The organism is Lonepinella sp. BR2474 (assembly GCF_051851555.1).
In the GTDB taxonomy this organism is placed as follows: domain Bacteria; phylum Pseudomonadota; class Gammaproteobacteria; order Enterobacterales; family Pasteurellaceae; genus Lonepinella.
The window spans coordinates 288,089-403,431 of the sequence record NZ_JBPDVH010000001.1 but is presented as its reverse complement, the minus strand read 5'-3'; the positions used below and the strand labels follow the sequence as shown (position 1 = coordinate 403,431).

Annotated in this window: 108 protein-coding genes, 4 tRNA genes, 3 pseudogenes and 1 riboswitch (2 of these 116 running past the window's edge); of the genes and pseudogenes, 54 read left to right on the top strand and 61 right to left on the bottom strand. The window is 41.1% G+C overall.

Annotation, left to right across the window (positions count from 1 at the left end; all coding sequences use genetic code 11):
- Window positions 1-856 carry the 3' portion of a Gfo/Idh/MocA family protein gene (locus ACTG7Q_RS02015; protein WP_439240306.1) on the top strand. The gene continues 185 nt to the left of window position 1, outside the view, so the window shows 856 of its 1,041 coding nt (coding positions 186-1,041); the start codon falls outside the window, past its left edge; the stop codon is at window positions 854-856.
- 284 nt (window positions 857-1,140) lie between these two features.
- Here the strand turns inward: ACTG7Q_RS02015 and trmL are convergent, their stop codons facing one another.
- On the bottom strand, window positions 1,141-1,617 hold the full coding sequence (trmL, locus tag ACTG7Q_RS02010; protein WP_439240304.1) for a tRNA (uridine(34)/cytosine(34)/5-carboxymethylaminomethyluridine(34)-2'-O)-methyltransferase TrmL: 477 nt from the start codon (window positions 1,615-1,617) through the stop codon (window positions 1,141-1,143).
- 64 nt (window positions 1,618-1,681) lie between these two features.
- On the opposite strand from trmL, the gene ACTG7Q_RS02005 reads away from it, so the two are divergent.
- The 4 genes from ACTG7Q_RS02005 to glpK all read left to right on the top strand — a co-directional run bounded on the left by ACTG7Q_RS02005 (window position 1,682) and on the right by glpK (window position 6,701).
- On the top strand, window positions 1,682-2,542 hold the full coding sequence (locus tag ACTG7Q_RS02005; RefSeq protein WP_439240302.1) for a virulence factor BrkB family protein: 861 nt from the start codon (window positions 1,682-1,684) through the stop codon (window positions 2,540-2,542).
- 167 nt (window positions 2,543-2,709) lie between these two features.
- Window positions 2,710-4,266, top strand: a complete 1,557-nt coding sequence (locus tag ACTG7Q_RS02000) for an FAD-dependent oxidoreductase (RefSeq protein ID WP_439240300.1) — start codon at window positions 2,710-2,712, stop codon at window positions 4,264-4,266.
- Window positions 4,267-4,342: 76 nt separating this feature from the next.
- Entirely contained in the window at window positions 4,343-5,140 is a 798-nt protein-coding gene (locus ACTG7Q_RS01995) for an MIP/aquaporin family protein (protein ID WP_439240298.1), read from the top strand.
- A gap of 46 nt (window positions 5,141-5,186) precedes the next feature.
- Window positions 5,187-6,701, top strand: a complete 1,515-nt coding sequence (gene glpK, locus ACTG7Q_RS01990; RefSeq protein ID WP_439240296.1) for a glycerol kinase GlpK — start codon at window positions 5,187-5,189, stop codon at window positions 6,699-6,701.
- Between the two features lie 106 nt (window positions 6,702-6,807).
- Here glpK and ACTG7Q_RS01985 read toward each other — a convergent pair whose 3' ends face one another.
- Window positions 6,808-7,098, bottom strand: a complete 291-nt coding sequence (locus ACTG7Q_RS01985; RefSeq protein WP_439240294.1) for a type II toxin-antitoxin system YafQ family toxin — start codon at window positions 7,096-7,098, stop codon at window positions 6,808-6,810.
- Window positions 7,083-7,367, bottom strand: a complete 285-nt coding sequence (locus ACTG7Q_RS01980; protein WP_439240292.1) for a type II toxin-antitoxin system RelB/DinJ family antitoxin — start codon at window positions 7,365-7,367, stop codon at window positions 7,083-7,085. Before ACTG7Q_RS01980 ends, ACTG7Q_RS01985 begins: the two co-directional genes overlap by 16 nt.
- Window positions 7,368-7,514: 147 nt before the next feature.
- Between ACTG7Q_RS01980 and dtd the strand changes: the two genes are divergently transcribed.
- From dtd to mutS, 6 genes are all read left to right on the top strand, one after another.
- Entirely contained in the window at window positions 7,515-7,949 is a 435-nt protein-coding gene (gene dtd / locus ACTG7Q_RS01975; protein ID WP_439240290.1) for a D-aminoacyl-tRNA deacylase, read from the top strand.
- Between the two features lie 78 nt (window positions 7,950-8,027).
- Window positions 8,028-8,465, top strand: coding sequence for a rhodanese-like domain-containing protein (locus tag ACTG7Q_RS01970; protein WP_439240288.1), 438 nt, complete (start codon window positions 8,028-8,030; stop codon window positions 8,463-8,465).
- A gap of 9 nt (window positions 8,466-8,474) precedes the next feature.
- Window positions 8,475-8,975 carry a protein-export chaperone SecB gene (gene secB / locus ACTG7Q_RS01965; protein WP_439240286.1) on the top strand — a complete coding sequence of 167 codons (501 nt, stop codon included), beginning with the start codon at window positions 8,475-8,477 and terminating at the stop codon, window positions 8,973-8,975.
- 60 nt (window positions 8,976-9,035) lie between these two features.
- Window positions 9,036-10,040 (top strand): NAD(P)H-dependent glycerol-3-phosphate dehydrogenase, encoded by a 1,005-nt coding sequence (gene gpsA / locus ACTG7Q_RS01960; protein WP_439240284.1) that lies wholly within the window; start codon window positions 9,036-9,038, stop codon window positions 10,038-10,040.
- Window positions 10,041-10,051: 11 nt separating this feature from the next.
- Window positions 10,052-10,849 (top strand): serine O-acetyltransferase, encoded by a 798-nt coding sequence (cysE, locus tag ACTG7Q_RS01955; RefSeq protein WP_439240282.1) that lies wholly within the window; start codon window positions 10,052-10,054, stop codon window positions 10,847-10,849.
- A gap of 159 nt (window positions 10,850-11,008) precedes the next feature.
- On the top strand, window positions 11,009-13,576 hold the full coding sequence (gene mutS / locus ACTG7Q_RS01950; protein WP_439240280.1) for a DNA mismatch repair protein MutS: 2,568 nt from the start codon (window positions 11,009-11,011) through the stop codon (window positions 13,574-13,576).
- 19 nt (window positions 13,577-13,595) lie between these two features.
- Here mutS and ACTG7Q_RS01945 read toward each other — a convergent pair whose 3' ends face one another.
- Genes ACTG7Q_RS01945 through mak form a run of 4 tightly spaced genes read right to left on the bottom strand, consistent with a single transcriptional unit; the run spans window position 13,596 to window position 17,081 of the window.
- Window positions 13,596-14,579 (bottom strand): carbohydrate kinase family protein, encoded by a 984-nt coding sequence (locus ACTG7Q_RS01945; protein WP_439240278.1) that lies wholly within the window; start codon window positions 14,577-14,579, stop codon window positions 13,596-13,598.
- Window positions 14,572-15,450, bottom strand: a complete 879-nt coding sequence (locus ACTG7Q_RS01940) for a ketose 1,6-bisphosphate aldolase (RefSeq protein ID WP_439240275.1) — start codon at window positions 15,448-15,450, stop codon at window positions 14,572-14,574. Before ACTG7Q_RS01940 ends, ACTG7Q_RS01945 begins: the two co-directional genes overlap by 8 nt.
- A gap of 3 nt (window positions 15,451-15,453) precedes the next feature.
- Entirely contained in the window at window positions 15,454-16,140 is a 687-nt protein-coding gene (locus ACTG7Q_RS01935) for a D-lyxose/D-mannose family sugar isomerase (protein WP_439240273.1), read from the bottom strand.
- Between the two features lie 35 nt (window positions 16,141-16,175).
- A complete protein-coding gene (gene mak / locus ACTG7Q_RS01930; RefSeq protein WP_439240271.1) occupies window positions 16,176-17,081 on the bottom strand; it encodes a fructokinase in 906 nt (301 codons plus the stop codon).
- Window positions 17,082-17,140: 59 nt separating this feature from the next.
- Between mak and ACTG7Q_RS01925 the strand changes: the two genes are divergently transcribed.
- Window positions 17,141-17,857 carry a response regulator transcription factor gene (locus ACTG7Q_RS01925; RefSeq protein WP_439240269.1) on the top strand — a complete coding sequence of 239 codons (717 nt, stop codon included), beginning with the start codon at window positions 17,141-17,143 and terminating at the stop codon, window positions 17,855-17,857.
- Between the two features lie 36 nt (window positions 17,858-17,893).
- Here ACTG7Q_RS01925 and ACTG7Q_RS01920 read toward each other — a convergent pair whose 3' ends face one another.
- The 3 genes from ACTG7Q_RS01920 to ACTG7Q_RS01910 are packed head-to-tail and all read right to left on the bottom strand — an operon-like array spanning window position 17,894 to window position 21,353.
- Window positions 17,894-18,823 (bottom strand): ABC transporter substrate-binding protein, encoded by a 930-nt coding sequence (locus ACTG7Q_RS01920; protein ID WP_439240266.1) that lies wholly within the window; start codon window positions 18,821-18,823, stop codon window positions 17,894-17,896.
- A gap of 38 nt (window positions 18,824-18,861) precedes the next feature.
- A complete protein-coding gene (locus ACTG7Q_RS01915; protein ID WP_439240264.1) occupies window positions 18,862-19,830 on the bottom strand; it encodes an ABC transporter permease subunit in 969 nt (322 codons plus the stop codon).
- Window positions 19,831-19,841: 11 nt separating this feature from the next.
- Window positions 19,842-21,353 (bottom strand): sugar ABC transporter ATP-binding protein, encoded by a 1,512-nt coding sequence (locus tag ACTG7Q_RS01910; protein WP_439240261.1) that lies wholly within the window; start codon window positions 21,351-21,353, stop codon window positions 19,842-19,844.
- 137 nt (window positions 21,354-21,490) lie between these two features.
- Between ACTG7Q_RS01910 and ACTG7Q_RS01905 the strand changes: the two genes are divergently transcribed.
- The 3 genes from ACTG7Q_RS01905 to ACTG7Q_RS01895 all read left to right on the top strand — a co-directional run bounded on the left by ACTG7Q_RS01905 (window position 21,491) and on the right by ACTG7Q_RS01895 (window position 26,131).
- Window positions 21,491-24,043, top strand: a complete 2,553-nt coding sequence (locus ACTG7Q_RS01905; RefSeq protein ID WP_439240259.1) for an ATP-binding protein — start codon at window positions 21,491-21,493, stop codon at window positions 24,041-24,043.
- A 16-nt stretch (window positions 24,044-24,059) separates the two neighbouring features.
- Window positions 24,060-25,505 (top strand): xylulokinase, encoded by a 1,446-nt coding sequence (gene xylB, locus ACTG7Q_RS01900; RefSeq protein ID WP_439240257.1) that lies wholly within the window; start codon window positions 24,060-24,062, stop codon window positions 25,503-25,505.
- A gap of 128 nt (window positions 25,506-25,633) precedes the next feature.
- A complete protein-coding gene (locus ACTG7Q_RS01895; protein WP_439240256.1) occupies window positions 25,634-26,131 on the top strand; it encodes a hypothetical protein in 498 nt (165 codons plus the stop codon).
- Here the strand turns inward: ACTG7Q_RS01895 and ACTG7Q_RS01890 are convergent.
- The 3 genes from ACTG7Q_RS01890 to trmA are packed head-to-tail and all read right to left on the bottom strand — an operon-like array spanning window position 26,114 to window position 28,870.
- Window positions 26,114-26,881, bottom strand: coding sequence for a class I SAM-dependent methyltransferase (locus ACTG7Q_RS01890; RefSeq protein ID WP_439240254.1), 768 nt, complete (start codon window positions 26,879-26,881; stop codon window positions 26,114-26,116). The two genes, ACTG7Q_RS01895 and ACTG7Q_RS01890, sit on opposite strands and share 18 nt — an antisense overlap.
- Window positions 26,878-27,777 (bottom strand): cation diffusion facilitator family transporter, encoded by a 900-nt coding sequence (locus tag ACTG7Q_RS01885; protein ID WP_439240252.1) that lies wholly within the window; start codon window positions 27,775-27,777, stop codon window positions 26,878-26,880. The genes ACTG7Q_RS01890 and ACTG7Q_RS01885 overlap by 4 nt, the downstream gene beginning before the upstream one ends.
- Window position 27,778: 1 nt before the next feature.
- Window positions 27,779-28,870, bottom strand: coding sequence for a tRNA (uridine(54)-C5)-methyltransferase TrmA (gene trmA, locus ACTG7Q_RS01880; protein WP_439240250.1), 1,092 nt, complete (start codon window positions 28,868-28,870; stop codon window positions 27,779-27,781).
- 220 nt (window positions 28,871-29,090) lie between these two features.
- Between trmA and ACTG7Q_RS01875 the strand changes: the two genes are divergently transcribed.
- The gene (locus ACTG7Q_RS01875; RefSeq protein ID WP_439240248.1) at window positions 29,091-29,909 is read left to right on the top strand and encodes a BRO family protein; all 819 of its coding nucleotides are present in this window, start codon (window positions 29,091-29,093) and stop codon (window positions 29,907-29,909) included.
- 268 nt (window positions 29,910-30,177) lie between these two features.
- Here ACTG7Q_RS01875 and ACTG7Q_RS01870 read toward each other — a convergent pair whose 3' ends face one another.
- The 10 genes from ACTG7Q_RS01870 to ltnD form a co-directional block, all read right to left on the bottom strand.
- A complete protein-coding gene (locus tag ACTG7Q_RS01870) occupies window positions 30,178-31,980 on the bottom strand; it encodes an alpha/beta hydrolase (RefSeq protein WP_439240246.1) in 1,803 nt (600 codons plus the stop codon).
- 58 nt (window positions 31,981-32,038) lie between these two features.
- The gene (locus ACTG7Q_RS01865; protein ID WP_439240642.1) at window positions 32,039-32,725 is read right to left on the bottom strand and encodes a cyclase family protein; all 687 of its coding nucleotides are present in this window, start codon (window positions 32,723-32,725) and stop codon (window positions 32,039-32,041) included.
- A gap of 17 nt (window positions 32,726-32,742) precedes the next feature.
- A complete protein-coding gene (locus ACTG7Q_RS01860) occupies window positions 32,743-34,209 on the bottom strand; it encodes a GntT/GntP/DsdX family permease (protein WP_386691736.1) in 1,467 nt (488 codons plus the stop codon).
- Between the two features lie 9 nt (window positions 34,210-34,218).
- The gene (gene denD, locus ACTG7Q_RS01855) at window positions 34,219-35,166 is read right to left on the bottom strand and encodes a D-erythronate dehydrogenase (protein ID WP_439240244.1); all 948 of its coding nucleotides are present in this window, start codon (window positions 35,164-35,166) and stop codon (window positions 34,219-34,221) included.
- Between the two features lie 14 nt (window positions 35,167-35,180).
- Complete coding sequence (locus ACTG7Q_RS01850) at window positions 35,181-36,533, bottom strand: alpha/beta hydrolase-fold protein (RefSeq protein ID WP_439240242.1); 1,353 nt, start codon at window positions 36,531-36,533, stop codon at window positions 35,181-35,183.
- Window positions 36,534-36,600: 67 nt separating this feature from the next.
- On the bottom strand, window positions 36,601-37,953 hold the full coding sequence (locus ACTG7Q_RS01845; RefSeq protein WP_439240240.1) for a GntT/GntP/DsdX family permease: 1,353 nt from the start codon (window positions 37,951-37,953) through the stop codon (window positions 36,601-36,603).
- A 116-nt stretch (window positions 37,954-38,069) separates the two neighbouring features.
- Window positions 38,070-38,849 (bottom strand): 2-oxo-tetronate isomerase, encoded by a 780-nt coding sequence (gene otnI / locus ACTG7Q_RS01840; RefSeq protein WP_439240238.1) that lies wholly within the window; start codon window positions 38,847-38,849, stop codon window positions 38,070-38,072.
- 2 nt (window positions 38,850-38,851) lie between these two features.
- A complete protein-coding gene (gene otnC, locus ACTG7Q_RS01835) occupies window positions 38,852-39,484 on the bottom strand; it encodes a 3-oxo-tetronate 4-phosphate decarboxylase (RefSeq protein WP_439240236.1) in 633 nt (210 codons plus the stop codon).
- Window positions 39,481-40,722, bottom strand: coding sequence for a 3-oxo-tetronate kinase (gene otnK, locus ACTG7Q_RS01830; protein WP_439240640.1), 1,242 nt, complete (start codon window positions 40,720-40,722; stop codon window positions 39,481-39,483). Before otnK ends, otnC begins: the two co-directional genes overlap by 4 nt.
- 2 nt (window positions 40,723-40,724) lie before the next feature.
- Window positions 40,725-41,630, bottom strand: coding sequence for an L-threonate dehydrogenase (gene ltnD / locus ACTG7Q_RS01825; RefSeq protein WP_439240234.1), 906 nt, complete (start codon window positions 41,628-41,630; stop codon window positions 40,725-40,727).
- Between the two features lie 206 nt (window positions 41,631-41,836).
- On the opposite strand from ltnD, the gene ACTG7Q_RS01820 reads away from it, so the two are divergent.
- Entirely contained in the window at window positions 41,837-42,595 is a 759-nt protein-coding gene (locus tag ACTG7Q_RS01820; RefSeq protein ID WP_439240232.1) for a DeoR family transcriptional regulator, read from the top strand.
- Here the strand turns inward: ACTG7Q_RS01820 and ACTG7Q_RS01815 are convergent.
- The 3 genes from ACTG7Q_RS01815 to ACTG7Q_RS01805 all read right to left on the bottom strand — a co-directional run bounded on the left by ACTG7Q_RS01815 (window position 42,581) and on the right by ACTG7Q_RS01805 (window position 45,568).
- A complete protein-coding gene (locus tag ACTG7Q_RS01815; protein WP_439240230.1) occupies window positions 42,581-43,108 on the bottom strand; it encodes a GNAT family N-acetyltransferase in 528 nt (175 codons plus the stop codon). The genes ACTG7Q_RS01820 and ACTG7Q_RS01815 overlap by 15 nt on opposite strands.
- A gap of 1 nt (window position 43,109) precedes the next feature.
- Complete coding sequence (narQ, locus tag ACTG7Q_RS01810) at window positions 43,110-44,822, bottom strand: nitrate/nitrite two-component system sensor histidine kinase NarQ (protein WP_439240228.1); 1,713 nt, start codon at window positions 44,820-44,822, stop codon at window positions 43,110-43,112.
- A gap of 62 nt (window positions 44,823-44,884) precedes the next feature.
- The gene (locus ACTG7Q_RS01805) at window positions 44,885-45,568 is read right to left on the bottom strand and encodes a 2,3-diphosphoglycerate-dependent phosphoglycerate mutase (protein WP_439240226.1); all 684 of its coding nucleotides are present in this window, start codon (window positions 45,566-45,568) and stop codon (window positions 44,885-44,887) included.
- Between the two features lie 162 nt (window positions 45,569-45,730).
- Here ACTG7Q_RS01805 and envC point away from each other — a divergent pair, with 162 nt between their 5' ends.
- Together envC and ACTG7Q_RS01795 are read left to right on the top strand one after the other, a co-directional pair.
- Entirely contained in the window at window positions 45,731-46,948 is a 1,218-nt protein-coding gene (gene envC / locus ACTG7Q_RS01800) for a murein hydrolase activator EnvC (RefSeq protein WP_439240224.1), read from the top strand.
- 22 nt (window positions 46,949-46,970) lie between these two features.
- A complete protein-coding gene (locus ACTG7Q_RS01795; protein WP_439240222.1) occupies window positions 46,971-47,798 on the top strand; it encodes a divergent polysaccharide deacetylase family protein in 828 nt (275 codons plus the stop codon).
- 58 nt (window positions 47,799-47,856) lie between these two features.
- Here ACTG7Q_RS01795 and ribB read toward each other — a convergent pair whose 3' ends face one another.
- Complete coding sequence (ribB, locus tag ACTG7Q_RS01790; RefSeq protein ID WP_439240220.1) at window positions 47,857-48,501, bottom strand: 3,4-dihydroxy-2-butanone-4-phosphate synthase; 645 nt, start codon at window positions 48,499-48,501, stop codon at window positions 47,857-47,859.
- 90 nt (window positions 48,502-48,591) lie between these two features.
- A riboswitch (FMN riboswitch) is annotated at window positions 48,592-48,721 on the bottom strand.
- 154 nt (window positions 48,722-48,875) lie between these two features.
- Here ribB and nadR point away from each other — a divergent pair.
- The 7 genes from nadR to oppF all read left to right on the top strand — a co-directional run bounded on the left by nadR (window position 48,876) and on the right by oppF (window position 56,641).
- Complete coding sequence (nadR, locus tag ACTG7Q_RS01785) at window positions 48,876-50,165, top strand: multifunctional transcriptional regulator/nicotinamide-nucleotide adenylyltransferase/ribosylnicotinamide kinase NadR (protein WP_439240218.1); 1,290 nt, start codon at window positions 48,876-48,878, stop codon at window positions 50,163-50,165.
- Entirely contained in the window at window positions 50,162-50,845 is a 684-nt protein-coding gene (locus ACTG7Q_RS01780) for a metallophosphoesterase family protein (RefSeq protein WP_439240216.1), read from the top strand. Before nadR ends, ACTG7Q_RS01780 begins: the two co-directional genes overlap by 4 nt.
- 209 nt (window positions 50,846-51,054) lie before the next feature.
- Window positions 51,055-52,692 (top strand): ABC transporter substrate-binding protein, encoded by a 1,638-nt coding sequence (locus tag ACTG7Q_RS01775; RefSeq protein WP_439240214.1) that lies wholly within the window; start codon window positions 51,055-51,057, stop codon window positions 52,690-52,692.
- 145 nt (window positions 52,693-52,837) lie between these two features.
- Window positions 52,838-53,758 (top strand): oligopeptide ABC transporter permease OppB, encoded by a 921-nt coding sequence (oppB, locus tag ACTG7Q_RS01770; RefSeq protein WP_439240212.1) that lies wholly within the window; start codon window positions 52,838-52,840, stop codon window positions 53,756-53,758.
- A 19-nt stretch (window positions 53,759-53,777) separates the two neighbouring features.
- The gene (gene oppC, locus ACTG7Q_RS01765; RefSeq protein WP_439240638.1) at window positions 53,778-54,686 is read left to right on the top strand and encodes an oligopeptide ABC transporter permease OppC; all 909 of its coding nucleotides are present in this window, start codon (window positions 53,778-53,780) and stop codon (window positions 54,684-54,686) included.
- Window positions 54,687-54,689: 3 nt separating this feature from the next.
- Entirely contained in the window at window positions 54,690-55,661 is a 972-nt protein-coding gene (locus tag ACTG7Q_RS01760; protein WP_439240210.1) for an ABC transporter ATP-binding protein, read from the top strand.
- On the top strand, window positions 55,658-56,641 hold the full coding sequence (gene oppF, locus ACTG7Q_RS01755) for a murein tripeptide/oligopeptide ABC transporter ATP binding protein OppF (protein WP_439240208.1): 984 nt from the start codon (window positions 55,658-55,660) through the stop codon (window positions 56,639-56,641). Before ACTG7Q_RS01760 ends, oppF begins: the two co-directional genes overlap by 4 nt.
- 66 nt (window positions 56,642-56,707) lie before the next feature.
- Here the strand turns inward: oppF and coaA are convergent, their stop codons facing one another.
- Entirely contained in the window at window positions 56,708-57,652 is a 945-nt protein-coding gene (coaA, locus tag ACTG7Q_RS01750; RefSeq protein WP_439240206.1) for a type I pantothenate kinase, read from the bottom strand.
- A gap of 217 nt (window positions 57,653-57,869) precedes the next feature.
- Here coaA and ACTG7Q_RS01745 point away from each other — a divergent pair.
- From ACTG7Q_RS01745 to tuf, 5 genes are all read left to right on the top strand, one after another.
- Window positions 57,870-57,945: transfer RNA gene (locus ACTG7Q_RS01745), tRNA-Thr, on the top strand.
- 28 nt (window positions 57,946-57,973) lie between these two features.
- Window positions 57,974-58,058 (top strand) — tRNA-Tyr (locus ACTG7Q_RS01740).
- Between the two features lie 41 nt (window positions 58,059-58,099).
- Window positions 58,100-58,174, top strand: a tRNA-Gly gene (locus tag ACTG7Q_RS01735).
- Window positions 58,175-58,181: 7 nt separating this feature from the next.
- Window positions 58,182-58,257 (top strand) — tRNA-Thr (locus ACTG7Q_RS01730).
- A gap of 107 nt (window positions 58,258-58,364) precedes the next feature.
- Entirely contained in the window at window positions 58,365-59,549 is a 1,185-nt protein-coding gene (gene tuf / locus ACTG7Q_RS01725) for an elongation factor Tu (protein ID WP_439240204.1), read from the top strand.
- 124 nt (window positions 59,550-59,673) lie between these two features.
- Here the strand turns inward: tuf and ACTG7Q_RS01720 are convergent, their stop codons facing one another.
- From ACTG7Q_RS01720 to ACTG7Q_RS01695, 6 genes and pseudogenes are all read right to left on the bottom strand, one after another.
- Window positions 59,674-62,817 (bottom strand): type I restriction endonuclease subunit R, encoded by a 3,144-nt coding sequence (locus ACTG7Q_RS01720; RefSeq protein WP_439240202.1) that lies wholly within the window; start codon window positions 62,815-62,817, stop codon window positions 59,674-59,676.
- A gap of 129 nt (window positions 62,818-62,946) precedes the next feature.
- Window positions 62,947-63,174 carry a hypothetical protein gene (locus ACTG7Q_RS01715; protein WP_439240200.1) on the bottom strand — a complete coding sequence of 76 codons (228 nt, stop codon included), beginning with the start codon at window positions 63,172-63,174 and terminating at the stop codon, window positions 62,947-62,949.
- Between the two features lie 139 nt (window positions 63,175-63,313).
- On the bottom strand, window positions 63,314-63,814 hold the full coding sequence (locus ACTG7Q_RS01710) for a transposase (protein ID WP_439240198.1): 501 nt from the start codon (window positions 63,812-63,814) through the stop codon (window positions 63,314-63,316).
- Between the two features lie 371 nt (window positions 63,815-64,185).
- Window positions 64,186-64,903 (bottom strand): annotated as a pseudogene (locus tag ACTG7Q_RS01705) (FRG domain-containing protein).
- Window positions 64,904-65,049: 146 nt separating this feature from the next.
- Window positions 65,050-66,378 (bottom strand): restriction endonuclease subunit S, encoded by a 1,329-nt coding sequence (locus ACTG7Q_RS01700; protein ID WP_439240196.1) that lies wholly within the window; start codon window positions 66,376-66,378, stop codon window positions 65,050-65,052.
- A pseudogene (locus tag ACTG7Q_RS01695) lies at window positions 66,371-68,005 on the bottom strand (type I restriction-modification system subunit M); the annotation flags it as partial. The pseudogene ACTG7Q_RS01695 and the gene ACTG7Q_RS01700, both read right to left, overlap by 8 nt.
- A 583-nt stretch (window positions 68,006-68,588) precedes the next feature.
- Between ACTG7Q_RS01695 and gyrB the strand changes: the two are divergent.
- From gyrB to ACTG7Q_RS01680, 3 genes are all read left to right on the top strand, one after another.
- Window positions 68,589-71,039: a DNA topoisomerase (ATP-hydrolyzing) subunit B gene (gene gyrB / locus ACTG7Q_RS01690; protein WP_439240194.1), complete on the top strand. Its 2,451-nt coding sequence runs from the start codon at window positions 68,589-68,591 to the stop codon at window positions 71,037-71,039.
- Between the two features lie 141 nt (window positions 71,040-71,180).
- Entirely contained in the window at window positions 71,181-71,618 is a 438-nt protein-coding gene (gene mioC, locus ACTG7Q_RS01685) for an FMN-binding protein MioC (RefSeq protein ID WP_439240192.1), read from the top strand.
- 175 nt (window positions 71,619-71,793) lie between these two features.
- Window positions 71,794-72,435, top strand: a complete 642-nt coding sequence (locus ACTG7Q_RS01680) for a YagU family protein (RefSeq protein ID WP_439240190.1) — start codon at window positions 71,794-71,796, stop codon at window positions 72,433-72,435.
- A gap of 50 nt (window positions 72,436-72,485) precedes the next feature.
- On the opposite strand, the gene ACTG7Q_RS01675 is transcribed toward ACTG7Q_RS01680, so the two are convergent.
- Both ACTG7Q_RS01675 and ACTG7Q_RS01670 read right to left on the bottom strand, forming a co-directional pair.
- Window positions 72,486-72,941 (bottom strand): NUDIX hydrolase, encoded by a 456-nt coding sequence (locus ACTG7Q_RS01675; protein WP_439240188.1) that lies wholly within the window; start codon window positions 72,939-72,941, stop codon window positions 72,486-72,488.
- Window positions 72,942-72,945: 4 nt separating this feature from the next.
- Window positions 72,946-73,623 carry a pseudouridine synthase gene (locus ACTG7Q_RS01670; RefSeq protein WP_439240186.1) on the bottom strand — a complete coding sequence of 226 codons (678 nt, stop codon included), beginning with the start codon at window positions 73,621-73,623 and terminating at the stop codon, window positions 72,946-72,948.
- Between the two features lie 120 nt (window positions 73,624-73,743).
- On the opposite strand from ACTG7Q_RS01670, the gene icd reads away from it, so the two are divergent.
- The 4 genes from icd (at window position 73,744) to ACTG7Q_RS01650 (ending at window position 80,037) form a co-directional block, all read left to right on the top strand.
- On the top strand, window positions 73,744-74,991 hold the full coding sequence (gene icd / locus ACTG7Q_RS01665) for an NADP-dependent isocitrate dehydrogenase (RefSeq protein ID WP_439240184.1): 1,248 nt from the start codon (window positions 73,744-73,746) through the stop codon (window positions 74,989-74,991).
- Between the two features lie 323 nt (window positions 74,992-75,314).
- Complete coding sequence (locus tag ACTG7Q_RS01660; RefSeq protein ID WP_439240182.1) at window positions 75,315-76,292, top strand: ribonucleotide-diphosphate reductase subunit beta; 978 nt, start codon at window positions 75,315-75,317, stop codon at window positions 76,290-76,292.
- On the top strand, window positions 76,279-77,946 hold the full coding sequence (locus ACTG7Q_RS01655) for a ribonucleoside-diphosphate reductase subunit alpha (protein WP_439240180.1): 1,668 nt from the start codon (window positions 76,279-76,281) through the stop codon (window positions 77,944-77,946). Before ACTG7Q_RS01660 ends, ACTG7Q_RS01655 begins: the two co-directional genes overlap by 14 nt.
- Window positions 77,947-78,072: 126 nt before the next feature.
- Window positions 78,073-80,037, top strand: coding sequence for a site-specific recombinase (locus tag ACTG7Q_RS01650; RefSeq protein WP_439240178.1), 1,965 nt, complete (start codon window positions 78,073-78,075; stop codon window positions 80,035-80,037).
- 67 nt (window positions 80,038-80,104) lie between these two features.
- Here the strand turns inward: ACTG7Q_RS01650 and ACTG7Q_RS01645 are convergent, their stop codons facing one another.
- Together ACTG7Q_RS01645 and ACTG7Q_RS01640 are read right to left on the bottom strand one after the other, a co-directional pair.
- The gene (locus ACTG7Q_RS01645) at window positions 80,105-80,860 is read right to left on the bottom strand and encodes a DeoR/GlpR family transcriptional regulator (RefSeq protein ID WP_439240176.1); all 756 of its coding nucleotides are present in this window, start codon (window positions 80,858-80,860) and stop codon (window positions 80,105-80,107) included.
- 30 nt (window positions 80,861-80,890) lie between these two features.
- On the bottom strand, window positions 80,891-81,469 hold the full coding sequence (locus tag ACTG7Q_RS01640; RefSeq protein ID WP_439240174.1) for a rhomboid family intramembrane serine protease: 579 nt from the start codon (window positions 81,467-81,469) through the stop codon (window positions 80,891-80,893).
- Between the two features lie 50 nt (window positions 81,470-81,519).
- Here ACTG7Q_RS01640 and ACTG7Q_RS01635 point away from each other — a divergent pair, with 50 nt between their 5' ends.
- Window positions 81,520-81,834 carry a DUF5389 family protein gene (locus ACTG7Q_RS01635; RefSeq protein WP_439240172.1) on the top strand — a complete coding sequence of 105 codons (315 nt, stop codon included), beginning with the start codon at window positions 81,520-81,522 and terminating at the stop codon, window positions 81,832-81,834.
- Here ACTG7Q_RS01635 and glpE read toward each other — a convergent pair.
- Both glpE and rmuC read right to left on the bottom strand, forming a co-directional pair.
- A complete protein-coding gene (glpE, locus tag ACTG7Q_RS01630) occupies window positions 81,827-82,153 on the bottom strand; it encodes a thiosulfate sulfurtransferase GlpE (RefSeq protein ID WP_439240170.1) in 327 nt (108 codons plus the stop codon). The two genes, ACTG7Q_RS01635 and glpE, sit on opposite strands and share 8 nt — an antisense overlap.
- On the bottom strand, window positions 82,137-83,585 hold the full coding sequence (gene rmuC, locus ACTG7Q_RS01625) for a DNA recombination protein RmuC (RefSeq protein WP_439240636.1): 1,449 nt from the start codon (window positions 83,583-83,585) through the stop codon (window positions 82,137-82,139). The genes glpE and rmuC overlap by 17 nt, the downstream gene beginning before the upstream one ends.
- 164 nt (window positions 83,586-83,749) lie before the next feature.
- Here rmuC and ACTG7Q_RS01620 point away from each other — a divergent pair, with 164 nt between their 5' ends.
- Window positions 83,750-84,691 carry a tyrosine-type recombinase/integrase gene (locus tag ACTG7Q_RS01620; RefSeq protein ID WP_439240168.1) on the top strand — a complete coding sequence of 314 codons (942 nt, stop codon included), beginning with the start codon at window positions 83,750-83,752 and terminating at the stop codon, window positions 84,689-84,691.
- A gap of 35 nt (window positions 84,692-84,726) precedes the next feature.
- On the opposite strand, the gene ACTG7Q_RS01615 is transcribed toward ACTG7Q_RS01620, so the two are convergent.
- Window positions 84,727-88,377, bottom strand: a complete 3,651-nt coding sequence (locus ACTG7Q_RS01615) for an HsdR family type I site-specific deoxyribonuclease (RefSeq protein ID WP_439240165.1) — start codon at window positions 88,375-88,377, stop codon at window positions 84,727-84,729.
- A gap of 58 nt (window positions 88,378-88,435) precedes the next feature.
- Here ACTG7Q_RS01615 and ACTG7Q_RS01610 point away from each other — a divergent pair, with 58 nt between their 5' ends.
- A complete protein-coding gene (locus tag ACTG7Q_RS01610; protein ID WP_439240163.1) occupies window positions 88,436-88,987 on the top strand; it encodes a restriction endonuclease subunit S in 552 nt (183 codons plus the stop codon).
- A gap of 53 nt (window positions 88,988-89,040) precedes the next feature.
- Here the strand turns inward: ACTG7Q_RS01610 and ACTG7Q_RS01605 are convergent, their stop codons facing one another.
- The 4 genes from ACTG7Q_RS01605 to ACTG7Q_RS01590 all read right to left on the bottom strand — a co-directional run bounded on the left by ACTG7Q_RS01605 (window position 89,041) and on the right by ACTG7Q_RS01590 (window position 93,437).
- A complete protein-coding gene (locus tag ACTG7Q_RS01605; RefSeq protein WP_439240161.1) occupies window positions 89,041-89,349 on the bottom strand; it encodes an addiction module antidote protein in 309 nt (102 codons plus the stop codon).
- Between the two features lie 10 nt (window positions 89,350-89,359).
- Complete coding sequence (locus ACTG7Q_RS01600; protein WP_439240159.1) at window positions 89,360-89,665, bottom strand: type II toxin-antitoxin system RelE/ParE family toxin; 306 nt, start codon at window positions 89,663-89,665, stop codon at window positions 89,360-89,362.
- Between the two features lie 76 nt (window positions 89,666-89,741).
- Window positions 89,742-90,908: a restriction endonuclease subunit S gene (locus ACTG7Q_RS01595; RefSeq protein WP_439240156.1), complete on the bottom strand. Its 1,167-nt coding sequence runs from the start codon at window positions 90,906-90,908 to the stop codon at window positions 89,742-89,744.
- A gap of 6 nt (window positions 90,909-90,914) precedes the next feature.
- Entirely contained in the window at window positions 90,915-93,437 is a 2,523-nt protein-coding gene (locus ACTG7Q_RS01590; protein WP_439240154.1) for a type I restriction-modification system subunit M, read from the bottom strand.
- Window positions 93,438-93,570: 133 nt separating this feature from the next.
- Here ACTG7Q_RS01590 and ACTG7Q_RS01585 point away from each other — a divergent pair, with 133 nt between their 5' ends.
- Window positions 93,571-94,125, top strand: coding sequence for a topoisomerase DNA-binding C4 zinc finger domain-containing protein (locus ACTG7Q_RS01585; protein WP_439240152.1), 555 nt, complete (start codon window positions 93,571-93,573; stop codon window positions 94,123-94,125).
- A gap of 1 nt (window position 94,126) precedes the next feature.
- Here the strand turns inward: ACTG7Q_RS01585 and tusB are convergent, their stop codons facing one another.
- The 5 genes from tusB to fkpA all read right to left on the bottom strand — a co-directional run bounded on the left by tusB (window position 94,127) and on the right by fkpA (window position 96,647).
- Complete coding sequence (gene tusB, locus ACTG7Q_RS01580; protein WP_439240150.1) at window positions 94,127-94,420, bottom strand: sulfurtransferase complex subunit TusB; 294 nt, start codon at window positions 94,418-94,420, stop codon at window positions 94,127-94,129.
- A gap of 9 nt (window positions 94,421-94,429) precedes the next feature.
- The gene (gene tusC, locus ACTG7Q_RS01575; RefSeq protein ID WP_439240634.1) at window positions 94,430-94,789 is read right to left on the bottom strand and encodes a sulfurtransferase complex subunit TusC; all 360 of its coding nucleotides are present in this window, start codon (window positions 94,787-94,789) and stop codon (window positions 94,430-94,432) included.
- On the bottom strand, window positions 94,789-95,142 hold the full coding sequence (gene tusD / locus ACTG7Q_RS01570) for a sulfurtransferase complex subunit TusD (RefSeq protein WP_439240148.1): 354 nt from the start codon (window positions 95,140-95,142) through the stop codon (window positions 94,789-94,791). Before tusD ends, tusC begins: the two co-directional genes overlap by 1 nt.
- A gap of 1 nt (window position 95,143) precedes the next feature.
- Window positions 95,144-95,809, bottom strand: coding sequence for a helix-turn-helix transcriptional regulator (locus ACTG7Q_RS01565; RefSeq protein WP_439240146.1), 666 nt, complete (start codon window positions 95,807-95,809; stop codon window positions 95,144-95,146).
- A 67-nt stretch (window positions 95,810-95,876) separates the two neighbouring features.
- Window positions 95,877-96,647 carry an FKBP-type peptidyl-prolyl cis-trans isomerase gene (gene fkpA, locus ACTG7Q_RS01560; protein WP_439240144.1) on the bottom strand — a complete coding sequence of 257 codons (771 nt, stop codon included), beginning with the start codon at window positions 96,645-96,647 and terminating at the stop codon, window positions 95,877-95,879.
- An 86-nt stretch (window positions 96,648-96,733) separates the two neighbouring features.
- Here fkpA and ACTG7Q_RS01555 point away from each other — a divergent pair, with 86 nt between their 5' ends.
- From ACTG7Q_RS01555 to ACTG7Q_RS01545, 3 genes and pseudogenes are all read left to right on the top strand, one after another.
- A complete protein-coding gene (locus ACTG7Q_RS01555; protein WP_439240142.1) occupies window positions 96,734-96,958 on the top strand; it encodes a SlyX family protein in 225 nt (74 codons plus the stop codon).
- 81 nt (window positions 96,959-97,039) lie between these two features.
- Window positions 97,040-97,255: a YdcH family protein gene (locus tag ACTG7Q_RS01550; RefSeq protein WP_439240140.1), complete on the top strand. Its 216-nt coding sequence runs from the start codon at window positions 97,040-97,042 to the stop codon at window positions 97,253-97,255.
- 211 nt (window positions 97,256-97,466) lie between these two features.
- Window positions 97,467-98,072, top strand: a pseudogene (locus ACTG7Q_RS01545) (IS256 family transposase); the annotation flags it as partial.
- A gap of 314 nt (window positions 98,073-98,386) precedes the next feature.
- On the opposite strand, the gene ACTG7Q_RS01540 reads toward ACTG7Q_RS01545, so the two are convergent.
- The 3 genes from ACTG7Q_RS01540 to ACTG7Q_RS01530 are packed head-to-tail and all read right to left on the bottom strand — an operon-like array spanning window position 98,387 to window position 101,137.
- Complete coding sequence (locus ACTG7Q_RS01540) at window positions 98,387-98,587, bottom strand: hypothetical protein (protein WP_439240138.1); 201 nt, start codon at window positions 98,585-98,587, stop codon at window positions 98,387-98,389.
- A gap of 51 nt (window positions 98,588-98,638) precedes the next feature.
- On the bottom strand, window positions 98,639-99,343 hold the full coding sequence (lpxH, locus tag ACTG7Q_RS01535) for a UDP-2,3-diacylglucosamine diphosphatase (RefSeq protein ID WP_439240136.1): 705 nt from the start codon (window positions 99,341-99,343) through the stop codon (window positions 98,639-98,641).
- The gene (locus ACTG7Q_RS01530; protein WP_439240134.1) at window positions 99,344-101,137 is read right to left on the bottom strand and encodes an ABC transporter ATP-binding protein/permease; all 1,794 of its coding nucleotides are present in this window, start codon (window positions 101,135-101,137) and stop codon (window positions 99,344-99,346) included.
- A 165-nt stretch (window positions 101,138-101,302) separates the two neighbouring features.
- Here ACTG7Q_RS01530 and ACTG7Q_RS01525 point away from each other — a divergent pair, with 165 nt between their 5' ends.
- Both ACTG7Q_RS01525 and ACTG7Q_RS01520 read left to right on the top strand, forming a co-directional pair.
- Window positions 101,303-102,958, top strand: coding sequence for a putative transporter (locus ACTG7Q_RS01525; RefSeq protein WP_439240132.1), 1,656 nt, complete (start codon window positions 101,303-101,305; stop codon window positions 102,956-102,958).
- Between the two features lie 185 nt (window positions 102,959-103,143).
- The gene (locus ACTG7Q_RS01520; RefSeq protein ID WP_439240130.1) at window positions 103,144-104,166 is read left to right on the top strand and encodes a virulence RhuM family protein; all 1,023 of its coding nucleotides are present in this window, start codon (window positions 103,144-103,146) and stop codon (window positions 104,164-104,166) included.
- A 226-nt stretch (window positions 104,167-104,392) separates the two neighbouring features.
- Here the strand turns inward: ACTG7Q_RS01520 and ACTG7Q_RS01515 are convergent, their stop codons facing one another.
- Together ACTG7Q_RS01515 and greB are read right to left on the bottom strand one after the other, a co-directional pair.
- Complete coding sequence (locus tag ACTG7Q_RS01515; protein WP_439240128.1) at window positions 104,393-104,665, bottom strand: type II toxin-antitoxin system RelB/DinJ family antitoxin; 273 nt, start codon at window positions 104,663-104,665, stop codon at window positions 104,393-104,395.
- Window positions 104,666-104,737: 72 nt separating this feature from the next.
- Entirely contained in the window at window positions 104,738-105,217 is a 480-nt protein-coding gene (greB, locus tag ACTG7Q_RS01510) for a transcription elongation factor GreB (protein ID WP_439240126.1), read from the bottom strand.
- 145 nt (window positions 105,218-105,362) lie between these two features.
- Here greB and tatA point away from each other — a divergent pair, with 145 nt between their 5' ends.
- From tatA to hemB, 4 genes are all read left to right on the top strand, one after another.
- Window positions 105,363-105,584, top strand: a complete 222-nt coding sequence (tatA, locus tag ACTG7Q_RS01505) for a Sec-independent protein translocase subunit TatA (protein WP_439240124.1) — start codon at window positions 105,363-105,365, stop codon at window positions 105,582-105,584.
- Window positions 105,585-105,587: 3 nt separating this feature from the next.
- Entirely contained in the window at window positions 105,588-106,139 is a 552-nt protein-coding gene (gene tatB / locus ACTG7Q_RS01500; RefSeq protein ID WP_439240121.1) for a Sec-independent protein translocase protein TatB, read from the top strand.
- Window positions 106,136-106,882: a twin-arginine translocase subunit TatC gene (gene tatC, locus ACTG7Q_RS01495; RefSeq protein ID WP_439240119.1), complete on the top strand. Its 747-nt coding sequence runs from the start codon at window positions 106,136-106,138 to the stop codon at window positions 106,880-106,882. Before tatB ends, tatC begins: the two co-directional genes overlap by 4 nt.
- An 85-nt stretch (window positions 106,883-106,967) precedes the next feature.
- Window positions 106,968-107,990 (top strand): porphobilinogen synthase, encoded by a 1,023-nt coding sequence (gene hemB, locus ACTG7Q_RS01490; RefSeq protein ID WP_439240117.1) that lies wholly within the window; start codon window positions 106,968-106,970, stop codon window positions 107,988-107,990.
- 58 nt (window positions 107,991-108,048) lie between these two features.
- On the opposite strand, the gene ACTG7Q_RS01485 is transcribed toward hemB, so the two are convergent.
- The 3 genes from ACTG7Q_RS01485 to epmB all read right to left on the bottom strand — a co-directional run bounded on the left by ACTG7Q_RS01485 (window position 108,049) and on the right by epmB (window position 111,062).
- Entirely contained in the window at window positions 108,049-108,435 is a 387-nt protein-coding gene (locus ACTG7Q_RS01485; protein WP_439240115.1) for an MliC family protein, read from the bottom strand.
- A gap of 7 nt (window positions 108,436-108,442) precedes the next feature.
- The gene (locus ACTG7Q_RS01480) at window positions 108,443-109,927 is read right to left on the bottom strand and encodes a LysM-like peptidoglycan-binding domain-containing protein (RefSeq protein ID WP_439240113.1); all 1,485 of its coding nucleotides are present in this window, start codon (window positions 109,925-109,927) and stop codon (window positions 108,443-108,445) included.
- A 112-nt stretch (window positions 109,928-110,039) separates the two neighbouring features.
- Entirely contained in the window at window positions 110,040-111,062 is a 1,023-nt protein-coding gene (gene epmB / locus ACTG7Q_RS01475; RefSeq protein WP_439240111.1) for an EF-P beta-lysylation protein EpmB, read from the bottom strand.
- Between the two features lie 34 nt (window positions 111,063-111,096).
- Between epmB and efp the strand changes: the two genes are divergently transcribed.
- A complete protein-coding gene (gene efp / locus ACTG7Q_RS01470) occupies window positions 111,097-111,663 on the top strand; it encodes an elongation factor P (protein WP_132300040.1) in 567 nt (188 codons plus the stop codon).
- Window positions 111,664-111,710: 47 nt separating this feature from the next.
- Here efp and ACTG7Q_RS01465 read toward each other — a convergent pair whose 3' ends face one another.
- A complete protein-coding gene (locus tag ACTG7Q_RS01465) occupies window positions 111,711-112,784 on the bottom strand; it encodes an AI-2E family transporter (RefSeq protein ID WP_439240109.1) in 1,074 nt (357 codons plus the stop codon).
- A gap of 94 nt (window positions 112,785-112,878) precedes the next feature.
- Between ACTG7Q_RS01465 and ACTG7Q_RS01460 the strand changes: the two genes are divergently transcribed.
- Together ACTG7Q_RS01460 and ACTG7Q_RS01455 are read left to right on the top strand one after the other, a co-directional pair.
- Window positions 112,879-113,127 carry an alternative ribosome-rescue factor A gene (locus ACTG7Q_RS01460; RefSeq protein ID WP_439240107.1) on the top strand — a complete coding sequence of 83 codons (249 nt, stop codon included), beginning with the start codon at window positions 112,879-112,881 and terminating at the stop codon, window positions 113,125-113,127.
- 18 nt (window positions 113,128-113,145) lie between these two features.
- A complete protein-coding gene (locus ACTG7Q_RS01455) occupies window positions 113,146-113,439 on the top strand; it encodes a DUF5377 family protein (protein ID WP_439240105.1) in 294 nt (97 codons plus the stop codon).
- A 70-nt stretch (window positions 113,440-113,509) separates the two neighbouring features.
- Here the strand turns inward: ACTG7Q_RS01455 and ACTG7Q_RS01450 are convergent, their stop codons facing one another.
- Both ACTG7Q_RS01450 and ACTG7Q_RS01445 read right to left on the bottom strand, forming a co-directional pair.
- Entirely contained in the window at window positions 113,510-114,793 is a 1,284-nt protein-coding gene (locus tag ACTG7Q_RS01450) for a heme biosynthesis HemY N-terminal domain-containing protein (protein WP_439240102.1), read from the bottom strand.
- Between the two features lie 11 nt (window positions 114,794-114,804).
- Window positions 114,805-115,343 carry the 3' portion of a uroporphyrinogen-III C-methyltransferase gene (locus ACTG7Q_RS01445; RefSeq protein ID WP_439240100.1) on the bottom strand. It continues 943 nt past the right edge of the window, so 539 of the gene's 1,482 nt are visible here — the last part of the coding sequence; its start codon lies beyond the right edge, outside the window; it ends in the stop codon at window positions 114,805-114,807.

The following is a 115,343-nucleotide window of genomic DNA, read 5'->3' as shown; positions in this document are numbered from 1 at the left end:
TATCGATCTCGTGGTGATTACCACGCCCAATCAAACCCATTATGATATGGTGAAACAGGCGATTTTGGCGCATAAACATGTGTTAGTCGAAAAGCCGTTAGTAGCAACATCACAACAAGCCATGGAATTAAAAGCCTTGGCCGAACAGCAAGGCGTTACGCTCTATGTGTATCAAAATCGCCGTTGGGATAGCCATATTGCGACTGCCCGTGAAATTTTACACAAAGACTTATTGGGCGAACCGGTGGATTGTGAAATCCGCATGGAGCGTTATGCTAAAAGCAAAAATCCAAAACAATGGAAAGAAACCGGCGAACAGGGAACGGGCTTGATGTATGATTTAGGCGTCCATTTAATCGATCAGGCAGTGTATTTATTCGGCAAACCTCAAGCCGTGTTTGCGGATATTCGTTCGCAACATGAAGATTCCATTGTGGATGATAATTTTGATGTGCATTTGTATTATGCCAATGGCCTGAAAGTGTCCTTGATGGCGAGCAAATATGTGCGTGAACCCAATGCGCAATTTGCCTTACATGGAAAACGTGGTTCCTATGTGAAAGCTAAAGCTGATTCACAAGAACGTTTGCTTATTGACGGCGTGGCGCCTGTGGGGCAATGGAATGCGGAAAAGGAAACGGATTGGGGGATTTTGCATACCGAATTGAATAACGACCTCGTGCGTTATGCTTATCCGAATGCCAACACCAGCTATCGAGCTTTGTTTGATAATCTCTATGATCATCTTGTGCAAAAGGCATCACCCTTTGTGACGTTAGATGAAGTCATTTTAGTGTTAACCATCATCGAAAAAGCCTTTGAAAGCGCCAAAACTGCTCAAAAAATTGCAATTTAACGCTCAAAATGAGCAAATAACAAGGTGTATTTGCTCTTTTTAAAAAATAATTTTTTTAGATTTTACATTTAAAATCAATAACCTTTACACTCCCTTTACAATTTTGTCATTTACACGCATCAGATTTTCTTTATAATTCACCACATATCTTACAGGCGTGGGGACGCCTAAAGTAGGGTATGTTTAGGAACTTGAGAGAAAAAGGGATTCTCTCCATTTGGATTGGAAAGTAGTGATAGAAGTGCGATGAAAAATCAGTGAGTTTTTCATCGCACTTTTTGCTTTTAACGATTTAAATTGATTGCGCCTTGATAATTTAATTGTCGCCACGCCTCATACACTGCCACCGCCACGGAATTGGATAAATTCATACTGCGACTGTTCGCCGTCATGGGAATGCGAATTTTTTGTTCCATCGGCATTTGATCGAGAATGCCCATAGGAATGCCACGAGTTTCAGGGCCAAACATCAAATAATCCCCCAATTCAAACCGCACTTCACTGTGTGCCGGTCCGCCTTTGGTGGTCATGGCAAATAAGCGTTTGGGTTGCTCGCTTTGCAAAAATAATTCAAAGGTTTTATGTTTTTTGATTTCGGCGAATTCGTGGTAATCTAGTCCCGAGCGGCGTAATCTTTTATCGTCCCACGTGAAACCTAGCGGTTCAATTAAATGTAAGCGAAAGCCTGTATTGGCACATAAGCGAATGATATTACCTGTATTTTGTGGAATTTCAGGTTCGTATAAAACAATGTCTAACATAATAATTTAGTGCGTTCATAAAAAATAATGACAAATTGTACCGCACTTTCAAGGAAAAATCTTTATGAATAAAACATCTCTGTTTCGGTTATTTATTGACGTATTTTGGCAACGTTTCCAACAAAACAAACTCACGCAAGCCGCAGGATCGCTAACGTATAGCACCATGTTAGCCATTGTGCCGTTGGTGATGGTGGTGTTCGCCATTTTCTCCGCATTCCCCATGTTTAACGAAATGACAGGCGCATTAAAAGAATTTATTTTCACCAATTTTGCCCCCTCTGCCAGTGATGTAGTTGGTCAATATATTGATGAATTTGTAGGCAATTCTAAACAAATGAGCGCCGTCGGGGTGGTGGGGTTGATTGTCACGGCATTGATGTTGATTAAATCCATTGATGACATGTTAAATCAAATTTGGCGAGCCAAAAGCCGCAGTCTGGTGTTTTCTTTTGCCATTTATTGGACCATTTTAAGCCTCGGCCCGATTTTTATCGGGGCGAGTATTGCCATTTCAAGCTATATTACCTCTTTTCAATTATTTAACGAGGGCATTAATTTACCCTTTGGCCTGAAATTACTGGGCTTTGTGCCGTTTTTCCTCACATGGTTGAGTTTTACGTTGATTTATTTGCTCGTACCTAATCAAAAAATCTATTGGCAACATGCCGCTGCGGGCGCTTTAATTGCAGCGATTTTCTTTACTCTCGGTAAACAAGGTTTCGCTTGGTATATCACCACATTCCCCTCTTATCAACTGATTTACGGCGCCATGGCCACCTTGCCGATTATGTTATTGTGGATTTGGTTAAGTTGGACTTTTATTCTACTCGGTGCGCAACTGGCCGCTGTGTTGGGCGATATGCGTTTGATTAAGGCGGGGGAATTGGATATGCACCAAGTGCGAGAAAAGGAGATTACGTAATCTTTTCCGAATAAATATCCGCACGTTTTCTGGGTTTTTTGTTGTTTTTGAGTGAAAACGAAAAAATATTGTGATCAATGTCACAATTTTGAAACAAAGTACTTTCTCATTAAGAAAAAAATGAGTATGTTTATCATAGTTTTTTTGATCTTGATGAGAATTTTATTATGAACAGAAATCAAAATTTACAACAGGCCAAAACAGACCGAGAATGGGATGTCGTCATTATTGGTGGCGGCGCCACAGGATTGGGCATAGCCGTCGATGCCGCGAGCCGTGGGTTTTCCACCTTGTTATTGGAACGTGTCGATTTTGCCAAAGGCACCTCCAGTCGCAGCACAAAATTGGTGCATGGTGGTGTACGCTACTTGGCACAAGGGGACATTGCTTTGGTGAAAGAGGCCTTGCGTGAGCGTGGCAGACTCGGCAAAAATGCACCGCACTTATTTAAAAGCGAATCCTTTATTATCCCCGGTGAAAAATGGTGGACCGCCTATTATTACACCTTAGGCTTGTGGATTTATGACCGTTTATCGGGTGCCTTGAGTATTGGGCATACTCGCTATTTGAGCAAAAACGAAACCCAAACCCAATTAAAAGGGGTGAAACCCGAAAAACTCAATAATGGCGTGTGTTATTATGATGGTCAGTTTGATGATGCTCGTTTAGCCATCAACTTAGCACAAACCGCCGCAGAACAAGGGGCAACCTTAGTCAACTATTGCGAAGTGGTGGGTTTAGATAAAAACGAGGCAGGTAAAATTAACGGCGTGCAGGCCAGAGATGTGTTCAGCGGTGAACATTTTGCCGTAAAAGCCAAATGTGTCGTGAATGCCACTGGCGTATTTACCAATGAAATCAACGCCATGGATAACCCAGAAGAAATGGACGGTATTGTGCCAAGTCAAGGTATTCATATCGTGATTGATCGTGATTTCTTACCGAATGAATCCGCCTTAATGGTGCCAAAAACCTCGGACGGTCGGGTGTTATTCGCCGTGCCTTGGCATGATAAATTAGTGGTCGGCACCACCGATACGCTCGTAAAAAATGCCGAATATGAACCTCGTCCATTAGAGCAAGAAGTCGAGTTTATTTTACAAACCGCCAAAGATTATTTTGTCAAAGCGCCAACACGTGAAGATGTTCGCAGTGTGTTTGTGGGCTTGCGTCCATTAGCGGCACCGAAAGGCGAAAATAAAAGCACCAAAGAGGTGTCCCGTAGCCATAAAATCCATATTAGTGATTCTGGTTTGGTGGATATTATTGGCGGTAAATGGACAACCTATCGTCAAATGGCAGAAGATGCCTTAGAGGCTGCAATTGATAAGGGCATTTTACCGAAAAAACAATGTGTTACCGTAGATTTAAAAATTCACGGACACCACCCTGCGGATATGGCTAGTCACCTTGGCTACTACGGTAGCGATAGAGCGCATATTGAGCAGCTTGCGGCAAGTGATCCAAAAGCAGGGAGCAAAATTCATCCAGACTATCCATTCCTTTACGCCGAGGCCTTATGGGCGGTGCGTGAAGAAATGGCGCAAACACTGGAAGATGTGCTGGCTCGCCGAATCCGTTTCTTGTTCTTAGATGCAAGAGCAGCTTCAGCGGTCGCAGAAGAGGTGGCAAATTACATTGCCCCAGAATTAAACAAAGATGCCGATTGGGTTGCTCAACAAGTGAGTGAATTCCGTCAGTTGTGTACACAATATCATTTTTAAGCGTTAACTAAAGTGGTGAGTATAGTTTTGCTGTCTATCTTCACGTTTTCAATATCTACAATTAAGGAGATGTGCTATGGCATTAGATAAATCATTAAAAGCTGCTTGTATCGGTGAATTTGTTGGTACGGCATTACTGATTTTCTTTGGGTGTGGTTGTGTTGCTGCTTTAAAAGTAGCGGGCGCAAGTTTTGGACAATGGGAAATCAGTATCATTTGGGGTATGGGGGTTGCTTTAGCTGTTTATGCAACGGCTGGGTTATCAGGCGCTCATCTTAATCCTGCTGTGACGATTGCTTTATGGAAGTTTGCCTGTTTTGATGGTAAACGAGTGCTACCCTATATTTTCGCACAAATGGCAGGTGCATTCTGTGCGGCAGCGTTAATTTATTTCTTGTATATGAATTTATTCATTGATTTCGAAAACGCTCATAATATTGTGCGTGGTTCAGCCGAAAGTCTATCTTTAGCAGGTACTTTTTCCACCTATCCAAATCCACATATCGGTTTTGGTCAGGCATTCTTAGTCGAATTAGTCATCACAGCGGTTTTAATGGCATTAATCATGGCATTAACGGATGATGGTAATGGCGTGCCACGTGGCCCATTAGCCCCATTATTAATCGGTGTATTAATTGCGGTGATTGGGGCATCTACTGGACCGCTAACTGGTTTTGCAATGAATCCTGCTCGTGATTTTGGACCTAAGTTATTCGCATCTCTTGCTGGTTGGGGAGAAATTGCATTAACAGGAGGATTAACCATTCCTTATGCTATCGTGCCTATTGTGGCGCCTGTTATTGGCGCATTATTAGGTGCTTGGGCGTATAAACACTTTATAGGTTTAAATTTACCTTGCAACTGCAAAGAATAAACATCACTGAATTTTATACCACTCTTTAAAAAAGAAGGAATCTATTATGACAGATAAAAAATACATTATCGCCTTAGACCAAGGTACAACGAGCTCAAGAGCAGTATTGTTGGATCATAATGCTAATATTATCGAAATTGCTCAACGTGAATTTACTCAAATTTATCCACAAGCGGGTTGGGTAGAACATAATCCAATGGAAATTTGGGCAACTCAAAGTTCAACACTCAATGAAGTGGTAGCAAAAGCAGGGATCACCTCTGATGAAATCGCAGCGATTGGGATTACAAACCAACGTGAAACAACGATTGTGTGGGAAAAAGAAACTGGTAAGCCTGTTTATAATGCGATTGTGTGGCAATGTCGTCGTACTTCAGATATTACTGACAAATTAAAAGCGGATGGACACGAAGATTATATTCGTAAAACCACAGGATTAGTGGTGGATCCTTATTTCTCAGGTACAAAAGTAAAATGGATTTTAGATAATGTGGAGGGGGCTAGAGAACAAGCAGAACGTGGTGAATTATTATTTGGTACAGTGGATACGTGGTTAATTTGGAAGTTAACGCAAGGACGTGTGCATGTGACAGATTACACCAATGCTTCTCGTACCATGCTGTTTAATATTCATACTAAACAATGGGACGATAAAATGTTGGAATTACTTGATATTCCACGTTCTATGTTACCTGAAGTGAAAAATTCATCTGAAGTTTATGGTCAAACCAATATTGGGGGTAAAGGTGGCGTGCGTATTCCTATTGCAGGGATTGCAGGGGATCAACAAGCTGCACTTTATGGCCATTTATGTGTGAATGCAGGACAAGCAAAAAATACCTATGGTACAGGTTGCTTTATGTTGATGCACACAGGAAAAACAGCGGTGCAATCCCAGAATGGTTTGTTAACCACTATCGCATGTAATGCGAAAGGTGAGCCAGAATATGCGTTAGAGGGATCCATCTTTATTGCTGGGGCATCAATTCAATGGTTACGTGATGAATTAAAAGTTGTACATGATAGTGCAGATAGTGAATATTTTGCTACAAAAGTGGAAAGTAGTAATGGTGTTTACGTGGTACCTGCTTTCACTGGCTTAGGGGCACCATACTGGGATCCTTATGCACGGGGTGCTGTTTTAGGGCTATCTCGTGGTGCAAATCGCAATCACATTGTACGTGCAACCCTTGAATCTATTGCTTATCAGACTCGAGATGTATTGGAGGCCATGCAATCGGATTCTGGCGCTACATTACAAAGTTTACGTGTAGATGGTGGTGCAACCGCAAATAATTTCTTAATGCAATTCCAAGCGGATATTTTAGATACCCAAGTAGAACGTCCAAAAGTCAAAGAAGTGACAGCATTAGGTGCTGCTTATTTGGCTGGTTTGGCAGTAGGATTCTGGAAAAATCTTGATGAACTCAAAAATAAAGCGGAAATAGAACATACCTTTATTCCTGATGGCGATCAAGAAAAACGTGCTAAACGTTATAAAGGTTGGAAAAAAGCGGTTAAACGTGCTTTAGAATGGGCGAAAGAAGATTCTGAAGATTAAGGGTAAATACGATTTAACCATAATTATTAAGGGGCATATAACGCAAGTTTATGCCCCTTAATTTATGTTCTTAAAGTAAAATCGCCCAAAAAGTGCGGTCAATTTTTTAAAAATATTCTGAATGAGTCGCTAACCGATACAATTCAATGCCTTGAACTTCTTCGTTGATTGCATAGACTAAAAGCAGATCATTACGCACATGGCACTCTCTAAACTGCTTGAGATTACCTTTTAACTGATGATCTCGATACTTCGCAGGCATATCAACGCCATTCAAAAGACAATGAGCAACTTCGATCCATTCTGGTGAATAAAAGACATCTTGATGTTTCTTTGCATCTTTTTTGAATGTTTTCTGCGGTAAAAAGTCATATTTAGCCACTAACTTTGTACCCATTTAATAAGATCTTCAGTCGATTTGCAGACATTTTCGTTATCATTTGAGCGTGCGGCGGCAAATTGTTCTAAAAGCTCTTTTTCAACATCTGCCCGATAGCCCTTTGTGCTGTTATAGCTCAGAGATAAAGGAATCTCGCCAGTTTTTACCACTTGGTTCAAAAGCATTTTAAATAACTGGGTAAAGGATAACCCATAACCGTCAATAATTACTTTGGCCTCATTTTTTAGATTTTCATCAATACGGAAATTTAGATTTGAAGTCGCCATAATCCCCCCTTTTGTCATTACAAATAATGACATTGTAATGACAAAAGCCAAAAATATCAATACAATTAGTGATGCTTTCAATATACAGTTTAATTATGATGATTAAGGGATGTATAATAATGTTCTTTACTTCTTCTGGAGAAATAAATGATCGCATTAATCCAACGTGTCACTCACGCCAATGTGAACGTAGACAACCAAACTGTCGGTGAAATAGACAAAGGTTTATTGGTATTGCTCGGCGTGGAAAAAGAAGATGAGCAAGCGAAAGCGGATAAATTAGTCGAAAAAGTGCTGAATTATCGGGTCTTTGCGGATGAACAGGGTAAAATGAATTTGAATGTGCAACAAGCAGGCGGTTCGCTATTGGTGGTGTCACAATTTACTTTGGCGGCAGATACACAAAAAGGCTTGCGCCCGAGTTTTTCTAAAGGGGCCTCGCCTGATTTAGCCAATGAATTGTATCGTTATTTTGTGCAAAAGTGCGGTGAAAAAATCGCCGTTTCTACGGGGCAGTTTGGCGCCGATATGCAAGTGAGTTTAACCAATGATGGCCCCGTTACGTTCTGGTTAACGGCTTAACAAAAATTAGTTTTTGCAAGATGCGGAAAGTCGGTTATACTTAACGCCTATTTTTATTTATTTGCATTTGAGAACAATATGGAAGAATTTATGCCGTTGGCAACACAATTTGCCAAAAACCATACCTTGTTAGTGGTCGCTTGGGTCGCTATTTTTGTGGCGACCATTTATGTATTCGTCAAATCTGCCTTAAGCAAAGTGAAATTAATTACAAATTCACAAGCAGTGGCGTTAATCAATAATAAAGATGCCGTGGTGATTGATTTGCGTAGTATTGACGAATTTAAACGTGGCCACATTATTCATAGTAAACAATTTTTGCCAAGCGATATTAAGAAACACAATTTAGGCAAACTAGAACAACATAAAGAGATGCCAATGATTTTAGTGTGTGCCACCGGTGCCGTGGCGAATACCTCTGCGGAAATCTTGTCAAAACAAGGCTTTAGCGAAGTGTATGCGTTACAAGAGGGCATTGCGGGTTGGAACGCTGCCAATTTACCATTAGTGAAATAAGGATTTTATATGACTGAAGAAACACAAGCACCAACACAAGAACAACAACCTGAAGTGGTTTTTCAAATTCAACGTATTTATGTGAAAGACGTGTCTTTTGAGGCGCCGAATTTACCGCATATTTTTCATCAAGAATGGAAACCGAATTTGAGCTTTGATTTAAGTACAGAAGCCAAACAATTAGGTGATGATTTATACGAAGTGGTGTTAAACATTTCGGCGGAAACCACCATGGAGGACAGCAAAGAAGTCGCCTTTATTTGCGAAGTCAAACAAGCCGGTGTGTTTAGCATTAGCGGTTTAGAAGATATGCAAATGGCCCATTGTTTAACGTCACAATGCCCGAATATGTTGTTCCCTTATGCACGTGAATTAATTTCGAGCTTAGTGAATCGTGGCACATTCCCTGCGTTGAATCTTGCGCCAGTCAATTTTGATGCGTTGTTTATGGAACATTTACGTCGCATTGAGCAAGAAGAAGAGCAAGCGGAAAAACCGACGACTCATTAATTAAATTGTCGGGGCGGATTGCGATTTCCGCCCTCATTATCCAATTTTAAGGCGTTAGTCATGACCACTCCAACACCAATTAGCGTTCTCGGGGCTGGATCTTATGGCACATCTTTAGCCATTGCCTTTTCCCGTAATAACTTCCCCACTTATCTTTGGGGACACAATCCTGAGCATTGTCGTCAATTAGAAAATGCCCGACAGAATGCCCGTTTCCTGCCGGAAATTCCCTTTCCTACGGCGTTGCATATTGAATCTGATCTTAAAACTGCGGTGCAAAAATCCCGAGATTTGTTGATCGTGGTACCAAGCCATGTGTTTGCGGAGGTGATCGATCAAATTAAACCGCACTTACGCCCCGATAGCCGTATTGCGTGGGCAACAAAGGGATTGGAACGAGATACAGGGCGGTTATTGCAAACGGTGATTGAAGAAAAATTAGGGACGCATTATCCTTTAGCCATGTTATCTGGCCCAACGTTCGCCAAAGAACTCGCCGCCGGTTTGCCCACTGCGATTGCCTTGGCGTCTAACGATCCACAATTTGCGGTGGAATTACAAAATCGCATTCATTGTAGTAAGCATTTTCGGGTATATTTAAATCAAGATATGATCGGCGTACAACTCGGCGGTGCGGTGAAAAATGTGATTGCCATTGCGGCAGGCATGTCTGACGGCATGGGCTTTGGCGCCAATGCCAGAACCGCATTGATTACCCGTGGCATTGCCGAAATCAGCCGATTAGGGGTGTCTTTAGGTGCGGATCCGAAAACCTTTATGGGCATGTCAGGCTTGGGCGATTTAGTGTTAACCTGTACTGACAATCAATCCCGTAACCGCCGTTTTGGCCTCATGTTGGGGCAAGGTGTGTCAGCAGAACAAGCCATGCAAGAGATTGGTCAAGTGGTGGAGGGCTATTATAATACCAAGGAAACCACGTTGTTAGCCCAACGGCAAGGGGTGGAAATGCCGATTACGGAGCAAATGTATCAAGTGTTGTTCCAACATAAAAACGCCAAAGATGCCGCCATGGCATTATTAGGGCGTGAGAAAAAAGCAGAATAAGGGAGTAAACCATGTTGAATGAGGTATGGCAGAAAATTCGTGATGAGGCCAAGGAATTGGTGGATCACGAACCAGTGTTAGCGAGCTTTTTCCATTCCACCATTTTAAAGCATAAAAATCTGGGCAGTGTGTTGAGCTATATCTTGGCGAACAAATTAGCCACCGCCACCATGCCCGCCATTACCTTGCGTGAAATTATCGAAGATGTGTATCAGGATCAACCGAGTATTATTGAAAGTGCCGCTTGCGATATTCACGCCGTCCGCCAACGTGACCCAGCGGTGGAATTATGGTCGACCCCGTTGCTTTATTTGAAAGGGTTCCACGCCATTCAAAGCTACCGCATTACCCATCATTTATGGCAAACCGAACGCCGTTCACTTGCCATTTATTTACAAAACCAAATTTCAGTCGCCTTTGATGTGGATATTCACCCCGCCGCACAGATTGGTTGTGGCATTATGTTCGATCATGCTACTGGTATTGTAGTGGGTGAAACCGCCGTGATTGAAAATGATGTGTCTATTTTACAAGGTGTCACACTCGGTGGTACAGGCAAAGAAACTGGCGACCGTCACCCTAAAATCCGTGAGGGCGTGATGATCGGGGCGGGAGCGAAAATCCTTGGCAATATTGAAGTGGGTAAATATGCCAAAATCGGGGCCAATTCCGTGGTGTTGCAACCGGTTCCTGAACATGCCACCGCTGCTGGTGTGCCAGCTCGGATTATTGGCAAAGATCGAGATGCCAAACCAGCCTTTGATATGAATCAGTATTTTATTGATGATGCGGAAATGTTGAATATTTGATAGGCTTTTGCTGAATGTGTTTCTACCTGATTAACACCAAGTAGAAACACATGATCTTTGAAAAATCATCACAATTTCTATAAATATCCTAAAACGCCCATAAAAAGCACCGCACTTTTTGTTATAATCTTACCAAATCCTAATCCCAACGAGTTTTTTATGCAGAATTTTGAAAATCACACCCCCATGATGAAACAATATTTAACGCTTAAAGCAGAAAATCCCGATATTCTGTTGTTTTATCGCATGGGCGATTTTTATGAGCTGTTTTATGATGATGCCAAAAAAGCATCAAGCCTGTTAGATATTTCACTGACTAAACGGGGAGCATCTGCGGGGGAACCGATTCCTATGGCAGGCGTGCCATATCATGCGGTAGAGGGCTATTTAGCAAAATTAGTACAGTTGGGCGAGAGCGTGGCGATTTGTGAACAAATTGGCGATCCTGCCACCAGTAAAGGTCCTGTTGAGCGGAAAATTGTACGCATCGTCACACCCGGTACGGTGAGTGATGAAAATCTGTTACCTGAACGCTTAGATAATCTGATTGTTGCGGTTTATCAAGAAAAAGCCAAATTTGGTTTAGCCACCATTGATATGAGTTCAGGGCGTTTTCAAATCAGTGAACCTGAAAATAAAGAAACCCTAAAAGCTGAATTGCAACGGCTTGCGCCTGCTGAATTATTATATTGCGAAGATTTTGCCGAAATGGATATGCTTGCCAATAGCAAAGGCTTACGCCGTCGCCCTATTTGGGAATTTGAATTAGCGACCGCTATACAGTTGCTTAATCGTCAATTCGGTACGCAAAATCTTACTGCCTTTGGGGTAGAAAAAGCGGTACGAGGCTTATGTGCAGCGGGCTGTTTAATTCAATATGTGAAAGACACCCAACGTACGGCATTACCCCATATTCAAAGCATCAGCCTTATTCAACATAGTGAGAATATTCAATTAGATGCGGCTACTCGACGCAATTTAGAATTGACCCAAAATCTCAGTGGTGGCGCCGAAAATACCTTGTCTGCGGTATTGGATAAATGTGTGACACCGATGGGGAGCCGTTTGCTAAAACGTTGGTTGCATCAACCGATCCGTCAAGTGGAAAAGTTACGTTTACGTCACAGCTATATTGCGGAAATCTTGCAACTGGATTTAGTTGATCAACTACAACCCTTGTTGCAACAAGTGGGCGATATGGAACGGATTTTAGCTCGAGTGGCATTACGCACCGCTCGCCCAAGAGATTTTTCTCGTTTACGTTTGGCGTTAGCCCAATTACCCGAAATTAATCAAATTCTCAAAAATTCGGAGAAATTCACCGCACTTTCCTTATCAATTAGCGAATTTCCACGCATTTTAGATTTGCTGGAACGGGCGATTATTGACAATCCGCCTCTGTTAATCCGTGACGGTGGCGTGATCGCCGAAGGCTATCATGCCGAATTAGACGAATGGCGAAGTTTAGCCCAAGGGGCAACCCAATATTTAGACGATTTAGAACGCCGTGAACGAGAAATCACGGGGATTGATACCTTGAAAGTCGGATTTAATGCGGTACATGGTTACTACATTCAAATTAGCCAAGGGCAAGCTCACAAAGCACCGATTCACTATGTTCGCCGTCAAACCTTGAAGAATGCCGAACGTTATATTATTCCGGAATTAAAAACCTACGAAGATAAAGTCCTGAAAGCCAAAGGGGCAAGTTTAGCGTTAGAAAAGCAGCTTTATGATGAAATTTTCGATCAAATTCTACCGCACTTAGGCGGTTTGCAATTAGCCAGTTTGAGTTTGGCGGAATTGGATGTGTTGGTCAATTTGGCCGAACGTGCAGACAGCTTACATTATGTACAACCCGAATTTAGTGATGACATTGGGGTTAACATTGAAAACGGCCGTCATCCCGTGGTGGAACGAGTATTAAAAGATCCGTTTATTGCCAACCCTGTGGAGCTTAATCAACAGCGTCATTTATTGATTATTACAGGGCCGAACATGGGCGGTAAAAGTACCTATATGCGACAAACTGCCTTGATTACCTTAATGGCCTATATCGGTAGTTTTGTGCCTGCGGAACGAGCGGTGATTGGTCCTATTGATCGTATTTTTACTCGTATTGGGGCAAGTGATGATTTGGCTTCGGGACGATCCACTTTTATGGTAGAAATGACCGAAATGGCAAATATCCTCCATCAAGCCACCGCACAAAGTTTAGTCTTGATTGATGAAATAGGACGTGGCACATCTACCTATGACGGTTTATCACTGGCGTGGGCTTGTGCCGAATGGTTAGCGAATCAAATCCGTTGTTTAACCTTATTCGCTACTCATTATTTTGAACTGACTGCGATGCCAGAACAGCTTAGGGGTACGGTGAATGTGCATTTAGATGCGTTGGAGCATAACAACAGCATTGCCTTTATGCACAATGTGCAAGAGGGGGCCGCCAGTAAAAGTTATGGTTTAGCCGTGGCGGCGTTAGCGGGTGTGCCAAAAAATGTGATTAAGTTAGCCAAGCAGAAATTAACGCAGCTTGAGAAATTATCAAATAAAAGTGCGGTGAGAAAAACAGCGCTTTCTGCATTGCAAGCTGAATTACCACTATTAAACGAAGATGAAAATCAGCGTGAAATAGTGGCTATGTTAAATAAACTTGATCCTGATGATCTTAGCCCAAAACAGGCGTTGAGTTATTTGTATCAGTTGAAGAAGATGTTGGATTAGGACATGTTATGTTTAAGGATTAAAAGTCATGATACATTCTTGTCATACTTTTCCTTGCTTGCTTAAAACTCATAGCTCCATCCGTTGCGGAAACGGAAAACAGATTAAAATAGGCGAGAATATGCCCGAGTTTTAAGGTATCTTTTAGGCTCATATTTTGATGTAAGCCATATAAGCAACCTGCACAAAAGGCATCGCCTGCACCTAAGGTACTCACAATGTCCTTTTTATCCACTTCAATAGAAGGAACAACAATAATCTCATTTTGCCTGTTATAGGCAACTGCCCATTTCGGGCAATGAATAATCACCGTATTTTTTACACCAAATTGGATAATATCCTTTGCCATTTGTTGCAAGGTGGCTGGATTAACTTCTTCGCTCTCTCTCTCCGTTAAAATTTGGGCTTCTACATCGTTAATAATGACAAAGTCAATACAGGGCAAATTAGGGCGAATATATTGAGCAAAAATGGTTTTATCATTAACCGAAACTAGATCAATTGAGATCAAAAATCCTTGCTGATTTAACTCTTGCAACAATGCGGTTAACTGATCATTTAATAAGGCGGGCATTAACGGCAAATAGGCAAAATGCACGATTTTTGCACCGCAGTTTATTGGCAAAATATGCTCAGGCGAATAATTTTTCATAGCACCAATATAATGGAAAAAGGTGCGATCGCCTGTTTTGCTATTGATCATGACATCCGTAAATGACGTAGGTAAATCCACCCAATAAACCGCATCGGTGTTCACGTTGTGTGCTTTTGTTTGCGTTAAAATAAGTTCCCCATCGGCATCCTTGCCGATCGCACCACTGAGTGTTAAGGGTAAATTTTCATCTAATGTTGCTAAATCAAATACAAGATTGGTACAACCACCACAATGTCGCTCAACCTTGGAAATTGTCGTGAGCATAGACTCCGTTGGGTACTCGGCAATTTGCATGGCGTGATCCACTAACAAATTGCCGATAGCCAAGATTCCGTTTCGATCAGCCATAATATGTTGCCTTATTGATACTGTTAAAAATTTGCATTTGTTCCGCCACGGTTTGTTTAATCGCTTGTTGCACATTTTCCATCATCATCAAATAGTAATTGTATTTTTGTGAAAGTGCGTGGTTGGTCACATCTTTTTCAATGGACTGCAAGGCTGATTGTGACATACCCGTAAAGAAATTAATTTTGCAAATGCCCCTTTCAATGGTTTTTCTAAAATCAATGGCACTAATGCCCGAACCGCCGTGTAAGACCAAGGGAATAGACACCGCTTGATGAATTTGTGCTAGCCGCTCAAAATCCAGTTTTGGTTCACCTTTATATTTACCGTGTGTATTGCCAATCGCAACGGCTAAGGCATCAATGCCCGTTTGTTGTACAAAATCCACGGCTTGATCCACATTGGTATATAATGCGGTATCCGCCATACTTTCCAACGCACCACCTTCATCACCGCCTACCGCACCCAGTTCACCTTCCACCGAAATCGCATATTTTTGGCAAAGTTCCACTACTTCACGAGTTTGCTCAATATTTTGTTCATAGGTCAATGATGAACCATCAAACATAATAGAGGAAAATCCGCAATCAATCGCCGTTTTAATGGTAGGAAGCGTTAACCCATGGTCAAGATTTAAACAGGTGGGTACACCAACTTGTTCCGCTTTTTTGCGAATATAGTCGGATGTGGCATAAATATCAATATAGGGCAAATGCACTTCTGCTACATTAATAATTACAGGGGATTGGGTTTCACCTGCGGCATCAAATACCGCATCAATAAAATTAGAATCAATGGCATTGAAAGCCCCTACTGCAAATTGATGTTGATTGGCAACACCAAGAATCGCTTTTAAATTTAATAACGCCATAATTTACTCCTTAATGTATTGTTGATAGTCACTACATAATAAATGAATAGGTTGTTCGTCTTCTTCAATGTGAGAAAAACGCCCGACTGGATCTAAAAATCGGTTGTCGGTTAAGTCATCATTTGCCATTGACACCTCACCTGCTAATACCGTACCTGTGTTTTCTTCCGCCCAAAAACAATGATAAAGTGTTGGGGGTAAACAAATACTTTGCCCAGGTTGTAAACGCACAATCCCTCCTGCTGCTAATGTGATTTGCTCGCCATCGACACACACATGAACCGCGGTGTTTTTATCCAATAAATCTGTTTTTTCATCTCGTTGATAAAGTTGAATCATTAAATTGCCACCGCCACGATTAATAATGTCTTCCATTTTCTGCCAATGGTAATGCAGTGGGGTAAGTTGATTTTCTTGCACCAACATAATCTTTTCTGCATAGGGTTTATGATTTTGTGGCGATTGATTGCGTAAGGTAAAAAGGGTTAACCCCATTTTAGTAAAGTCGCCAGAACCAAAATCCGTAATGTCCCAGCCAAGATGTGCTTGAAAAATCTCTTGTTTGTGGGTTAAATCTAGGGTTGCCCAATCGTCGAGACGATATTGTGCAAAGGTGGGCAAATAAAATTGATGTTGCTGCATAAAGGCTTTGGCAGACAGTAAAATGGCATTAATTTCTGAACGTTTCATGGTATTTCCCTTATTTCTATTCATTCCACATTTTTCTATTTATTCCACAGCCACGCAGCTCCACGCACACCACTGGAATCGCCGTGTACAGCTTTTTTAATTGGCGTTGAACATTCTTGTCCGAAAATAAACTGCGGTAATAATTTCGGTACATTTTGATATAATCTTTCAATATTGCACACGCCGCCTGCAAACACCACCACATCAGGATCAAGCACGTTCATATAGCTTGCGAGCGATTTCGCTAAACGGCGTTCATAGGCTTGTAGAGACTGTTCGGCAATCACATCACCTTGTTCGCTTAAACGGACAATGTCCTTGCCGTTAAGTCTGTTGCCAGAACGTCTTTGATAATCATCACAAAGCCCTGTACCCGAGACAAACAATTCAACACAACCCTGTCTGCCACAATAGCATGGTACGGTTTTGGCAATCTGTTGTTCTTCTTCATCTTGCCAAGGCAAAGGATTATGTCCCCATTCACCACCAATGCCATTTGCTCCTTGATGTACTTTGCCGTTAATCACAATCCCTGAGCCACAGCCCGTACCCAGAATTAATGCCAACACAATTTGTTTGCCTGCCCCTGCCCCATCAACCGCTTCAGACATTGCCATACAATTGGCATCATTGGCGATGCTGACTTCTCGTTTTAACAGATTTTCTAAATCTCGTTTTAAATCTTGACCATTTAACCAAACCGAGTTGGCATTTTTCACTTTACCAGTGACGGGAGAAAGGGTACCAGGAATCCCAATGCCCACGGTACCTGTTTGTCCTGTGACTTTTTCCGCTTCATCCACTAAATATTGAATGGCTTGTAAACTTTTCACATAATCGCCTCTTGGGGTGGCAATACGTTGGCGGAAAAGTTCTACGCCATTATCCGAAAGGGCAATGACTTCTATTTTTGTGCCACCTAAATCAATTCCAATTCGCATAATATCTCCTGTATATGTATAATGTCCCCTGTGATAAAAAATCAACCAAAGGATAAAGCATGTTGAGTAAGGTACTGATCATTGATGATGATATTCAAATTTGTGAGCTATTAACCGATGCCCTTGAAGAATATGGCTACATCGCTCATGCTGTACAAAATGGTCAGGATGCTTTGAACCTATTGCGGAACTCACCTGACTTTTCTTTGATCTTTCTTGATCTTATTCTCCCCGATATCAATGGGTTAGTCTTGTTACAAGAACTCAAAAATATCACCTCTGCCCCTATTATTATGTTAAGCGGACTCAGCTCTGAATCCGATATTGTGGTCGGTTTAGAAATTGGGGCAGATGACTATATTACTAAACCCTTTTACCCACGTGAGGTTATCGCTCGTGCCAAGGCGGCGATTCGTCGCTCACAACCCACCCAAAATCACTCACATCAACACCATGGTTTTTCTTTTAATCAATGGTTCTTGGATACCGACAACCACAAATTAATTTCACCACAAAAACAAAATATAGCGTTAACGGGCGGTGAATATGCGTTGCTTTACACCTTATGTAGCCACGCTCAACGTGTGCTTTCTAGACAACAATTATTAGAACTCACCCACAGCGAAAACCTAGATATTTTTGACCGCACTATTGATGTCTTAATTATGCGTTTACGCAAAAAAATTGAACCTAATGCTAGAGTCCCTTGTTTCATTCAAACGGTGCGAGGAACAGGTTATTTATTCGCTTGCGATGTTACCTCTAGTCAAGAATAGCGGATAGCCTGATGTCTATCCGCTATTGATACATGACTATTTCACCGTCCAACCTTTATAATCTTTGATATTATCTCGATTAATCAAAGTGACTGGAATTAACACGGGTTTGGTCGGTGCAGGTTTGCCTTGCAAAATGTCATAACCAATTTTCACCGCTTCTGCTGCCATCACTTGTGGATCTTGAGCAGGTGTACCAGCAAATAAACTATCGGATTGTTTGAGGGCATCTTCGCCATCGGGTGAACCGTCAACCCCCATAATAAAGAATTCCGTGCGTTGTGCCTGTTTAGCGGCTAAATCCGCCCCAATGGCGGTTGGATCATTAATCGCAAACACAGCATCAATTTTCGGATGGGCAATTAACAAGGAAGTCATCACTTCTAAGCCACCCTCACGACTGCCTTTGGCATTTTGATTATGGGATAACAACTTGATATCAGGCGATTTGGCTAAAACATCCATGCAACCTTGTACCCGATCTTGCACCGCAGAAACTGGAGGCCCATTAATAATCACCACATTGCCTTTACCATTCAATTTATCCACAATGGTTTGACAAGCAATTTCACCTGCTTGATAGTTGTTGGACGTGACGGTGGCATTCGCACCATCTGCCGCCACATCGACGGCGACAACCACAATGCCTGCATCTTTAGCACGCTGTACCGCAGGCCCAATGCCTTTAGAATCTGCTGCATTGAGAATAATCATGTCGGTTTTAGCGGCAATAAAATTATCAATTTGTGCCACTTGTTGCCCTAAGTCATAGCCACTCGATACGAGGGTGACTTTCACTTGATCACCTGCTAATTCTTTGGCTTTTAACTCTGCCCCTTTGGTGATTTGCACAAAAAATGGATTGGCCAAATCACCAACGGTGACACCAATAGACTTCAATTCTTTCGCTTGAGCAAAAGGTGCCATAGCTAACATCAAAGAGACGGCTAATGTTTTTAATTTCATACTGTTTCTCCTATAAAATTCAGTATTTACTGGGTTGATTAAGCACTACGAGTACGATATTTATCGATCAATACAGCGACGATGATAACGCCCCCTTTAATGACGAGTTGCCAAAAGTAGGAAACCCCCATTAATGTCATGCCGTTATTTAGGGTGGCGATAATTAGTGCCCCGACAAGTGTACCTGTAATCGTACCGATACCGCCGACGAAACTGGTTCCCCCTAAAATAACAGCTGCAATTGCATCTAATTCATATCCTACACCAAGGTTACCATTGGCACTATATAAACGAGATGCACTCATTACGCCACCGAGACCAGAAAGCAAGCCACTCGCAGCATAAACGAAGACAAGAACTAGAGATACTTTAATCCCTGTTAGGCGTGCAGCTTGGAGATTACCTCCCACTGCATAAATATGTGTTCCTAATGTGGTGCGGCGTAAAATAAACCAGCAAATCCCAATTATTGCAAAGGCAATCACCACCAACCAAGGAATCGATCCTAAATAACCGTTTCCAATCCACGAAAAGGCAATTTTGGAATTAATCACCGTGGTACCATCTGCCACTAAATAGGCGGCACCACGCAAGGCGGTGTAAGTGCCTAAGGTGACAATAAACGGCGGAAGACCTGCATACGCTACTAACAAGCCATTAAATGCTCCCATGCCAAGCCCTGCAATTAACGCAATCGGTACCGCAAAATCCGCTAATGCGGGATTGAGTGAACTCACCAGTGCCATGACGGCGGTAACCCCTAAAATAGAACCCACGGAAAGATCAATGCCCCCCGTTAAAATCACAAAGGTCATGCCTGCCGCTAACACAATATTAATGGAAGCCTGACGAGTAATATTCATCATATTGGCTTCGGTCATAAAATTCGGGGCAATAAAGGCAAATACAATCACAATCAACACAAGGATCGGTAAAATCCCCATCGCTTGCATACTGTCTGCTATTGCCCACTTTTTAAAGGTTGGTTTGGTTTCTGAAGTTGTCATTTTTTGTTCTCCTATTCATTCGCACCACAAGCCAAAGTCATAATATTTTCTTGGCTAATTTGTTGATTTTTGATTTCTCCCACAACATAACCTTCTCGCATGACATAAACTCGGTCACTCATTCCCACAATTTCGGGTAATTCACTGGAAATCATCAAAATCGCCACGCCTTGTTTTGCCATTTCTGTCATCATTTTATAGATTTCGCTTTTTGCCCCCACATCAACACCGCGAGTAGGTTCATCTAAAATCAGCAGTTTAGGGTGAATCGCCAGCCATCGTGACAGTAAAACTTTTTGTTGATTTCCACCCGACAAACCACTGACGTTGACATTGGCATTTGGCACCCGAATTTTTAGGTTATTAATGGCCTGTTCTGTTTCTTTTTTACCCTTCGCTTGATCAATGACCAGCATAGTGGCATCTTGCTCCAATGTTGCCATGGTAATGTTTTTCAAAATATTTAAGTCCAAAAACAACCCTTCTTCTTTACGGTTTTCAGGTAATAACCCCACTTTGTGCACAATGGCATCCCGTGGTGAACTAAAGCTAATCTCTGCCCCATTTAAATACATTTTCCCTGCAGTTTTCTGGGTGACACCAAATAATAAATGGGCGAGTTCCGAACGTCCTGCTCCTACAAGACCCGATAATCCCACGATTTCCCCCGCTTTTACATAAAGCGAAGCATTATGGACTTTGTTATCATCTGATAAATTCTCAATGCGTAAGACTTCTTCGCCCACGGGCACTTTTTCTTTATTAAACAGATCCGTCAATGGGCGACCGACCATCATTTGTACTAATGTTGAAGCATTAATGTCTTGACGAATAAGCGATCCGACATATTTGCCATCTCGTAGCACGCTGACCCGATCCGCCAGCTCATAAATCTCTGCCATACGATGACTGATATAAACAATGGCAAGCCCTTCATCACGCAGTTTTTTAATTAAAGCAAAGAGCTTTTCTGTTTCTCGGGAAGACAGGGCTGCGGTGGGTTCATCCATCACCAACACACGGCTATTGCGATGTAACGCACGGGCAATTTCAACTTGTTGCTGTTCCGCAATAGTTAAACTAGACACTTTTTGTGATGCTACAAATTGAGCCCCCAGTCTATCTAAGGCAAGCTGAGCTTGTTGCTCCATTTGTTTGCGATCTAAGCCAAATATCGTTTTTATTTCACGTCCTAAAAAAATATTTTCGGCTACAGTTAAATTGGGTGACAAATGTATTTCTTGATAAATCAGGGTGATTCCCACAGAAATGGCTTGTTTCGGCGAATTGATATTGACGGCTTGCCCATCAATAAAAATTTCCCCTGAGGTGAGCGTATACGCTCCAGCCAAAATTTTCATTAAGGTACTTTTCCCAGCCCCATTTTCACCCATTAAGGCATGAATCTCGCCTGCGTAAATGTCTAAATTCACATCTTGTAGTGCATAAAAACTACCGAAACGCTTTGCGATCCCTTGCATTTTTAAAAGTGGTGTTTGTTGAACTTGATATTGCGATTTCATAATGTTCTCCCATTTTTGAGCATATTAAAACAGGGTAATATGAACAGAAAATGTTTAATCTCATTCATAATTGTCATAATTCTGTTATACATAATGATTAAAATGAAAAACACGAAAGCAAAAAGTGCGGTGAAACTATGTGGAATTTCATAACATCAATATTTACAAAGCGTTACACAGTAAAATTAAAGCTAACGTTATTTGTTGTAACGGCTATCTGTTTAGTGGGATTAATTAGCCTAAGTGCTATCATTGGGTTGAATAATTCCTCACGCTCTTTGTCCGATTTGAGAGAAAATGCGTTAAATCATATTTTCTCCTCTATGACGTTGGGCGTTAAAACATCACAAATTGCGACCTATTCATTAAGACTTAGCCAAACTATTAGAGCGTTAGAGTATAAAGAAGCATCTGAACAGTTAGAGCAACATATCCAACAACTGCATCAACAATTATCCTATCTAGAAAATACATATACGGATGAAGATCAGCAACTTGAAAATATCGTGCAATCCATTAAGATCTTAGAAAAAAGTGTCAAAGAATTATTAAATCAAGCCTATCAACGACATATTGCTAATACCACGATTATTAGCAAATTAAACCAAAGTTTACTTCATCTTCGTCATATTAAACGGTTCACGGAACAAACGTCTCAATCTTCGCTTTACCTTTCTCGGTTAGATAAAATTGAACGGTTGATTGAAGATGCCACGATGAGTGCGTACAATCCAAGTACATTTCTGAGCATTCAAGCCATATTTTCTGTTATCCCCAAATCGGATGAAACAACAATTATTCATGAATGGCAAAATGTAGAGAACCAATTTGACCAAATCATTAATCAAGCCAATGAACTCAGTAAAATTAATTTAAGAATCTTATTTCTCACCAATCAAATTGATGCACTTGTTAAACAAATTGATTTAAATTATAGTCAACTGGCTTTACAACAAACGCAAGAAACAAAAGAAATTTACACGTTAGTACAAAAGGATATTTCGCAACATATTTATGCCATTTGTTTATTGGCATTCTTCATTATTATGTTAGTGATTATTCTGGGAAAATACATTCATAAATTAGTTGGTATTAGACTCTCTTCCATCACTCAAGCCTTAATACACCTTTCTCAAGGTGATAAAACGGCGACGGTTCCACAACAACACCGACAAGATGAAATTGGGGATTTAGCCCGAGCCTTTGATATTTTTCATCAAAATGTGATGCGATTAGATCAAACAGATGCGTTACTAAGACAGACATTTCTTGCTATGCGAGATGGATTAGCTGTTTTTGATCATCAAAAACAGCTGATTTCTTATAATGTACAATTTGCCACATTATTAAATATTCCCATTGATAAACCCATTACCTCTTTACTCGGTTTAACCCACTATTTTCAACAACATAATGCGACAGTTTATGGAGGTGAACAACATGTTGATATTCCCCTATTACAAGAAATACGCAATCCGCAAGAACCCTTAGAAATTCAATGTAATCAGTCTATTTTTGAATGGCGAATAAGTCAGTTACAATCAGGTGGGATTGTGGCGGTGTTAATTGATCGTACTCAACGCAAGAAATTGGAAAATGATTTAGCCCATAGCCAAAAAATGCGAACAATTGGACAATTAACGGGTGGTATTGCACATGACTTTAATAATTTATTAGCAGTCATTATTGGTAATTTAGATCTCATTAACACGGAAAATTTAAGCGAAAAACAAATTAAACGTCTACAAAATGCCATAAAAGCTGCAGAAAATAGTGCCACCTTAACACAACGCTTGTTAGCCTATGCACGCAAACAACCCTTACATCCTAGCGTACTCGAAATAAATCCTTTGCTCAGAGATCTCGCTGATTTGGTGGAGCATAGTTTGCCCCCAACCATTAAAGTGCGGTTAAATTTAGGTAAGGATTTACCGCCAGTCTATATTGATAAAAATCAGCTAGAAACTGCCTTAGTGAATTTAGTGGTGAATGCCAAAGATGCTTTAGAGGGGAGTGGTGATATTACCATTCAATCCACCCAGTTATTGGTGCAACGCACAGAAAGACAAGAGCAAATGGTGCAAATTTCTGTGATAGATAACGGTAAAGGGATGGATGTTTCAACTCAGAAACAAATTTTTGAGCCGTTTTTTACCACTAAGAAAAATGGCAAAGGCAGCGGCTTAGGGTTATCTATGGTGTACGGTTTTATTCGCCAGTCAAAAGGGCGTGTGTTGGTGGAATCAGAAGTAAACAAGGGGACAACCATGATGTTACAAATCCCCTTGGCAAAAACACTGCAAAAAATACCGACACCCACCGAGGATATTGCCGTTAAACCGTCGCTGCAAAAAAGTTTATTACTCGTGGAGGATCAAAAAATATTACGAGAAACATTAACCGATCAACTTACTCAGATTGATTATCACGTCGTTGGCTTTGAAACCGCAGAACAAGTGATAGATTATTTATCGCAACATAGCGTGGATTATCTGCTATCGGATATTGTGTTAAGTGGGAAAATAAATGGAATTGAACTGGTGAAAATCGTTGAAGAACAATATCCTACCATTAAATTATTATTGATGACAGGCAATCACACAATGAATATTGAAAAGGCATTGCATACCCCTATTGTCAACAAACCGTTTAAATTAAATGAGTTACAACATATTTTGAATACATTATGAAAATGAAGGAGCAACTATGTACATCGGTATCGATCTTGGCACATCAGGCGTAAAAGTGGTGTTGTTGAATGATGAGCAGCAAGTCATTGCTACGACACAGAGTGCGTTAACCGTTTCTCGTCCGCAACCTTTATGGTCGGAGCAAGAGCCTATGGATTGGTGGAATGCCGTCAATTCTGCCATGCAACAGTTAAGTGAACAGCAGGATTTACGAGCCGTGAAAGCCATTGGCTTAACAGGGCAAATGCACGGTGCCACCTTGTTGGATAAATCGGATCAAGTATTGCGACCTGCCATTTTGTGGAATGATGGACGGAGTTTTGCGGAATGTGCCGAGTTGGAAGCACTTGTGCCTAACAGTCGTGACATTACAGGCAATTTGATGATGCCAGGCTTTACTGCCCCGAAATTACGTTGGTTAGCAAAGCATCAACTTGATATAGCCGAAAAAGTGCATAAAGTCTTATTACCAAAAGACTATTTACGCCTGTTGATGACGGGAGAATATGCGTCCGATATGTCCGATGCGTCAGGCACCATGTGGCTCGATGTAGCAAAAAGGGATTGGAATGAAGACTTGCTCAAGGCTTGTGGATTAAGCCGAGAGCATATGCCGAGTTTATTTGAAGGTAATCAAATTACAGGTCATTTACGTCAGGACATTGCTGAACGTTGGAAAATGCCACAAGTGCCTGTAGTGGCAGGTGGTGGCGATAATGCGGCTGGGGCGATAGGTGTAGGTTTGTATCAAACAGGGCAAGCGATGTTATCTTTGGGAACATCAGGCGTGTATTTTGTGGTCACTAATAAGTTCACTGCGAATCCGCAAAAAGCGGTGCATAGTTTTTGCCATGCTTTGCCTAACCGTTGGCATTTAATGTCGGTGATTTTAACCGCGGCTTCGGCAGTAGATTGGGTGAAAAATGCGACCAATACGGCGGATGTCGCCACGCTTTTCCAACAAATTGAGCAAACTGCGGTCAATTCTGAGGCAATTTTCTTACCTTATCTTTCTGGCGAACGTACACCGCACAACGACCCTTACGCCAAAGGCGTATTCTGGGGATTAAGCCATAACGACAATGCTCAAACCTTGGCAAAAGCCGTGGTGGAAGGCGTGAGTTTCGCTTTGGCAGACGGCATTGACGTATTACACGAAACTGGCGTAACCGCCGAGAATGTTACCTTAATTGGCGGCGGAGCAAAAAGTGCCTATTGGCGACAATTATTGGCGGATATTACGGGAAAAACCTTGGAATATCGTACAGGCGGTGATGTAGGGCCGGCATTGGGAGCTGCGAAACTGGCTCAAATTGCGTTAAATCCTAATGTTGATTTAGCGGATTTATGCCAGCCGTTGCCGTTGGAAAAAGTGTATCAGCCAAACCAAGATCGATTTGATGTTTATCAAGAAAAACGAGTGAAGTTTGCGCAGATTTACCAGCGGTTAAGAGGGATATAATCTAGACGATATACGAATGAATGTTTTGGGAATTAATCAAATTAATATAAATCTTGTAAGCCGTTCATTAATCAAGGTACAATAATCTTATTTAATTTCTCAATACATTCATTTTTAAGGAGAACATTATGAAATTATTTCCGGCTTTAATGGCCATCACGTTATCTGCACTTGTGGCGGTACAAGCCAATGCTAAAACGGTGCAATCCTCAAAATCTACCGCCAAACAAACAGAAACGAGCAAAGAGGTGTTGCTTAAACGTTTTAATCAATCCATTTCATTGCAATTTCTTGGGGTTGATAGCGGAGTGGATGAGCAAAAACAGCCGATGATTTCCTTTAAATACAAAATTAAAAATGTGGGTAAAAAAGCGATTAAAACAGTTCATTGGGCGTCTAATTTTTTGAGTGATAAGAAGTTAGTGCTAAATTACGATATTCCCGTTAACTTCAATAAAAAAGGTTTAGTAGGCGGTCAAGAAGTGCAAATTGCTTTACCTATTCCCGTGGCCAAATTACCTAAACCGTTTATTACTGCCACGAATAATGGTTCTAAAATAGATTTACTTAATGTGGCTAAATCAATCACTTATGTTGATGGTTCAAGATTAGTCGTCAATAAATAACGACGTAAGATACACATCAAAGCGATGATTTTTGGTTTCTCGGCTAAACTGCGGTGCTTTTTGGGCGAGAAATTCCGCATAATCGGGGCGTTTCACCACCACACGTTTTTGTGCTAATTGCAAGGCGAGGGCAAGCAACTGGTCGGCATCTTCATCCGCCCCCACAAGGTGTTGAAACAGACGCATTTCTTTTTTGACCAAGGCGGATTTCTGTTTATGGGGATACATGGGATCGAGATAAACCACATCAGCGTTGTGTTGTTTGGGATCCAATTCGTGAATGCTTGACACCGGCAAAAGCTGTAAATTCTGCTGTAACATCTCACCAATTTCAGGATCAAGATAGGCACGGCGTAAACCGTCTTGCAATAATAATCTGACGACTGGATGACGTTCTACCAAGCGAACTTGACAGCCAACACAAGCTAACACAAAAGCATCTCGCCCCAAGCCTGCAGTCGCATCAATGACAGTGGGTAATTCTCCGCCTTTAACACCGACAGCTTTCGCCACGGCTTCGCCACGTCCGCCACCAAATTTACGGCGGTGTGCCATGGCACCACTGACAAAGTCCACAAATACCGCTCCCAGTTTAGGTTCGTCTAACTTGCGTAATTCTAACCGCACTTCATCCCCAACAGCCGTTTGTACCAGTGCCAATGGGCTGTCTGGCGTATGGATTAACCCTTGCTCCGCACAAAGTGCGGTGAAAAATTCGGAATTTTCAGTTTCACAAATCAGTTGAATCATATCAAACCTTGTGCCCTTTCTAAATCCACCACGGATTTGGGCTCTTGATGAATCATAATATCCGCATTGGGAAATAGGGCATGAATTTTATCTTCCAGTTCATCGGTAATGCGATGGGCTTGATATAAAGTTAAACTGTCGTCTAATTCTAAATGCAGTTGAATAAACCGCACCGCACCGGCACGGCGAGTACAAATACTATGAATGCCCAGAATATTACGATGTTGTTCTGCCATGACTTTAATCTGGTCGATTTCGTCCTGTGGCAACGCCTTATCCAGTAAAATTTGCAAGGCATCCCACGCCATTTTAAAGGCATTATAGGCAATATAAAGTGCAATCCCAATGGCAAAAATCGCATCCGCATAAATAAAACCGTACATATTTAACAACATCGCTACCAGAATGGCGACGTTCATCAATAAGTCGGTTTGATAATGCAAACAGTCCGCTTGAATGGCAGGGCTTTCGGTCAGTTTAATCACTTTTTTCTGATAGCCCACTAACGCAGCAGTAAAGGCAATGGAGATAACACTGACACAAATCCCCATTTCTGAATTGTCGATTAATTGCGGATTGGTTAATTTATGGATGCCTTGTAGCAGCAAAAATACCGCTGAACCGGCAATAAACGCACTTTGTGCCAAAGCGGCCAACGATTCCGCTTTACCATGTCCAAACGCATGATTATGATCGGGCGGTAACAGGGCAAAACGTAACACTAAAATGCTAGTGATCGACGCAAATAAATCCACCACGGAATCCGTCATGGCGGCGAGAATCGCAATGGATCCGGTTTGCCACCAAGCAAAGGCTTTAATTAAAATCAGCATACTCGCCACAGCAATGGCAAGCTGGCTGGCACGTTTTACAAATTTAGCGTAATTTTCTTCCATGTTATTTTCTCACTAACCACACGCCCGATTCCATATGCTCGGTGTAAGGGAATTGATCGAACAAGGCGGCTCGCTCAATACAATGGGTTTGGCTTAAGGTTTGCAAATTATCGCATAAGGTGTGCGGATTGCATGAAATATATAAAATCCGATCATAATGTTGGACTAATTTTAAGGTATCTGCATCAAGCCCCGCACGTGGTGGATCCACAAAAATTGTATTACATTGGTAGGCATTCAAATCAATACCTTTCAAGCGGTTAAATTCACGTACACCATTCATAGCTTGGGTAAATTCTTCCGCAGACATACGAATAATCTGCAAATTATCAATGTGATTGGCAGCAATATTAAACTGTGCCGCACTCACTGACGGCTTAGCAATTTCTGTGGCTAATACTTTACGAAAATTTTGAGCTAATGCCACGGAAAAATTACCGTTGCCACAATAGAGTTCAAGCAAATCCCCTTGGCTGTTTTGTGTACAGTCCACCGCCCATTCCAACATCTTGCAATTCACTTTCGCATTCGGTTGCGTAAAGCTGTTTTCCACTTGACGATAGACGTAATTTTTACCGTTAATCGGTAAAATTTCATCCACATAATCTTGGTCTAAACAAATTTTTTGTTTGGACGCTCGCCCGATAATTTGTACCAAAAAACCTTGATTTTCTAGCCGCAGTTTGAGCTGTTTTGCTTGTTCAACCCAGTATTCATCAAGATTTTTGTGATACAACAGGCTCACGATAATCTGTCCACTTAAAGTGCTTAAATAATCAATTTGAAACAACCTATTTCGCAACACATCTTGCTGTTTTAATAACGGCAACAGGCTTTGCATCATCTGATTAATCAGCTCACTAGCAATGGGAAAACTGTCCACCCGATAACGCTTTTTGCTTTCTTGATCGAACATAATATGATAAAGATCATCCCCATCATGCCACACCCGAAATTCTGCTCGCATACGAAAATGTTGCGTAGGAGAAGCAAATACCGCTAATTTGGGTGCATTAAAAGGAGCAAAAAGTGCGGTGAGTTTTTCGCACTTTTCAGTGAGTAAATTATCGTATTGTTCAGTGGGTAAGTTCATTTATCGGTTAATTAAATAGTGTAAAAATATTGGGAAGATTCTAGCATAAAATAACTTTTAAATATATTTTATCGGCAGGTTCACCAGATTTTCTGTTTATCCCAAACCTATTTATCAAAGGGAAAAATTGATTAATAAAAACAAATCATACAGTATTGACTGATTAAAAATTTAGTGTTAATTTAATCAGTATATTAATTGAGATAGAATGAGAAAAACAATGAGCCTACAAGTTTTTGAACAACAAGAAATCCGCTCCCACTGGGACGAAAATCAAGAAAAATGGTACTTTTCCGTGATTGATGTGGTGGCAGTTTTGACTGAAAGCCAAAATCCAAGACGTTATTGGAGCGACTTGAAAATCAAGCTACAAAAGGAAGGGAGCGAACTGTACGAAAAAATCGTACAGTTGAAAATGCAAGCCCCAGACGGCAAAATGCGTTTAACCGATGTCGCCGATACGGAGCAAGTATTCCGCTTGATTCAATCCATTCCATCCCCTAAAGCCGAGCCATTTAAGTTGTGGTTAGCCCAAGTGGGACGTGAACGATTAGATGAACTGCAAGATCCTGAACTCACTATTGAACGAGCTTTGCGAGATTACCAACGACTAGGCTATTCAGACGATTGGATTAATCAACGCCTAAAAAGCATTGAAATCCGAAAAGAACTTACGGATGAATGGAAACGCACTGGCGTGCAAGAAGGGCAACAGTTCGCCGTTCTCACCAATATTTTAACCAAGGCATGGAGCGGTAAAACAGTGAAAGAATACAAACAGCACAAGGGGCTAAAAAAGGAAAATCTGCGAGATAATATGACCAATACCGAACTGATTTTAAATATGCTTGCCGAAGCGTCCGCCAAGGACATTTCATATGCCGTTAACCCTGAAAATTTTGAGCAAAATAAACAAGTGGCTCAACAAGGTGGCGAAGTGGCACACACCGCTAGAGTGGCATTGGAACAACGTACAGGACAAAAAGTGGTGAGTGAGCTATCAGCGAAACAGTTGAGAATTGGTAAGAAAAAATCGTAAAAAAGTACCGCATATTTTGCTTTTATTACACCGTCAGGAATTGTTATAACAGACATCAAGCTAGAGTAAATATGATGTGATTAGTGCTTCGTAGCAAAAAATTCAGTTTAATTTAAGATTCAATCTTAGATTAAACTGAATTGCTGTAGACGGAAGTTTTGAATAAGGATAAAAAAGTAATAACCCATTTTAGATCTTATTGTATGGGGTGATCATCTTCTCCCCACTAAGTTAATAATGTGTTTTCTTTAACACATGAATGGTCAAACTAAACCAAAAATCGCCCAATGACCTGTCCTCCAACCAAAATCCACGTCATTAAAATAGATGTAAAGAAAACGCCTAAATAAATATAGCCAGTTTTCAAATAACACCAATGATTAATCAAGCTGAATATAATAAATTGGGGAATAATGACGGCTAACATCATCATCCAACGTCCGCCAAATTGTGGTAAACCAATCACATCAAAACCGGGACCGATTTGCATAAAATTCGGGATAAAATGAAATAGCCATAAAATTACTAAACCACCTGCGGCAAAAATGCTGGTTTTAATTGTCCAAGTGAGAAGTGTGGATGTAAAGGATTTCCCGTTTTTTTGTTTCATTTGTACACTAATAATTAATCCATTGAAAACAAAGAAGAAAAATAATATTGGTAACCAATAAACTAAAAATAAATCCATGCGTTCAGCGGTGAGTGGTTTGAGTAACGGCCAAAGGAAACGTAATTCTACACCCCAGTAAGTATGGACAAAACTCGCTATGGCGTATAACCAAGCCGTAAGTAATATGGCTAATAACAATGAACGAGAAATCAGATTAAATGTGGTTAAAGATGAATTGTTGGTGAATACACCAAATTCACGCAGTGAAATCGTAGAACCTTTTTTCCATAACACAAAAAAGAGCAAATTAATCACCGCACTTACCACTAACCAAAGTACAATGCCATTACCCATTTCCAATGGCATAAAAGGCAATACAGAGGCAATAGGTTCATTCGCCCCACCCCATTGAGTGAATATTGGGTAAAGAATAATGGTGGCAACAATATTCACTAAGGCAAATAATTTCCATGTAGTTTTAGAAATCGCCATTTTATGAGTAACTGTTTGTGTAATTGCGGAAAAGTAGGCATTTTTCAATAAAGCATTGGCTAAACACAAAGCAGAAACCAAGGCCGCAAACAAAGCAAATAATCCCGCAAATTCTTTATACCAATAGGTTTGCTCATCTGGATTAATCCAATCCTGATCTTGCAGACCATTTTGCAAAGTTTGGTTGAACCACAAAATCGCTTCTTTATTACTTTGTTTAGCGATCATCACCCCCAAATGCGAGCCATCAACTAACGCCACTCGGCGAGCAGAACCGTCTTCTCTATTGCCGTAGGTATGATCCCATTGTAATGTGTCGTTAGTAGATAATCCAACAGCCGTTAATCTGCTTTCATGATGAATTAATGCTTTGACAGGAAAGGATTTTTCTCGGTAGCCCCCAATTTCTTCATAAAGCCCTTGAGTGAGAAGATAATTGTGTAATTCGTTATCACCTGCGCTGCTACTCAAGCCGTTTACGGCTTTATGATCGGGATTTAATTTCGCCACACGAATGGCATTTAGCCCACCTGTGGAATGCCCGAAAATACCCAGTTTATCCTTATCCACAAAAGGTAAGGTTTTCAGATATTGATAGCCATTATTTGCGCCACTCATATTTTTATTGGCAGCGGGTAATTGGGTTGAATAACCATGACCAAAATGATCAATGGCTAATACCACAAAACCTCGTTTTGCCAGCTCTAATGCTCCAAAAGTGCTAGTGGCTTCCTTATCACTTTGATAACCATGCAACGCTAATAACGCAGGTTTCGGCGTTTCTGCTGTGGCTGAAATTGGGCGATATAATTTGGCGACCATGGGTTTATTTTCTACTGTCATAAAACTCACGGTGGTGACATCAATCCGCCCAAAATCACGCTCAATTAATGATGCTAAAAATGCACCAGTAAGGCTTAGTGCTAGAAAGAAAAGCGCAAAGATATAACTTAATTTGGTATTTTTCATAAAGTATCCTTAAATTTAGTGAGGAAAAATTACGCTATTTCCCCCACTAAAATACAGACTATTCAAGTTCCACAATACAAGTCACTTGACTTGAATCTAACCCTGCAATTCGCCAAGGAGCATTGAAAAATTGCTTGATGTTGGCATTTTTAGGCAGTTCAGCCAAGTGCATATCTTCGATGACTGTGGTGAAACGCCCAGTGTAATAGCCTAAAATCGCACGATGGCAATTTTTCGGATTTTCCGCATCAGGTACACGTTTTGACGGCGACCCTAAGGCAAGAAAATCAATGCCTACCCCTTTTAAATTGCTAAAATTATCAGACAGATATTGCCCCGCACCTGTTGAAATATACGGACATTCATGTTGATAAATGAGCGGATTACTTTCCCGATATTGTTCAAACCCTGTGCGGAGAAAGGCAAAGGACACTTGAGAGAGAATCTCTGCATAGGGTTCAAGATCTTCTTTGGTAATGCCTTCTGCTTCACCTTTGGGAATTTCCAGTAATGCCACGTTTTTGTGGCAGAAATACTCCAATGGCAATTCATTGATACTCAACCCATTTTTAACAAAATGACGGGGTGCATCCATGTGTGTACCACAATGGTTGGGTAACTTGGTAAGAAAACTACTAAACGGGCAATCTTCGCTTACATCAGTACAACGATTCACTTCTACAGTAGGTTCACCAGGCCAAGCTAAATCTTTGGGATCTAAGGGGTGAGAGAGATACATAAACATCATTTTTCTCCTATCAATTAAAGGGTTTTATTTTGTCGATTGACATAAAACAAGATAGCGAGCAACACCGCAATCGGGAAAATCAGATCAAAGACCGATCCGTCATTACCCCAAATCAGATTGGCAATAATCACTAAACTGCCACCAATTGCCCAAGCTATCGTGGTAGGAATAGACCAAACGATCATTTGTTTTTTCACATCGCTAATCCCCATCATGCGATTCACCACCCAGAATAAACTGTCGTTAAAATAACCGAAGAACAGTGAACCCATAGTGGCAGCTTGAGCCGCAAGCAACATATTCACCCCTGGGATTTGTGCCAAAATGGGGGCAGAAATGGAGGCGGCGGTAATCATCGCCACCGTGCCTGAGCCTTGAATAAAGCGAACTAAGGTTGACACAATAAAAGGAATTAAAATTGGTGAAATTGGCAAGGTGGCAATTTGTTCTGCTAATTGTTTGCCAGCACCACTGTCACGCAATACTGCCCCTAATGCACCGCCTGCTCCCGTCACAAGCAAGATAATCCCTGCGGTTTTTACCCCTTCTTCAAGGTAAACTGCGGTGGTTTCTTTGTCTGTTTTTGGTAACAACGTATAAACTGAAACTAACACACTAATCGCCAAGGCAATCATTGGGTGTCCAATAAAAGCAATACATTGATAAATCGCCGTTTCACCAAGCTCTGCGTTGCTTTTCACCACCAAATCAAACATGGCTTTAATGAAAATTAATCCAATGGGTAGCACAATCGGCATTAAAGATAACGTTAAACTTGGTAGCTGTTTTTGCTCACGGCTGGCAATGTAATCATCGTATTTTTGTTTAAGCTCTTCTTGGGTGAAGACTTCTTGGTTAAAGGTGGGGTATTTTTTATCTAACCATTTGGCATAAAATACAATCCCCACTACAGGTAAAATGGCTAACACCACACCCGCTAATAACATGGTGCCAATATCTACGCCAAAAATCCCTGCTACACCTAACGGGCCAGGTGTGGGTGGCACGGTATGATGTGTCACGACCAAGCCACCTGCTAATGCTACGCCTAAGGTTAATAGGGAACGTTTGCCGTTTTTCGCCAAGGCTTTAGCCACGGGGTAAAGAATCACAAAGGCACTATCCACGAAAATCGGAATACTGACAATGTAACCCGTAATGGCTAACGCCCATTCTTCTTTTTTCTTGCCTAAAAATTTAATAAAGCTATATGCCATTTTCTCGGCAGCACCTGACACTTCCAAAATGCTCCCCATCATGACACCCAGACCAATCACAATCCCGATACCACCTAATGTGCCACCAAAGCCTGTGGAAATTGCCCCAAGGGTTTGGTTGACGGACATGCCACCGACTAAACCAGCAATGGCGGAGGCAATCAACATGGCAATAAAGGCATGCACTCGGGTTCTTAACACCAAAATAACTAATACAAAAACCGCAATAATTAATCCAATAATGGGAATAGGTAATCCAAACATAGCTAACTCCTACATGTCGTCACGAATAAATTGTTGAATAACATTTTTAAAATCAGTATCCACTTTAAAACCCAGTTTTAATGCAGTGGTATTGTTGATTTCCGCAGGCCAACTTGCCACAATATTGTTGATATTTTCATCAAATGCAAACTGGATATGTTGCAAGATTTGACGTCCTTTCACTTCCGCTAAATCTGCCAACATTTGTTTTACGCAGACACTAAAACCAGGTAAATTAATCACATGCCAATCTCGAGGCGGTAATGGCGGAAGTTGGAGAGCGTGAATAAAATTGTTAATCACGGTATTTGGGCTGGAAAGCCATAAACGCAGATCTTCGGATACTGGGCAAATGGCATTTTCGCCGTGCAAAGGTTCACGCATAATGCTGCTCACAAAAGACGATGCCGCTTTATTTGGTTTCCCTGGGCGAATACAAATAGTGGGTAAACGTACCACAATACCATCCACAAAACCTTTTCGACTGTAATCATTAATCAGCAACTCGCACATGGCTTTTTGTGTGCCATAGGTAGATTGTGGTGTAACTGCCGTACCATCGGAAATAATTTCGGGTAACGTTCCACCAAACACCGCCAAAGAACTGGAGAAAATAAACCGCACTTTCGGATTATTTTGCCGACAGACTTCAAGCAGGTTTCTTGTGGCTAAGAAATTGATTTCATAACCTAAGTCAGGATCTTGTTCCGCATGGCTACTCACAATGGCGGCTAAATGAAAAATAGCCGTGGTTTGTGGTGTGATGATTTTTTCCAGCCCAATAGGATGGCGTAAATCCATTTCTAAACAACGCACCCTTGAATCATTGTTGGGTGCAGTGGGTTGAATCACATCAATTAACACTAATTCTGAGATATTCAGTTGGGACTGATTTAAAAGGGTTTTGGCAAGCCGTTGCCCTAAAAAACCTTGTCCACCCGTAATAATAATTTGCATAACAAACTCCTGTATTAAGGTGTTTTATATTGACTTAACAACCAACGAATCACTTCAGGGCTGCTAAATACCGCATCCCAAGTATTGTGTGGATTGTTGTTTAAAATACCGTTATCGCCCACTTGTTCGGTGGTAAATTCGGTATAGTTGGTGTGTTTCGCACCAAGTTCGGTTAACAATTGATAGTTAACTCGAGATCCTTGCACGGGGGAAATTTTGTCTTCTTTACTATGGAAAAACCACATTGGCACATCCTTAATGGCTGCCAAATTTTCTTTGCTGGCATTGCCGTCCATCCATTCAATTGTGTAGGCTTCACGACCGCTGGCTAACAACGCTCCTGCAAAAAAATGCGGTCTTTTTAACAACAGATTTAAACAACCTTCCGCACCACGAGAAAGCCCCGTGCAGTAAATGCGATTTGGATCAATGGTGGGGTTATTTTTCACGGTGTCATCAATCATGTTTAATAACAAATTGATGCGGTTGTCCGTTTGCCAGTGAATACCGCCTTTTTGCCCTTTGTTGACATCATCAAAGGGATCAAACACCGTGCTATATTGGGGAGCGAGAACAAAACCTTGTTCGTAAGGTAGGGTGGCAATTGCCCCACGGCTGGAAAGTAAATGAGCGAGATTATCCGTTCCCACTTGCCCTGAACCATGTAAGAAAATCGTCAACGGATATTTTTTATTGGCTTCCATTTCAGGTACATACAATTGATAAGCCAATTGATTATCAGGATTTTCCTCCGTCACCTGTTTTGCCACAAACTGATCAAGGAACGGCGTTTTAACCCGACTTTTCACCGCAGTTTGTTGGATTTGAGTATGCTCAAGGGTCTTGCCATTGGTTAATTTTAGGAAACCCGTTTGCTCAATATAATAGGTCAGGCGGTCGCCATAATATTCAGGCACTTTGGTCGCTTGTTTTTTCTCAACCAGTACAATCTTGCCACTGTCATCTTTCGCCCGAAACGACATCGGCTTATCATTTTCTGTTTTGAGCGTATAAAGATCCGCATTGCGGTCTTGCTCATCTAGCTCAATGACTACAAACTTCCCTGCTTGGGGGTGAGCAGTGAGTTCAGGACGATCATTCACATAAGCCCGTAAAATGGTGCGAGCTTGTTTTTCTTGGCTATCAACTGCGGTGTAAATTTGATAGGTTTTGCGTAAGTCATTGCCCGATAAAATATTATCTTCATATTCTAACGCTACCCCATTTACTTTCTGCCCTTGAGCGGTGATCTCAGCAAGTAGTAAAGTCTGTATTGATTTACTAGGTGGTTGTGGTTGATCGGGGGAGGCGTAAATGCTTGTGGATAAAAGTAATAAAGGAAAAAGAAATTTGCTATTTTTTAACATAAATTACTCCTAATATAGAAAAGAAAAAGGTGAGCTACTCTAATCAGATAGCTCACTTAACATATTATTAAATAACCACCCAAATCAAACTTACTAGCCCAAAAGCAATACAGCCATAAATAGTGGTGAGTATGCTCCATGTTTTTAAGCCTTGGGAAACTGAAATACCAAAGAATTTTGTCCATACCCAGAATAGGCTGTCATTGACGTGAGATAAGGTCATTGAGCCTGCACCAACGGCGGAAGTAATTAAGGCAATATGAATACCGTCATAACCTGCGGATGTAATCATTGGAGCAAGGATCGTCGTGGTCGTAATTGTTGCAACCGTGGCAGAGCCTTGAGCTGCACGTAATAGAGCAGATAAAATAAAACCAAGAGCGAGAACATGTAACCCAGTGCTAGATAATACATCGGAAAGTGCTTTACCTACGCCACTTGCATCTAATACTTTACCAAACATACCGCCAGCCCCTGTAATTAGAATAATGCCTGCGATTGGTGCGAGAGCAGAATTTAAAATTTCTTCTACTTTTTCTTTATTCCAACCACGGCGTAAACCTAATACATAGGAAGAAAGGCATACTGCTAACAATAATGCGAAAGGTGAACTCCCGATCATACTGAAAATTTGGCGAATCATATTTTCTTTTGGTAAGGTTGTCGCCGTGATTGTTCCTAGCATAATTAATACTAAAGGAAAGGCAATCATAGATAAAACTGTTGAAAATTTTGGTAAGCCACTTTCATTTTGAGATAATTGTTTTTGGTATTGCACCAAATCAGTAGATGTTGGAATTTCAACAAAATGACGTTTGGTGAAAAATGGAATAAACACTTGACCGACTAAAAATGTAGGTAAAGCAACGGCTAAACCGACACCTAATACTAAGCCAATATCTGCATTTAATAATTGAGAACCTGCCACAATCCCTGGATGTGGGGGTAACACAACATGCACCATTAACATGGAGAGTCCAATCGGCAAAGCATAGGTCAACATATTGCCACCGATTCGGCGTGCAACACTAAAAATTATCGGTAATAAAACAAGGAAACCTACATCCACAAACACAGGGATACCAAAAATAAAACCTGTGGCACCTAAAGCAAAGGGGGCATTTTTTTCACCAAATTTAGCTAATAGCCAACCAGCTAAGACATCAGCTCCGTTGGATTTTTCGATAATTTTGCCTAGCATTGCTCCTAGACCAACAATCAATGCTACACTACCTAGTGTGCCGCCCATTCCTTTTACTAAGGTAGGGATCACATCAGCCATCGGGATGCCTGTGCTTAACGCCACCGCAATACTCACGATACCTAATGCCAGAAAGGGATGAACCTTGCCTTTAATCATAATAAATAACAACGCAAGTACACTAGCAATACCAATTAAAATAAGCATTTCATTAGACATAAACTATTCCTTAATAAAAGATATATTATATTTTTAAACCCCTTACTTTTATTTCAACCTAATCATTCTATTGTTTCAAATGATTAGGTTTTCATAAAAGTGCGGTGTAATTTTGATTAGTTTTTATATTTCTCAAACCAACCCAATCCAGCCACAGTTTCACCTCGTGGTTTATATTCACAGCCCACATAGCTGTCATAGCCAATTTCATCGAGTTTGTCGAAAATATATTGATAATTGATTTCTCCTTCATCAGGTTCATGACGATCTGGTACAGATGCAATTTGCACATGTGAGAATTTACCGTTAAGTTTATCTGTTAGGCGAGCTAAATTACCATCCACATTTTGAGCGTGGAAATAATCTAGTTGTACAAACACATTTTCTCTGTTTACTTTTTCCACTATGGCTAAAGTGTCAAACTGGCTTTTGAGTAAATAGTTCGGTTTAACTTCTGGACTTAAGGCCTCAAGACAGATATTAATGCCATGCGGTTTAAATTTTTCAGAAGCGTAACGGATATTTTCTACAAAGGTAGCTTGGTAGGCACTTCGATCTACCCCTTCAGGAACTACCGCCGCCATGACATGCACGGTTGGACACTCTAACGCTAACGCATATTCCAAAGCTTGATCAATATCACGTCGAGCATCTACTTCACGCCCTGGAATAGCAGCTAGTCCCCATTCTCCTTTAGATACATCACCAGCACTGGTATTAAACAACACTTGTTTTAATCCGTATTGATCTAATTTGGCTTTGAGCTCTTGGGCAGGATAATCATAAGGCCAAAGATATTCTACAAATTTAAAACCAGCTTTAGCGGCCGCTTCAAAGCGATCTAAAAATGGTACTTCATTAAACATCATGGTTAAGTTGGCTGCAAATTTAGGCATAATTATTTCCCTCTATTTTCTAAATCTTTTACTTCGTCATCGGTGAGATAACGGATTTTTTGTCCTTGCAAAATAAAATGTAATTTTGCTGTTTCTTCTAATTCATCTGCATTGTCGGCTGCATCAATTAAATCCGAACCTGTCACGACAATGCCGTGGTTGGCTAATAAAAAGGCTTTCGCCGTTAATGCTCGTTCTCTTAGCTCTCGGGCAATTTCAGGTGAGCCTGGGCGATAATAAGGAATCACCTGTAACTTACCTACTCGCATCACATAGTATGGTGTAAAGGCTTTAATCGCATTGTCTTTATCCAACCCATCAAGGCAAGAAAGAGCGGTTAAATAGGTCGAATGTAAATGTACAATCGCATTACATTTTGGATTTTGTTGATATAACGCTAAATGGAATACATATTCCTTAGACGGTTTATCTCCTGAAATCCAATTGCCTTGCATATCCACCACAGACAAGCGTTCAGCATCTAAACGTCCTAACGATGATCCTGTTGGGGTCACTAAAATGCGATTTTCATCTAACCGTACCGATAGATTCCCTGCACCGCCTACACTATAACCTCGTTGGTAAAACGAGCGAGCTAGCTCAACCATTTGTTTTTTTTGGTCTAATTCCGTCATAGGAACATCCCTTGAGCATATTCAAAGAAGTCTTCTTTACCGAAATTACCTGATTTTAAGGCAAGATAAATGGGTTCTTCTACGGCTTTTAACCACGGCACACCAGGGGCAATTTGTTTGCCAATATGGAATCCAGCAAAACCTAATTGTTGCACCACAATACTTGAGGTTTCACCACCTGCAGTAATGAAATTTGTCACACCATAGGCTTTGAGTTTTTCTGCAAGTTGGGCAAAAACGTTTTCAATCGCATGACTGGCTTTGTCACCTCCAAATTGAGTTTGAATTTGTTTAAGCTGATTTGCTGCAACCGTAGCGTAAACCATCGGTGCTAATTCACCCTCTAGGTTGTTAATTACCCATTGATAAAGTTCATCTACATAGTTCGTATTGTTGATAGCTTTCTCGATATCAAGGTAGTAATGCGGTGCTTTCGTTTTATAAGTATTCACTTGAGTATTTGTCATCATTGAACAAGAACCTGATAACACCACGGTTTTACCTTTGTTTGGTACAAAAGCATCGGTACCTTTTTTACCCCCACTAAGGCGTTCTGCTATATATGCCCCTAAACCTGAACCACCTGTGACTAATTTAAAATCTGCAACCGCCTCAGCAAGTATGGCTAACTGACTATTATCTACAGCATCCACCACAGCATAACGATAACCATCCGCTTTTAATTGAGCAAAGCGTGCTTTCACATTATCTGCTCCTTTAATCACATCTGCATAGGCTACCAAGCCTGTTTTACCTTGTGCTTGAGCATCCATTAATCGCACTAAATTAGCATCGGTCATTGGTGTAATTGGGTGATTTCTCATGCCTGATTCGCTTAATAGTTGCTCACCTACAAATAAATAACCATTAAAAATGGTACGGCCATTTACAGGTAAAGCCGGTGTGATTACTGTGAAATCATCTTTTAATTCTGCCAATAATGCATCTGTTACCGGACCAATATTGCCTTTTGCCGTACTATCAAAGGTAGAGCAATATTTAAAATAAAATTGACTACAACCGTTCTCTTGTAACCAATGGAGGGCTTGTAAAGATTGTTTAATCGCTTGTTCTACGGGATTAGAACGGGATTTTAAACTAATCACTATCGCATCTACTTGACCATTTAAAGGCGATTTGGGTACGCCATTCATTTGTACTGTTTTCAAGCCATTTTCAACAAGGAAACTAGCAATATCACTGGCTCCAGTGAAATCGTCTGCAATAACTCCTAACATCATTACGCTCCTTTTTTCGGAAGATTAATACCACTGAAAATTTTGATTACAGCACTGTCATCTTCTTTGCCAAAGCCTGCATTGCTTGCTTCGGTAAACATAGAATAGGCAGTGCTAGCAAGGTGTAGAGGAAAATGCAAAGATTTTGCAGTATCATTGACTAGACCGAGATCTTTTACAAAAATATCTACCATTGAAAGCGGTGTATAATCGCCATCCACCACATGTTTCATACGGTTCTCAAACATCCAAGAATTACCCGCTGCGTTGGTTACCACGTCATACATCACATCAAGTGGAATCCCTGCTTTAGATGCTAAGGCCATGGCTTCTGCCCCTGCGGCAATATGTACGCCAGCTAATAGTTGATGAACAATCTTCACTGTTGCGCCTAAACCAATTTCCTCCCCAATTTTATATACTTTACCTGCGGTGGCATCCAATACGGGTTGTAATTTGGCAAAGGCTTCTTCAGAACCTGATGCCATAATGGTCATTTCACCTGCTGCCGCTTTAGCTGCACCGCCAGAAACAGGGGCATCTAACATCACTAATCCAAACTCTGTTAATTTTTGTGAAATCGCTTGAGCATCTGCTGCAGCCATCGTGGAAGATATCATAACTGCTGTACCTGCTTTTAATTTTGCAGCTAAGCCATTTTCACCAAATAATACCGCATTGGCTTGAGCTGCATTTACAACTAACACAACAACCGCATTTAAATCTTGTGCGAAATCATTACCATTAGTCGCAACTGCTTTTGCTCCAGCCGCTTTCAATTTTTCTAATGCAGCGGGGTTAAGATCAATACCGTAAGTATTTAATCCAGCATTGATACAAGACAATGCGGCTCCCATCCCCATAGAACCTAAACCAACTACTGCTACTGAATAAGCTTGATTAGCCATAATAAACATCTCCTCGTTAAAAATAATTAATTTGTTTTGACTGATGTGCATTATGCCTTAAAGAAAAAATAAAAACCGTGATCAAGATCACAAATTTTAACTTTTATTGTTAATTTGTGATAAAAAATGTTAATTTAATTTGTTGTCATCTCAAAAATGAAAGGTTTATAATAGACCTAATCGTCATATAGGACATAGGTGTAATCATGATTCCAGCAGAAAGACAACGAAAATTACTTGATCTTATTCATCAACAAGATATTGTGAGTATTAGTTCATTAGTGGGAGCGTTGGGTGTATCTCATATGACGGTACGGCGTGATATTCAAAAACTTGAAGATGAAGGCAAAGTTATTTCCGTATCAGGTGGTGTACAAACTCTCGCACGATTGGCGATTGAACCGACTCATAACGATAAATCACTATTATCAAATAAAGAAAAAAATGCTATTGGTGAAAAAGCTGCCACTTTAATACCAACAGGAGCAACGGTTTATCTTGACGCAGGCACAACCACATTAGAAATTGCAAAAAGACTCGCCGAACGTGAAGATTTATTAATTGTCACCAATGATTTTGTGATTGCAAACTTTCTCATGGAATACGGTAAAGGTGAGATTTTTCATACAGGCGGGAGAGTGAATAAAGCTAACCGTTCATCCGTCGGCGAGTTAGCGGCTCAATTTCTGCAACATATTTCTTTGGATATTGCGTTTATTTCTACTTCTTCTTGGAATATGAATGGGTTAAGTACACCCGATGAAAACAAAATTCCTGTCAAAAAAGCGATTATCAATTCAAGTCAGCAACGTATTTTAGTGTCTGATTCGTCTAAGTGCGGTAAAGTTGCCACGTTTTTCATTTGTCCACTGACGGTATTTGATAGCATCATTTGCGATAACGCTTTGCCAGAAAATTTGCAAAAAAATGTTGCGGAAATGGAGATTACGTTATATTTGGTTTAGCTGCTGAAACCCATACATCAAAAACGTCTGCAAGCTATCGCCCATATTGGCGATATTGGGATAACGTCCCCATTGTGCAAAATGGTTTTTCTCAAATAAACGGCGGCTAACATGGTTTTCTTCAATCACATAAGCCATTAACGTGTTGATACCACAAGCTGCCATTTGGCTTTGCATAAATTGTAGAGCTTGGCTGCCGTAGCCTTTGCCACGAGCGGTTTGATCTAAGTAAAGACTGAGTTCAGCGGTTTGGTCAAAAGCGGCACGGCGGTAAAAAGGGGAAAAACTACACCAGCCCAAAATTGTTTCATTTTGCACCGCACTTTTTGCGTCATTTTCGACCATAACCCATAAAGGGTGCGTGTTGTTGTTCAAATGTTCTTCAAACCACGGACGGCGTTGTTGTTCGGTGACTGGGGTAAGATCTGCGGTAATCCGACGAGTGGGTATCGCTTGGTTATAAATGGCCACAATGGCGGATAAATCTTTCGGTTGAGCTTTTCTAATCTTCATGTTAACTATTTGTTTTTATTATATTCGGTAACAGAATTTTGACTTCCGTTCCCCCTGTGGTTCGGTTGGTAATGGTTAAGGTGGCATTGAGCTGTCGGCTGCGTTCTTCCATAATGCGTAAGCCGTAATGTCCCTCTGGTTCTTCTAGGCTTGGAATGCCAATACCGTCATCTCGTACCAATATTTCTTGTTCACCGTCGCTATTGGTGTGTGCAATAATCTCAATATGGCTTGCTTTGGCGTGTTTAACCGCATTTAATGTGGCTTCACGGACAATTTGCAAGGCATGAATTAATTGCTGTGGCGTAAAGGTTTGTGACGGTAAACTGCATGCCACACTGAGTTGGCTTTCCGTTTGGTTACGCAAGCTATCAATCACCTGTTCTAAGGCTAATTTTAAATTAGCTTCTTGTACTGTCAAGCGGAATGTGGCTAATAATTCACGTAATTGTAAACAGCCGTCACTGAGTGCTTGTTCAAATTCTTGTAAAATTGCTTGGCTTTTTGCTTTGGCTTGCTCGCTATCTTTGGCTAAAGAATGTTTTAATAAGGTTAACTGAATTTGCAAAAATGACAAAACTTGGGCTAAAGAGTCGTGTAATTCTCGGGCAATAATGGAGCGTTCTTCCATTAATAATAATTGCTGTTGTTGGCGTTGGGTTTGATTGAAATAAAGCGTGCGAGCTAATAGTTGGGCGATATTTTGCATCGTGCGTGGGTCGGGGCAAGGTAAGCCAGCTTGCCAACGTAATACGCCCAAATTTTGCCCTTCAATTTCAATATCGCTCATTTGCCAAGTTAATTGTGGTAAGGGTTCACCCAGTAAAATATGCCAATGTTCTGCCCCAATAATCTCTAATTCCAACGTTCGTAAATGTTCCGTGGCGAGAACATTTTGTAACACAATACGCAGATGTTCTCGATCGATATTGGCCAAGGTTAAGGTTTGTGAACAATGGTATAACATGGCTAAAGTGCGGTTCGTTTGGCTTAACTTTTGCGTTTTTTCGTCAAGGGTTTGTTCTAAATTGGAATAGACTTTGCTCAATTCCGATGACATTTGGGTAAAGGCTTGTGCAAGGCTGCCTAGTTCATCATTGCGATGAATGTCTAAGGGAATATGTTGAAATTGTCGCATTTGAATTTGTACACTGGCATCGGTTAATTGACGTAGTGGCGTGACAATTCTGGTACGCATAAAGCTGATAATATAAGCCACCATAATGACAATGGCGAGCAACGAAATCACGATAATAGCGGTGGTATAAATCAGTTTCTTTTCAGCAAATTGTTGCAAGGCGAATACGAAATTATCCACTTTTCCCACATAGGGAACGAGCTCTTGACGATAGGCTAGTTGATTTTGATGTAAGGCGTAATATTCCAATTTTTGCCATTGACGAATCAGATCGTCATAATGATATTTTAAACTGTCAGGGGTAATAAATTGTTGATCAATTTTGCGTAATGACGACGCATGGAGCGTCTTGCGATATTCGATTAAATGTTTTTTGACTTGTTCAGGTTCATATTGCAATTCGTGCAAAATACGGTAGCTTTGCATACGCAAAGAACCGGCCACATTAATAACTTCGGCATCTGAGCGGTTACTGTCCATAATGGCAAAGGCGACAGCCGCAATAATGCTGACGAACCCTATCACGGCCAACAAATAATTGGAAACGGAGCTAGAAACAGACGTTTTTTTATTCACAACAGAGCCTATAATGATAAAAAATGGCACAATTGCTTGTGCCACTTTCGTTTAGTTAACCATTAAAGATAGCGTTTGCTAACCACTTTCAAGTTATCATCTAATTCATACACTAATGGCTGACCGGTTGGGATTTCTAAATCCATAATGTCAGCATCAGAAATGCCTTCAATGTGTTTCGCTAAGGCACGTAATGAGTTACCGTGAGCGGTCACTAAGACACGTTTGCCAGAGATCAACGCTGGGGCAATTTCATCATGCCAGAATGGAAGCACACGTTCTAAGGTCACTTTTAAGTTTTCGCCATCGGGTACCACGTCTGCTGGTAAATGAGCATAACGGCGGTCGTTATGCGCAGAATTTGGATCTTTTGGATCTAATAATGGTGGTAATGTGTCGTAAGAACGACGCCAAATGTGAACTTGTTCGTCACCGTATTTTTCTGCGGTGGCTTTTTTGTCTAAACCTTGTAATTCACCGTAGTGACGTTCGTTTAAACGCCAGTTTTTCACTTGTGGAATCCAAAGTTGACCAGCTTCTTCTAACACGATGTTACAAGTTTTGATGGCACGAGTTAATACAGACGTGAATGCGATGTCAAATTCAAACCCTGCGGCTTTTAATTTTTGGCCTGCAGATTTGGCTTCTTCCATACCACGTTCGGTTAAGTTCACATCACGCCAACCGGTAAATAAATTTTTTGCGTTCCATTCACTGAAACCATGACGAATAAAGACTAATTGCATAGGGATCTCCTAGTTAAGAAAAATAAATCAAATTAATACCGCACTTTATAGCAAAAATTTGCAAATTTTGAAAGTGAAAAGCCATGGTTTCCTGATCTTTCTCAAAAATAATGGTATATTTAGTCAGAAATTTGATGATATGAGAGAAAAATCGGAAAAAATATGTTGCTTTGTTCATTTTTTAAAAAATTGCCAAAATTAACCGCACTTTTTTGTGTGGGGCTATTGATTTCGCTTGCGACTCAAGCCGCCGATTTAACCCAAATTAAAACCCAAATTAAACAGCAAGAACAAAAAATTGCACAACGCAAACAGGAGCAAAATAAACTGCAATCTGCCTTAAAAAGCCAAGAAAATAAGATTAATAATGTGGTCGGCACTTTGCGTGAAACGGAAACCAGTTTAAAGGAAACACAGAAGATTATTGCGGAAACTAATCGTCAAATTAAATCCCTTGAACAGCAACAAAAAGCACAAAAAGCCAAATTAGCCAAGCAATTAGATGCCATTTATCGTTCGGGTAATCCCAATTCAGTGGTAGAACATTTATTGTCTGATGACGCAAAAAATAATGACAGAATGATGGTTTATGCGAAACATATGAATCAATCACGTTTGGCTTTGTTGGACGAATTAAAATCCACTCAAAAACAATTGGAAGAACAGAAAGCCTATTTGTCTGGTCAACAGCAGGAACAAAAAACACAGCTTTCTGAGCAGAAAAAGCAACAACAAGCCTTACAAAAAGCCAAAAATGAGCGACAAAGCACATTAAATCAGTTGAATAAAACCCTTGTGCAAGAACAAAGTCGGTTGGACAGTTTGAAAGCCAATGAGCAGGCTTTGCAAAATGAGATTAAACGTGCCGAAAAAGCGGCTGCAGAGCAAGAAAAACGCGAACGTGAGCAATATGCCCAGAAGAAACAAGCCGAAGAAAAACGCACCAATAAAACCTATCAGCCGACGGCACAAGAGCAACAATTATTACGCTCGGGCGTAGGCTTAAGTGGGAAATATGCCTATCCAGTTTCGGGAAAATTGTTACATCGTTTTGGCGAAACCCAAGGGGGGGAAACGAAATGGAAAGGGATTGTGATTTCCGCTCGTTCTGGGACGCCAGTGAAAGCGATTTCGGGTGGACGAGTGATTTTAGCTGATTGGTTACGAGGCTATGGTCAAGTGGTGATTGTCGATCATGGTAAAGGCTATTTATCGTTGTATGGATTTAACCAAGCGATATTCGTGAAAGTCGGCACATTGGTTAATGCGGGTCAAAAAATTGCCGAAGTGGGTAACAGTGGCGGTCAAGCCAGTTCGGGACTGTATTTTGGGATTACCCAAAAAGGCGTGCCAAAAAATCCGTTAACTTGGTTGAGATAATCGTACGATGGGATTACGCAAAATGGAATTACACAAAATTTTGCTTTTTAGTACCGCACTTTTGGGCGGTATTGTCCAAGCACAACCAGCTAAATTGGCCATTGTGATTGATGATGTGGGTTATCACCAGAAAGAAGATGCCGCCGTTTTTGCTATGCCAACACAAATTTCTGTGGCGATTATTCCTGTGGCACCTTATGCCAGTCAGCGTAATCAACAAGCCCATGCACAAGGGCGAGATGTGTTAATCCATATGCCAATGCAACCTAAAGCGAATTTAAAAATTGAAGAGGGCGGTTTACTGTTAGGCATGTCGCAAGCTGAAGTCGTAAAACATGTACAACAGGCGAAAAATAAGGTGTCTTATGCCATTGGCATGAATAATCATATGGGCAGTGCCGCCACTTCCGATCCTACTTTGATGACCTTTTTGATGCAAGAATTGGCAAAACAGCATTTATTCTTTTTGGATAGTCGAACTATCGGCAGTAGTGTGGCGAGCAAGGTTGCTAAACAACAAGGCGTGAAAGCTCTTGATCGTCATTTATTTCTTGATGATAGTGATGTGCTTGCTGATGTGCAACGTCAATTTCAACAATCTCTCGCTTATGCACGTAAACATGGCACGGCTATTGTGATTGGTCACCCACGTAAAAATACCATTGCAGTTTTACAAGCCGGTTTGGCGAAGTTACCCGACGATATTCAATTAGTCAGTATGGGCAGTTTGTGGCGTGAGGAGAAAGTCGTACCACCAAAACCGTTTATTTTATTGTTTAGTGATTTACCTGCGCCGACCAATATGGCGCCTTATCAACCCGTCCCTACCTTGCGAGGGATACCAGAATAAAGCGCATATAAAAACGCTTTGCCTCCTTAAAGAAAGCAAAGCGTTGCATGGCGTTTTGTTATTGAGCCTGTTTTAATCGATAGGCCACCAAATCTTCAATAGTCAACACGGGGTAGCCAAATTTCTGGGCGAATGCCACGATTTCAGGGGTTCTTGCCATGGTGCCGTCGTCGTTGGTGATTTCACAAATCACGGCGGCCGGTTTGTAGCCCGCTAATACCGCTAAATCCACCGACGCCTCGGTATGGCCACGACGTTTTAATACGCCACCGTCTACCGCACGCAATGGGAAAACATGGCCCGGTCGGTGTAAATCTGCGGGTTTGGCCCCCTCTGCCACGGCGGCTTTAATGGTGGTAACACGATCAGCTGCAGATACGCCCGTGGAGACGCCTTGCGCAGCCTCAATGGTGACTGTAAAAGCAGTTTTATTCACGCTAGTGTTGTCTTGTACCATTGGGGGTAAATCCAACTGCTGACAGCGTTCATCGGTGATACATAAACATACAATACCGCTGCCGTAGCGAATCAATTTCGCCATTTGTTCCGTGTTGATGGTTTCGGCTGGGAAAATTAAATCGCCCTCATTTTCACGATCTTCATCGTCTAAAACTAACACGCCGTTGCCTTGTTTAAAGGCATTTAAGGCGTTAATGACACGTTGTTCTGCGGTGCCAAAAGGGGATAATAATGACTGATTCATAGTAAATTCCTTAAAAAATGCAAATATAAGTTACCAGAATCAGGGCGTAAGAAATGACAAAAACAAGCGAAACTTCGCCTGTGGTTTATCGCTATTTCTCTTTCATCCAGACTATACTGTTGGCTTTGGAGTTTCACCAAATCTGCTGACTTCTTGTTAAACAAGAACGCTCGCGGGCTGTACCGCCAGTAGGGAATTTCACCCTGCCCTGAGAATGCGGGGTAAGTATAGCACCAGTTTAATTTGATTGCTATTTGTAAAAAAGGTTTTTATTCCTGCCCGATATTGCATACAATAGACAAAACAAGACAAATTAACACCGCAGTTTGTGGATTTGAATAACAAAAGTGCGGTGATTTTTTAAGGATTTTCCAATGAGTGACGATTATTCCTATCTCCAACAAAAACGTAAGCAGTTGAATTTACAAGTCAATGAACTTTGTGAAAAAGCCAATATTTCCAGAGCTTATTTTAATCAGTTGGTCTCGGGCAAAATTAAAAATCCGAGTGCGGTAAAATTAGCGGCGTTGCATAAAGCCTTAAAAATTGCCAATGCACCTGAGCCTAAGCGAGTAGGTGTGATTTTCGGGAAGTTTTACCCTGTGCATACGGGCCACATTAATATGATTTTTGAGGCCTTTAGTAAAGTGGATGAACTGCACGTGATTGTATGTAGCGACACGGAACGGGATCTCAAACTGTTTTATGACAGCAAAATGAAACGCATGCCGACGGTGCAAGATCGTTTGCGTTGGATGCAACAAATCTTTAAATATCATAAGGATCAGATTTTTATTCACCATTTATTGGAAGATGGCATTCCAAGTTATCCGAATGGCTGGGCGGGCTGGTCGGGTGCGGTGAAAGCCTTGTTTAAAGAAAAAAATGTCAATCCGACCGTGGTGTTTAGCAGCGAGATCCAAGATAAAGCGCCTTATGAAAAATACTTGAATTTGGATGTGGTGTTAGTGGATCCTGACCGTAAATTTTTTAATGTGTCTGCCACTAAAATTCGTAATAATCCGTTCCATTATTGGAAATTTATTCCGAAAGAAGTACGGCCATTTTTTGCCAAAACCATTGCCATTTTAGGTGGGGAAAGTAGCGGTAAAACCGTGTTGGTGAATAAATTAGCAGCGGTATTTAATACCACGTCAGCATGGGAATATGGACGGGAATTTGTATTTGAACAGCTCGGTGGTGATGAGCAAGCCATGCAATATTCCGATTATCCGCAAATGGCGCTCGGACATCAACGTTATATTGATTATGCCTTGCGCCATGCGCACAAAGTGGCCTTTATTGATACGGATTTTATTACCACGCAAGCGTTTTGTATTCAATACGAGGGCAAAGCGCATCCGTTTTTAGATTCCATGATTAAAGAATATCCTTTTGATGTGACAATCTTATTGAATAACAACACAAAATGGGTAGATGATGGTTTGCGGAGTTTGGGCTCAAATAAAGCCCGTCAGCGTTTCCAACAATTACTGAAAAAATTGTTAGATAAATATAAAGTGCCTTATATTGAAATTGAGTCACCGAGTTATTTGGAACGTTATAATCAGGCCAAAGCCATTGTGGAAAAAATCCTCAATGATGAAGAAATTACAGAATTGACCCACGACCACAGTCTTTTCACGGAAACAGAGGAAGAATGATTTTATTTGCTGGCGATCCCCATGGTAGTTATGAACACCTGTACCCTTTTGTGCAGGCACGTTCGGATATTAGCTTAATTATCCTCGGCGATCTGCAACTGACCAGTCCGCAACCCTTAGATGACTTAGCCAAATATTGCGATATTTGGTTTATTCACGGCAATCACGACAGCAAAATCGTGGCGGCCTTTGATGCCATTTGGGGCAGCCATTGGAAAGAACGTAATTTACATGGTCGAGTGGTAGAAATTGAGGGCAAACGGATTGCTGGTTTGGGCGGTGTGTTTCGTGGGCAAATTTGGATGCCACCGAGTAAGCCGGTTTTTTTCGACCCCATTCATTATTGTCAATATTGTCCACCTGAGGGGTTATGGCGCAACGGTATTCCACTGCGTCATCGGGTGTCGATTTTCCCCTCTGATATTGAAACCCTTGAAACCCAGCAAGCGGATATTCTGATTTGCCACGAGGCCCCGAAACCTCACCCCTTAGGTTTTCGTGTGTTAAATCAGTTGGCGGAAAAAATGGGGGTAAAACAACTGTATCATGGTCATCATCATGAGAATTTTGACTACACCAAATTAAGCCGTAAAAATACCTTTCAAACGATAAATGTGGGTTTCCGTAGCCTGTGTGACTTGGAGGGGAATTATTTATTACAGGGTGTGGATGACCGATAATTGCGCTTATTTTTCCGTTTCTTCTCTACTTGCTTATTTGGTCAGAACCCCTATTTTTTATTGTGTTATCATTAATCCCTATAAAATTAGGGGATATTTTCAACAAAACATCAATTTACCTTCCTAATTTTAATCTAGTCCTTTACAAACTCCTGTTTTTCTGCCATAAAAGAACAGAACATAATACAAAATAACGAGGAGTCGATTATATGCAACACAAATTATTACCATCTTTACTCGCTGGCGCTGTGGCGTTAGCTTTTGCATTTTCTGCCAACGCAGCGAAAGTGCCAGAGGGTGTGGAATTGGCCGCTGCACAAGAAATTACCATTAACAATGGCTCAGAACCGCAAAGTTTTGATCCGCACTTAACGGAAGGGACGCCAGAATCAGGCGTTGCACTACAGTTGTTTGAGGGGTTAACGACGGCTGATTCTGAGGGCAATACGATCCCTGGTGTCGCAGAGTCTTGGGAGCATTCCGATGATTATAAAACTTGGACTTTCCATTTGCGTAAGGATGCAAAATGGTCTAATGGTGATCCTGTTACTGCACAAGATTTTGTGTTCTCTTGGCAACGTTTAGTCACCCCAAAAACCGCCTCGCCTTATGCCAGTTTTTTAACCTATATGCAGGTAGCGAATGCACAAGATATTATTGATGGCAAAAAATCTCCTGATACGTTGGGCGTGAAAGCTATTGATGATTTGACCTTTGAAGTGTCTTTGGACAATGCCGTGCCTTATTTAGTTGGTTTAACGTCTCACCAATCCATGTTGCCAGTGCCTAAAAAAGTGATTGAAAAATTTGGTGATAACTGGGTGAAAGAAGAAAATATTGTCGGGAATGGGGCTTATATTTTAACAGATCACGTGATTAATGAAAAAATCGAGTTTGCACGTAACCCGTATTATTGGAATGATAAAGAAACCGTGATCGACAAAGCGACGCTGTTGAGCATTGAAAATCCGACGACGGACGTACAACGTTATCGTGCGGGGGATTTGCAAATAACTAACTATGCCTTGCCGACCGAGCAATTCGCTAAATTGAAAAAAGAATTACCAGACGAGTTATTTATCACCCGAACTTTAGCCACATACAGCTATGAGTTGAATAATAGCAAAGCACCGTTTGATGATGTGCGAGTACGTAAAGCGCTCAATTTGGCGTTAGATCGTAATATTATTACCGACAAAGTTATGGCGCAAGGGCAAACTCCAACTTATGTCTTTACACCAACTTATATTAGCGAGGGTGAGAAAATCCAACAGCCAGCCTATTCAACTAAACCAATGGCAGAACGTAATGCAGAGGCGGTGAAATTGTTAGAAGATGCTGGCTTTAGCAAATCCAATCCATTGAAATTTACGATTCTTTATAACACCAATGAAAACCATAAAAAAGTCGCCATTGCAGCGGCATCTATTTGGAAAGCCAATACGCAAGGGCTCGTTGATGTGAAATTAGAAAACCAAGAATGGAAAACCTATATTGCATCACGTCGTAGTAAAGCCTATGATGTGGCTCGTGCAGGTTGGAATGGTGATTATAATCAAGCCTCTACCTTTGTGAATTATTTCTTATCTAATTCGAGTAATAATACCGCATTTTATCGCAGTGAGAAGTATGATGCCGCAGTGATGGAATCTCGAGCCGCATTAGATGAAAATCAGCGTGCAGATGCCTATGCCAAAGCCGAAGCGATTTTAGCTGAAGAGGCCGCTATTGTGCCGATTTATAACTATGTGAATCCACGTTTGGTGAAAACCTTTGTTAAAGGTTATTCGGGTAAAGATCCACAAGATAGAGTATTGTTAAGAAATCTTTATATTGTTAAACACTAATCTCATTCCCCTGAAATTGTTCAGGGGAGTGCCTTTTTCCCAAAGTGGGAATGTACTGGATAATTTGCTATGGGTTGCACTTAATCTATGTGCAAATGTGCGGTGCTTTTTTTATTAATTTTATGATTCTTTGTGGGCTGTCCTTATGTTTAAATTTATTATTAGAAGACTGCTTGAGGCGATTCCGACGTTGTTTCTTCTGATTACGGTCTCTTTTTTCCTGATGCGACTTGCACCGGGTAATCCGTTTACCACTGAAAAAGCCTATCCACCGGAAGTGATGGCGAATATTGAGGCCAAATATCATCTCAATGAGCCGTTACATAAGCAATATTTTTTGTATTTGGAAAATCTTTCTCATGGAGATTTTGGTCCATCTTTTAAATATAAAGATCAAACTGTTAACGCCTTAATTGCGTCCGCTTTTCCTGTCTCTATTAAACTCGGGTTAACGGCTTTTGTGTTTGCGGTTACCTTGGGTTTATTGGCTGGCATTGTGGCAGCATTAAATCAAAATAGTCGGTGGGATTATTTGGTGATGAGTTTTGCCATGACAGGGGTGATTATTCCGAGCTTTGTGATTGCACCGTTGTTAGTGCTAGTTTTTGCCATTTATTTAGGTTGGTTGCCTGCTGGTGGTTGGAACGGTGGTACGCTATATTATATGGCATTACCTGTGGTGGCGTTGACCATTGGCTATGTGGCAGGGATTGCACGGATTATGCGTGGCTCCATGATTGAAGTGCTACATTCTCCATTTATTCGTACTGCTAAAGCGAAAGGTTTGCCATTGCGACGGATTATTTTTAAACATGCGTTACGCCCTGCGATTATTCCAGTCGTAACTTATTTAGGCCCTGCCTTTGTAGGAATTATCACCGGTTCTATGGTGATTGAGCAAGTATTTGGCTTACCGGGTATCGGGCAATTATTTGTGAATGGTGCGTTAAATCGGGATTATTCTTTGGTGCTAAGTTTAACCATTTTAGTGGGGACGCTTACGATTTTCTTTAATGCCGTGGTAGATATTTTATATGCGGTGATTGATCCAAAATTGCGAGCGTAGGGGTACGGATATGTTAAAAATGCAACAAAATAAAGAATTAGCCCAAAAATTGTTGGAGCAGTCAAATGCCTTGCCCATGGAAAGTCGTAGTCTATGGCAAGATGCCAAACGCCGTTTTACCGCCAATAAAGCTGCAATGTTCAGCTTATTTATGTTGGTATTAATCGTGCTGTTTATTACCTTTGCCCCCATGTTAATGCCGTTCAGCTTTGAAGACACCGATTGGAATATGATGAGTGCTGCCCCTGATTTTGAATCGGGCCATTATTTAGGTACGGACGGTTCAGGACGTGATTTGTTAGTGCGGATAGCTATGGGCGGACGTATTTCGCTAATGGTGGGTATTTTAGGTGCATTAATTGCCGTGTTGATCGGTACCGTTTACGGAGCGATTTCTGGCTTTTTCGGCAAAACCGTGGATATGTTGATGATGCGTGCCTTAGAGGTACTCAGTTCGTTTCCGTTTATGTTCTTTGTGATTCTATTGGTGACGTTCTTTGGACAAAACATTCTATTAATTTTTGTGGCGATCGGGATGATTTCTTGGCTTAACCTCGCTCGTATTGTGCGTGGTCAAACCCTAAGTTTGAAAAATAAGGAATTTATTGAGGCAGCAATGGTGTGTGGTGTGTCACGGCGAAAAATTATTTTCCGTCATATTATCCCGAATTTATTGGGGATTGTGGTAGTGTATGCCTCTTTAGAAGTGCCGTCATTGATTTTATTCGAATCTTTTTTAAGTTTCTTAGGGCTAGGCACACAAGAGCCGATGAGCAGTTGGGGGGCGTTATTAAACGATGGTGCGGCACAGATGGAAAGTTCTCCTTGGCTATTGATTTTCCCTGCTTGTTTTTTATGTTTAACGCTATTTTGTTTTAACTTTATCGGTGATGGATTGCGTGATGCCTTGGATCCAAAGGAGAGATAAACGATGAATAATTTGCTTGATGTACAAAATTTATCGGTAAAATTTTCCACGCCAGACGGTGTCGTCACGGCGGTGAATGAACTGAATTTTACTCTTGAACAAGGCGAAACCTTAGGTATTGTGGGCGAATCGGGTTCGGGTAAATCACAAACTGCCTTTGCCTTAATGGGGCTATTGGCTTCCAATGGTAAAACCACTGGATCGGCTAAATTTAACGGTCAGGAATTGCTTAATTTGACGGAACGCCAATTAAATAAAATTCGTGCCAGAGATATTGCGATGATTTTCCAAGATCCCATGACCTCGCTCAATCCTTATATGAAAGTGGGCGAGCAGTTAATGGAAGTGCTGATGATTCATAAAAATATGGATAAATCCACCGCACTTTCTGAGTCGATCCGTATGTTGGACGCGGTGAAAATGCCCGAAGCGAAAAAACGTATGGCGATGTATCCGCACGAATTTTCAGGCGGTATGCGGCAAAGGGTGATGATTGCCATGGCGTTGCTATGCCGTCCGAAATTATTGATTGCTGATGAGCCGACTACGGCGTTAGATGTGACGGTGCAAGCCCAAATTATGACTTTGCTAAATGAATTAAAACGAGAATTTAACACGGCGATTATTATGATTACCCACGATCTCGGCGTAGTGGCTGGGATTTGTGATAAAGTGCTAGTAATGTATGCTGGACGAACTATGGAATATGGCAGTGCGGAGCAGATTTTTTATCAGCCAACACACCCTTACTCTATGGGCTTAATGGAAGCGATTCCCCGTTTGGATAGCCAATCTCACGAGTTAAAAACCATTGCTGGCAATCCGCCGAATTTGCTGCGTTTACCACAAGGCTGTCCGTTTTCGCCACGTTGCCAATATGTTAGCGAACAATGTTTGACCGCTCCGAAATTAAGTCAATGGACGGATAACCGCTTACGCAACTGTTGGATTGATGCCAAGGAGTTTGCAGTATGACTGAAAAACAACCTATTCTTGAAGTAAATCACCTTTCGGTGAATTTCAAAATTAAAAATAAAAAATCGCTGTTTTTTGCCAAACCGTTAACCCTGAAAGCAGTAAACAATGTGTCGTTCCAACTTTATCAAGGCGAAACCTTGGGTGTGGTAGGCGAATCAGGTTGTGGCAAATCCACCCTTGCACGTGCGATTATCGGTTTAGTCAAAGCATCGGCAGGGGAAATTTTATGGTTAGGTAAAAACCTTGCTCACCAATCACAAAAAGAGTGGAAAGACACCCGTAAAGATATTCAAATGATCTTTCAAGATCCGTTGGCTTCACTTAATCCACGGATGAATATCGGTGAAATTATTGCCGAGCCATTGGAGATTTATCAACCGCATTTATCTAAAGCGGAAGTGAAGCAAAAAGTGCAAGACATGATGATTAAAGTCGGTTTGCTGCCAAACGTGATCAACCGTTATCCGCACGAATTTTCAGGTGGTCAATGTCAACGTATCGGTATTGCTCGAGCATTAATTATTGAACCGAAAATTATTATTTGTGATGAACCCGTTTCGGCGTTAGATGTGTCGATTCAGGCTCAAGTGGTCAACTTATTGAAATCATTACAGAAAGAAATGGGATTAAGCCTGATCTTTATTGCTCATGATTTATCCATTGTAAAACATATTTCCGATCGTGTATTGGTGATGTATTTAGGCAATGCCGTGGAATTAGGTACCGATGAACAGGTGTTTAATCATACCCAACATCCTTATACGCAAGCCTTAATGTCCGCAGTGCCGATTCCTGATCCGAAGTTGGAACGCAATAAAACCATTCAGCTGTTGGAGGGGGATTTGCCGTCGCCGATTAATCCGCCATCAGGCTGCGTGTTCCGTACTCGTTGCCCGAAAGTGACGGAGAATTGTGCGAAAGTTACGCCTACGTTGAAAAGGGAAAAAGAGCATTTTGTGGCTTGTTTGAATATATAAGAGATAGCCAAAGGATATAAACCTTTGGCTATTTTTATCAATGGAAAAGTGCGGTGCTTTTTTTCGTTATTTTCTTAATTTCACCAATTCCACCGCATGATCTGCCCCTTTTTTTAGGATCAGATTGGCACGTTCTCTTGTGGGTAATATATTTTCTCTTAAATTTAATCCATTAATATTATCCCAAATGTTACTCGCCGTTTGAATTGCCTCTTGTTCGGACAAGTTAGCGTAATGTTTAAAATAGGAATCTGGATTATTAAACGCACTTTGACGGAGTTTGAGGAAACGATGGATATACCATTCTTTGAGGCGTTCTTCTTCTGCATCTACATAAATAGAAAAATCCACGAAGTCGGACACAAAGGTTTCCGCTTTGGTGCTGATTTGCAAGACGTTAAGTCCCTCTAAAATCAGAATATCGGGTTGATCAATGGTCATGAACTGATCGGGAATGATGTCGTAAGTGATATGTGAATAAATCGGGACAGTGATATTGTGTTTGCCAGATTTTAGATCCGCCAGAAATTGGAGGAGTTTTGGGGTGTCGTAGGAAATCGGAAAGCCTTTTTTATCTAAAATATGCTTTTCTTTTAGGATATTAAGGGGGTATAAAAAGCCATCCGTGGTGATAAGATCGACTTTGCGTTCATCTGGCCAGTGGCTGAGTAAGGATTGAATAATTCGGGCTGAAGTGCTTTTTCCTCCCGCAACGCTCCCCGCAATACTGATAATGTAAGGTACGTTGGGCGCTTGTACGCCGAGAAAACGGTTTAATACGGTTTGGCGATGGATATTTTCTTCAATGTAATAGTTTAGCAGACGCACCAAAGGCAAATAAATCGTGCTGACCTCGTCTAAAGACAGTTCTTCATTAAACGCTAATAAGGGTTTTAAATCTTGTTCGGTCAATTTTAAAGGCACCGCTTTTCGTAGCTCGGCCCATTGTTCACGCTGAAAGGTTAAAAACGGGCTCAATGATTCCGTTATAGGAGAAATTACATCCGTCACAATAATATCTTTAATTTGGTAGAAGAATAATAGGGTGAAATATACCTTAATTCGTGATCGTTTTGCAGAAATTTTTCCAAGAATGTTGAGATTTAAGGAAAATTCCTATTATTCTGCTTGTTTATTAGTCGAATAAGTGTAATTTTTTATTTTTTTGATAAAAAATACTTGTCAGGGCGTAAAATTTCCCTATAATACGCACCACTTGCTTACGAATGCCGACTTAGCTCAGTAGGTAGAGCAACTGACTTGTAATCAGTAGGTCATCAGTTCGATTCCGATAGTCGGCACCATTCTTCGTAAACAGGCAATTCATTTAGTGGAGGGGTTCCCGAGCGGCCAAAGGGGGCAGACTGTAAATCTGTTGGCTCAGCCTTCGAAGGTTCGAATCCTTCTCCCTCCACCACTTTCAATGAATTTGTTTGATGGACAGATGAATTTAGGACTGCGGGCATCGTATAATGGCTATTACCCTAGCCTTCCAAGCTAGAGATGCGGGTTCGATTCCCGCTGCCCGCTCCAAGTAAGCGCTGATATAGCTCAGTTGGTAGAGCGCACCCTTGGTAAGGGTGAGGTCGGCGGTTCAAATCCGCCTATCAGCACCACTTCTTAATTTCAACTTCCTTTGATATAAACCGAATTTTAGTTACATTAGGTTAATGTGGTGTTATTGTACCATCAATAACCGTGTTTTTTAGAGGGACTTCTTAACATGTCTAAAGAAAAATTTGAACGTACAAAACCGCACGTTAACGTGGGTACAATCGGCCACGTTGACCATGGTAAAACAACTTTAACAGCAGCAATTACCACTGTATTAGCAAAAAAATACGGCGGTGCCGCTCGTGCATTCGACCAAATCGATAACGCACCAGAAGAAAAAGCACGTGGTATCACCATCAACACTTCACACGTTGAATACGATACCCCAACTCGTCATTACGCACACGTTGACTGTCCGGGACACGCCGACTATGTTAAAAACATGATTACCGGTGCGGCACAAATGGACGGTGCAATCTTAGTCGTTGCAGCAACTGATGGCCCAATGCCACAAACTCGTGAACACATCTTATTAGGTCGCCAAGTAGGCGTGCCATACATCATCGTATTCTTAAACAAATGCGACATGGTAGATGACGAAGAGTTATTAGAATTAGTCGAAATGGAAGTACGTGAATTACTTTCACAATACGATTTCCCAGGCGACGATACCCCAATCGTACGTGGTTCTGCCTTAAAAGCCCTTGAAGGCGACGCAGAATGGGAAGAAAAAATCGTTGAGTTAGCTAACCACTTAGATACTTACATCCCAGAACCAGAACGTGCAATTGACCAACCGTTCCTATTACCAATTGAAGATGTATTCTCAATCTCTGGTCGTGGTACCGTTGTTACTGGTCGTGTAGAACGTGGTATCGTACGTACTGGTGACGAAGTTGAAATCGTGGGTATCAAAGATACCACAAAAACAACTGTAACGGGTGTTGAAATGTTCCGTAAATTACTTGACGAAGGTCGTGCAGGTGAAAACATCGGTGCATTATTACGTGGTACAAAACGTGAAGAAATCGAACGTGGTCAAGTGCTTGCTAAACCAGGTTCAATCACTCCACACACCGATTTCGAATCAGAAGTTTACGTATTATCAAAAGAAGAAGGCGGACGTCATACTCCATTCTTCAAAGGTTACCGTCCACAGTTCTACTTCCGTACAACTGACGTAACAGGTACCATCGAGTTACCAGAAGGCGTGGAAATGGTAATGCCAGGCGACAACATCAAAATGACAGTTAGCCTAATCCACCCAATCGCCATGGACCAAGGTTTACGTTTCGCTATCCGTGAGGGTGGCCGTACCGTTGGTGCTGGTGTGGTAGCAAAAATTGTTAAATAATTAACGATTTCAGCAAGATTTTAGGGGCGTATTGAATACGCCCCTTTTTTGTACCCCGCACTGGCGTACGAGGCTAAGCCAATAACGATGCTCGGCATCTTTTATTATGCCTAGTGTTAGAGGATTATCCCACCAATTCATCCCCCAACACTTCCGCCTGTTCCAATACTCGTGCGATGGCCTCTTGCTCTAAATCAGGTGGATAGCCGTTCTTTTTCAGGGTTAAACGGATAATATTTCGCATGCGGGCTTTCACTGCAGGTTTAATTTTCCAATCCAGCGTGACGGATTTTTGCAATTGATCGGTGATTTCTTGTGCCAAGCGTTTTAACACGGCATCTTGCATAATTTGCACCGCACTTTCATTACGAATTAAGGCATCATAAAACGCTAATTCGGCATAACTCAACCCCAACTCTTCGCCACGTTTTTGCTGTGCTTCAAACTCTTTTGCCATATCAATTAAGGCTTTCAATACATCAGCAACACTTAAACTTTGGTTATGATATTGATTCATGGTTTCTTTGAGTTTATCTTCAAAGGTTTTTTGCAGCGTGATATTGCTGCCAGCTCCTTTGCGGAAATTCTGCTGTAAATATTTCGCAATGCGTTCCGCCCACAGATTTTTCGTGCCACTTTTTTGCACTCGTTCCAAAAATTCATCGGAGAGTAAGCTGATATTGGCTTGATGATCGTCCAATTCGTCCAGCAAATTCACCACGCCTTGCGATTCAACCGCCTGATTGAGCAATTCCACTAAGCGAATTTGACGTTCTCGATCCGCCGTTTTTGTTGGCGTATCTTTGCCGATACGTTGACGGATACTATCAAAAAACGCCAACTCTCGCTCAAAACGTTTAACGAACGGATCGGGACCGCACAAGGCATAGCCTTTTTTCGCACTCCGCACGGCACGAATAAACGCCGTTTTGCGTGGGGTTGGATCTTTTTTATCGTTGGATTTTTGCTCATAATCCAAGGCTAAAATATGTTCCGCTGCTTGATTAATGGCGTGCAACAACGGTTCAACGCTGGTGTGGGAAAGTGCTTCTTGCAAATCAAACGCCTTGCCTTTAACTGGGGTAGCAAATTGTTTGTGGATAATATCCATATTTTCCGCTAATTTTTGTTTTACTAAGGCAATATCCACCGCCACCGATTCGCCGCCAGTCTGGTTGCGTCCATACATTGCTGTCGCTTCACGTAACGCCGCCGTCAGCCCGATATAATCCACAATCAAACCGCCGTTTTCATTGCTTTTATTACGGAACACCCGATTCACCCTTGCAATGGCTTGCATTAGATTATGCTCTTTCATCGGCTTGTCGATATACATCGTGTTACAGCACGGCACATCAAAGCCTGTCAGCCACATATCCACCACAATCACCATGCGAAGACTATCATTCGGCTCTTTAAAGCGTTTTTCCAACAATTTGCAGTCATCTTTGCTGGGTACAAAGCGTTGCAGATGTTCAGGATCGGAAGCCGAACCTGTCATAATGACTTTCAACGCCCCTTGATTCACATCGTCCGAATGCCATTCAGGGCGAAGTGCGGTGATTTTTTGGTATAATTTCACCGCAATCTCACGGCTCATCACCACCGTCATCGCCTTGCTTTCAATGCTTTCGCAACGTTTTTCAAAATGGCTCACAATGCTGTCGGCGAGCAAATTCAACCGCCCATCGGATCCCACCAGTTTTTCCATCATCTTCATTCGAGCATTTTCGCCAGCGTCATACACCGCTTCCGCTTCCCGAATCACATAATCAAACTGCTCCGATTCGCCCAGTTTAATTTGTAAGGCTTGATAAAAAATCGGCACGGTCGCTCCGTCAGCCACCGCATCTTCCATCGCATAAATGGACACATAGCGACCGAACACATCTTGCGTGTCCTTGTCTTCCTGCGAAATCGGCGTGCCAGTGAAGCCAATAAAAGACGCATTCGGCAAGGCTTCACGCAAATATTTAGCAAACCCAGTGCGATATTGCCCATTTTTGATTTGGGTATTAAAGCCATATTGGGTGCGGTGGGCTTCGTCTGTCATCACAATAATATTGGCGCGGTCATTCAACATTGGATGATATTGCTCACCGTCCAACAAGGCAAATTTTTGAATCGTGGTGAAAATCACCCCACCAGTTTCACGCTTCGCCAATTCATCACGCAAATTTTCCCGATCTTCCGCTTGCACAGGTTTTTGCCGAATAATACTTTCGCCAGCGGAAAAGGTGGCGAACAGTTGCCCGTCTAAATCATTGCGGTCGGTCACCACCACAATGGTCGGATTTTGCAAACTCGGTTGAGCCAACACACGCCCAGCATAAAACAACATAGACAGCGATTTGCCTGATCCTTGCGTATGCCACATCACGCCAATTTTGCGATTACCGTTGGGAGCCGCCGCCAAAAGCGTGCAATCCACCGCTTCATTGACCCCATAAAATTGGTGATAGGCGGCGATTTTCTTAATTACATTGCCATCATCATTTTCAAACACCACGAAATTTTGCACATAATTCAACCAGTTTTCAGGCGTGAGCAGCCCGTGCATTAAGCCGACCAATTCATTTTCAAAGGTAATGCGTTGCGAATCGTTTTTTTCATCTACCACTCGCCACACCGTAAAGCGTTCAAAATTCGCCGTGAGCGATCCCAGTCTGGCTTGGGAAAAATCGCTAATAATCAAGGCTTGATTAAACACAAACAGATCGGCGATTTCGTCTTTATAAGTCTGCAATTGATGATAAGCATCCAAAATATCCGCTTGATCGGAAAGGGGATTTTTCAACTCAAATACCACTAACGGCAAACCATTAACAAACCCAACCACATCAGGACGGCGATTGCCTTTGCGACCTTTAATGGTGAGCTGATTAACCATATCAAAGCGGTTATTATCGGGATTGTTGAAGTCAATGAGATAGGCGTTGTAATGAATAGTTTTGCCGTTTTGCTTGTAAGACACAGGCACGCCGTTACGCAACAGCTGATACGCTACTTGATTCCGTTCGGAAAGACTTGCCCCCGACACTCGCAACACCTGAGCTACCACATCCGCCACCGCCATTTCAGGCAAATCAGGATTCAGCCGTTCCACCGCATCCTGTAAAATCCGCTTAAATATCACATCAGACGGATTGGCACGAGAAAACTCACTGTTTTCCTCAATTTGACGAGCATCGGTATGCTCCCAACCGAGAGCGGCTAGATGCTCAAGGGCAAGGTTCTCAATGGCTTCTTCGTTGATGTTGAGTGGCATAAGTTTTCTCCTTTAGTTTGCCCCGCACTCTCGTACGGGGCTACGCATAGTCTCGCTACGCCGTAGCTCCAGTCAGATGCGGAGCATCGTTATTTGCTTAACCCTGTACGTGAGTGCAGGGTGGTTCTTCTACTTCCGCATATCCCTTTCACTCGCTCCTGCCCAATAATGCTTTGCAATTTTGGTGCTTTCCCAAGGGGGACCGACTTCGTGCATTGAGTGTAATGGCTCACGATCACTTTCAATATGTTGTTTACTAATACGGCGAAAAGAACGATTAAAACGTTGTTTAAATGCCTGATCTGTATCACCGCCACCGTAGCCGAAAAATTTATGCTTACGATAACTGTGGCTCATTTTTATTTTCCTTTTAAAACGTTATTATTTTTCACCGCACTTTACCCAAAATTCCCAATTTCCGTAGGGGCGGATCTGCGTATCCGCCCAAAACCACGCTCCGAATTTAACGGGCGAATACATAGATTCGCCCCTACGGTTAATTCATATATAAAATATCATCGATCCAAGTAAACGGATTATTTTCTATATATTCAACAATTTCATTGTATGATTTTTCATTGCGAATAATGTGTTCATAATAACTGCGTTGCCATAATTTTTTATCAAAACGTTGCCAACCCTGTTCTTTTACATTTCTCATATATTCATTGGTGGTCATTATTTTAAACCATTGAATAATATCACTTAACGATTTTCTCGGCGTATTTTCGTCATTTTCTATATGTAAAATAAAATGAATATGGTTAGGCATAATCACATAATCTAAACAATGTACCATAGTAAATTTGTTCATCATTTCGTGATACCAGAAATCAACCATTTTTCCAGCGTTATTTAATATCATTTGGTTATCATCAATATGTCCTAATAAGCACAGACGAGAATTAATACATATTGTTACAAAATATACGCCATCATCTGAATAATCATATTCCTGTAAACGAATAATTTTGCGTTGTGGGCGTGTTAAATTCATATTATTCCTGACATTGATTGTATGAATGATTTCTCCATTGTATCAAAATGTCGGATAATTTTCTGTAGGATTGGGAGATTCACCCGAAACCACTCCGAATTTAGCGGTCGGATACATAGATCCGACCCTACAGATTTTTCTTCATCGCAATTTCTGTAAAATTTCCCAATTTCCGTAGGGGCGGATCTGCGTATCCGCCCGAAACCACGCTCCGAATTTAACGGGCGGATACATAGATCCGACCCTACGATTTCATTATTTTTTCACCGCAATTTCGCAAAATTCCCTATTTCCTGTAGGGGCGGATCGGCGTATCCGCCCGAAACCACGCTCCGAATTTAATGGGCGGATACATAGATTCGCCCCTACGTTTATGGTGTTTTTAGCATTTGTATTTTAAAATTGCAATATTTTGATGCACCTGTAATATCAGGTAATAAATTTGCATAATGGATATTCATTTTTAATAAGCTATTCAGACAATTTTTTCGTATATGCTCATCATTTTTGATATAGATTTTACAAATATATTTTGCTAATTCATTTGTTAAATCTTCATCATTGTTTAATTTTTCATTTTCATCATCATTTGACGTCATCTGATCTATAATTCGGCTTTCAATTGACGCATTTGCCTTACTTTTCGTAAATAATCCAGACTGATTGATTAATCTACCGTAGATATCTATCTTTGGCTCAATAAATTCCAACGTGTCTTCAAGTAATTGCTTATTTGCAATATAAATAACCCGATAGGGATTATCTTTTTCATCTGTTTTATCTTCTTCAGAAAAAGCAAAAAATAATGCCACATAAGGGGAATATGTCCAATCTAACAAGGGCGAACCCATAATGTTGTCCAATTGCCCAAATTTCATCATCATAGAAATCATTTTCATTTAGCATTAACAAATTCTCTTGCAATCTTCCACGCAAAGCCTGTTTAAACAATCTTAATTGTTCATTGATAATCTTTTCGGTCAAAAGATTATTTTCAGTCACTCTTGCCAGTGTTGGTGTTAATCCCCAGTCATAGCGGCGTTGTCCACGAAAAATGAGTTCAGCATTTGGCTCGTTAAAAAAGGGCATTTCCAATAATTGAATAAAATCTGTCCAATTATTAACTTTAATCGCTGGGATCTGATCGCTATCTTCACCATTAATTTTGCTAAATGCTAAGGGTTCATCATTATTAGCCCATTGTTTTATATTATTGAATAGGTCTGATGTTTCACTCATAACTCAATCTCCCCATTCAATAATCTAGGCAATAATCCATCTCTTATCTTTTCTAAATTTTCATTTTCAAAAGTAGCAACCTTTATTTTCTCAAAAATGGCATCAACTTTTTCTTGGAAAATATTCATAACTTCAGTATTTGGAACAATAACTTTGATGTCTTTCACCATTTTTGAATTAACCGCAGTGGCGATTGATGATGTACTGCCCAGCTCATTAAAATTAAACTGTTTCAAATAACAATATAAAAATTCACTGCTTAACAATGAATTATCTTTCAATTTAAAGTGTGCAATCGCTTCGTTCGTTGTGGTTTCTTTTGTGGTAATGGCTACGCGTCCAACGGTTAATTTAAAACTTAAAATAACCGTATTATTCGGAATACGTTTTACGTTAAATTTATCTACTGCTTCATTTGTTAAATATTCGCTGCTTTGTGTGATAAATACGCCAGAATTTCCCATATCCTTGATAGAAATCCATTGCATATCATCAGAATTTTCAGAAAACCATTCAGGCTCTTTTCGTGGTGGTGTTTTACCAATGGCAACATCAAATAATTGATCAACGCTTTGATATTCCCACCCCAACGGCCCCCCATCTTCCCCAAACCCACTCGGAAAAACTCTCGCCATTTCCACCGCACTTTCTCCCCCAATCACTTCAGCGGCGGCTAAATTGGCTTCTTGTTCGCTTTTCCCATCTGCCAAGGCTTCGGCTTTGGCTCGCACGGGGTCAAAATCAATAAACCAGCTTTTAAAAATCGTTTGGGCGATTTGTTCTAGGGTTTGATTGGTTTGGGTGTTTAGGGTGATCTTGTCGTCTAATTTACTTAAAATATCAACAAGTTTCCTTTGATGGTTTATATCAGGAATAGTAATATTAAGTGATAGTAAATGCGGTACTTTCAAATTAGGTTGTGCAGAACCTATATCCAATGCTTTTAAATTGTTTTGAATTTTTGTGCTAGTTAAAAAATAATAAAGATATTCAGAATCCAATAGTGAATTTGTTCGTAATGCAATTAGATTTTGAGCAATACAAAATCTACTTCCTTTTGAATAAGCTACGCGACCAATATTAGCCCCAACGGTTGAAATTAATACATCACCTTTTTTGGGGTGTCCTTTTCTAAACCAAGAATTATACGTTTCTTCATTTACGAATTTAGTTACCTTTGAAAAGTCTGGATATTTATTATCGCCATTGATTGCATTAGTTTCTACTAACTGATAGCCTGTGTCTGATAGTGGCGGTGTTTTCCCACGATTATCAATAACAACATCAATACAATCTTTCAGTTTATACTCTTTCCAATCACTCATACCCCAATTCCCCCAAATTCTTTCTAATCTTCGCTTCCAACGCCGCCCCCAATTTAAACTGTTCATTCAAAACTGCGGTTAATTTTTGCATTTTTTCCGCAAAAGGTACGCCGTCATCTTCGGCTTCTTCTGCCCCCACATATCGCCCAGCGGTCAGTACAAAATCATTGGCGGCAATTTCATCTAAACTGGCGGAATAGCAATAGGCAGGCACGTTTTCATAATCCTTGCCTTGTTGCCAATTGTGGTAAGTTTGGGCGATTTTCGCAATGTCATCGGCGGTGAAATCCCGTTGTTTACGGCTTTTCATAAAGCCGATTTTGCGTGCGTCAATAAACAACACTTCGCCTTGGCGAGCTTTGGCTTTGTTTAAAAACCAAATGCAAGCTGGGATTTGCACGTTGGCGAACAGTTGGCTTGGCAAGGCGACCATACATTCGACCAGATCGGCTTGAATAATATTTTTGCGAATTTCCCCTTCGTTGTTGGTTTGCGAACTCATTGAGCCGTTTGCCAGCACCATTGCCATTCGCCCTTTGGGGCTTAGGTGATAAATCATATGTTGCAGCCACGCAAAATTGGCATTGCCCTGTGGCGGAATCCCGAACGTCCAGCGTGGGTCGTCAATCAGTTTTTCCTGCCACCAATCGGACACATTAAAGGGCGGATTTGCCATAATAAAATCCATTCGCTAGTCTAAATGGCGTGGGGTGGTGAGCGTGTTTGCCAGTTCAAAATTGGCTTCAATGCCCCGAATCGCCATATTCATAATGGCTAGGCGATAGGTGGTGAGATTGGCTTCTTGCCCAAAAATGGACACCGCATTGCGTTTGCCCTGATGTTCTTGAATAAAGCGGTCGGTCTGCACAAAAAAGCCGCCTGATCCCATCGCTGGGTCATATACTCGCCCTTGATAGGGTTCGAGCATTTCCACAATCAGCGACACAATGGATTTCGGCGTAAAGAACTCACCGCCCCGTTGCCCTTCTGCCATCGCAAATTTGCCTAAGAAATATTCATAAACGTGACCCAAAATATCTTTGGCACTGAGCGAAATCGGCTGACCGTTATACATCGGTTTGGAAAAATCCGTGCTGGAAAACAGGTTAATCAACTCCGCCATCGTGTGATCGTCCACCCGAAATTCGCTGATATGTTGCAGGTTATTTTTCAACACAGGGTTTTCCCGCTCAATGGCATCAAGGGCGTTATCAATTAGGGCAGATGCCCCGTTAAACTTCCCACCCCAAGGCAATTCATCACCACGGTTATAGGTGATGACCTGTTTGAGATTATCCCAACGGGATTCAACAGGCAGCCAAAAGACGTTATTTTCGGTGAAATAATCCCGATTTTCGGCTTCTTCGGCAATTTGCTCAGGGGTGAAAAAAGCAGGATCGAGATAATATTCGCTGTCGGGATTGGTGAAATTTTGTTGATTTTTTTCTTGCTGAACGCTGAAACTGTCGGAAACGTATTTGAGAAAGATTAAGCCAAGAATGACATATTTATAACTGCTCGGGCTTAATTGCTGACGGAGCTTATCCGCACTCGCCCAAAGGTTTTTGTCTAGCTCATTGAGAAAGGCGTTTTGTTCCGCTTGTGTTTGGTGGTCACCAGATGTGGTGCTGTGGTGCTGTGGTGCTGTGGTGCTGTGGTGCTGTGGTGCATTATACTACCTCCTGCTTAATTTATCAATATTAACAATGGGTTATGAAATGATTTGGATGTGTTTATTTTCGCATAAAAATGGGGGGAATTAAAGGGGATTTTTACCCTCACCCTAACCCTCTCCCAAAGGGAGAGGGGACGATCGTTATATTAATCAAAAAAATCTAACTTTCCCAAGATCAATCCCCTCTCCCTTTGGGAGAGGGTTAGGGTGAGGAGACGATCGTTATATTAATCAAAAAAATCTAACTTTCCCAAGATCAATCCCCTCTCCCTTTGGGAGAGGGCTAGGGTGAGGGGACGATCGTTATATTAATCAAAAAAATCTAATTTTCCCAAGATCAATCCTCTCTCCCTTTGGGAGAGGGCTAGGGTGAGGGGACGATCGTTATATTAATCAAAAAAATCTAACTTTTCCAATATTAACCCCCTCTCCCTTTGGGAGAGGGCAGGGGTGAGGGTAAAACCCAAATTTTCCGTTATTTTTCCCCTAATCTATGCTATAATTCCCCCAAATTTTCACCAAATTGAGAAACCCTATGACAGATAATATCCAACCAGAATCACAACAAGGCGAATACGGTGCCAGTAGCATTAAAGTATTAAAAGGCTTAGATGCCGTGCGGAAACGCCCCGGCATGTATATCGGCGATACCGATGACGGTACCGGCTTGCATCATATGGTGTTTGAAGTGGTGGATAATGCCATTGATGAAGCCTTAGCTGGGCATTGTAAAGATATTATTGTGACGATCCATGAAGATAATTCTGTTTCCGTGGTGGATGATGGTCGTGGTATTCCTGTGGATATTCACCCTGAAGAAGGGGTGTCGGCGGCGGAAGTGATTATGACCGTGTTGCACGCTGGCGGTAAGTTTGATGATAATTCTTATAAAGTATCAGGCGGTTTGCACGGCGTGGGTGTATCGGTGGTGAATGCCCTTTCTGATAAATTATTGCTCACCATTCGCCGTCAAGGACATGTGTATGAACAAACCTATCGTTTAGGTGAACCGCAAGCCCCATTGGCTCAAATCGGTGACACCAGAAAAACAGGGACGACAGTGCGTTTTTGGCCGAGTTCAACCATTTTTAGCAAAACTGTCTTTGAATACGAAATCCTGAAAAAACGTTTACGTGAGTTATCGTTCTTAAACTCTGGCGTGTCAATTAAATTATTTGATGAACGTGATGGTACGCAAGATCATTTCCATTATGAGGGCGGTATTCAAGCCTTTGTGGAATATTTAAATCAAAATAAAACCCCAATTCACCCGAAACCATTCTATTTTTCCGTGGAAAAAGACGGCATTGGCGTGGAAGTGTCGTTGCAATGGAATGATGGCTACAACGAAAATATTTACTGCTTTACTAACAACATTCCACAACGAGACGGCGGTACCCATTTAGCCGGTTTCCGTGGTGCCTTGACCCGAACATTAAATAGCTATATGGAAAAATCAGGCTTAAATAAAAAAGGGAAAAGCGAAAAAGATAAAGTGGAAACGTCAGGCGATGATGCTCGTGAGGGGCTAGTGGCGATTGTCTCAGTGAAAGTGCCTGATCCGAAATTTTCTTCCCAAACCAAAGACAAACTCGTTTCGTCCGAAGTGAAAGGGGCGGTGGAATCCGCAATGAATGAGCGTTTGCAGGAATATTTAGAAGAAAATCCGAACGATGCCAAAATTATTGCCACCAAAATTGTGGATGCCGCAAGAGCTAGAGAAGCGGCTCGTAAAGCCCGTGAAATGACTCGACGCAAAGGCGTGTTGGATATTGCAGGTCTTCCAGGCAAACTGGCGGACTGTCAAGAACGCGATCCTGCCCTTTCCGAACTTTACTTAGTGGAAGGGGACTCCGCTGGCGGTTCAGCCAAACAAGGGCGGAATCGTAAAAATCAAGCGATTTTGCCGTTGAAAGGGAAAATTCTCAACGTGGAAAAAGCCCGTTTTGATAAAATGCTGTCTTCGCAAGAAGTGGGTACCTTAATCACTGCTCTCGGCTGTGGCATTGGGCGTGATGAATATAATCCTGACAAAATGCGTTATCACAAAGTGATTATTATGACCGATGCGGACGTGGACGGTTCGCATATTCGCACGCTTTTATTGACATTCTTCTATCGTCAAATGCCGGAAATTATTGAGCGTGGTTATGTGTATATTGCACAACCGCCATTGTACAAAGTGAAAAAAGGCAAGCAAGAACAATATATTAAAGATGAACCTGCGATGATCGAATATGAGTTAGCGATTGCGTTAGATGATGCGGCGTTATATATCAATCCGAATGCCCCAGCGATGACCGGATTACCATTAGAGAAATTAGTCACGGAATATAATAATGTCACCCAAATGATCGCACGTTTACACCGCCGTTACCCAGAGGCCTTGCTAAAAGAATTGGTGTATTATCCAACACTGACGAATGAGTTAATGAAAGATCAAACTGCGGTGGAAAATTGGGCAAATTTATTGGTGGAACGTTTGAAAGAAAAAGACACCAGTGGTAACCATTATTCGCACCAAGTGTTATTCAACCAAGAACGCCAGTCACATGAAATGTTATTAACCGTGCGTACTCATGGTATCGACACCAATTACAGCTTAGATTATGCTTTTGCCAACGGTAATGAATATGCTCGTATCGTCAAACTGGGTCAACAGTTAAGTGGTTTGTTGGATGATGGGGCGTATGTGACTCGTGGCGAACGTCGTTTAGACGTCAGCAGTTTTGAGCAAGCCGTGGATTGGTTAGTCAAAGAATCTCGCCGTGGTTTGACGGTACAACGTTATAAAGGGTTAGGCGAAATGAACCCTGACCAACTTTGGGAAACCACCATGGATCCAGAGGCTCGCCATATGTTGAAAGTAACCATTAAAGATGCGGTGGAAGCGGATCAGTTGTTTACCACGTTGATGGGGGATGAAGTGGAACCACGTCGTGAGTTTATTGAGAGTAATGCGTTAAGGGCGAATTTGGATATTTAGCTTTTCACCCTCACCCTAGCCCTCTCCCAAAGGGAGAGGGAAATGAACGGTGAAAAAATAACAATTTTTATATACTCAAATCGTTCCCTCTCCCGTTGGGAGAGGGCTAGGGTGAGGGTAAATTTTTTAAAGGAGATTATTATGCCAAACCCAATCGCCATTATCACCGGCTCCACCCTCGGCGGCGCCGAATACGTCGCTGATCATCTCGCCGATTGCCTTGAACAACAAGGTTTCGACACCCAAATTGAAAACAACGCCACCTTTGCCGATGTAGAAAATCAAAAACTGTGGCTTATCGTGACGTCCACCCACGGTGCAGGCGAATTGCCCGAAAATATCCAACCCTTTATCGATGAAGTGAAACAACAAGATCTCACCGGCGTGCGTTTTGCAGTGGTCGGATTAGGCAATTCTGATTATGACACCTTCTGTTATGCCGTGGATACGGTGGAGCAAGTCTTGACGGCTCAAGGTGCGGTGCAAATTTGTGAAAGTTTACGTATTGATGTGTCGCAAGTGGACGATCAAGATCAAGCGGCTGAAGATTGGCTACCAACAATGTTAAACGCCTTGTAATCTACCCCTTTTGAGTGAATAAAATTTGACAGTTCTTCTGTTAATGGTAGAATACACCCCGCTTTAGATTTTGCAAAAAACTAAGGAAGTCAAATGTTTATATTTTGTAATTATATTGTTAAATATTTGTTACGTATATAGATATGATTAATTTTTAATATTCTTGGAGCCTATTATGTCAGGTATTTTTCAACAAACTGAACCATCACGTCGTCGTTATGGTTTAGCAGTATTTGTCGGTATTATTGCAGGTATTATCTCTGCATTCGTAAAATGGGGGGCTGAACACCCATTCCCACCACGTAGTCCAATTGATTTATTTAGCGCAGCTTGTCCACAACCCGTATTAGATGCGTTAAATTCTGGTGCGATTGCCATGAACGGTGCCTTAGATCAATGTTCACGTGCTTTCTTAAACCCTCCACATGTTTTCTTACGTGATTACATTGGTATCGATCCAACCGAAGCTGCATTCACTTTCGCAGACCACGCATTCAACTGGATCGGCGTTACACACATGATTTTCTCATTAGTGTTTGCTATTGCTTACTGTGTCGTTGCAGAGCGTTTCCCTAAAGTGAAATTCTGGCAAGGTATCGGTGCAGGTATTATCGCAGACATCGGTGCACACTATATCGTTTTCCCTGCGTTAGGTTTAACACCACCAGTGGCAGATTGGCCATTATATGAACACATTTCTGAATTAGTGGGTCATATCTTCTGGTTCTGGACCATTGAGGTCATTCGTCGTGATTTACGTAACCGTATCACACACGAACCCGATGCAGAAATCCCATTAAGCCAAGGTCATCGTTAATTATAACGAGCGCATTCAACATAAACCCGAACAAATGTTCGGGTTTTTTGTTATTCAAATACCGTTAACACCGAGAGCGGATAACGTTCTCCGGCCAAATAATCTTGCAAGGCTTGAATAACCAAGGGGTTACGTTCGCATTGCCCCTCTTGTTGAATGTAGTCATGAAATTCCGCTAATGTGAGCCATAACCCTCGGGTAATGTCACTGTCGTGAGGCGTAATGGGAACGCATTCATTCAGTTCCACGACAAACACAAAACGCAAATAATCCGTTTGACTACGGGGTGCATGCCATTGATAGATTTTCAGTAACGACTGCATTTCCGCCTGAATGCCTGTTTCTTCATAGAGTTCACGGCTTGCCCCTTGTAAAAGGGTTTCCTCTTTTTCTAAATGGCCTGCGGGTTGGTTGAGGGTACGCTTACCGTATTCGATTTCTTCTACAAATAAAAATTTGCCGTTGCAATGGACAACGCAAGCCATGGTGATATTGGGTTTGTGCATAATCTTATTCCGTCGTTAATTTTAACATCGCAAAAAGTTGTTGTTTTTCGCTTTCATTTAATAATCGATATTCGCCATTCGCCAAATGGCTGAGGGTTAATCCTGCCGTGGCATAACGCACTAAACGTAAGGTTGGAAAGCCAATATGCGCAGTCATGCGGCGAACTTGACGATTTTTTCCCTCGCTAATTTTGATTTCAAGCCAACTTGTGGGAATGGCCTGACGTTGCCGAATCGGTGGCTGTCTTGGCCATAAAAATGGCTCAGAAATACACCGCACTTTGGCGGGCTTTGTCATGCCGTCTTTTAACTCAACGCCGTGCCGTAATGGTTCAAGCTCTTGCTCCGTGGGGACACCCTCGACTTGCACCCAGTAGGTCTTTTCGGTTTTGAATTTGGGATCTGCCAAGCGGTGTTGTAGTTCGCCATGATTGGTTAACAGCAACAACCCCTCGCTATCCCGATCTAACCGCCCTGCGGCGTAAATCTGCGGAATGGGAATAAACTCTTTCAAGGTGGCTCGACCATCTTCACCACTAAATTGGCACAGCACATCGTAAGGTTTGTTAAATAACACCACGACCGTGTCGGCAAGTGAGCGTGTTTTTTGGGGGCGTTGATTTTTTTTATTCGCAAAAGCTGTTTTTTTATACTTATCTCTTGCAACTCGTTTTAAGTTCATATATGTTGTTCAAATAATAAAAATATTGGGGGCGAAAGGTTTCTTTTTTATTTTTGTTGTCCATTAAAAAGACCTGCTTCTTATACTACCAGTAAACACCACAAAATATAAGGAGAAAGTATGACATCGAAAGTGATTATTCCACAAGGTGAGAAAATTCAATTAAACGCAGATGGCTCATTGGCTGTGCCAAATCAACCCATTATCCCGTTTATTGAGGGCGATGGCATTGGGGTAGACGTGACCCCTGCGATGCAAACGGTGATTAATGCCGCTGTGCAAAAAGCCTATGGCGGTGAACGTAAAATTGCGTGGTGTGAAATCTATGCGGGTGGCAAAGCTAATCAGCTTTATGGCGAAAATACTTGGTTACCTGATGAAACTTTAGCGTTGATCAAAGAATACCATGTGGCGATTAAAGGCCCATTAATGACCCCCGTCGGCGGTGGCATTCGTTCCTTAAATGTGGCCATGCGACAAGGCTTAGATTTGTATAACTGTTTACGCCCTATCCGTTATTACGAAGGCACCCCAAGCCCTGTTAAGCACCCTGAATTAGTGGACATGGTGATTTTCCGTGAAAATTCAGAAGATATTTATGCCGGTGTGGAATGGAAAGCGGGTTCTGCCGAGGCCGATAAAGTCATTAAATTCTTGCAAGATGAAATGGGCGTGAAAAAAATTCGTTTCACCCAAGATTGTGGTATTGGTATCAAACCTGTCTCAAAACAAGGCACACAGCGCTTAGTGCGTGCGGCGTTGCAATATGTGATTGACAACGACCGCCGTTCCCTCACCTTGGTACATAAAGGCAATATCATGAAATTCACCGAGGGCGCCTTTAAAGAATGGGGTTATCAAGTGGCCAAAGAATTTGGCGCCACTCCGTTAGACGGCGGCGATTGGCATAAACTGACCAACCCGAAAACAGGGCGTGAAATCATTATTAAAGATTGCATTGCCGACGCCTTTTTACAAGAGGCCTTGTTGCACCCAGCCGATTATGATGTGATTGCGACCTTGAATTTAAACGGTGACTACATTTCTGACGCTCTCGCTGCACAAGTGGGCGGGATTGGAATTTCCCCAGGGGCAAATATTGGCCAAGAGGCCGCTATTTTTGAGGCCACCCATGGCACCGCACCGAAAATCGCCGGTCAAAATAAAGGTAACCCCGGTTCCTTAATTCTGAGCGGTGAAATGATGTTGCGTCATTTAGGTTGGACGGAGGCGGCGGATTTGGTCGTTAATGCGGTATCCAAAACCATTGCCAATAAAACCGTCACCTTTGATTTTGCTGATATGTTAGAGGGCGCTACTTTGCGTTCTTCTTCTGAGTTTGCACAGGATATTGTGGGGAATATGTAAGTTAATAATTAACTCAAGATACGGAGCATCATCACATTCCTAGCCCTGTACGCCAGTGCAGGGCAATGCCTTTATTTTTAATAAAAATTTCCCTACATTTCACCGCACTTCGATCTAGTTCATAAACACAATATCTTGTGTTTCTTTATCCCTCAAACCCATAGATATACGCATTAAAAAATTTTAAAATTTTTTTCCTTTATAAATCAAAACCCTAATCAAAAGTGGTGAAAATTGCCGTTTGTCAAGTCTTGTTATGTATTTTTTTTTGTCTAAAATAGAGCCTAAATATTAATTTAACCCTCCTTAAAAGTGAACGCATTATGTCCAGAAATCTTTTTGAAAAACGCTTGAACATCAAGCCTTACGAATACCCTGAATTGCTTGAGTTCAAAGATGCCATTCGCCATTCCTACTGGCTGCATACCGAATTTAATTTCACCGGTGACATTCAAGATTACCGCACCACCATTAACGATCACGAACGCCAAGTTCTCACCCGAGCCATGTTGGCGATTTCCCAAGTGGAAGTGAACGTGAAACGTTTCTGGGGCGAGCTGTATCGCTATTTCCCAAAACCAGAAATGGACGACGTGGGCGGGACCTTTGCCGAATCCGAAGTGCGCCATAAAGATGCCTATTCTTTCCTATTGGAGAAGTTAGGGCTAAACGAAATGTTCAGCCAAATTCAAGACATTGAACCGTTGATGAACCGTATTCGTTACATGGAAAGTTTCATGAAAGACAAAGATGCGGGCAAAGGCGAATTTGTGTTGTCGTTGGTGTTGTTCTCATTGTTTGTGGAACACATTTCCTTGTTCGGTCAATTCTTAATTATGATGTCGTTCAACAAGCATAAAAACCTGTTCAAAGGGATTTCTAATGCGGTAGAGGCCACCTCAAAAGAGGAAGAAATTCACGGTAAATTCGGTATTGCATTATACGAAATTTTGCGTGATGAACATGCAGATTTATTTACCGAAGCATTTTTTACCGATTTAAAAACCTTGTCAGACCAGGCATTTGAGGCAGAATGTGGTATTTTAGATTGGATTTTTGAGGGAGGTGATTTAAGTTTTATCACCAAAGAAACGGCGTTGAATTACATTAAAAGTCGTTACAACAACTCATTAACCATACTTGGATTGACGGCACCACACAACATCAATCCAGAATTATTAAAAGAAACCCAGTGGTTCGATATTGAAATCCTTTCCACCAAAGAAAATGATTTCTTCTATAAACGTAGCACTGATTACAGCAAAAAAATGAAACAGATTACCGCCGATGACTTATTCTAATCCAAACCGTCCAGACTTCGCTTGGTTAAACGAAGACAGCCGTTTGTTCTTGCAACGTGGTTACTTGCTTGAGGGAACAAACGCCCTAGAACGCATTCGCTTTATTGCCGAACATGCTGAACATAAACTCGGCATTGAGGGCTATGCGGAGAAATTTTATCACTACATGGCTCGTGGCTATTTTTCCCTTTCTTCGCCAATTTGGTCAAACTTTGGCTTAGATCGTGGTTTGCCGATTTCCTGTTTTGGGAGCTATATTGGCGACTCCATTCATGAAATTATGGTGACCACTGCTGAAGTGGGCATGATGAGCAAAATCGGCGGCGGGACGTCAGCCTATTTCGGCGATATTCGTCCACGTGGCTCGGTGATTAAAAATAACGGCAAATCGGATGGTTCATTCAACTTTACCAAGTTATTTGATACCGTGATTGATGTCATTTCACAAGGCACCTCACGCAAAGGCCAATTTGCCGGTTATATTGATATTGAACATGGCGATATTGACGAATGGTTAGACATTCACACCGAGGGCAACCCGATTCAATTAATGTATTACGGTGTGTGTATCGGCCATGAATGGCTACAAAGCATGAAAGCGGGCGACCCTTATAAACGTCAGCTTTGGGCAAAATTATTACAACGTAAAACCGAAACCGGTATTCCGTATTTGTTCTTTAAAGACAACGCCAACGCAGGCCGTCCTGATGTGTATAAAGAGAAAAACATGGTGGTGCATGCCTCTAATCTTTGTACCGAAATCATGTTGCCAGCTTGTCATGATGAAAGTTTCGTCTGTTGCTTGTCGTCCATGAATTTACTCTATTTTGATGAGTGGAAAAACACCGACGCCCCTGAAGTCTTAACCTACTTCTTAGACGTGGTCATGAGCGAATTTATTGAGAAAAGCCAACATATTCCGTTCTTACACCGTGCCAATAAATTTGCACGTCGTCACCGTGCATTAGGTTTAGGCGTATTAGGCTGGCACAGTTATTTACAAGCGAATAATATTGCGTTTGATAGCTTTGAGGCCATGCAGAAAAACAATGAAATTTTCCGCACGCTGAAAGAAAAAACCTTACAAGCCTCGCAAGAATTGGCGCAACGTTTTGGCGAACCGGAAATTTTAGAGGGCTACGGCCGTCGCAATACCACCTTAATGAGTATTGCGCCAACCAAATCCAGTAGCTTTATTTTAGGCAGCGTATCGCCGTCGGTGGAACCGTTTAAATCCAATTATTATGTAAAAGATTTGGCCAAAATCAAAACCGTCTACAAAAACCCATTCTTGGAAAAATTATTACAAGAAAAAGGCTTAGACAAAGACGAAATTTGGGACAGCATTTTATTGCATGACGGTTCTGTGCAACATTTAGCCCAATTAAGCGATCAAGAGAAAGATATTTTCAAAACATTCTCAGAAATCAGCCAGTTAAGCGTCATTCAACAAGCGGCACAACGTCAAAAATATATCGATCAAGGCCAAAGTATTAACATCATGGTTCACCCTGCGACACCTGCAAAAGATTTGAACCAATTATACTTAACCGCCGAAGAATTGGGCTTAAAATCCATTTATTATCAATACAGCATGAGTGCGGCACAAGTGTTTAACCGCAACTTGCTCAGTTGCTCAAGCTGTGAGGGCTAGTTAGCTAATTAACCTATTGAAGTGCGGTGAAAAAAATCAACCTTTTTTCACCGCACTTTTTTTATGGCTTGAACTTTTCAGCACAAAACCTATCATAATAGGGTAGACGAACAAAAAAGAGAAATTATGACGATACCATTTATTCAACCACGCTTGGATCAACTGTTAGCCGATATGCAGGCGCAAAACGATCCTTTTGTGTTATTGCAAACCTTTTGCCAATATTTACGTGACGGCGGACAATGTCAAGCCAATGAACGGGTGAACTTATTTATTGGGCTATTACAACAGTACCCCGATTTTGCGAGCAGGCTGTCTAGCTTGCTGTGCCGTTGGTTATGCCAAATGCGGTTGTATCCCTTGTTGGTGAGCAGTGGCATTTTAAGTCGTGATGGCTTTGGCAAGGAGATGAAACAACGGCTGTATGAAAAAATGAATCCCGCCTTTAAGGACAGCAAAGATTTACGTGATGTGTTCTTTATGTTATTTCATGATCGCCGAGATCTGGCGTGGCTTAAGGCGATTTCGGTGAAAACTTGGGTAAGCCTGTTTGCCACCTTTCAGCACTATACGGAACAAGCCGATCAAAATTGGTTGCATCAACATCTTTATCATGAGGGCTATTCCGCCATTGAAATGTTAGCCATTTGGTTGGCGGCGGAAGATTTGGAGCCCGAATTAATGCGACTTGATCCGAATTTATTAGACGCTCATTCGCCATTTGTGGCGTTGCAAAAAGAAGTAGCACAATGGTTAACCGCTCAACAACAGGGTGAACATTATGACGATAGCCATTTGCAAGTCATGCTGTCGCAATGTCGCAAACAAATTGATCGTTTTCATAAACGTGGCGTGGTGGCGGGTTCTTCCTTAGGCGTGGCGCATTTGTTGGAACGGTTAACCCAAACTTTGGATCGTTTGGTGTTGCTCAAAGGGTTGTTCAGTCGCCCAACATTATCCTTATTGCGCTTATTACAAGCCACCGAAATATTTGCCGAGGCCGCTACCGATCAACATAATATTGCGGTACTTTGGAAACAAAGCGCAAGCATGCTTTCTCGCACCATTGCACAAAACACCAGCGATCATGGCGAGCATTATGTGACACGCAGCAAAAAAGAATATTTTGCCATGTTTTACTCTGCAGCAGGTGGCGGAATTTTAATTGCGCTGATGGCTTTATTGAAAATTTATTTGGGTGATGTGATTGAGGATAAGGTCTGGAAAAGTGTGGCTTATGGCTTGAACTATGGTCTGGGCTTTATGCTGATTTTTATGTTGCATTTTACCGTTGCCACCAAACAGCCCGCCATGACCGCCGCTCGTTTTGCTGAGGCGGTGGAACGCAACCCGCAAGGGCGAGCGGTGAACATGAAACTGGCACAATTATTGATTGATGTTGTGCGTTCTCAAACCATTGCCGTGTTAGGCAATGTGGCCTTTGCCATGGGATTAAGTGCGTTAATCGCTTATTTTTATGCTCAACAAAAGGGCGTGGCACTGTTGGATCACGCCGCCATTGACTACCAACTACACGCCATTGACCCCACACAAGGCGCCTTATGGTTCGCCGCCATTGCGGGCGTGTGGTTATTCTGTTCGGGGATTATTTCGGGCTATTTTGATAACCGCAGTAATTACCTCAACAGCAAAATGCGCTTGCGTTATCATCCCGTGTTGAAATACCTGATGCCTGAAAAATGCCGGATTGGCATTGCAAATTATTTACATGATAATTACGGCTCCTTAATGGGAAATTTCTGTTTCGGTATGCTGTTAGGATTAACCGGTCTGGTGGGCTATTGGCTAGGCTTACCCCTTGATATTCGCCATGTAGCCTTTTCCTCCGCCAATCTTGGTTATGTGGCCGTTAGCGGTGATCTGAGCCAGCCATTAATTTGGCAAAACCTCGGTTTTGTGTTGTTGATCGGTATGGTGAATTTATTGGTGAGTTTCACCTTGGCACTGCGTGTGGCATTGAAGTCGCTCAACACGGAAATCGACAGTTGGTGTGAAATCGCCCGTTGCCTCTGTGAGATTATCCGCAAACGTCCTTTAAGTTTTTTCTTGCCGTTGCAGTTGGAGAAATAAACGGAAACTGCGGTGAAAAATGTTTGTTTTTTTCACTGCAGTTTCTTCTTCCTTTACCTTTCTCTTTCTACCCCAAAACCACCTGAACATTGGATTCAGAAAGGCGTTCGGAAATGGATTGTGGTAGTAAATCGTCAGTGACAAAATAATCCAACTCGGTGAGGTTACCTAATTTCACCATGGCTCGGCGGTGGAATTTGGAATGGTCGGACACTAACAGGGTATGCCGTGAACTTTCCATCATGGCTCGTTTCACTTGCACTTCGTGGAAATCATAGTCCAACAAGGAGCCATCGAGGTCAATGCTACTGATGCCCAAAATGCCGTAATCTAAGCGGAATTGCGAAATAAAGGCCACTGTGGCCTCGCCGATAATCCCGCCATCTTGACGCAATGAACCGCCGGCAAGGGTAATCTGGAAACTGTCATTTTTCATCAGAATATGGGCGGCATTTATGTTGTTGGTGACAATGCGGAGATCTTTATGGTCGAGTAAAGCGTTGGCGACCGCCTCGGGTGTGGTGCCGATATCAATAAATAGCGAGGAGCCATTGGGAATGAGTTTGGCCGCCGCTTGCGCAATTTGATTTTTTTCTTGTAACAAAAATTCTTTACGAGAGGCGTAATCACTGTTTTCCGAAGAGGAGGGCGAGGCTGCGCCACCATGATGGCGGCGAATCATATCTTTTTCTGCCAAGGTGTTTAAATCACGGCGAATCGTTTGTGGGCTGACATTCAGGCGTTCGACTAATTCTTCGGTGCTGAGATAGCCGTTTTGTGTCACGAGTTCAACAATGGTTTGATGACGAATGGACTGTTTCATAAAAGTGATCCTTATTCGATTTAATTGAGGTTATTTTGCCATTTTTGCACGTAAAAAGCCAAAGATTAATCCGATAATTAAGCCAGAAATATGCGCAGCGTTGCCCATTTCGATACCAATAAAAGGGCTAATAAAACCAAACGCAATCCCCACGAGCAGCATACTAAGAAAGCCCTCGGGCAAGTCAAATTGACGGTGTTGGCCAAATTTATCCACGCAGAACACAAAGCCCATCACTGCATAAACCACGCCAGACAAGCCGAAGAACCAAGGGCCACTGGCCCAGTTTTGCGCCAAACCTGAGCCAACGCCGGCAATCAGATAGAGTAAAATCAGGGTCAATGAACCAAAGGTTTTTTCAATCGCCCCGCCAAATAACCACCACCAAGCGAGGTTGAAACCAATATGTGCCACGGATAAGTGCATTAAGGTGTGGGTTAAATAACGCCAATAGTCTTGCTGTTCGACAGGTTCAGCGGGAAAGTGCGTGGCGTTTAATAAGATTTCACTTTCCATATCAAGGGTGTTGCTGATGGCGTATAAAATCACGCAAAGTGCGGTGATAAATAAAGTAAATTTTGCGGGATGACTTCTAAAATGCGCAAGCATTTGCTATATTCCTGTTTAGTTTTTACATAATCATATCAAGGGAGATCAAAATGGAAAACAACCGTTTACCAGAGGGCTTTAGCCGTTTTAGTTGGCTGTTAGTGGGACTTTGTTTTCCCATTCTGCTGTGGCCACTGGCCTTGTTGTTGTCACCGGCGGTGGTGGATAACCCAAATTTAGCCAATGTCCACCGCACGTTTATCTCATTTACGCTGTGGTTTTACCCTCTTGCCCTTGCGATTATGGCACGGATTTTATTTAAATTAAACCAACGTCGGCCAAAATTAGCGGAAAAAGCCTTATATGTGAGTGCGGTGGTTTTTTGGGGCGTTTTTGCCTATGTGGTGGCGGTGGGGTTTAACTAACCCCTTGCTCCGTTGGCAGGCCGGCTTTTTCCCACGCCTCAAAACCGCCAATCACGCTGTAAACTTGCTCGTAGCCTTGTTCAATCAAATAAGTGCCCACGCTGCGACTACTAATGCCATGATAACAGACTAAAATCACCGGTTCATCATAGTCATATTCGTTTTGGAAATCGCCATAACTTTGATTGGTTAAATGAAACGCCTCGGGAATATGGCTACGGCTGTAATTGGCCCAATCACGTACATCTAATAACGCACAGGTTTGGGTTTGTAGCATGTCCCAGGCTTGTTGTGGGCTAATATCAATTAATTGTGTCATCTGCATTTCCTTTTAAAATCACCAGTTTTTCGGTGTCAATATCTTGATGTAATAATTCCACCGCCGGCAAGGTTTTGGTGGCCTTGGCGGATAAATCTTTAAAGCGTTCCACTTTGCCCGCTAACCCTTGTTGTCCCATTAAGGCCGTCACGGTGCTGTTATATTGGGTGCTTGCGGTGCTTAACGTATTGCCTAATTTTGCCAAACGTTCAGCCAGTAAGCAAATTTGATTATAAATATCCCCTGCTTTTTCGCTAATTTCTTTGGCCTCCGCATTCCCTCGCTCCACCCGCCACAAATTCGCCACGGTACGTAAAATCGGCATTAAGGTGGTGTGCGAGACTAAAATCACATTTTTCTGATAAGCAAAATTAAACAATTCCACATCCGCTTTCATGGCCTCAATATAAGCGGGTTCCACCGCAATAAACATCAACACAAAATTCGGGCTACGCATGCCAATAAGATTGCTGTAATCTTTCTTCGACAGGTCATTTACATGATTGCGAATCGCCTTAATATGCTCTGCCATAAATTGTTGGCGTTGCACCTCATCTTCTGTATTGACCGCTTGTTCATAGGCCACGAGCGACATTTTACTGTCGATAATCAGGTGTTTCTGATCGGGCAAATGCACCACAAAATCGGGGTAATTATGGTTGCCTTGTTGATCTTTAAAATGGGCTTGGGCGGAATAATGATCGCCATTGATTAAGCCGGCTAATTGTAAGGTGCGCTCTAATTGCAATTCGCCCCAATTACCTAAAGTTTTCTTTTCGCCTTTTAAAGCCGAGGTTAAATTATTGGCCTGTTGCGACATAGAAAGCCCAATATCCAACACTTTTTTCAACTCGGTTTCTAACAAAGTATTGCCTTTCACACTTTCCGAATGCACCTCATTGACCCGTTTTTGAAAGCTCTCAATTTGCTCACGGAACGGTTTCAACAAACTGTCTAACGCCTGTTGATTGGATTGGCTAAAAGATTGCGTTTTTTCGTCTAAAATGCGATTCGCCAGATTCTGAAATTCCACACTTAATTGCTGACGGCTTTGTTGAAAAGTCTGCTGTTGATCCGCCAAACTTTTTTCTTTCTCTGCCAAACTCACTTTCACTCTCGCTACTTCTTGTTGAAGTGCGGTTAGAATTTCCCGAGTTTTTTCCAATTCTGCGGTGCGTTTGGTAATCAACCGATCACGTTCAGCAATTTCTGAATGTAAATATTCTTCCTTGGTTTGCAGTTGCATCACCGCCAAATCTTGCTGATTTTTCACCGCACTTAGCGAATCAAATTTATCCACTAACACATTGTAATCTTGAATATTTTTATTTAAATCTTGCTTTAATTCCAACACATCACGATTCCTCCGTGAAAGGAAAAAACACAGCAAAATGATAAAAAATAAAAAACAAATGACGCCAATTAAGGCCATAAAAAAATAAGGGTATTGTAATAATTCTTGCATTATCCGCTCCTTTAAAATCTGGTGGCTAGTATAAACGAAAATTGTGGCTTTCCGATCATTTTTATGGAATCAATTTTCTAAAATAGTATGGCATCACAATGTCGTGGTGTGCTAACAAAAGGACGTTTATAATGAAAAAATCAACCTTATCTCAACAATATTTCTGTGATTATTTTCGTGAATGGGTCGCCACTTATAAAGAGGGCGCCATTCGTTCCGTGACCATGAAAAAATATCAGTCGACGCTATGTTGGATTAACACGCTTGCACCACAGTTACGCTTAAGTGAATTAACCCGAATCAATTATCAAAAATTGCTCAATGATTATGCGAAACAGCATGAACGTCAAACCACCATGGATTTTCATCACCACTTAAAAGGGGCGATTTTAGATGCACTTGATGAAGGATTATTATCCGCAGATCCCACTCGTAAAGCCATTATTAAAGGCAAAGCCCCTCGTCTGAAAAAGCACAAATATTTAAATCAATTTGAATTACAAGCACTATTAAACCATTTAAATTTATCTACCACATTAACATGGGATTGGTTTATTTTATTGGTGGCTAAAACAGGTATGCGATTTTCTGAAGCCTTGGCGATTACGCCAGAAGATTTTGATTTTTCGCACCAGACTTTGCATGTCAACAAAACATGGAATTATAAAGAACAGGGCGGATTTTCACCGACTAAAAACCGTTCTTCCGTCCGAAAAATCCAAATTGACTGGCAAACAGTGATTCAATTTTCACAATTAATCAAAGCGTTGCCAGAAGGAAAACCGATTTTTAGTCATCTTATTTTAGGGAATGGACGTGTATATAATTCTACACTGAATGGCATTTTAAGCCGTGCTTGTAAAAAAGCCAATATTGCGGAGATTACACTGCACGGCCTACGCCACACCCATGCGTCTTTATTGCTTTTTGCCGGTGTTTCCATTGCTAGCGTGGCAAGACGGCTAGGGCATTCTAGCATGACCACCACACAGCATACCTATTTGCATATTATTCAAGAACTTGAAAATCAAGACACGGATATTGTCATGCGACATTTAGCTGGACTATGTTAAACATAAAGCCTTGTAGCAATACAAGGCTTTATCGATTATCTTGCCAATAATAACCGCTCAATTTCAGCTTTAATTTTATCACGCAAATAGCCTTTTAATTTTAGCGCCGTTGGATTTTCATTAACACGTTCTGACAAGAATGCATCACGTACCAGATCATTATCTGCACTTTTAGTTAATTTCTCCAACAAACCATAATCCTGCCAGTCGTCTTTACCTAATACATGCTGATTTAACAATTTAATGAAAATGTCTCGATCGATGCCTAAGGTATCGACAAATGCCGAAATACCCTGATTTTCTTTGCTATTGCGATATTGATCCAATACCGTGGAGAAATCATCAATATGCCCCAAATCACCTCGTTGGATATCCAACAAAATCATCTCTGCAATGCGGCGATCATTTTCTCGTAAACTATTAAATAATTGGTGAATATCTTGTTTGAGTTCATCCAGTTTGACCTGATCGATTGCTGTTTCGGATTGTTGTACCATATCCGATAATTTATTTAACAGACTGGCAAGATAAGTCACATCAATACGGAATTTTTCCCCTGAAGATAACAACGGCTCAATATCCAACGGCCCTCTTTGTGTACGTTCCACAGGATCTTTATTGCCTTGGGCTAAATCAGAATAACGTGCTTGTAATTGAGTATATTGTTGCTCCGTAAATTCAATTTTCGGTAGATCAACAGCATATTGTTGTGTTTCCCAACTAAAGCCTTGTTGACGCACTTTAATCATGTTTTTTTCGAATTCGTTCATTAAACGCACAAATTGATTTTTGTTATTATCCTCAGGCAATGCCCCAAAATCAGGCTGATTGTCCGCTGTTTTAGGAAAGAGTTTCACCATCTGTGTAAAATAATCATTCAGTTGCACAATATTTTCCGCTTGATTATTCACATACATCAACCCTTTGGCATTTTTATTGCTATACAAACTAAACGCCTGATCAATATTTTGTTTCATTAATTCAGGGCGACGATAATACTCAATAATCCCAAACGGCTTACGTGAATCGGTAATGCGATTGGTACGTGAAAAAGCCTGAATTAAATTCGCTCCCTCTAACATTTTATCCAAATAGAGCGTATTTAAATAAGGGGCATCATAGCCAGTTAATAATTGCCATACTACGATCACCAAATCAAGCTGTTGGTCGGGGTGATTTTCCACATCTTGATATTCATCACGGCGTGATAAACGATTCATTAAATCGTCTTTATAAGCCGTCACAGAATTTAATCCAAAATCAGTATTATATTGTTGATTATAATGAAAAATGGCTTTTTCAAGGGCTAATTTATTATCTAGGCTGTCATCTTCATGACGATCGCTATCATCATAAATCATGGCAATTTTTAAGCCTAACGGATTGTCTTTTAACAACTCAAAATAAGCCACCGCCGATTGAATATCACGCACGGCTAACATACCAGAAAATAAACGCTCAAACGAATTGGCATCCCATTTGCGTAACAGGCTTTTGACCACATTTTGACGATGTTCATCACTGGTGTAATTGCTTTCGGGAACGGCTTTCACCACATCCACATCCGATTTATCGTGTATCCATTTAAAATATAATTTCCCTTTGCTAGGATCTTTTTGTAACGCCACCTGTTGACGAATGGAATCACGATCAAAAGTAAATGTCGGACGCACATCAAACGCCAACACATTATTATCCGCAATCCCATCTGCTACGGAATAAATATGTAACGGATTGCCAAATAACTGGGCGGTTTCGCCCATCGCATCAGCGTCTGCACTGTCATCACTCAATAACGGCGTGCCAGTAAAGCCAAACCAAATGGCGGTTTTAAATTGTTGGCGAATTTGAATTAACATTTCGCCATTGGTCGAACGATGAGCCTCATCAATAATAAACACAATGCGAGTATTGTCGAGTTTATCTTGTTTGCCCATTTTAGACACATTACTCATCTTCTGAATACTGGTCACAATTAATTTATCTTGTCGGCTTGCCAAGGCTTTGAGTAACGCATAGGAATTTTGTGTATCGGTAATTTCATCTTCATGATCGGCAAAAGAATCATATTCCTTATGCGTTTGATTGACTAACTCATTGCGATCCGCCAAGAAGATCACCTTATCAACTTGTGGCAACTGACTGACTAATTGTGCGGCTTTAAACGATGTCATGGTTTTGCCAGAACCCGTGGTGTGCCAAATATAGCCACCATTATCAATATCAGCCGTTTCAAAATTGGCTTTGCGGAGTTTATCTAAAATCGCCTCAACAGCAAAGATTTGATAGGATCGTAACACTTTTAACGCATTTTTCTTATCATCTAAAATCGTATAAAGTGATACCAATTTATGCCCCATCGGCACAGACAGCACATCTTCCACAAAACGTCCTGCGTCATTAATATGCTGATTCTGGAAATTTGCCCAAGGAAAACAAAATAACGGATTGAAATGGGTATAATGACCAGGATTGGCAAAATAACGGCTTTCATCTGGATTTAAAATGGCAAAAATTTGCACCAACGAATAAAACCCAGTAAAGTCTCCCGCCTCGGCATATTCTCGAAGTTGGTTATAAGCGGCTTTTAAACTGACCCCTGTTCTTTTTAACTCAATATGAATAACAGGCACCCCTGAAATCAGCAATGTCACATCAAAACGGTGATCTTCACGTCCCATTTTGCTGGCAGAACGATAGGTCTGATTAACAATTTCATAGGAATTTTTACCTGTTCCCACATCATGTCGCCAAAAAAATTCCAGAAATTGCTTGGTGTTTTCATACCCTTTAACATCCCGAACCAATTCCAACAGCCCTGTATTTAACAGTTTTCCTGCCTCAATCGGTGTCTTGACCTTGAAAATTTGCTGTTTAAGTTGTTCAAATTCTGTATCGGACAAAGGAATATGATTTAGACGATCCACATTGCGTTCAAATAAAATGTCACGCCAATGAGCTAATAATTCATCTTCTGTTTTATAACTTAAATCCGCCCGATATGTCCATCCATGTTTGCTTAAACGGGTAATAATTTCTTGTTCAAATTTTGATTCAGGTTGTTGATAAGACATAGATAATTCCTTTTTTAAGAGAGATGAAACAGGATTTTGGTATTCTAACACAGAATAGACAGAGAGATAATAAACACCCTGATGATTAGCGATGGTGTCATCAAGCTGTTTGAAGAAGTTGCCGATTTGGGTTTGTTCTTCAATTTTAGGAATCAAAATATTAATTTTTTTCAAAGATTCTTGATTGATATTTGTATTAGCACTACTTGTGGCATTAGAAAAAATTTGTTTTTTTACTGATAAAACAGAAAACATTACTTTTTTATAGTTGTAATCAATCGGGACTAAAGATCTGAAACGAATAAGAAATCCAGAATATGTGCTATTCTCAAGGTTTCTGGGGATTAATGAGGTCATCCCGACCCCCTCAAATTTAACTGATGATCGTACAAACAACACATCACCTTTGAGCAAATTATATTCTTGTCTCTGCAATTCTGTGGCATTTACGTATCCTAAATCTACATAGTTTACTTCTATTCTATCAAAAACATCTTGGAGATTAACAAATGGATAACCAAATCCCATAGCACTTTTATCCATATTCCTTCCGTTCTTAAATAAACCTAATTCCCCTAGCTCCCACTGTTCCCAAGCGTTTGTATAATTCAATTATTTGATACTACAATAAAAAGCTAACGCTTGGGAACAGGGAAAGTTGGGGAATATTATGGATGTAACATCCGTTAAAAGGATACATCTATCCGATTGGACTTCTTCTGGTGTTAGATTTCTAAGAGCTAGAGATCTGGTCGCATTTTCCAAAAATGAGCCTATTGATGATCCATTATACATATCAAAACGCAAATATGATGAATATACTAAAATTTCAGGAAAAGTCAGAATTGGTGATTTACTTGTTACTGGGGTTGGAACAATAGGCATCCCTTGGCTAGTCAATACCGAAAAGCCAATCTATTTCAAAGATGGGAATATAATTTGGTTTAAAAATGAAAATAAAATAAATGGGCATTTTTTATATTATGCGTTTAATAATAAAAATATTCAGAATTTTATCAATAATGTAGCTGGAATTGGTACTGTTGGAACTTACACCATTTTTAATGGAAAAAACACACCGATTTATTTGCCATCACTCGCCGAACAAACCCAAATCGGCAACTTCTTCAAACAGCTCGATGACACCATCGCTAATCATCAACGAGAATTGGAAAAATATCAAAAAATAAAATTAGCGTATTTGGAGAAGATGTTTGTTTAGGTAGAATTGAGATATTTTAGGGTGAGACATCACACCCTAAATATCTCTTAGGTTTACACTGTTGCCTGTTTATATTGTGTCGTCAACTGAATATTTAACGCATTTAAAATACGTAAAATGGTTTCAAAACGTGGTTTAGTCGTACCATTTAACGCTTTATATAGGCTTTCTCGTGCGATACCAGTTTCATTGGCTAATTGGGTCATACCTCTGGCTCGAGCCACGTCAGATAACGCCTCTAAGAATTCAGCCTGATCACCACTGGCAAGACTTTCGGCTAAATATGCGTTGATGGTTTCTTCATTATCTAAAAATTCAGCTACATCAAATTCACGGGTTTCAATATTCTCTTTTAATGCCATAATTTACTCCTTATCTCGTACCATCTTTAATCATTGCTCGTGCATGAGCTATATCTTCATTCTGCGTTGTTTTATCTCCACCACATAGCAAGAAATAAAGCGTTTCTCCGTCTTGGGTATAGTAAATGCGATAACCCTTACCAGTATCTACACGCATTTCATACAAATTCCCTTTTAAATTCTTGAAATCACCAAAATTACCATTTTTTGCACGTTTAATACGCATTGTAATTTTTGCCTTGGCGGTGGGATCTTTGAGTTTCGCTAGCCATTGGGCAAATGTTTCTGTCATTTCTATATGATTGATTATCGTCATTGGGCTTACTCTCAAATGTGAATTTGATTTTATTGTAATCTACGGATTACAGAAAATCAAATAAAACCAATTATTCCTAAACAAACATCTTCTCCAAATACGCTAATTTTATTTTTTGATACTTTTCCAGTTCTCGTTGATGATTAGCGATGGTGTCATCGAGCTGTTTGAAGAAGTTGCCGATTTGGGTTTGCTCAGGGAGAGTTGGAAAATAAAAAAACATATCTTTAAATGCACCTGTTGTAATTTGATTGATTGTGGCACCTAAATTTTTTTCTATTTCATAATTAAAATGCTCAGTATTTAGTAAAGCATTAAGAAAATCAAAATTTGAATATTTAATACCAGTCATAAATGCACCAATAACAGTATTACTCATTGATTTATCAACGATCGCATGCTTACCGATTAAATTTTTTGAGCCATTTCGAACAACGACTACAATATCACCAATTTCTACATTTTGACTATTCACACAATTAGAATTGACATAAACATTATCGTCTAATATCAATGTACTATTTTGTATGTTTGATGAACGCAAAACCAAAGTACCTAAATTATTGTCAATGACATTACTCGGGGAATATGTCAAACCTGAATAAAATTCCACAATCTCTCCCAACTTTCCCTGTTCCCAAGCGTCCGTGAAATTTGGGAATCTTAGCTCTGGAAATGCCTCATTTTCCTTTGGAAACATTTTTTCTAAATAAGAAATCTTTAAATTTTTGTATTTTTCAAGCTCTCGTTGATGATTAGCGATGGTGTCATCGAGCTGTTTAAAGAAGTTGCCGATTTGGGTTTGTTCGGCTTTTGAGCTTGGAATATTTACTTCAATATTATGAATAGTAGAACTTGTTAAACTAGGAACACCAGTAGAAGTATCATAACTTCTCCAGTTGATTTTTTGAAACAAATTATAAATAAATAATCCCGAGATTTTTTCACTTAGTTCTGAATAAAATAGAGTATCAACCGTCCAAAATGGCGTATTCATATAGTATGGTTTATCTATTGTCCCCTTTCGTCCAATTAAGACACTTTCTTTATTATAAAGGGCTGTATTTGTTCTACCTATTTCTCCACCTGTTGCCAAAATAGGATATATGCCTGTTGGTAATTCAATAGCCTTTTGATTCATTCCACTTTTTATTTTTAATATTTCCCCCAACTTGCGCCGTTCCCAAGCGTCCGTGAATCCCGCAAAGCGAATCGCTGGCACATTGTTATTTTTCTCGCTCATCGCTCATTACTCCCCAATTAATTGCTGTGCCAACGCCCAAAAAGCGGCTTCTGACTGTTGACGCTGTTGCTGAATATCTTGTAGTGTTTCGGCATAACGTAAATGCAAGGTTTTTAAACGTTGTGCTAACTGGCGTGAATGGCTATGCGTAATATTTTCTAAGTCTGCGACTAATCTGGTCAGCCATTTTTGGGCTAACAGGGTTTTGATTTCAGTGACGGTTAGAGTTTGGTAACGTTGTTCCACCTTGATATCAAGGGCGGGTTCTTTCTCCTTTAAGGTCGATTTTAAGCTCTTAATCTGTTGACTGGCTTGTTCAATGGATTTTAATAGGGCGAATTTGTCGCTGGCATCTTCTTCGCCCAGTAAATCCAATAATGCCGTTTTTGCTTTGTTGGCGTTGCTCTTAGCGGTTTTGATAATATCAGAAAGTGCGGCTAAATCTTCTTCATTTTCCACCGCACTTTGCAGTTCATCTTGAGCAGTTTGTAGCTGTTCTTCTTGTTGTGTGATTTGATTTTTTAGTTCGGCACAGAGCGTCACATCATCATTAAAAAAGGCTTCTGCAATCAGGGATTTAGGCAAAAGCACGCCATCATTGCCGTCTTGCACTTCCTTGCCAGATTTAATAATCATATTGGGTTGTAACGCTTTTGCGTAACTAAAATCTAAATCATGTTCGGCAATCAGCTCAAGATCGGGCTGAATTTGATGACGCCAGCTATCCACAAATAACTGATAGGCCTCATAAGGATCGGTAAAATGGGATTGTTCAAAATAGCCAAATAGTTGTTGTTCTAATTGCTGAAAACTTAACAAGATTTGTTCAGAATCTAATGCGGTTTCTGCCAATAACAGATTTTTGACGTTCTGTTGCCATTGTTCAATGTTGGCGTGCATTTGGGTAATAAATGTCTGATAATCGCAGTCTTGTGAGATGCAATTAAAAATATCGTCTGGCTCCACATTTAAACTGACGAATTTCGGGCGTAATGGGCGAAATAATTTTTCTTTTAACGCTGGAAAGGCTTGCCAGAACCGATCAAAATGAGCAATGTCTTGTTCTGGAATGCCCCCTTTTAAATGGGCGTCAATATTTTGGCTTTCTGTTTGATTGATCGGAGTGATATAGCGTGGAATATTCAGGTTAAATTGATTTTGCTCAATTTCGGTTAAGCTGGCAATATGGCTAAAACCATCAAGTTCAGCACGGTTCAAATAAATATCCAGAATTTTCTTAATATCACGCTCACGCAAGATGTTGGAATTTTTTTCTTTGCGGAAACCTTGCGACGCATCAATAAATAATACATTGTTATACTGCGTGGTTTTTCGCAACACTAAAATAATCGTGGGAATGCCTGTGTTGGTGAAAATACCTGCTGGCAAGCCAATCACGGCATCAATTTGACCCCGTTTAAGCAGGGCAGTACGAATTTTTTCTTCTTCATTACCACGAAATAACACGCCATGGGGTAACACAATCGCCATGATCCCATCTTGTTTTAAATGATATAAACTGTGTAATAAGAACGCATAATCCGCTTTAGTTGCGGGGGCTAATCCATAATCCCGAAAGCGTGGATCTTTTAATTGTCCGTCAGCATTATCCCATTTTGCAGAATACGGTGGGTTTGCCACTACACAATCCACAAACAGCGGATCATTTTTACCACTAATAATACCATTCGGCCAATCTTCTTTAAGCGTATCGGCATTGCGTAATACCATATTGGCTGGTGTTACACCTCGCATTAATAAGTTCATTCTGGCAATATTGTAGGTGGTGGAATTATTTTCTTGTCCGTAATATTTAATATTGTGATGATGTTTAGCATGGTTGGTTTCATCCCCCACAGCAAACAGTAATGACCCCGATCCTGCGGTTGGGTCATAGACCGTACAATGTTCTTTGTGCCGTAATTCATTTGCCACAATCATCGCCATAATACGAGAAACTTCATGGGGCGTATAGAATTCCCCCGCTTTCTTGCCTGATGCCATGGCGAATTGTGCGATTAAATATTCATAAATAAAGCCGAACGTGTCATATTCTCGATTGCTATCACTAATATTAATTTCATTTAATAACATGATTAAGCGACGAATGGCGGTTTCTTTTTCTGCGGGGTTGCTACCAAGTTTTTCTGATGTGAGATTGACATCTTCAAAAATGCCTTCAAAGTCATCACGTTGGCTGTCGTTAATATTTTCTCTAAAATGGCTTAATGCATCAGTGACGGCGGAAATTTTCCAGTTTTTGTTTTTAATATTCTCCACCCAAGTGGCATAAAGATCCGTCTCAAAAATAAAATAGCCTAAATCTTCTTGAATGGTGGCAATATCGCTTGCCTCAACTTCTTTGGTGGTGGTGTCATATTCTTTGCGTAAATGTTTTTCTTGATGTTCAGACAGAAATTTATAAAAAAGGAAACCCAAAATATAATTTTTATATTCACTGGCGTCCATTTTCCCACGTAAATCATTCGCAGATGCCCACAGTTTATTGGCAAGTTGTTGTTTATTCATGAAAATTATCCTTTTTGAGCGGTGATAGATTCGCTGACACTGAGCGTCAGTATTTTACGCTGATTTTTAGTCGTTGTGCAATGTTGTATTTTGCTATAAGATTTTTATTATCTTAACCATATTACTTATCATCATGACCGAATCGCTTTTTCAACACCGCAAACAACCAGAAACCTGCCCACAATGCGGTTCGCCATTACATATTCGGCAAGGTAAAAAAGGGCTGTTTTTAGGCTGTTCGGCTTATCCAAACTGTGATTATTTAAAACCTTTGCAGGCTCAATCTGAACATAAAATCTTAAAACAATTAACGGAAATTTGCCCCGAGTGTGGTTGCCCTTTGCAAGTGAAACAAGGGAGTTTCGGTATTTTTATTGGCTGTAGTGGTTATCCTGATTGTCATTTTATTGTGCAAGAAAAACAAAATGAGCCTGAACAATCTTTTGTTTGTCCTGAATGTGGAAAAGGGGAATTAGTGGTTCGGCGTGGGCGGCAGGGTAAGACGTTTTATGCTTGTAATCAATTTCCCCATTGTAAATTTACCTTAGCTAGCCAACCTTATCAGGTCAGTTGTCCAAACTGCGGTGGAAATGTGGCGAGTTTAAAAAGAGCCACCGAAACGCACCGCACTTTTGTATGTGCGAATCGATTGTGTAAGCATGTTTTTGAGGTGGAGATTGTCGATTAACCTACAACGCCAGTTGTGGCGAATATTGTTCTGTTAAGCTGACAAATTGTGCCATGTCGATAGGTTGGAGGTTATTTTTTAATAACGCTAAATTCGGGTGCTGTTGTAAATGCCGTGCGGTTAGATCATCTTGCATGATGTAGCCATTTTGGATCTGTTGCAATACTTCAGCTTGTTTCACCATTAATAACACGCCGTTTCCCCACAATACTACGGCGTCTTGCTCGGTGAGTTGAGCAACATAGCGTTGTAATTCGGTGGTGCTATATTGTGCGTTGGAAATCGTGTAAAGCATGGTTATCCCTTAAAAGGTGAGAATTTTCTCCGCACTTTTTAGTTTGTTGATCAGCAAAGTGCGGTCTATTTTTTGGCAATTTATCACCAATTCAGCCTGATCTAAGCCATATTGTTGCAAGGATTGTTGGCAGACAAAACGTTGTTCAATGTCGTATAAATCCAGCAATTTAAAGGCGCTAATAAAATCTTTTTGCAGAATTAACTCAGGCTGTTGATCCGCTAACAGGTTGAATACTCCGTCATCAAGGAAAAATACCCCGATTTGATCCTCGTCACAAAAAGCCGAGGCCGCCAATACGGCATCTAAGCCCTCTCGGCTAATGGCATTGCCATGGGGGGCGGTTTTAAACACAAAGGCCAATTTCATCATAGGGTAATCACTCGGTCGGCTTGTAACATGGCTGCGCTAAACTCGCCTAAGCCAGCTAAGATAAAATGTGGCGCCAAGTTTTGTTCAATAATGCCTCGCCGTTGACTGGCGCTGATACATAAATGCAACGGGATTTGATGCTGTTGGCTCAGTTGTTGCCAGGCTTTTTGTAAATGAAATTCGTCATTGGCGGGCGATACGCAAGCGTTGCCATGGCTCACACCTTGTTGGAAAAAGAAAATCTGGCTAATTTGATGGCCTTTTTCGACTAATGCGTTGGCGAATTGATAAGCAAAAAATGCCCCTTGTGAACCATAAACAGGGCTTTTTATGGCAAGCACATAACGCATGTTAGTCCTCGCTATCCTGCTTAATTTGACGAATATAAAGATACACCGTGTGGCGTGAAATATCTAAGCGTTCAGCCACTAAATTAATCGCATCTTTAATATCAAAAATGCCTTTTTCATACAGCGAAACCACAATTTGACGGTTTTTATTATTATTGGCGACAAGGCGATCGGCGGTGATTTCTTCAATGGTTTTTTCCACCGTTTGGGTCACCAAATCTTCCACCGAACTGGCAAAGTTGACCGCAGAGGCTTCATCATCTTCTGGCAGTGGCATAAGGGTTTGTAAAAATTGCGAAACGGGCACATCTAAATTGATATTAATGCACAATAGACCAATAATGCGCTGATTTTTATTGCGAATCGCAATGGTCACGGATTTCATCAAGCCACTGCTTTTGGCTTTGGTGAAATAGGGTTTTGACACGCTTTCGGTTTTCATGCTGTGCAACGACTGCAAAGCCCGATCCGTCATGGGCGAACCCACTTGGCGGTTGGTATTATGACCATTGGCAATATAAATCGCAGAATGTTCAAAATCTTCCAAAGAATGCAATACAATTTCGCAATGGCTACCAATTAATGCACTCACACCTTCCACTACGGCTTTGTAGGAAGTCAAAATCGTCCGATCTTCATCGGTAAAAGGGTGTTTTTCATTTAGCATGGCTTTATCTCAAATAAATCACCGCACCTTGACGTGTTAACGACAAAAAGTGCGGTGGATTATTGGCTTATTTTGCGGCTTTTGCAGGTGTCACATCTAACACTTCCAATTCAAAATGAAGTGTCGAGTTGGCCGGAATTTGGCCCATATCTTGATCGCCATAGCCTAAAGCGGGTGGCACCACTAATTCAATTTTGCCGCCTTTTTTGATTAATTGTAAACCCTCAATCCAACCGGGGATTAATTGGTTTAAAACAAATTCAACCGGCTCACCACGCTCAACGGAACTATCAAACACGGTGCCATTCGGTAATTTACCGGTGTAATGCACTTTGATGGTATCTTCCGGTTTAATCGCCACGCCCTCACCGGCTTTTTCGATACGATAAACCAAACCCGATTCGGTGGTTTTCACGCCATCTTTTTTCTTGAATTCAGCCACAAATTTTTCACCCTCTTGTTGGGCTTTTTGTGCTTGTTCCGCCGCTTTCTTTTGTGAGGCATTTTTTAAGGTTTCATCAAGGGATTTTAACGTGTTGCCCAATTCTGGGTTGTTTAAATCAATTTTACCATTTAACGCATCGTTTAAACCGGCCAATAATTTGGCTTGATCGTAGGTAATCAAGTCTTTTTGCGCATCAATTACGCCTTTCAAATCGGTCCCAAATAAGACGCCAACAGCATAAGAACTGTCTTTGACATCCCCTGTGGTCGCTTGTGCCGCTTGGGTCTGAGTGGTTTTACTGGTATCGGCTTGTGCTTTCTCGTTACAAGCGACGGTGGCAACAGCGGCACTGATCAATAATGCCAGTGTTGAAATTTTTTTGATGTTTAGCATTCTGCTATCCTTATAATAGGTTAAAATAACTACGCTAGATTATAGTGCTTAGGGCGTTTTGTCAATTACTGACAGGCCTAAGCGAAATGAAAATAAGGAGGGAATACATGGAAGATCGTCTTGCGGAACTCGAAACCAAGCTGATGTTTCAAGAGAATTTAGTCGAACAGTTAAATCAAGCGGTGATTGATCAACAATTTGTGATCGATAAAATGCAAACCCAGTTGCGTTATTTGGCGAATAAATTAAAAGATATGCAGCCATCCAACATTGCCAGTCGCACGGAAGAAACGCCACCGCCTCATTATTAAAAAATGTGAACTCGCTCACATTTTTTTTATTTATTTTAGGGTACAATGCCGTTAGTTGTTACAGATCATAAGGAGAAAACTATGTTTCCAGAATTTCGTGATTTAATTACTCAATTAAAAACTGAAGATGCCCATTTCGCTCGTTTGTTTGATGAACATAATGCGTTGGATCAGCGAATTAAAAATATTGAAAGCAATATTGAACTCGCCACACCGACGGAAGTGGAAGATTTGAAAAAAGCGAAATTGCATTTAAAAGATGAAATGTATGCGATTTTGAAAAAAGCCAGTGAATAATGTGATGAAAAAAGTGCAGTGATTTTTGATCTGACTCCAAAAAGTTAGACACTTACATCAGGGACTGAAGACGATATTGTATCGGACTCAGTCCTTTTAAGAGCCTATAATAAAATTTGTGTAAATACCTATTTCTGAGATAATAACCAAAAACAGGTATTTTCATTATGAATGAAAAAATCATTGCCTTATATGCCAAAGGGTTAAATAATTGCTGAAAATGAAGGGGAAAAAATTTTGGTTGAACGTTCTCACCGAGCTTAAAAATCGTGGCGTATAGGATATTTTGATAGCTTGCATTGGCGGTTTAAAAGACTTTCCTGATGCGATTAATACTGTTTTTCCTGAAATGAAAATTCAGCTTTGTATCGTGCATATGGTTCGTAATAGTTTGAAGTATGTTACTTGGAAAGATTACAAAGCCATAACCGCAGATTTAAAGCTGATTTATCAATTACCTACGGAACAGATAGCCCTACAAACGCTAGCTAATTTGGAGGCAAAATGGCAAGCAAAATACCCCTTAATTGTCAAGATCTGGCAAAATCATTAGGCGAATTTAGCCACGATTTTTAGCTATCCTAACGATATTCATAAGTCAATTTACACGACAAATGCGATTGAATCATTGAACAGCGTGATTCGGAGAGTGATTAAAAAACGAAACGTGCTCCCAACGGACGAATCCGTGATTAAAATCATCTGGCTTGCGATTAAAGATGCGTCTAAAAAATGGTTAATACCAATCCAAAATTGGCAAGCAGCACTGAACCATTTTGTGCTAGAATTTGGTGATTGCTTAAATAATCACCTTTAAGTGAAATCGGTGTTTACACAAAATATGGGATAAGCTCCTTTGCTGTTAGAAAGTGCTATTTAGTCATCTCCCTCAATTACTTCTAATGCACCAGAGCCTAAAAATAGCCATTTTAAGGAACCTGCTGCAAAAGGATCATCAAGTATTTTAGTTGAAAAAACAAAATTATTTTCATCTAATATAGTAGCTCCCCACCAAAACTATACTCTTTCTTTTGGCTCCAAGCAATCCAATTCCCCACCATTTATTCGGCTTACCTGTTTCTTTAAGTTTTTTTCTATAAGGCAAACCAAACCACCATTTTTTATATTTTTCTACTTCTTGTGCTGTTTTTTCTGGTTCACTATTAACAAAGTTTGCCTTGCCAAATTTATCACAATTTCGGAATTTTCCTCACATTGAACAATAAAATTAGTTCCTATTCCATTGTTATCTTGATAATCAGGGAAAGAATTAGATTCCAATATAAAACGCTCCTCTAAAATAGCATCATATATTTCTTTACTAATTTCCATTTTTCCCTCCAATTATTATAATAGACGCAAGGATCGGTTTTATTGAATTTACTAAATAAACCTCACCCCAAGCTCATTCACTTCTAACACGGAGGCCGTTTTGTCCCAATCCCCTAACACAATTCGCTCATACTGCGGTGTGATTTGATGAATATGTTGCTTATGGGTATGTCCATGAATTAATCTTGTCACCGCAAATTGTTGCATGATTTGCAAGGTAAATTCCGGGTTTACGTCCATAATCTCAACAGGCTTTTGTTGCTTATCCGCTTTGCTTTTAGCACGAATATTCTCAGCAATTTTTAACCGCAGTTTTAAGGGTAAGCATAAAAACAAACGTTGTCGCCATTTTTGATGGACTTTACGGCGGAACTGTTGGTATTTTTCATCATCAATACACAGGGTATCACCGTGACAAATTAGGGTTTGCGTGCCATATAAATCAATTACTTGATAATCAGGCAAACGCTGTAATCCGCAAGTTTTGGCAAATTGTTGCCCGAGCAAAAAGTCTCGATTACCGCAGATAAAATAGCAGGGAATACCTTGTTGTGTCATCGCTCGAATGTGGTTTTGCACTAAGCGAATTAAATCTGAACGTTCATCATCGCCAATCCAAAAATCGAACAGGTCGCCCAGAATATATAACGCCTCGGCTTTTGGGGCTTGCTGTTGCATAAAATCCACAAAAAGTGCGGTTAAATCGGGGCGATTTTCGCTTAAATGTAAATCGGCAATAAACAAGGTTTTTTTCATTTAATGTCCTACCATTAACTGCCAAGCATGATTAACCGGATCAATTTCCAATTGTTGTTGATGATGTACATTCAAGGTTGAGCGGTGTCCCACACTGATAATCGTGGTGTGAGGCAAACGTTCATGTAATAAACGATACATGGCATCTTCTAATCCCTCATCCATACTGGCGGAGGCTTCATCTAAGAACGCAATTTGCGGTTGGGTAATCAATAACCGAGCGAATGCTAATCGCTGCTGTTCACCCAGTGAAAGCACCCTTGTCCAGTCATTTTCTTGTTCCAATTTATCACTTAAATGGCCAAGTTGCACCGCTCGCATGGTATCTGCCGCTTGGGCGAAATCCACATTATCAGGGGCAAGATTGGGATAAAATAACGCATCAATTAAACGCCCTTGTGGTAAATACGGTTTTTGCGGTAAGAACAGAGCGTTCTGTTGGGGTAAATAAATATCGCCGTTGGCATGCGACCATAAGCCAGCAATAGTACGTAATAAGGTGGTTTTACCCGCTCCCGATGGACCTTTTATTAACAGTGATGAACCTTGTGGCAGATCGAAGGTTAAATCCGCAATGAGGGTTTCGCCCGTTGGTTTTTTCACTGAAACTTGCTCAAAACGCACCGCACTTTCGGTGTGATGTAAGCGTACTTCATTCGGTTGATTGGCCTGATCAATGGCGGAATGGAAACCGGTTAAACGATCTAACACGGCTCGATAGCTAGCAAATTCATCATAAGCGTTACGGAAATAAGATAACGCCGATTGGACACGGCCAAAGGATTGCGAGGTTTGAATTAAATCGCCTAATTGAATTTGTTTACTAAAGAATCGGCTGGCTTGAATAATAAACGGAAACACCACGGATACTTGCGATACCATTAAGTTAAAGCCGGATAGTTTTAAGGTCATGTGAACCATTTTCCACACGTTGCCAATCACTTTATCAAACTGTTTAAATAGGATATTGCGTTCCATTTTTTCGCCACGGAAAAAGGCAATGCTTTCGGCATATTCTTTAATCCGAATCAGTGAGTAACGGTAGTTCGCATTTAAGCGTTCGTTAGCAAAATTTAACTGAATTAACGGTCGTCCAATACGGAACGCAAACACACTGGTGACGAGCACATAAATAAATACCAGAAACACCATGGCGTGCGGTATGGTAAAGGATCCCACGTCCATTGGGCCGGACAGATTCCATAAAATTTGGGTAAAGGCCACAATAGATACCACGGAAGAAATCACGCCGGTGGCAAAACTTAAGGAGCTAGACACATAGGATTGAATATCTTGTTGGATCCGTTGATCGGGGTTATCTAGTTGATTATAAATATATTGTGTTTTGTAATAGGCCTGTTCACCGAGCCATTTATCCACCATTTCTTGGTTGAGTTCGGTTCGCCATTGAATGGTGAAACGTTGCCCGAGATAATAAAGCAATAACACATTGCTGATGTTAATGGTGGCCAACACGGAGAACACCACCATTTGAATCCAGAAAATGTTTTCATTACTATTTTGCAAGGCGTCATACATGGCCTTGTACCATTCGGAAAACAGAATATCTAAGCGGACGGAAAACAGGTTAAAAAACACAATCACAATAAAGTAAATCAGCGGTTTAACACTGCGTTTGGGCGACAGATAATCTTTCGCCAATGACCAAAATTGTTGTCCCCAATGGGTGGTTTTGACTAAAAACCAGAGTACAGCAGTGAAAACAATCGCCGTGATCCCAATGGCTTTTAAGATCCAAAATAGCGAGGTGATTAATTCTTGGGTATAATCCATATAATAATTCAGCAATAAATGTTAAAATAATGCGTTATTTTTCAGCAAATAATGCAATTTAGCAAGGAAAAATGTGATAAACGTCAAATTTTTTCATTTTGCTTATTTTATCTTGTGTGGCTTACATTATAATTGTGGCCAGTTAATTTTAATTTAGGGGGCGTTATGTCTGATATTGCGATCACGATAAGCCTGCTTTCGCTTGTGGCGGTAGTGGGGTTATGGATTGGTCATTGGAAAATTAAAGGTGTGGGACTGGGTATCGGCGGTGTGTTATTCGGCGGTATTATTGTTTCCCATTTCACCCATCAAAACGGGTTAATGTTGGATCCGCATACCTTGCATTTTGTGCAAGAGTTTGGTTTGATTCTGTTTGTTTATACCATTGGTATTCAAGTAGGCCCCGGCTTTTTTGCCTCTTTGCGTGAATCGGGCATGAAACTTAATGGTTTGGCCGCATTAATTGTGTTGTTAGGTTCATTAACGGTGGTGGGGGTTTATCATCTCGCCGACGTGCCATTGGAAGTGTTGCTCGGGATCTATTCGGGGGCGGTGACGAATACGCCATCTCTCGGGGCAGGACAGCAAATTCTGGTGGAGTTAGGCATGACCAACATCACCGAAAAAATGGGGATGTCTTATGCCATGGCCTATCCGTTCGGGATCTGCGGTATTTTGTTAAGCATGTGGTTAATTCGTTTATTCTTCCGTATTAAAGTGGAGGAGGAGGCGGAGGCCTTTAATCGAGAAACCGGCAAAGACAAAGAGGCGTTAGAAAAAGCCAATCTGAAAGTGACCAACCCGAATTTACACGGTTTATTGCTTAAAGAAATCCCCGGTTTTGAGGGGCAAGCGGTGCTTTGTACTCGCTTAAAACGTGGCGAAGAAATCGTGGTGCCAAAAGGCGAAACGGAAATTCACTTAGATGATGTGTTGCATTTAGTGGGTGAGGGCCGAGCCTTAAACAAAGTGCGGTTAATTATGGGCGAGTTAGTGGATATTGAGGCCTCAACCATTAAAGGCAACTTACGCTCTGAACGTGTGGTGATTACCAATGAAAAAGTGTTAGGGAAAAGTATTCGTACCCTTGCTTATCATCAAAAATACGGCGTGGTGATTTCTCGTTTAAACCGTTCAGGGATCGAACTTGTGCCAACCGCTAACACAACGTTGCAATTTGGTGACGTGGTGCATGTTGTCGGTGGTGATGACGTGATTGGTAAAGTGATGTCTGATCTCGGTAACATGCAATCTAAACTGCAACATGTGCAAATGTTACCGGTGTTTATCGGTATCGGTTTAGGGGTATTGGTGGGATCCATTCCATTCCATATTCCAGGTTTCCCTGTGGCGTTAAAACTCGGTTTAGCTGGTGGCCCATTAGTGGTGGCGTTAATTTTGGCTCGAATTGGTTCTATCGGCAAACTCTACTGGTTTATGCCACCGAGTGCCAATATGGCGTTACGTGAAATCGGGATCGTGTTGTTCTTGTCGGTGGTCGGCTTAAAATCGGGGGGCAATTTCGTTAGCACCTTAACCGAGGGGAATGGCCTAGAATGGATGGGATATGGTATCTTAATTACCTTTGTACCGTTGGTGCTAGTCGGCATTATTGCACGCTTGTATGCCAAACTGAATTATCTTTCTATCTGTGGTTTGCTTGCCGGTTCCATGACGGATCCTCCCGCTTTGGCCTTTGCCAATGCAATTAAAGAAGATCACGGTGCCGCACCGTTGGCCTATGCCACGGTTTATCCATTAACCATGTTTTTACGGATAATTTCACCGCAGTTATTGGCGATCTTGTTGTGGTCGATTTAACGGTATAATGTATTGAATATAAAGGGCGAACAGATGTTCGCCCTTTTTCGTTATCGCTAGGTCGTGTCTAATTGTCATTTAAACGGACCGATGTGTTCGCAAGGAATTCATTTTCAAAATATTGTTGATAATGACAATGGAGTGTGGTAATTTATACAGCATATTAAATAAAGAGAATGTGTGAAATGAACGATCAAACAGCCAAGGGTGAAGTGGTTTTATATCAAAACAGCCAAGATAAACCAGCATTAGAAGTGCATTTGGATAATGGCAATTTGTGGCTTAGTCAGGCAGATATGGCACAGCTTTACCAAACCACCAAGCAAAATATTAGCAAACATATTAAAGCGATTTTTGACAGTGGCGAGCTTGATGAAGAAGTGGTTGTCAACTTACAGTTTACTACCACTCAACACGGTGCCATGGCAGGGAAAACGCAAACCAAAGCGGTGAAATATTACAATCTAGAAATGATTATTGCCGTAGGCTACCGTGTACGTTCCACGCAAGGCACAAGATTTCGGCAATGGGCAACCGAGCGTCTAAATGAATACTTAGTGAAAGGTTTCACTATGGATGATGAACGTCTGAAAAACAACGGTGGTGGCAATTATTGGAAAGATTTACTCAACCGTATTCGGGATATTCGTTCCAGTGAAAAAATGCTGTACCGTCAGGTATTGGATTTATATGCCACGGCAATGGATTACGATCCGAGTAGCTCACAAACGCAAGTGTTTTTTCAAACCGTGCAGAATAAATTACATTATTCCACCAGTGGACAAACGTCGGCAGAGATTATTTTCTTTCGCACGGATCACCAAAAAGATTTTATGGGTTTAACAAATTTTGTCGGCAAACAACCCACTTTGCGTGAAGCCAAAACGGCGAAAAATTATTTAAGCGAAGATGAACTGTTTCGCCTAAATCGCCTTGTTTCCGCATTTTTTGATTTAGCTGAGATCAAGGCAATAGAACATACACCAATGTATATGCAAAATTGGGTGGAAGAATTAGACAGATTTCTTGCCATATATGGTAACGGTGTATTGCAAGATAAGGGTTCAATTAGCCGTGAACAAGCCGAGCAAAAAGCGGAATTGGAATTTAGGGCTTATGAAGTCAAAACTTTGTCGCCTGTGGAACAAGCCTATTTTGAAAGTCTAAAATCCATTGGGAAAATAGCGAAAAAAGCCAGTGAAAACTAAAACCTTTATCAAGGTCCCCTAAATAACAAACCCCACACTAAGTGGGGGCGCCCAAATAAAATATTTGAGTATCCAGAACGTCATTACCGGCTTTGCCTCGACCTTAAAAAGGTTACCTAGTGTCTGCATAAAGCAGTCTGTCACACTATTTTGTATAGTATCATATGCTATTTAGCCGAGTACATCAAGGATAAAAATAGCCTTTGTTTGAGATACATGGTGTTTCTTAGATGTGCTGTTTGCATTTTGTCGCCTCATTATCATCAACAAGATGATATTTCATATTGCCACTGTTCACTTCTTCCATCGCCCCTAAGGTTTCAGCATTGGGTTTCAAATAGCTTAAATTTAGGGGGATTGTTTTTGTATTCGCAATCTCGGTTAAAAATAGATTGAATACCTGAGATGGCGTAAATCCATAATTTTTAATAACCTTATAAGCATTCACTTTAAGGCTATCCGTTGTTCTGAAATTGATAGCAACATTTAAATTAGACATGGTATTTCCTCTCGTTTTCCTAAATGTTATTGATAAGTTTTTAAACAAGAATATAACGCTAGCCAGAAATTGTTAACTTTTTTCATACCAAATCCGATTGATAAAAAACAGCATATTACCCGATGGCGTATTTACACGCACTTCGTCATCTAACTGTTTGCCAATCAAAGCTCGCGCCACAGGGGAGTCAATGGAGATCCAATTTTTAACCGGATCAAATTCATCACAACCCACAATACGATATTGTTTTAATTCGCCGTTTTCTGTTTCCAATTCCACCCATGCACCGAAAAACACTTTGCCCTCTTGTTGGGGGTGATAATCCACAATTTGCAATACTTCTAACCGTTTCATTAAAAATCGTACACGCCGATCAATTTCACGTAAGCGTCGTTTACCGTAAATATATTCGGCGTTTTCACTGCGATCGCCCATGGCTGCTGCTTCCGAAACGGCTTGCGTAACTTTTGGGCGTTCTTCTTTCCACAGATACTTTAATTCTTTGTCTAAGGCATTCCAGCCTGAGCGAGTGATGTAGTTTGATTTTGCCATTTAGAGTAAATATGCGTAAAATAAGCAAAATTATAGCATATCCTGTGACCTAAACGCTACGGCTTAACCTGTTGTAGCTATTGCTTAAGCGGCGGAAAAAGGGTATATTCAGCAACATGAATGATTGAAAATTAAGAGGTATTTTATGGGTGGTATTAGCATTTGGCAACTTCTCATTATTGTGGCCATTGTGGTGTTATTATTCGGTACAAAAAAATTAAGAACCTTAGGTTCTGATTTAGGCGAATCCGTGAAAGGTTTTAAAAAAGCCATGGCAGATGAACCGAAAGAGGCGGAATTTAAATCTCTAGATAATGGCGAAAATGTGAAAACAGAAGAGACGGCAAAGCAAAAAGAACAGGCATAATCCGTGTTTGATATTGGTTTTTCTGAGTTACTGTTAATTTTTATTGTGGGCTTAGTGGTACTGGGGCCGCAACGTATGCCTGTGGCCATTCGTACCGTGATGAAATGGGTACGGATGATTCGAGGGTTGGCGGCCAATGTGCAAAATGAATTGGCTCAAGAATTAAAATTGCAAGAATTACAAGAGAGTATCAAAAAAGCCGAGCATTTAAATTTAAATGCTTTATCGCCTGAATTAGCGGAAACTGTGCAAGATTTGAAACAATCTGCGGAAAAAATGAAAGCAGAGTTGGATAAACAAGCCAGTGTAGCCAATCATTCGTTGCAAGAACAAATTGAGATTGTGCGTAACGAGAATTATCAAGCGAATCAACAAAATACATCGGAAACAGCGGAAAATTCCACCGCACTTGATAATGCGGAAACAGTTGATGACGAGCTGGCGGAAAATATTGAACATGAATTGTCTTTAGACGAACAGTTGGCACAATATATCGATCAATATCACCCTGCTGAAGATGCTCAACCTGTTAGCCAACAGGAGAAAAAATCATGAGTAATGTCGAAGAAACACAGCCTTTAATCTCACATTTAATCGAATTACGTAACCGTTTATTACGCTCATTCATTTTTGTTGCCGTGGTTTTTCTGGCGTTAGTCTATTTTTCTAATGATATTTATCATTTAATTGCGACCCCCTTATTGGATGCTATGCCTGCTGGCTCAACCATGATTGCCACCAATGTGGTCGCACCGTTTTTTACTCCGATAAAATTAACCGCACTTTCAGCCGTGTTTATTTCGGTGCCTTTTTTACTTTATCAGCTTTGGGCATTTGTGGCACCAGCGTTATACAGCCACGAAAAACGCTTAGTCTATCCGTTGTTATTTTCCAGTACGTTATTATTTTATGTGGGCGTCGCCTTTGCCTATTATGTGGTGTTCCCCTTGGTATTTAGCTTTCTCACCAAAACCACCCCTGACGGCGTTGCCATGGCAACGGATATTAGCAGCTATTTAGATTTTGTCCTGACCCTATTTTTAGCCTTTGGGGTCTGCTTTGAAGTGCCTGTGGCGATTATTTTACTTTGTTGGGCAGGCGTCACCACGCCAGAAGATCTCAAAGCGAAACGCCCTTATATTATCGTGACGGCTTTTGTGGTCGGCATGTTGCTCACACCGCCCGATATTTTTTCCCAAACCTTATTGGCCATTCCTATGTGTTTGCTGTTTGAAGTGGGTGTAATCTGTGCCAGATTCTACCGCCCAAAAGAAGATACTGCCGAAACTGAATCCTAACATTCCCTCTCCCTTTGGGAGAGGGCTAGGGTGAGGGTAAAGTGCGGTAAAAAAATCAAGAATTTTACAAGTTTTGGAGTAAACAATGACAATACAAATTTTTACAGGTTACCCTGAACGCCGTTTACGCCGTATGCGTAAACATGATTTTAGCCGCCGTTTAATGGCGGAAAATAAATTAACCGTGGATGATTTGATCTATCCTGTGTTTATTATGGAGGGTGAAAACCGACGTGAACCCGTGCCGTCTATGCCAAAAGTGGAACGATTAACCATCGACCAATTACTGATCGAGGCAGGCTTGTTAGTCAAATACGGCGTGCCAGTCATCGCCTTGTTTCCAGTGGTTGAACAAGATAAAAAATCCTTGTTAGCAGAAGAAAGCTATAACCCTAACGGTTTGGTACAACGTGCAGTACGAGCCTTAAAATCCGCTTATCCTGAATTAGGCGTATTAACGGATGTGGCGTTAGATCCTTATACGGTGCATGGTCAAGACGGCATTATTGATGACTCCGGCTATGTGTTAAATGAAGAAACCTGTGCTGTTCTGGTTAAACAAGCCCTTTCCCATGCCGAGGCGGGGGCAGATATTGTGGCACCAAGCGATATGATGGATGGCAGAATTGGCAAAATTCGCACCGCACTTGAAAATGCTTGCTTGATTAATACCTTAATTATGGCCTATGCCGCAAAATACGCATCCAATTATTACGGCCCTTTCCGTGATGCAGTAGGTTCATCGGCTAACTTAAAAGGTGGCGATAAGAAAACCTATCAAGTGGATCCTGCCAACAGTGATGAGGGCTTGCAAGAAGTGGCACTGGATATTCAAGAGGGAGCCGATATGGTGATGGTAAAACCCGGTATGCCGTATTTAGACATGGTTTATCGTGTCAAACACCAATTTGGTGTGCCGACCTTTGCCTATCAAGTGTCCGGCGAATATGCCATGCACTTGGCTGCCATTGAAAATGGTTGGTTAAAAGAAAAAGAATGTATCATGGAGGGCTTGTTGTGCTTTAAGCGGGCCGGCGCCGATGGGATTTTGACCTATTTTGCTAAACAAGTGGCAGAGTGGTTGTATTTGGCGGGGAAACAGAAATAATCTTTTCCCATAAAAAAAGTTGGTGTTAAAAACCAACTTTTTTATATTCTACCTAAGCCTATTGCTCAACACATTCATCTGCTAACAATTTGCCTACACTAGTACGTAGGCTATTGTTGTTCGTTTCTTCTAGCCATTGCCAGTGAATACTGGTGTAAAATTTCCCCGTTTGGTAAAGTGTGGCGGTCAGTTTTTCAGTCACGCCCTCAAAGGTGAGAAGAATTTCATCGGTTTTCACTTTCTTGGTGTTTTTGCTGCTTTCCGTGGTACGGACGACTTTTATTTCTTTATCCTCTTTACATTTATATAGGCTTGCTGAACCTTTTTGCGTGGTTTTGTCTAAGACCACTCGTGGTTTAGGCGGCGGATTATTGTTGTCTAATCCAGCCTCCATATTGCAAGCCGTGATGCCGATAAGGGTGAGTAATAAAAGTCGTTTTAACATAGTGAACCTATTTGCTGTATTTATAGGTGCCGTCTGCTTGACGTGTAAAGACAGAACCATCCGATAAACGCATGCTGTTGACACGGCCTTGGCTGACAGAAACCTGTACTTTGTCATTGGCTTTAAAGCTACTTAATACATTGCCTGCGCCGTTAGCTTTGGTCATGGCATTGGCATCACGAATATCTAAACCGTTGCTACGGAACACTTGGAACAAGGATGTCCCTTGTGGTACGACTAAGGTTTTTGTGCCAGAAGTTGCGTTTGTACTTGTCGCTTTACTAGCAGATGTATTGGCACTGCTTGCTTTATTGCTTGAGGCGCTGCTACTGGTGCTAGCTGGTTTGGCATCAACCACTGGCGCTGTTTTTGCTTTGCTCGCAGTGGTTTTGGTTTCAGCTTTATGCGCTTGTTGAGCGGCTACTTTAGCCTGTTCTGCTTTGCGAGCTTGTTCCGCTGCCAGTCTGGCTTGTTCGGCTTTACGTGCTTGTTCTGCTGCCAGTTTGGCTTGTTCAGCTTTACGTGCTTGTTCTGCGGCCAATTTTGCTTGTTCCGCTTTGGCCTGTTCTGTTGCACTGTTCACAGGTTGGCTAGCTGCTGCAGCCGTTTCTGGTGTGGTTGGTGCAATGGCTTGTGTTGGTGCTGCCGTTGTGGTTTCAGCAGTAGCTTGTGGAGCCGGATTTACATTAGCCTGTTCTGCTGGTGCGACAGTGCTGTTAGCCGTGGCGTTGTTATCTGCCATGGTGACATTTTCCGTTGTTTCTGGTAGTGGCTCATTTGGATTGAGCGACTGGAATTCAATCGGTGTTGATGAACTGTTATTGGCTTGAATTTCTTCTACGGTATTATTACTTGGTTTTAACCATAATAACGCCAATAAAATGGCTACGGCGCCTGCAATGGCAATAAATAAACGACGGTGTTTAGTGGGTAATTTCTGCATAATTGCCCAGTTTTCAGGGTTTTTATTGCTCGCTTTGCTTGATGTAGGTACCACAACAGGTTGTTCAACTGATTCTGGTGTATCCGTTTGGGGAACCGTCGGGCTTTCTGCTGTCGGGGTTTCTACTGTACCGGTTGTTTCCGCCACAACGGTTTCTGCTGCGGTCGGTTGAGTTGGCTCTGTAACGCTAGAAACAGGCGTTGTGACATTTTCTTGACCGTTTTCGTTGCTGACAGACTGTGCTGTGTGAGTTGTATTGAGGTAGTTACCTTGTTGGAAAGAACTTGAGGTAGAATAATGGGTCACATTTTGTGCCATGCTAGCGGAAACATTCGGGCTCGCATTGATATTCTGGCTCGGTGTTGCAGTTGCTTGGGGCGCAGTGGGTTGGCTACCGAATGTTGGCTCTTTACGCACCGCAAATTGTGTCGGCTGGGCGCCCTCTTTTTTGTTAAATAAGCCAGTGACTTTGCTCAAAATCGAATCAGTTTGATTGGTACCCAAATCTAATTCACTTTGACTTGGATTATTTTTTGGTGTGTTTTCCACAATGTTACCTCAGTAAATACTAAACAAAATTGCACTTTACTTTATACCCTAAATAAAGTGCGGTCGAATTTTACTTATTTTAAAGGATCTTTCGTGATTTTCCTAGAATTAACTACGGGGCATATAAAGTTTTATTGGGTTCATGGGCAATTTCACGAGCTAATTTCGGCACTAAATAGCCAGAACTGATTTTTTGTAAATCTTTGTAAATTTTCCCCGCACTTTCATCAGAAAGATAAAAATGGCTTGCGCCCTCGACTTTGTCCAATAAATGCAAATAATAAGGCAGAATCCCTACGGAAAATAAACGATCACTCAGTGCTTTTAGAATATGCGCATCATCATTCACGCCTTTTAATAATACCGATTGATTTAACAAGGTGACGCCCGCTTGTTTTAATGCTGTCATGGCGAGGGCAAACCGATCATCTATTTCATTGGCGTGATTAATATGGGTGACTAACACCGTTTGAAAACGACTTTCGGTCAAGATTTGGCAAAGTTCGTCCGTAATGCGCTGTGGAATCACCACGGGCAAACGAGTATGAATACGCAAACGTTGTAAGTGCGGTATTTTTTCGAGCTGTTTTATCAGCCAGTCTATTTCATGATCTTTGGCCATTAAGGGATCGCCACCTGACCAAATAATTTCCTCAATTTGTGGATTTTCCGCAATATAGTCTAAGGCTTTTAACCAGTTGGCTTTATTGCCTTTATTTTGCTCGTATGGGAAATGGCGACGGAAACAATAACGACAGTTAACTGCACAGCCATTTTTTATCATAAATAACAAACGGTTATGGTATTTATGTAAAATATTGGGGGCGGCAGTTTGCTGTTCTTCAAGGGGATCTTTACTAAACCCCTCTTCCACTAAAAATTCTTGTTGGGCGGTCATCACTTGCAAAAAAAGCGGATCTTGCGGGTTGCCTTTTTCCATTTTTTGCACAAAAGGCAATGGTACACGCATAGGAAATAAACGGCGTGCTTGAATATCTTTTTCAAAGGCATTTAGCGGTAAATCCAGTATTTTAAGCAATTTTTCAGGGTCAGAAACCGCATTTGCCAGAATTTCTAACCAATTCTCTGCTTTTTGTTCTTCTCTAATGAGGGGGTTTTGGGTTAAAATACGCACTTTAAAACGTTCTATATCTAAATTAAGGATAAATATGGCATCATACACTACCACAGACTTTAAACCAGGTCTAAAATTTATGCAAGACGGCGAGCCTTGTGTTATCGTTGAAAATGAATTTGTTAAACCCGGAAAAGGGCAAGCCTTTACTCGTACTCGTATTCGTAAACTCATTTCAGGTAAAGTCTTAGACGTGAACTTTAAATCAGGCACTTCCGTTGAAGCCGCTGACGTCATGGATTTAAACTTAACCTATTCTTACAAAGACGAAGATTTCTGGTATTTTATGCACCCAGAAACCTTTGAGCAATACTCTGCGGATGAAAAAGCGGTGGGTGATGCAGAAAAATGGTTACTCGACCAAGCGGATTGTATTATTACTTTATGGAATGGTACACCGATTTCTGTGACGCCACCAAACTTCGTGGAATTAGAAATCGTCGATACTGACCCAGGTTTGAAAGGGGATACCGCAGGTACAGGCGGTAAACCGGCCACATTAAGCACAGGCGCTGTGGTGAAAGTGCCTTTATTCGTTCAAATCGGTGAAGTGATCAAAGTAGATACCCGTTCAGGTGAATACGTTTCACGTGTGAAATAATTCAATGGAATATCAAAATAGCACGGATAACCGTGCTATTTTTTTATCTATTTTACAATCACATTCAATTCTTCGGTGGATGGCCACGCATTGATCACCGCTTTGACCAAGGTGGCCAACGGAATAGCAAAAAACACGCCCCAGAATCCCCATAATCCACCAAAAATTAACACCGAGACAATGATGGTTAAAGGATGTAAATTAACGGCTTCTGAGAATAAAAATGGCACCAGTAAATTGCCGTCAAGTAACTGGCTAACGACGTACGCAATGATAATATACCAGAATGTAGAATGATCGCCGAATTGGAAAAACGCCACCAAAGCTACTGGCACACTGACTAACACGGCCCCTACATAAGGCACTAACACAGACACACCCACCGCAACGGACAGCAAAAGCGGATAATTTAAGCCAAAGAACAGAAACACAATATAGGTTACAAGGGTGACAATCGCAATTTCAAACAGTTTGCCACGAATATAATTGGCAATTTGTAACTGCATTTCTTGCCACACTTTATTGGCAAGATGACGGTTTTGCGGTAAAAATTGGGTAAAGGATTGAATTAATGTATTTTTATCTTTTAACATAAAAAACATCATCAGCGGTACTAAAAACGCATAAATGCCGATGGTGACCAAATTCACAATAGAAGAAAGTGAAAATTTCACCGCACTTTCGCCAAAGGCAAGGATTTTGCTCCGTGTCGCCGTAAAGATTCCCTCAACCATTTGCGCATCTACAAATTCGGGGTGAGTTTCGGGTAACTGCATTGCCCATTCATGCAGTTTATTAAACATATTCGGCAAATCGCTTAATAAATTCAGGGTTTGGTTAATCAAGTTAGGGAGCAAACCAAACGCCAGTAATAGGGCGAATGTGATAAAGCTACCTAAGACCAGAATAATCGACAGAATGCGAGGCAAGGCAAATTTGTTGGATAGAAATTGAATGGGAAATTCCAACAAGTAAGACAATACGATAGCGATTAACAAGGGGGCAATCAGGTCGCTAAAAAAATAAATAGCGATAAAGCAAAATAATAAAATAGCCGCCAATCCCATGGCTTGCGGATCACTAAATCGACGTGTATACCAATTTTTTAGCATTTCTATCATAGCCTGCTCCTTGCATAATTTTTTCTTGATTATAAGTTAAAATTTGTGTGAATTACATATATAATAAGCAAGTTTATTAATAAGAGAGGAAAATATGACAAATAAAACAGAGATGCAAGGTCGTGTGGCCTACCAACATGGTCGAGGCGTGATTCGTGATAATGCGATTCAAGCGTTATTACATGATCGATTATTTCGCCAACGAGTGGAGAAAAAACGTAAAGGCAAAGGCAGTTATCAACGCAAAGCGAAACATGCGACGAAATGGACTGAAAAGCCCGATAATAAGATTTCTTGGATAAGAGATTTTATTATCGGGTTTTTATTTTTACGCACCATTTAATTAACAAGGAAATCAATTATGTCAGCATTTACGGAAACCTTATTTACCAATACATTAAACGTACGTATCAGCGATCCTGGCGAAGAGGGGGCGACTAGCCATTTTTTTGAAACCATTTATATTACCCTTATCGCCCATATTCAGGACGATCAGGTTGAGTATGAATTTACTCGGAAAATCGAAAACGAAGTCAAAATTCACCGCACTTTTACCGATTTAAATGTGCTATTCAAATTCTTAGCAGATTATCTCGACCCCGTTGCCTTAGGCAATTTAGGCGTAAAAATTGGTCAGATGGGATTAAATAAGTAAATAAAAAACAGCCACTGATGTTATCCGAAAGCACGGCACATCAGTGGCTGATAAGGGAATGAACGCTTTACTACGAGCGTTGTTCTAGCAGCAAGGTGTCGGTATTTTCAATGACAGGCTCTGCATTTTCCGTCACCAAGGTATCAATAGCCATGGCGGATTTTAACACTTCATCACGTAACTGTTTCGCCAGATCTTGTTCGCCCACTTGCTCAAAGACATAGGTTGCCATGGTGATATCATTCGGCTCAAGATTGTCCTTATTGGCCACCACTTTCTTAAATACTTCAGCAGCTTTAGCAAAATCGGCATTACGGACATACAAATAACCCAAGGCACGATAAGCACAACAGCCCGCTTTTTCGTCCGCACCTTTCACTCGTTTTTGCAAGAGTTTCACTAACTTGCTGCTATCCGTAGCTTGTAAACGAGTAATTTGAGCATATAACGGTTGATTAAATTCGCTGTCGGCGTCCAATTTTTTCAAGGTTTCGACGCTTAACTCATAGGCGGATTCATGATCGTTACAATCAATTAAACGTTGAATCAAGGCGATACGCACATAATTGTCGTTATGGCGTTTACGTGGTTGATCTTGCCACCATGCAAGTAAGCCATCTGCACCGTCTTCATTCATGATTTCATCCAATAACCCATTTTCCACTGCTTGTTGAAGTGCGGTGAATTCTTGGGCAGAATACATGCTACTACGTTCAATCATTGGCAATATTTCATCAAGTGCTTCAAATGCTTGAGATTTTTGATAAATCTCAATGGCCAGTTTTAAGACTTCAGGGTTTTTGTTCGTCATCACTAACAAACTATCCACCGAGCTACGTGCGGCTGGCAGTTTATGTTGTAATAACAAAATACGAGTACGGGCTAACTCGACCACTAAATTATCTGGACCCGCTAATTCTGTGGCCTCCATTAAGTATTTATTGGCATTGAAGTCATCACCCCGTTGTTGGGCTGCCTCAGCGGCTTTGATAAAATTCAAAATCGGTTCATCAGAATGTTTGGCATTTTTACCAATTAATTTTTCCGCTTTGGAATAGTTGCCCTCGTCCATTTTGATTAACCCTTGTAGGGTTTGTTTTTGGGCTTTTACCCGTTTACGGCGTGAAAACCAACCGTAGGTACTGTTACTTAAGCGGAAAAATTTACGTACGGCCCATTCAATAAAATAGACCACCGCCATGGCAATCACGAAGAAAACCACTAAGGTGACGAGGGATAATTCATAGTTGGTATTGGCCGTTTGAATTAACACATAGCCCTGTTTTCCGGCTAAATAAGGTCCTGCAATTAAGCCTGCCAGTAATACAAGCATGAGGAATAAAACTCTAAACATTGTATTGCTCCTTATTGTTGTTCCGTATTGGTGGGTTTCTCATCCGTATTTGTCGGTGTTTCGCTGGACGCTTCAGCCGCTTTTTCTGGTTCTTGTGGCGTATTTTGTTCTGCCGATTTCATTTCTTCTACCGCCACTTGATTTGACTCTGTTAAGGCTTTATCAGCAGAAATCTCAATTTTTTGCACCTCTGGTGGGGTTTTATTGAGTAATTTATCCAACGCCGTTAAACTGCTTAACTGATTTGGCACCTCGACATAAATAGATTGATCCGCCAATTCATCTAGGGATTTTAAGAACGTCGTGGCGGTTTCTGAATGGGTATCAAAATAGCTACGAATCCACGCCGCCACTGTTTCAAGTGATTGTTTATAAAGCTCATTTTGCTGACGTGGTACGGCTAAAATGGCAATTTGTAAACGCAAGCGAATGTTTTCACGTAAATAAATATCTTGATTCGGGGCAAGCAAGGCTTGCGTGGTATTTTCAGCCCGAGGGGTGATACGAATAAAGTGATTCAAGAACGAGGTCGCACTTTTTTCAATGTTTT

Coding starts and splice junctions, on each gene's coding strand:
- trmL (WP_439240304.1), bottom strand. CDS start 1,617: ATGTTAGACATTGTTTTATACGAACCTGAAATTCCACAAAATACAGGT.
- ACTG7Q_RS02005 (WP_439240302.1), top strand. CDS start 1,682: ATGAATAAAACATCTCTGTTTCGGTTATTTATTGACGTATTTTGGCAA.
- ACTG7Q_RS02000 (WP_439240300.1), top strand. CDS start 2,710: ATGAACAGAAATCAAAATTTACAACAGGCCAAAACAGACCGAGAATGG.
- ACTG7Q_RS01995 (WP_439240298.1), top strand. CDS start 4,343: ATGGCATTAGATAAATCATTAAAAGCTGCTTGTATCGGTGAATTTGTT.
- glpK (WP_439240296.1), top strand. CDS start 5,187: ATGACAGATAAAAAATACATTATCGCCTTAGACCAAGGTACAACGAGC.
- ACTG7Q_RS01985 (WP_439240294.1), bottom strand. CDS start 7,098: ATGGGTACAAAGTTAGTGGCTAAATATGACTTTTTACCGCAGAAAACA.
- ACTG7Q_RS01980 (WP_439240292.1), bottom strand. CDS start 7,367: ATGGCGACTTCAAATCTAAATTTCCGTATTGATGAAAATCTAAAAAAT.
- dtd (WP_439240290.1), top strand. CDS start 7,515: ATGATCGCATTAATCCAACGTGTCACTCACGCCAATGTGAACGTAGAC.
- ACTG7Q_RS01970 (WP_439240288.1), top strand. CDS start 8,028: ATGGAAGAATTTATGCCGTTGGCAACACAATTTGCCAAAAACCATACC.
- secB (WP_439240286.1), top strand. CDS start 8,475: ATGACTGAAGAAACACAAGCACCAACACAAGAACAACAACCTGAAGTG.
- gpsA (WP_439240284.1), top strand. CDS start 9,036: ATGACCACTCCAACACCAATTAGCGTTCTCGGGGCTGGATCTTATGGC.
- cysE (WP_439240282.1), top strand. CDS start 10,052: ATGTTGAATGAGGTATGGCAGAAAATTCGTGATGAGGCCAAGGAATTG.
- mutS (WP_439240280.1), top strand. CDS start 11,009: ATGCAGAATTTTGAAAATCACACCCCCATGATGAAACAATATTTAACG.
- ACTG7Q_RS01945 (WP_439240278.1), bottom strand. CDS start 14,579: ATGGCTGATCGAAACGGAATCTTGGCTATCGGCAATTTGTTAGTGGAT.
- ACTG7Q_RS01940 (WP_439240275.1), bottom strand. CDS start 15,450: ATGGCGTTATTAAATTTAAAAGCGATTCTTGGTGTTGCCAATCAACAT.
- ACTG7Q_RS01935 (WP_439240273.1), bottom strand. CDS start 16,140: ATGAAACGTTCAGAAATTAATGCCATTTTACTGTCTGCCAAAGCCTTT.
- mak (WP_439240271.1), bottom strand. CDS start 17,081: ATGCGAATTGGAATTGATTTAGGTGGCACAAAAATAGAAGTCATTGCC.
- ACTG7Q_RS01925 (WP_439240269.1), top strand. CDS start 17,141: ATGTTGAGTAAGGTACTGATCATTGATGATGATATTCAAATTTGTGAG.
- ACTG7Q_RS01920 (WP_439240266.1), bottom strand. CDS start 18,823: ATGAAATTAAAAACATTAGCCGTCTCTTTGATGTTAGCTATGGCACCT.
- ACTG7Q_RS01915 (WP_439240264.1), bottom strand. CDS start 19,830: ATGACAACTTCAGAAACCAAACCAACCTTTAAAAAGTGGGCAATAGCA.
- ACTG7Q_RS01910 (WP_439240261.1), bottom strand. CDS start 21,353: ATGAAATCGCAATATCAAGTTCAACAAACACCACTTTTAAAAATGCAA.
- ACTG7Q_RS01905 (WP_439240259.1), top strand. CDS start 21,491: ATGTGGAATTTCATAACATCAATATTTACAAAGCGTTACACAGTAAAA.
- xylB (WP_439240257.1), top strand. CDS start 24,060: ATGTACATCGGTATCGATCTTGGCACATCAGGCGTAAAAGTGGTGTTG.
- ACTG7Q_RS01895 (WP_439240256.1), top strand. CDS start 25,634: ATGAAATTATTTCCGGCTTTAATGGCCATCACGTTATCTGCACTTGTG.
- ACTG7Q_RS01890 (WP_439240254.1), bottom strand. CDS start 26,881: ATGATTCAACTGATTTGTGAAACTGAAAATTCCGAATTTTTCACCGCA.
- ACTG7Q_RS01885 (WP_439240252.1), bottom strand. CDS start 27,777: ATGGAAGAAAATTACGCTAAATTTGTAAAACGTGCCAGCCAGCTTGCC.
- trmA (WP_439240250.1), bottom strand. CDS start 28,870: ATGAACTTACCCACTGAACAATACGATAATTTACTCACTGAAAAGTGC.
- ACTG7Q_RS01875 (WP_439240248.1), top strand. CDS start 29,091: ATGAGCCTACAAGTTTTTGAACAACAAGAAATCCGCTCCCACTGGGAC.
- ACTG7Q_RS01870 (WP_439240246.1), bottom strand. CDS start 31,980: ATGAAAAATACCAAATTAAGTTATATCTTTGCGCTTTTCTTTCTAGCA.
- ACTG7Q_RS01865 (WP_439240642.1), bottom strand. CDS start 32,725: ATGTTTATGTATCTCTCTCACCCCTTAGATCCCAAAGATTTAGCTTGG.
- ACTG7Q_RS01860 (WP_386691736.1), bottom strand. CDS start 34,209: ATGTTTGGATTACCTATTCCCATTATTGGATTAATTATTGCGGTTTTT.
- denD (WP_439240244.1), bottom strand. CDS start 35,166: ATGCAAATTATTATTACGGGTGGACAAGGTTTTTTAGGGCAACGGCTT.
- ACTG7Q_RS01850 (WP_439240242.1), bottom strand. CDS start 36,533: ATGTTAAAAAATAGCAAATTTCTTTTTCCTTTATTACTTTTATCCACA.
- ACTG7Q_RS01845 (WP_439240240.1), bottom strand. CDS start 37,953: ATGTCTAATGAAATGCTTATTTTAATTGGTATTGCTAGTGTACTTGCG.
- otnI (WP_439240238.1), bottom strand. CDS start 38,849: ATGCCTAAATTTGCAGCCAACTTAACCATGATGTTTAATGAAGTACCA.
- otnC (WP_439240236.1), bottom strand. CDS start 39,484: ATGACGGAATTAGACCAAAAAAAACAAATGGTTGAGCTAGCTCGCTCG.
- otnK (WP_439240640.1), bottom strand. CDS start 40,722: ATGTTAGGAGTTATTGCAGACGATTTCACTGGAGCCAGTGATATTGCT.
- ltnD (WP_439240234.1), bottom strand. CDS start 41,630: ATGGCTAATCAAGCTTATTCAGTAGCAGTAGTTGGTTTAGGTTCTATG.
- ACTG7Q_RS01820 (WP_439240232.1), top strand. CDS start 41,837: ATGATTCCAGCAGAAAGACAACGAAAATTACTTGATCTTATTCATCAA.
- ACTG7Q_RS01815 (WP_439240230.1), bottom strand. CDS start 43,108: ATGAAGATTAGAAAAGCTCAACCGAAAGATTTATCCGCCATTGTGGCC.
- ACTG7Q_RS01805 (WP_439240226.1), bottom strand. CDS start 45,568: ATGCAATTAGTCTTTATTCGTCATGGTTTCAGTGAATGGAACGCAAAA.
- envC (WP_439240224.1), top strand. CDS start 45,731: ATGTTGCTTTGTTCATTTTTTAAAAAATTGCCAAAATTAACCGCACTT.
- ACTG7Q_RS01795 (WP_439240222.1), top strand. CDS start 46,971: ATGGAATTACACAAAATTTTGCTTTTTAGTACCGCACTTTTGGGCGGT.
- ribB (WP_439240220.1), bottom strand. CDS start 48,501: ATGAATCAGTCATTATTATCCCCTTTTGGCACCGCAGAACAACGTGTC.
- nadR (WP_439240218.1), top strand. CDS start 48,876: ATGAGTGACGATTATTCCTATCTCCAACAAAAACGTAAGCAGTTGAAT.
- ACTG7Q_RS01780 (WP_439240216.1), top strand. CDS start 50,162: ATGATTTTATTTGCTGGCGATCCCCATGGTAGTTATGAACACCTGTAC.
- ACTG7Q_RS01775 (WP_439240214.1), top strand. CDS start 51,055: ATGCAACACAAATTATTACCATCTTTACTCGCTGGCGCTGTGGCGTTA.
- oppB (WP_439240212.1), top strand. CDS start 52,838: ATGTTTAAATTTATTATTAGAAGACTGCTTGAGGCGATTCCGACGTTG.
- oppC (WP_439240638.1), top strand. CDS start 53,778: ATGCAACAAAATAAAGAATTAGCCCAAAAATTGTTGGAGCAGTCAAAT.
- ACTG7Q_RS01760 (WP_439240210.1), top strand. CDS start 54,690: ATGAATAATTTGCTTGATGTACAAAATTTATCGGTAAAATTTTCCACG.
- oppF (WP_439240208.1), top strand. CDS start 55,658: ATGACTGAAAAACAACCTATTCTTGAAGTAAATCACCTTTCGGTGAAT.
- tuf (WP_439240204.1), top strand. CDS start 58,365: ATGTCTAAAGAAAAATTTGAACGTACAAAACCGCACGTTAACGTGGGT.
- ACTG7Q_RS01720 (WP_439240202.1), bottom strand. CDS start 62,817: ATGCCACTCAACATCAACGAAGAAGCCATTGAGAACCTTGCCCTTGAG.
- ACTG7Q_RS01715 (WP_439240200.1), bottom strand. CDS start 63,174: ATGAGCCACAGTTATCGTAAGCATAAATTTTTCGGCTACGGTGGCGGT.
- ACTG7Q_RS01710 (WP_439240198.1), bottom strand. CDS start 63,814: ATGAATTTAACACGCCCACAACGCAAAATTATTCGTTTACAGGAATAT.
- ACTG7Q_RS01700 (WP_439240196.1), bottom strand. CDS start 66,378: ATGAGTGATTGGAAAGAGTATAAACTGAAAGATTGTATTGATGTTGTT.
- gyrB (WP_439240194.1), top strand. CDS start 68,589: ATGACAGATAATATCCAACCAGAATCACAACAAGGCGAATACGGTGCC.
- mioC (WP_439240192.1), top strand. CDS start 71,181: ATGCCAAACCCAATCGCCATTATCACCGGCTCCACCCTCGGCGGCGCC.
- ACTG7Q_RS01680 (WP_439240190.1), top strand. CDS start 71,794: ATGTCAGGTATTTTTCAACAAACTGAACCATCACGTCGTCGTTATGGT.
- ACTG7Q_RS01675 (WP_439240188.1), bottom strand. CDS start 72,941: ATGCACAAACCCAATATCACCATGGCTTGCGTTGTCCATTGCAACGGC.
- ACTG7Q_RS01670 (WP_439240186.1), bottom strand. CDS start 73,623: ATGAACTTAAAACGAGTTGCAAGAGATAAGTATAAAAAAACAGCTTTT.
- icd (WP_439240184.1), top strand. CDS start 73,744: ATGACATCGAAAGTGATTATTCCACAAGGTGAGAAAATTCAATTAAAC.
- ACTG7Q_RS01660 (WP_439240182.1), top strand. CDS start 75,315: ATGTCCAGAAATCTTTTTGAAAAACGCTTGAACATCAAGCCTTACGAA.
- ACTG7Q_RS01655 (WP_439240180.1), top strand. CDS start 76,279: ATGACTTATTCTAATCCAAACCGTCCAGACTTCGCTTGGTTAAACGAA.
- ACTG7Q_RS01650 (WP_439240178.1), top strand. CDS start 78,073: ATGACGATACCATTTATTCAACCACGCTTGGATCAACTGTTAGCCGAT.
- ACTG7Q_RS01645 (WP_439240176.1), bottom strand. CDS start 80,860: ATGAAACAGTCCATTCGTCATCAAACCATTGTTGAACTCGTGACACAA.
- ACTG7Q_RS01640 (WP_439240174.1), bottom strand. CDS start 81,469: ATGCTTGCGCATTTTAGAAGTCATCCCGCAAAATTTACTTTATTTATC.
- ACTG7Q_RS01635 (WP_439240172.1), top strand. CDS start 81,520: ATGGAAAACAACCGTTTACCAGAGGGCTTTAGCCGTTTTAGTTGGCTG.
- glpE (WP_439240170.1), bottom strand. CDS start 82,153: ATGACACAATTAATTGATATTAGCCCACAACAAGCCTGGGACATGCTA.
- rmuC (WP_439240636.1), bottom strand. CDS start 83,585: ATGGCCTTAATTGGCGTCATTTGTTTTTTATTTTTTATCATTTTGCTG.
- ACTG7Q_RS01620 (WP_439240168.1), top strand. CDS start 83,750: ATGAAAAAATCAACCTTATCTCAACAATATTTCTGTGATTATTTTCGT.
- ACTG7Q_RS01610 (WP_439240163.1), top strand. CDS start 88,436: ATGGATGTAACATCCGTTAAAAGGATACATCTATCCGATTGGACTTCT.
- ACTG7Q_RS01605 (WP_439240161.1), bottom strand. CDS start 89,349: ATGGCATTAAAAGAGAATATTGAAACCCGTGAATTTGATGTAGCTGAA.
- ACTG7Q_RS01600 (WP_439240159.1), bottom strand. CDS start 89,665: ATGACGATAATCAATCATATAGAAATGACAGAAACATTTGCCCAATGG.
- ACTG7Q_RS01595 (WP_439240156.1), bottom strand. CDS start 90,908: ATGAGCGAGAAAAATAACAATGTGCCAGCGATTCGCTTTGCGGGATTC.
- ACTG7Q_RS01590 (WP_439240154.1), bottom strand. CDS start 93,437: ATGAATAAACAACAACTTGCCAATAAACTGTGGGCATCTGCGAATGAT.
- ACTG7Q_RS01585 (WP_439240152.1), top strand. CDS start 93,571: ATGACCGAATCGCTTTTTCAACACCGCAAACAACCAGAAACCTGCCCA.
- tusB (WP_439240150.1), bottom strand. CDS start 94,420: ATGCTTTACACGATTTCCAACGCACAATATAGCACCACCGAATTACAA.
- tusC (WP_439240634.1), bottom strand. CDS start 94,789: ATGAAATTGGCCTTTGTGTTTAAAACCGCCCCCCATGGCAATGCCATT.
- tusD (WP_439240148.1), bottom strand. CDS start 95,142: ATGCGTTATGTGCTTGCCATAAAAAGCCCTGTTTATGGTTCACAAGGG.
- ACTG7Q_RS01565 (WP_439240146.1), bottom strand. CDS start 95,809: ATGCTAAATGAAAAACACCCTTTTACCGATGAAGATCGGACGATTTTG.
- fkpA (WP_439240144.1), bottom strand. CDS start 96,647: ATGCTAAACATCAAAAAAATTTCAACACTGGCATTATTGATCAGTGCC.
- ACTG7Q_RS01555 (WP_439240142.1), top strand. CDS start 96,734: ATGAAAATAAGGAGGGAATACATGGAAGATCGTCTTGCGGAACTCGAA.
- ACTG7Q_RS01550 (WP_439240140.1), top strand. CDS start 97,040: ATGTTTCCAGAATTTCGTGATTTAATTACTCAATTAAAAACTGAAGAT.
- ACTG7Q_RS01540 (WP_439240138.1), bottom strand. CDS start 98,587: ATGGAAATTAGTAAAGAAATATATGATGCTATTTTAGAGGAGCGTTTT.
- lpxH (WP_439240136.1), bottom strand. CDS start 99,343: ATGAAAAAAACCTTGTTTATTGCCGATTTACATTTAAGCGAAAATCGC.
- ACTG7Q_RS01530 (WP_439240134.1), bottom strand. CDS start 101,137: ATGGATTATACCCAAGAATTAATCACCTCGCTATTTTGGATCTTAAAA.
- ACTG7Q_RS01525 (WP_439240132.1), top strand. CDS start 101,303: ATGTCTGATATTGCGATCACGATAAGCCTGCTTTCGCTTGTGGCGGTA.
- ACTG7Q_RS01520 (WP_439240130.1), top strand. CDS start 103,144: ATGAACGATCAAACAGCCAAGGGTGAAGTGGTTTTATATCAAAACAGC.
- ACTG7Q_RS01515 (WP_439240128.1), bottom strand. CDS start 104,665: ATGTCTAATTTAAATGTTGCTATCAATTTCAGAACAACGGATAGCCTT.
- greB (WP_439240126.1), bottom strand. CDS start 105,217: ATGGCAAAATCAAACTACATCACTCGCTCAGGCTGGAATGCCTTAGAC.
- tatA (WP_439240124.1), top strand. CDS start 105,363: ATGGGTGGTATTAGCATTTGGCAACTTCTCATTATTGTGGCCATTGTG.
- tatC (WP_439240119.1), top strand. CDS start 106,136: ATGAGTAATGTCGAAGAAACACAGCCTTTAATCTCACATTTAATCGAA.
- hemB (WP_439240117.1), top strand. CDS start 106,968: ATGACAATACAAATTTTTACAGGTTACCCTGAACGCCGTTTACGCCGT.
- ACTG7Q_RS01485 (WP_439240115.1), bottom strand. CDS start 108,435: ATGTTAAAACGACTTTTATTACTCACCCTTATCGGCATCACGGCTTGC.
- efp (WP_132300040.1), top strand. CDS start 111,097: ATGGCATCATACACTACCACAGACTTTAAACCAGGTCTAAAATTTATG.
- ACTG7Q_RS01465 (WP_439240109.1), bottom strand. CDS start 112,784: ATGATAGAAATGCTAAAAAATTGGTATACACGTCGATTTAGTGATCCG.
- ACTG7Q_RS01460 (WP_439240107.1), top strand. CDS start 112,879: ATGACAAATAAAACAGAGATGCAAGGTCGTGTGGCCTACCAACATGGT.
- ACTG7Q_RS01455 (WP_439240105.1), top strand. CDS start 113,146: ATGTCAGCATTTACGGAAACCTTATTTACCAATACATTAAACGTACGT.
- ACTG7Q_RS01450 (WP_439240102.1), bottom strand. CDS start 114,793: ATGTTTAGAGTTTTATTCCTCATGCTTGTATTACTGGCAGGCTTAATT.